Origin of the sequence: Brevundimonas sp. (assembly GCF_046293315.1) — a bacterium.
In the GTDB taxonomy this organism is placed as follows: domain Bacteria; phylum Pseudomonadota; class Alphaproteobacteria; order Caulobacterales; family Caulobacteraceae; genus Brevundimonas.
In genome coordinates this window covers 1-108,584 of sequence record NZ_JBKBPF010000010.1, presented here as the reverse complement: position 1 = coordinate 108,584, position 108,584 = coordinate 1, and the positions used below count along the sequence as shown (strand labels likewise).

The 108,584-nt window shown below is 68.5% G+C and carries 112 protein-coding genes, 3 tRNA genes and 2 pseudogenes; 79 read left to right on the top strand and 38 right to left on the bottom strand.

Features of this window, described 5'->3' with window-relative positions; all coding sequences use genetic code 11:
• The coding region (locus tag ACK4SE_RS10715) for a hypothetical protein (protein ID WP_409692290.1) at positions 1-322 on the bottom strand (322 nt) is incomplete at its 3' end.
• 218 nt (positions 323-540) lie between these two features.
• Here ACK4SE_RS10715 and ACK4SE_RS10710 point away from each other — a divergent pair.
• From ACK4SE_RS10710 to ACK4SE_RS10670, 9 genes are all read left to right on the top strand, one after another.
• Positions 541-1,236, top strand: a complete 696-nt coding sequence (locus tag ACK4SE_RS10710) for a hypothetical protein (RefSeq protein ID WP_409692287.1) — start codon at positions 541-543, stop codon at positions 1,234-1,236.
• Between the two features lie 174 nt (positions 1,237-1,410).
• Positions 1,411-1,554 carry a hypothetical protein gene (locus tag ACK4SE_RS10705; RefSeq protein ID WP_409692284.1) on the top strand — a complete coding sequence of 48 codons (144 nt, stop codon included), beginning with the start codon at positions 1,411-1,413 and terminating at the stop codon, positions 1,552-1,554.
• A 65-nt stretch (positions 1,555-1,619) separates the two neighbouring features.
• On the top strand, positions 1,620-2,354 hold the full coding sequence (locus tag ACK4SE_RS10700) for a hypothetical protein (protein WP_409692281.1): 735 nt from the start codon (positions 1,620-1,622) through the stop codon (positions 2,352-2,354).
• Between the two features lie 102 nt (positions 2,355-2,456).
• Positions 2,457-3,305: an AraC family transcriptional regulator gene (locus ACK4SE_RS10695; RefSeq protein ID WP_409692279.1), complete on the top strand. Its 849-nt coding sequence runs from the start codon at positions 2,457-2,459 to the stop codon at positions 3,303-3,305.
• Positions 3,306-3,340: 35 nt separating this feature from the next.
• The gene (locus tag ACK4SE_RS10690) at positions 3,341-4,108 is read left to right on the top strand and encodes a type II CAAX prenyl endopeptidase Rce1 family protein (protein ID WP_409692277.1); all 768 of its coding nucleotides are present in this window, start codon (positions 3,341-3,343) and stop codon (positions 4,106-4,108) included.
• Between the two features lie 241 nt (positions 4,109-4,349).
• Positions 4,350-4,436: transfer RNA gene (locus ACK4SE_RS10685), tRNA-Leu, on the top strand.
• 137 nt (positions 4,437-4,573) lie between these two features.
• The gene (gene mgtE / locus ACK4SE_RS10680; RefSeq protein WP_409692274.1) at positions 4,574-5,986 is read left to right on the top strand and encodes a magnesium transporter; all 1,413 of its coding nucleotides are present in this window, start codon (positions 4,574-4,576) and stop codon (positions 5,984-5,986) included.
• Positions 5,987-6,061: 75 nt separating this feature from the next.
• Positions 6,062-7,465 carry a glycoside hydrolase family protein gene (locus tag ACK4SE_RS10675; protein ID WP_409692271.1) on the top strand — a complete coding sequence of 468 codons (1,404 nt, stop codon included), beginning with the start codon at positions 6,062-6,064 and terminating at the stop codon, positions 7,463-7,465.
• Positions 7,466-7,509: 44 nt separating this feature from the next.
• On the top strand, positions 7,510-8,670 hold the full coding sequence (locus ACK4SE_RS10670) for an isovaleryl-CoA dehydrogenase (protein WP_409692268.1): 1,161 nt from the start codon (positions 7,510-7,512) through the stop codon (positions 8,668-8,670).
• Here the strand turns inward: ACK4SE_RS10670 and ACK4SE_RS10665 are convergent.
• On the bottom strand, positions 8,667-9,911 hold the full coding sequence (locus tag ACK4SE_RS10665; RefSeq protein WP_409692266.1) for a S41 family peptidase: 1,245 nt from the start codon (positions 9,909-9,911) through the stop codon (positions 8,667-8,669). The genes ACK4SE_RS10670 and ACK4SE_RS10665 overlap by 4 nt on opposite strands.
• A 112-nt stretch (positions 9,912-10,023) precedes the next feature.
• Between ACK4SE_RS10665 and ACK4SE_RS10660 the strand changes: the two genes are divergently transcribed.
• The 5 genes and pseudogenes from ACK4SE_RS10660 to ACK4SE_RS10640 all read left to right on the top strand — a co-directional run.
• A complete protein-coding gene (locus ACK4SE_RS10660; RefSeq protein ID WP_409692263.1) occupies positions 10,024-10,572 on the top strand; it encodes a helix-turn-helix domain-containing protein in 549 nt (182 codons plus the stop codon).
• Complete coding sequence (locus ACK4SE_RS10655) at positions 10,565-10,948, top strand: type II toxin-antitoxin system VapC family toxin (protein WP_409692260.1); 384 nt, start codon at positions 10,565-10,567, stop codon at positions 10,946-10,948. The genes ACK4SE_RS10660 and ACK4SE_RS10655 overlap by 8 nt, the downstream gene beginning before the upstream one ends.
• 50 nt (positions 10,949-10,998) lie before the next feature.
• Positions 10,999-11,187 carry a DUF3008 family protein gene (locus tag ACK4SE_RS10650; RefSeq protein WP_409692257.1) on the top strand — a complete coding sequence of 63 codons (189 nt, stop codon included), beginning with the start codon at positions 10,999-11,001 and terminating at the stop codon, positions 11,185-11,187.
• Between the two features lie 75 nt (positions 11,188-11,262).
• On the top strand, positions 11,263-11,904 hold the full coding sequence (locus ACK4SE_RS10645; protein WP_409692254.1) for an exopolysaccharide biosynthesis protein: 642 nt from the start codon (positions 11,263-11,265) through the stop codon (positions 11,902-11,904).
• 258 nt (positions 11,905-12,162) lie between these two features.
• Positions 12,163-12,561, top strand: a pseudogene (locus ACK4SE_RS10640) (methyltransferase domain-containing protein); the annotation flags it as partial.
• 229 nt (positions 12,562-12,790) lie between these two features.
• Here ACK4SE_RS10640 and ACK4SE_RS10635 read toward each other — a convergent pair.
• From ACK4SE_RS10635 to queA, 3 genes are all read right to left on the bottom strand, one after another.
• The gene (locus ACK4SE_RS10635) at positions 12,791-14,674 is read right to left on the bottom strand and encodes a patatin-like phospholipase family protein (RefSeq protein WP_409692251.1); all 1,884 of its coding nucleotides are present in this window, start codon (positions 14,672-14,674) and stop codon (positions 12,791-12,793) included.
• 187 nt (positions 14,675-14,861) lie between these two features.
• On the bottom strand, positions 14,862-15,971 hold the full coding sequence (gene tgt / locus ACK4SE_RS10630) for a tRNA guanosine(34) transglycosylase Tgt (RefSeq protein ID WP_409692248.1): 1,110 nt from the start codon (positions 15,969-15,971) through the stop codon (positions 14,862-14,864).
• A 198-nt stretch (positions 15,972-16,169) separates the two neighbouring features.
• The gene (queA, locus tag ACK4SE_RS10625) at positions 16,170-17,240 is read right to left on the bottom strand and encodes a tRNA preQ1(34) S-adenosylmethionine ribosyltransferase-isomerase QueA (RefSeq protein ID WP_409692245.1); all 1,071 of its coding nucleotides are present in this window, start codon (positions 17,238-17,240) and stop codon (positions 16,170-16,172) included.
• 86 nt (positions 17,241-17,326) lie between these two features.
• Here queA and ACK4SE_RS10620 point away from each other — a divergent pair, with 86 nt between their 5' ends.
• Complete coding sequence (locus ACK4SE_RS10620) at positions 17,327-18,373, top strand: mechanosensitive ion channel family protein (RefSeq protein WP_409692242.1); 1,047 nt, start codon at positions 17,327-17,329, stop codon at positions 18,371-18,373.
• A gap of 19 nt (positions 18,374-18,392) precedes the next feature.
• Here ACK4SE_RS10620 and ACK4SE_RS10615 read toward each other — a convergent pair whose 3' ends face one another.
• Positions 18,393-20,078 carry an alginate lyase family protein gene (locus ACK4SE_RS10615; protein ID WP_409692239.1) on the bottom strand — a complete coding sequence of 562 codons (1,686 nt, stop codon included), beginning with the start codon at positions 20,076-20,078 and terminating at the stop codon, positions 18,393-18,395.
• Between the two features lie 137 nt (positions 20,079-20,215).
• Here ACK4SE_RS10615 and ACK4SE_RS10610 point away from each other — a divergent pair, with 137 nt between their 5' ends.
• Positions 20,216-21,469, top strand: a complete 1,254-nt coding sequence (locus ACK4SE_RS10610) for an Nramp family divalent metal transporter (protein WP_409692237.1) — start codon at positions 20,216-20,218, stop codon at positions 21,467-21,469.
• Between the two features lie 171 nt (positions 21,470-21,640).
• Here the strand turns inward: ACK4SE_RS10610 and ACK4SE_RS10605 are convergent, their stop codons facing one another.
• The 7 genes from ACK4SE_RS10605 to ACK4SE_RS10575 form a co-directional block, all read right to left on the bottom strand.
• Complete coding sequence (locus ACK4SE_RS10605) at positions 21,641-22,978, bottom strand: N-succinylarginine dihydrolase (protein ID WP_409692234.1); 1,338 nt, start codon at positions 22,976-22,978, stop codon at positions 21,641-21,643.
• Complete coding sequence (gene astD, locus ACK4SE_RS10600; RefSeq protein WP_409692232.1) at positions 22,975-24,435, bottom strand: succinylglutamate-semialdehyde dehydrogenase; 1,461 nt, start codon at positions 24,433-24,435, stop codon at positions 22,975-22,977. Before astD ends, ACK4SE_RS10605 begins: the two co-directional genes overlap by 4 nt.
• A gap of 159 nt (positions 24,436-24,594) precedes the next feature.
• On the bottom strand, positions 24,595-25,602 hold the full coding sequence (locus ACK4SE_RS10595) for an arginine N-succinyltransferase (protein WP_409692229.1): 1,008 nt from the start codon (positions 25,600-25,602) through the stop codon (positions 24,595-24,597).
• Positions 25,603-25,758: 156 nt separating this feature from the next.
• The gene (locus tag ACK4SE_RS10590; RefSeq protein WP_409692226.1) at positions 25,759-27,009 is read right to left on the bottom strand and encodes a hydrolase; all 1,251 of its coding nucleotides are present in this window, start codon (positions 27,007-27,009) and stop codon (positions 25,759-25,761) included.
• Positions 27,010-27,075: 66 nt separating this feature from the next.
• Positions 27,076-31,311: a translocation/assembly module TamB domain-containing protein gene (locus tag ACK4SE_RS10585; protein ID WP_409692224.1), complete on the bottom strand. Its 4,236-nt coding sequence runs from the start codon at positions 31,309-31,311 to the stop codon at positions 27,076-27,078.
• Positions 31,308-33,095 carry an autotransporter assembly complex protein TamA gene (locus ACK4SE_RS10580; protein ID WP_409692222.1) on the bottom strand — a complete coding sequence of 596 codons (1,788 nt, stop codon included), beginning with the start codon at positions 33,093-33,095 and terminating at the stop codon, positions 31,308-31,310. Before ACK4SE_RS10580 ends, ACK4SE_RS10585 begins: the two co-directional genes overlap by 4 nt.
• A 94-nt stretch (positions 33,096-33,189) precedes the next feature.
• The gene (locus tag ACK4SE_RS10575; protein WP_409692219.1) at positions 33,190-33,447 is read right to left on the bottom strand and encodes a hypothetical protein; all 258 of its coding nucleotides are present in this window, start codon (positions 33,445-33,447) and stop codon (positions 33,190-33,192) included.
• Positions 33,448-33,602: 155 nt separating this feature from the next.
• Between ACK4SE_RS10575 and ACK4SE_RS10570 the strand changes: the two genes are divergently transcribed.
• From ACK4SE_RS10570 to ACK4SE_RS10530, 9 genes are all read left to right on the top strand, one after another.
• Positions 33,603-35,357 carry an ATP-binding protein gene (locus ACK4SE_RS10570; protein WP_409692216.1) on the top strand — a complete coding sequence of 585 codons (1,755 nt, stop codon included), beginning with the start codon at positions 33,603-33,605 and terminating at the stop codon, positions 35,355-35,357.
• Between the two features lie 81 nt (positions 35,358-35,438).
• Positions 35,439-35,515 (top strand) — tRNA-Lys (locus ACK4SE_RS10565).
• A 71-nt stretch (positions 35,516-35,586) separates the two neighbouring features.
• Positions 35,587-36,336 carry an ATP12 family chaperone protein gene (locus ACK4SE_RS10560; protein ID WP_409692214.1) on the top strand — a complete coding sequence of 250 codons (750 nt, stop codon included), beginning with the start codon at positions 35,587-35,589 and terminating at the stop codon, positions 36,334-36,336.
• A gap of 79 nt (positions 36,337-36,415) precedes the next feature.
• Positions 36,416-36,862, top strand: a complete 447-nt coding sequence (locus ACK4SE_RS10555) for a hypothetical protein (RefSeq protein WP_409692212.1) — start codon at positions 36,416-36,418, stop codon at positions 36,860-36,862.
• Positions 36,859-37,152, top strand: coding sequence for a winged helix-turn-helix domain-containing protein (locus ACK4SE_RS10550; RefSeq protein ID WP_409692209.1), 294 nt, complete (start codon positions 36,859-36,861; stop codon positions 37,150-37,152). The genes ACK4SE_RS10555 and ACK4SE_RS10550 overlap by 4 nt, the downstream gene beginning before the upstream one ends.
• A 208-nt stretch (positions 37,153-37,360) precedes the next feature.
• A complete protein-coding gene (locus tag ACK4SE_RS10545; protein ID WP_409692206.1) occupies positions 37,361-38,893 on the top strand; it encodes an acyl-CoA carboxylase subunit beta in 1,533 nt (510 codons plus the stop codon).
• 14 nt (positions 38,894-38,907) lie between these two features.
• Entirely contained in the window at positions 38,908-39,792 is an 885-nt protein-coding gene (locus ACK4SE_RS10540; RefSeq protein WP_409692203.1) for a DUF2971 domain-containing protein, read from the top strand.
• A gap of 48 nt (positions 39,793-39,840) precedes the next feature.
• Positions 39,841-39,999 carry a hypothetical protein gene (locus ACK4SE_RS10535; protein ID WP_409692200.1) on the top strand — a complete coding sequence of 53 codons (159 nt, stop codon included), beginning with the start codon at positions 39,841-39,843 and terminating at the stop codon, positions 39,997-39,999.
• Position 40,000: 1 nt separating this feature from the next.
• Positions 40,001-40,180 carry a hypothetical protein gene (locus ACK4SE_RS10530; RefSeq protein WP_409692198.1) on the top strand — a complete coding sequence of 60 codons (180 nt, stop codon included), beginning with the start codon at positions 40,001-40,003 and terminating at the stop codon, positions 40,178-40,180.
• Between the two features lie 85 nt (positions 40,181-40,265).
• Here ACK4SE_RS10530 and ACK4SE_RS10525 read toward each other — a convergent pair whose 3' ends face one another.
• A complete protein-coding gene (locus ACK4SE_RS10525) occupies positions 40,266-40,679 on the bottom strand; it encodes a GIY-YIG nuclease family protein (RefSeq protein ID WP_409692194.1) in 414 nt (137 codons plus the stop codon).
• A gap of 173 nt (positions 40,680-40,852) precedes the next feature.
• Here ACK4SE_RS10525 and ACK4SE_RS10520 point away from each other — a divergent pair, with 173 nt between their 5' ends.
• A complete protein-coding gene (locus tag ACK4SE_RS10520; RefSeq protein WP_409692192.1) occupies positions 40,853-42,547 on the top strand; it encodes a bifunctional protein-serine/threonine kinase/phosphatase in 1,695 nt (564 codons plus the stop codon).
• Here the strand turns inward: ACK4SE_RS10520 and ACK4SE_RS10515 are convergent.
• Together ACK4SE_RS10515 and ACK4SE_RS10510 are read right to left on the bottom strand one after the other, a co-directional pair.
• Positions 42,544-43,278 (bottom strand): arginyltransferase, encoded by a 735-nt coding sequence (locus tag ACK4SE_RS10515; protein WP_409692189.1) that lies wholly within the window; start codon positions 43,276-43,278, stop codon positions 42,544-42,546. The two genes, ACK4SE_RS10520 and ACK4SE_RS10515, sit on opposite strands and share 4 nt — an antisense overlap.
• Positions 43,279-43,384: 106 nt before the next feature.
• Positions 43,385-44,284, bottom strand: coding sequence for a flagellar motor protein MotB (locus ACK4SE_RS10510; RefSeq protein ID WP_409692187.1), 900 nt, complete (start codon positions 44,282-44,284; stop codon positions 43,385-43,387).
• 126 nt (positions 44,285-44,410) lie between these two features.
• On the opposite strand from ACK4SE_RS10510, the gene ACK4SE_RS10505 reads away from it, so the two are divergent.
• A complete protein-coding gene (locus ACK4SE_RS10505) occupies positions 44,411-44,917 on the top strand; it encodes a flavin reductase family protein (RefSeq protein ID WP_409692184.1) in 507 nt (168 codons plus the stop codon).
• Entirely contained in the window at positions 44,914-45,777 is an 864-nt protein-coding gene (locus ACK4SE_RS10500; RefSeq protein ID WP_409692181.1) for an NAD(P)-dependent oxidoreductase, read from the top strand. Before ACK4SE_RS10505 ends, ACK4SE_RS10500 begins: the two co-directional genes overlap by 4 nt.
• Before the next feature lie 223 nt (positions 45,778-46,000).
• On the opposite strand, the gene ACK4SE_RS10495 is transcribed toward ACK4SE_RS10500, so the two are convergent.
• The 4 genes from ACK4SE_RS10495 to ACK4SE_RS10480 all read right to left on the bottom strand — a co-directional run bounded on the left by ACK4SE_RS10495 (position 46,001) and on the right by ACK4SE_RS10480 (position 48,227).
• Positions 46,001-46,189: a hypothetical protein gene (locus tag ACK4SE_RS10495; RefSeq protein ID WP_409692178.1), complete on the bottom strand. Its 189-nt coding sequence runs from the start codon at positions 46,187-46,189 to the stop codon at positions 46,001-46,003.
• Between the two features lie 13 nt (positions 46,190-46,202).
• Positions 46,203-46,445, bottom strand: a complete 243-nt coding sequence (locus tag ACK4SE_RS10490) for a hypothetical protein (RefSeq protein WP_409692175.1) — start codon at positions 46,443-46,445, stop codon at positions 46,203-46,205.
• A 398-nt stretch (positions 46,446-46,843) separates the two neighbouring features.
• Entirely contained in the window at positions 46,844-47,683 is an 840-nt protein-coding gene (locus ACK4SE_RS10485; RefSeq protein ID WP_409692172.1) for a hypothetical protein, read from the bottom strand.
• A gap of 124 nt (positions 47,684-47,807) precedes the next feature.
• A complete protein-coding gene (locus ACK4SE_RS10480) occupies positions 47,808-48,227 on the bottom strand; it encodes a GreA/GreB family elongation factor (protein WP_409692170.1) in 420 nt (139 codons plus the stop codon).
• A 445-nt stretch (positions 48,228-48,672) separates the two neighbouring features.
• On the opposite strand from ACK4SE_RS10480, the gene ACK4SE_RS10475 reads away from it, so the two are divergent.
• Together ACK4SE_RS10475 and ACK4SE_RS10470 are read left to right on the top strand one after the other, a co-directional pair.
• The gene (locus ACK4SE_RS10475) at positions 48,673-49,773 is read left to right on the top strand and encodes a DUF2855 family protein (protein WP_409692167.1); all 1,101 of its coding nucleotides are present in this window, start codon (positions 48,673-48,675) and stop codon (positions 49,771-49,773) included.
• A 121-nt stretch (positions 49,774-49,894) separates the two neighbouring features.
• Positions 49,895-51,232: a PAS domain S-box protein gene (locus tag ACK4SE_RS10470; protein WP_409692164.1), complete on the top strand. Its 1,338-nt coding sequence runs from the start codon at positions 49,895-49,897 to the stop codon at positions 51,230-51,232.
• 25 nt (positions 51,233-51,257) lie between these two features.
• Here the strand turns inward: ACK4SE_RS10470 and hemB are convergent, their stop codons facing one another.
• Positions 51,258-52,259, bottom strand: coding sequence for a porphobilinogen synthase (gene hemB / locus ACK4SE_RS10465; protein ID WP_409692161.1), 1,002 nt, complete (start codon positions 52,257-52,259; stop codon positions 51,258-51,260).
• Between the two features lie 11 nt (positions 52,260-52,270).
• Positions 52,271-52,756 (bottom strand): DUF4870 family protein, encoded by a 486-nt coding sequence (locus tag ACK4SE_RS10460; protein WP_409692158.1) that lies wholly within the window; start codon positions 52,754-52,756, stop codon positions 52,271-52,273.
• A 111-nt stretch (positions 52,757-52,867) separates the two neighbouring features.
• On the opposite strand from ACK4SE_RS10460, the gene ACK4SE_RS10455 reads away from it, so the two are divergent.
• From ACK4SE_RS10455 to ACK4SE_RS10425, 7 genes are all read left to right on the top strand, one after another.
• Positions 52,868-54,007: an acyl-CoA dehydrogenase family protein gene (locus tag ACK4SE_RS10455; RefSeq protein WP_409692155.1), complete on the top strand. Its 1,140-nt coding sequence runs from the start codon at positions 52,868-52,870 to the stop codon at positions 54,005-54,007.
• Between the two features lie 52 nt (positions 54,008-54,059).
• Complete coding sequence (locus tag ACK4SE_RS10450) at positions 54,060-54,338, top strand: type II toxin-antitoxin system Phd/YefM family antitoxin (RefSeq protein ID WP_409692153.1); 279 nt, start codon at positions 54,060-54,062, stop codon at positions 54,336-54,338.
• Positions 54,319-54,732: a type II toxin-antitoxin system VapC family toxin gene (locus tag ACK4SE_RS10445; RefSeq protein WP_409692150.1), complete on the top strand. Its 414-nt coding sequence runs from the start codon at positions 54,319-54,321 to the stop codon at positions 54,730-54,732. Before ACK4SE_RS10450 ends, ACK4SE_RS10445 begins: the two co-directional genes overlap by 20 nt.
• 9 nt (positions 54,733-54,741) lie before the next feature.
• A complete protein-coding gene (locus tag ACK4SE_RS10440) occupies positions 54,742-55,794 on the top strand; it encodes an enoyl-CoA hydratase/isomerase family protein (protein WP_409692148.1) in 1,053 nt (350 codons plus the stop codon).
• Positions 55,795-55,842: 48 nt separating this feature from the next.
• Positions 55,843-56,304, top strand: coding sequence for a preQ(1) synthase (gene queF / locus ACK4SE_RS10435; RefSeq protein WP_409692145.1), 462 nt, complete (start codon positions 55,843-55,845; stop codon positions 56,302-56,304).
• Between the two features lie 114 nt (positions 56,305-56,418).
• A complete protein-coding gene (locus tag ACK4SE_RS10430) occupies positions 56,419-57,453 on the top strand; it encodes an SPFH domain-containing protein (RefSeq protein ID WP_409692143.1) in 1,035 nt (344 codons plus the stop codon).
• 3 nt (positions 57,454-57,456) lie between these two features.
• Entirely contained in the window at positions 57,457-57,930 is a 474-nt protein-coding gene (locus tag ACK4SE_RS10425) for an NfeD family protein (RefSeq protein WP_409692140.1), read from the top strand.
• Positions 57,931-58,133: 203 nt separating this feature from the next.
• Here the strand turns inward: ACK4SE_RS10425 and rnhA are convergent, their stop codons facing one another.
• Positions 58,134-58,571 (bottom strand): ribonuclease HI, encoded by a 438-nt coding sequence (gene rnhA, locus ACK4SE_RS10420; protein WP_021697578.1) that lies wholly within the window; start codon positions 58,569-58,571, stop codon positions 58,134-58,136.
• A gap of 62 nt (positions 58,572-58,633) precedes the next feature.
• Between rnhA and ACK4SE_RS10415 the strand changes: the two genes are divergently transcribed.
• Positions 58,634-58,852, top strand: coding sequence for a hypothetical protein (locus ACK4SE_RS10415; protein WP_409692137.1), 219 nt, complete (start codon positions 58,634-58,636; stop codon positions 58,850-58,852).
• 117 nt (positions 58,853-58,969) lie between these two features.
• On the opposite strand, the gene ACK4SE_RS10410 is transcribed toward ACK4SE_RS10415, so the two are convergent.
• Positions 58,970-59,950: a DUF1028 domain-containing protein gene (locus ACK4SE_RS10410; RefSeq protein WP_409692135.1), complete on the bottom strand. Its 981-nt coding sequence runs from the start codon at positions 59,948-59,950 to the stop codon at positions 58,970-58,972.
• Positions 59,951-59,959: 9 nt separating this feature from the next.
• A complete protein-coding gene (locus ACK4SE_RS10405; protein WP_409692133.1) occupies positions 59,960-60,610 on the bottom strand; it encodes an alpha/beta hydrolase in 651 nt (216 codons plus the stop codon).
• A 159-nt stretch (positions 60,611-60,769) separates the two neighbouring features.
• Between ACK4SE_RS10405 and ACK4SE_RS10400 the strand changes: the two genes are divergently transcribed.
• The 11 genes from ACK4SE_RS10400 (at position 60,770) to ACK4SE_RS10350 (ending at position 69,506) form a co-directional block, all read left to right on the top strand.
• Complete coding sequence (locus tag ACK4SE_RS10400; RefSeq protein ID WP_409692132.1) at positions 60,770-61,228, top strand: Rrf2 family transcriptional regulator; 459 nt, start codon at positions 60,770-60,772, stop codon at positions 61,226-61,228.
• On the top strand, positions 61,225-62,361 hold the full coding sequence (locus ACK4SE_RS10395; RefSeq protein ID WP_409692130.1) for a cysteine desulfurase family protein: 1,137 nt from the start codon (positions 61,225-61,227) through the stop codon (positions 62,359-62,361). The genes ACK4SE_RS10400 and ACK4SE_RS10395 overlap by 4 nt, the downstream gene beginning before the upstream one ends.
• Positions 62,362-63,828, top strand: coding sequence for a Fe-S cluster assembly protein SufB (gene sufB, locus ACK4SE_RS10390; protein ID WP_409692128.1), 1,467 nt, complete (start codon positions 62,362-62,364; stop codon positions 63,826-63,828).
• Positions 63,829-63,891: 63 nt separating this feature from the next.
• A complete protein-coding gene (locus ACK4SE_RS10385; RefSeq protein WP_409692126.1) occupies positions 63,892-64,227 on the top strand; it encodes a GIY-YIG nuclease family protein in 336 nt (111 codons plus the stop codon).
• Positions 64,228-64,651: 424 nt separating this feature from the next.
• Positions 64,652-64,885 carry a hypothetical protein gene (locus ACK4SE_RS10380; protein WP_409692123.1) on the top strand — a complete coding sequence of 78 codons (234 nt, stop codon included), beginning with the start codon at positions 64,652-64,654 and terminating at the stop codon, positions 64,883-64,885.
• A gap of 10 nt (positions 64,886-64,895) precedes the next feature.
• Positions 64,896-65,150: a hypothetical protein gene (locus tag ACK4SE_RS10375; protein WP_409692121.1), complete on the top strand. Its 255-nt coding sequence runs from the start codon at positions 64,896-64,898 to the stop codon at positions 65,148-65,150.
• 301 nt (positions 65,151-65,451) lie between these two features.
• Positions 65,452-66,201, top strand: a complete 750-nt coding sequence (sufC, locus tag ACK4SE_RS10370) for a Fe-S cluster assembly ATPase SufC (protein WP_409692118.1) — start codon at positions 65,452-65,454, stop codon at positions 66,199-66,201.
• Positions 66,198-67,217: a Fe-S cluster assembly protein SufD gene (gene sufD, locus ACK4SE_RS10365; protein WP_409692115.1), complete on the top strand. Its 1,020-nt coding sequence runs from the start codon at positions 66,198-66,200 to the stop codon at positions 67,215-67,217. Before sufC ends, sufD begins: the two co-directional genes overlap by 4 nt.
• Positions 67,218-67,507: 290 nt before the next feature.
• A complete protein-coding gene (locus ACK4SE_RS10360; protein WP_409692303.1) occupies positions 67,508-68,725 on the top strand; it encodes a cysteine desulfurase in 1,218 nt (405 codons plus the stop codon).
• 5 nt (positions 68,726-68,730) lie between these two features.
• Positions 68,731-69,120 carry an SUF system Fe-S cluster assembly protein gene (locus tag ACK4SE_RS10355; RefSeq protein WP_409692300.1) on the top strand — a complete coding sequence of 130 codons (390 nt, stop codon included), beginning with the start codon at positions 68,731-68,733 and terminating at the stop codon, positions 69,118-69,120.
• On the top strand, positions 69,120-69,506 hold the full coding sequence (locus tag ACK4SE_RS10350) for a HesB/IscA family protein (RefSeq protein ID WP_409692112.1): 387 nt from the start codon (positions 69,120-69,122) through the stop codon (positions 69,504-69,506). The genes ACK4SE_RS10355 and ACK4SE_RS10350 overlap by 1 nt, the downstream gene beginning before the upstream one ends.
• A 53-nt stretch (positions 69,507-69,559) precedes the next feature.
• On the opposite strand, the gene ACK4SE_RS10345 is transcribed toward ACK4SE_RS10350, so the two are convergent.
• Complete coding sequence (locus ACK4SE_RS10345) at positions 69,560-69,925, bottom strand: hypothetical protein (protein ID WP_409692109.1); 366 nt, start codon at positions 69,923-69,925, stop codon at positions 69,560-69,562.
• A gap of 372 nt (positions 69,926-70,297) precedes the next feature.
• On the opposite strand from ACK4SE_RS10345, the gene ACK4SE_RS10340 reads away from it, so the two are divergent.
• Positions 70,298-71,059, top strand: a complete 762-nt coding sequence (locus tag ACK4SE_RS10340) for a hypothetical protein (protein ID WP_409692108.1) — start codon at positions 70,298-70,300, stop codon at positions 71,057-71,059.
• Between the two features lie 68 nt (positions 71,060-71,127).
• On the opposite strand, the gene ACK4SE_RS10335 is transcribed toward ACK4SE_RS10340, so the two are convergent.
• The 3 genes from ACK4SE_RS10335 to ACK4SE_RS10325 form a co-directional block, all read right to left on the bottom strand.
• Positions 71,128-71,898 carry a lysophospholipid acyltransferase family protein gene (locus ACK4SE_RS10335; protein WP_409692105.1) on the bottom strand — a complete coding sequence of 257 codons (771 nt, stop codon included), beginning with the start codon at positions 71,896-71,898 and terminating at the stop codon, positions 71,128-71,130.
• 32 nt (positions 71,899-71,930) lie between these two features.
• Positions 71,931-72,980, bottom strand: coding sequence for a GGDEF domain-containing protein (locus tag ACK4SE_RS10330; protein WP_409692102.1), 1,050 nt, complete (start codon positions 72,978-72,980; stop codon positions 71,931-71,933).
• An 83-nt stretch (positions 72,981-73,063) separates the two neighbouring features.
• Positions 73,064-74,680: a DEAD/DEAH box helicase gene (locus tag ACK4SE_RS10325; RefSeq protein WP_409692099.1), complete on the bottom strand. Its 1,617-nt coding sequence runs from the start codon at positions 74,678-74,680 to the stop codon at positions 73,064-73,066.
• 237 nt (positions 74,681-74,917) lie between these two features.
• Between ACK4SE_RS10325 and mmsB the strand changes: the two genes are divergently transcribed.
• From mmsB to ACK4SE_RS10250, 15 genes are all read left to right on the top strand, one after another.
• On the top strand, positions 74,918-75,814 hold the full coding sequence (mmsB, locus tag ACK4SE_RS10320; RefSeq protein ID WP_409692097.1) for a 3-hydroxyisobutyrate dehydrogenase: 897 nt from the start codon (positions 74,918-74,920) through the stop codon (positions 75,812-75,814).
• Positions 75,815-75,819: 5 nt separating this feature from the next.
• Positions 75,820-76,989 (top strand): sialidase family protein, encoded by a 1,170-nt coding sequence (locus ACK4SE_RS10315; RefSeq protein ID WP_409692094.1) that lies wholly within the window; start codon positions 75,820-75,822, stop codon positions 76,987-76,989.
• Positions 76,990-77,103: 114 nt separating this feature from the next.
• Complete coding sequence (hemA, locus tag ACK4SE_RS10310) at positions 77,104-78,330, top strand: 5-aminolevulinate synthase (protein WP_409692093.1); 1,227 nt, start codon at positions 77,104-77,106, stop codon at positions 78,328-78,330.
• A 39-nt stretch (positions 78,331-78,369) separates the two neighbouring features.
• A complete protein-coding gene (locus tag ACK4SE_RS10305; RefSeq protein WP_409692090.1) occupies positions 78,370-78,726 on the top strand; it encodes a hypothetical protein in 357 nt (118 codons plus the stop codon).
• A 10-nt stretch (positions 78,727-78,736) separates the two neighbouring features.
• Entirely contained in the window at positions 78,737-78,940 is a 204-nt protein-coding gene (locus ACK4SE_RS10300; protein WP_409692087.1) for a DUF6898 family protein, read from the top strand.
• A 42-nt stretch (positions 78,941-78,982) separates the two neighbouring features.
• Positions 78,983-80,269, top strand: coding sequence for a serine hydroxymethyltransferase (gene glyA, locus ACK4SE_RS10295; protein ID WP_409692085.1), 1,287 nt, complete (start codon positions 78,983-78,985; stop codon positions 80,267-80,269).
• A gap of 9 nt (positions 80,270-80,278) precedes the next feature.
• Positions 80,279-80,749 carry a transcriptional regulator NrdR gene (gene nrdR, locus ACK4SE_RS10290; protein WP_409692083.1) on the top strand — a complete coding sequence of 157 codons (471 nt, stop codon included), beginning with the start codon at positions 80,279-80,281 and terminating at the stop codon, positions 80,747-80,749.
• Complete coding sequence (locus ACK4SE_RS10285) at positions 80,749-81,381, top strand: RibD family protein (RefSeq protein WP_409692081.1); 633 nt, start codon at positions 80,749-80,751, stop codon at positions 81,379-81,381. Before nrdR ends, ACK4SE_RS10285 begins: the two co-directional genes overlap by 1 nt.
• A 51-nt stretch (positions 81,382-81,432) precedes the next feature.
• Positions 81,433-82,023, top strand: a complete 591-nt coding sequence (locus ACK4SE_RS10280) for a riboflavin synthase (RefSeq protein ID WP_409692079.1) — start codon at positions 81,433-81,435, stop codon at positions 82,021-82,023.
• The gene (ribB, locus tag ACK4SE_RS10275; protein ID WP_409692296.1) at positions 82,023-83,168 is read left to right on the top strand and encodes a 3,4-dihydroxy-2-butanone-4-phosphate synthase; all 1,146 of its coding nucleotides are present in this window, start codon (positions 82,023-82,025) and stop codon (positions 83,166-83,168) included. The genes ACK4SE_RS10280 and ribB overlap by 1 nt, the downstream gene beginning before the upstream one ends.
• Positions 83,165-83,623 carry a 6,7-dimethyl-8-ribityllumazine synthase gene (gene ribH, locus ACK4SE_RS10270; protein ID WP_409692076.1) on the top strand — a complete coding sequence of 153 codons (459 nt, stop codon included), beginning with the start codon at positions 83,165-83,167 and terminating at the stop codon, positions 83,621-83,623. The genes ribB and ribH overlap by 4 nt, the downstream gene beginning before the upstream one ends.
• Entirely contained in the window at positions 83,620-84,144 is a 525-nt protein-coding gene (gene nusB, locus ACK4SE_RS10265; protein ID WP_409692073.1) for a transcription antitermination factor NusB, read from the top strand. The genes ribH and nusB overlap by 4 nt, the downstream gene beginning before the upstream one ends.
• A complete protein-coding gene (thiL, locus tag ACK4SE_RS10260; protein WP_409692070.1) occupies positions 84,053-85,120 on the top strand; it encodes a thiamine-phosphate kinase in 1,068 nt (355 codons plus the stop codon). The genes nusB and thiL overlap by 92 nt, the downstream gene beginning before the upstream one ends.
• 47 nt (positions 85,121-85,167) lie before the next feature.
• Positions 85,168-85,593: a hypothetical protein gene (locus ACK4SE_RS10255; protein ID WP_409692067.1), complete on the top strand. Its 426-nt coding sequence runs from the start codon at positions 85,168-85,170 to the stop codon at positions 85,591-85,593.
• Positions 85,594-85,758: 165 nt separating this feature from the next.
• A complete protein-coding gene (locus ACK4SE_RS10250; RefSeq protein WP_409692065.1) occupies positions 85,759-87,909 on the top strand; it encodes a sodium-translocating pyrophosphatase in 2,151 nt (716 codons plus the stop codon).
• 99 nt (positions 87,910-88,008) lie between these two features.
• Here the strand turns inward: ACK4SE_RS10250 and bamE are convergent, their stop codons facing one another.
• Entirely contained in the window at positions 88,009-88,488 is a 480-nt protein-coding gene (gene bamE / locus ACK4SE_RS10245; RefSeq protein WP_409692063.1) for an outer membrane protein assembly factor BamE, read from the bottom strand.
• Positions 88,489-88,587: 99 nt separating this feature from the next.
• Between bamE and ACK4SE_RS10240 the strand changes: the two genes are divergently transcribed.
• The 7 genes from ACK4SE_RS10240 (at position 88,588) to ACK4SE_RS10210 (ending at position 92,707) form a co-directional block, all read left to right on the top strand.
• A complete protein-coding gene (locus ACK4SE_RS10240; RefSeq protein ID WP_409692060.1) occupies positions 88,588-89,115 on the top strand; it encodes a ubiquinol-cytochrome C chaperone family protein in 528 nt (175 codons plus the stop codon).
• Positions 89,085-89,633, top strand: a complete 549-nt coding sequence (locus ACK4SE_RS10235) for a YceD family protein (RefSeq protein ID WP_409692058.1) — start codon at positions 89,085-89,087, stop codon at positions 89,631-89,633. Before ACK4SE_RS10240 ends, ACK4SE_RS10235 begins: the two co-directional genes overlap by 31 nt.
• Before the next feature lie 104 nt (positions 89,634-89,737).
• Positions 89,738-90,802: a phosphate acyltransferase PlsX gene (gene plsX / locus ACK4SE_RS10230; protein WP_409692055.1), complete on the top strand. Its 1,065-nt coding sequence runs from the start codon at positions 89,738-89,740 to the stop codon at positions 90,800-90,802.
• On the top strand, positions 90,799-91,776 hold the full coding sequence (locus tag ACK4SE_RS10225; RefSeq protein WP_409692052.1) for a beta-ketoacyl-ACP synthase III: 978 nt from the start codon (positions 90,799-90,801) through the stop codon (positions 91,774-91,776). The genes plsX and ACK4SE_RS10225 overlap by 4 nt, the downstream gene beginning before the upstream one ends.
• An 81-nt stretch (positions 91,777-91,857) precedes the next feature.
• Positions 91,858-92,157 (top strand): integration host factor subunit alpha, encoded by a 300-nt coding sequence (locus ACK4SE_RS10220; protein ID WP_409692050.1) that lies wholly within the window; start codon positions 91,858-91,860, stop codon positions 92,155-92,157.
• Between the two features lie 2 nt (positions 92,158-92,159).
• Positions 92,160-92,570, top strand: a complete 411-nt coding sequence (locus ACK4SE_RS10215; protein WP_409692048.1) for a MerR family transcriptional regulator — start codon at positions 92,160-92,162, stop codon at positions 92,568-92,570.
• Positions 92,571-92,630: 60 nt separating this feature from the next.
• Positions 92,631-92,707: transfer RNA gene (locus ACK4SE_RS10210), tRNA-Pro, on the top strand.
• Between the two features lie 92 nt (positions 92,708-92,799).
• Here the strand turns inward: ACK4SE_RS10210 and ACK4SE_RS10205 are convergent.
• Both ACK4SE_RS10205 and ACK4SE_RS10200 read right to left on the bottom strand, forming a co-directional pair.
• On the bottom strand, positions 92,800-94,170 hold the full coding sequence (locus ACK4SE_RS10205) for a sulfotransferase (protein ID WP_409692293.1): 1,371 nt from the start codon (positions 94,168-94,170) through the stop codon (positions 92,800-92,802).
• Positions 94,171-94,269: 99 nt separating this feature from the next.
• Positions 94,270-94,425 (bottom strand): annotated as a pseudogene (locus ACK4SE_RS10200) (hypothetical protein); the annotation flags it as partial.
• A 128-nt stretch (positions 94,426-94,553) separates the two neighbouring features.
• Between ACK4SE_RS10200 and ACK4SE_RS10195 the strand changes: the two are divergent.
• Together ACK4SE_RS10195 and ACK4SE_RS10190 are read left to right on the top strand one after the other, a co-directional pair.
• Positions 94,554-97,079: a TonB-dependent receptor gene (locus ACK4SE_RS10195; protein WP_409692045.1), complete on the top strand. Its 2,526-nt coding sequence runs from the start codon at positions 94,554-94,556 to the stop codon at positions 97,077-97,079.
• 184 nt (positions 97,080-97,263) lie between these two features.
• Entirely contained in the window at positions 97,264-97,539 is a 276-nt protein-coding gene (locus ACK4SE_RS10190; protein WP_409692043.1) for an HU family DNA-binding protein, read from the top strand.
• Positions 97,540-97,646: 107 nt separating this feature from the next.
• Here ACK4SE_RS10190 and ligA read toward each other — a convergent pair whose 3' ends face one another.
• The gene (gene ligA / locus ACK4SE_RS10185) at positions 97,647-99,965 is read right to left on the bottom strand and encodes an NAD-dependent DNA ligase LigA (protein WP_409692041.1); all 2,319 of its coding nucleotides are present in this window, start codon (positions 99,963-99,965) and stop codon (positions 97,647-97,649) included.
• Between the two features lie 138 nt (positions 99,966-100,103).
• Here ligA and ACK4SE_RS10180 point away from each other — a divergent pair, with 138 nt between their 5' ends.
• Both ACK4SE_RS10180 and ACK4SE_RS10175 read left to right on the top strand, forming a co-directional pair.
• The gene (locus tag ACK4SE_RS10180; protein WP_409692038.1) at positions 100,104-101,063 is read left to right on the top strand and encodes a M28 family peptidase; all 960 of its coding nucleotides are present in this window, start codon (positions 100,104-100,106) and stop codon (positions 101,061-101,063) included.
• Between the two features lie 53 nt (positions 101,064-101,116).
• On the top strand, positions 101,117-101,701 hold the full coding sequence (locus ACK4SE_RS10175; RefSeq protein WP_409692035.1) for a hypothetical protein: 585 nt from the start codon (positions 101,117-101,119) through the stop codon (positions 101,699-101,701).
• A gap of 51 nt (positions 101,702-101,752) precedes the next feature.
• Here ACK4SE_RS10175 and ACK4SE_RS10170 read toward each other — a convergent pair whose 3' ends face one another.
• Entirely contained in the window at positions 101,753-102,211 is a 459-nt protein-coding gene (locus tag ACK4SE_RS10170) for a peptidylprolyl isomerase (RefSeq protein ID WP_409692032.1), read from the bottom strand.
• A 68-nt stretch (positions 102,212-102,279) separates the two neighbouring features.
• Between ACK4SE_RS10170 and ACK4SE_RS10165 the strand changes: the two genes are divergently transcribed.
• Positions 102,280-102,990 (top strand): RlmE family RNA methyltransferase, encoded by a 711-nt coding sequence (locus ACK4SE_RS10165; RefSeq protein WP_409692029.1) that lies wholly within the window; start codon positions 102,280-102,282, stop codon positions 102,988-102,990.
• Positions 102,991-103,112: 122 nt separating this feature from the next.
• On the opposite strand, the gene pth is transcribed toward ACK4SE_RS10165, so the two are convergent.
• The 4 genes from pth to ACK4SE_RS10145 form a co-directional block, all read right to left on the bottom strand.
• Positions 103,113-103,730 (bottom strand): aminoacyl-tRNA hydrolase, encoded by a 618-nt coding sequence (gene pth, locus ACK4SE_RS10160; protein ID WP_409692026.1) that lies wholly within the window; start codon positions 103,728-103,730, stop codon positions 103,113-103,115.
• 83 nt (positions 103,731-103,813) lie between these two features.
• Positions 103,814-104,485, bottom strand: coding sequence for a 50S ribosomal protein L25/general stress protein Ctc (locus tag ACK4SE_RS10155; RefSeq protein WP_409692023.1), 672 nt, complete (start codon positions 104,483-104,485; stop codon positions 103,814-103,816).
• Between the two features lie 151 nt (positions 104,486-104,636).
• Entirely contained in the window at positions 104,637-105,707 is a 1,071-nt protein-coding gene (locus ACK4SE_RS10150) for a hypothetical protein (RefSeq protein WP_409692020.1), read from the bottom strand.
• Positions 105,708-105,801: 94 nt separating this feature from the next.
• Positions 105,802-106,737, bottom strand: a complete 936-nt coding sequence (locus ACK4SE_RS10145) for a ribose-phosphate pyrophosphokinase (protein ID WP_409692017.1) — start codon at positions 106,735-106,737, stop codon at positions 105,802-105,804.
• A gap of 204 nt (positions 106,738-106,941) precedes the next feature.
• On the opposite strand from ACK4SE_RS10145, the gene ACK4SE_RS10140 reads away from it, so the two are divergent.
• On the top strand, positions 106,942-107,775 hold the full coding sequence (locus ACK4SE_RS10140; RefSeq protein ID WP_409692015.1) for an outer membrane protein assembly factor BamD: 834 nt from the start codon (positions 106,942-106,944) through the stop codon (positions 107,773-107,775).
• Positions 107,776-107,869: 94 nt separating this feature from the next.
• Positions 107,870-108,584: AAA family ATPase (locus ACK4SE_RS10135; RefSeq protein ID WP_409692012.1), on the top strand; the 715-nt coding region annotated here is incomplete at its 3' end.

The window sequence follows — 108,584 nt, the reverse complement described above, 5'->3', positions numbered from 1 at the left end:
CCATCTGCGCGGCGGTGAGGGGCGTCCCGGACAGCGCCTGCGGCGCTTCCGGGATGACAAGGGTCTGGTCTTGCGCCGCCGGTGCGGGGGAGGGCTGCGGCGGGTCAGCGGCGATGAAGGGGGCGGGCTGGTCGGCGCGGCGCCAGCCCTCGTTGCTGGCGCGCCAGCGGAAGGTGCGCAGGCTGAGGCCGTGGCGCTCGCACACCTCGGGCCCGCTGCCGCCCGCCAGATAGTCAGCCTTGGCGGCGGCCCAGCGGGCGCGGGCCTTTGCGGTGTCGAACACGGGCGGGCTGTCGGGGAGGTATCGAAATTTGATGTCCATGCCCCCCAGTGTGCGGCGCCCACGAGCGCTGCAGTGAAAAAGGGCCGGATTTTGAGGGCGGGGCCTTGTTTTATAAGGGATTGGCGCCGGGAAATGCGGGATCAACGGAGCGTTCGAGCGGTCGCCGATGCCTGTTTTCGCCGGCCCGGCCGCCGTGTTGCAATCAAGCAGGGCGGGGATAATCTGCCGTCTGCAAGGGTTGGAGAGGAGCGGCGGCCATGGGGAACCCGGTGGTGAAGGGTCTGACCGCGCTGGTGGCCTGCCTTGGTCTGACAGCCTGCATTACCCAGCGCGATATGGTTCTGGCGCCCGACACGCGCGGCGTCGTCATCCATGCCGGAACCGACCGGCCGGTCGAGGGGGCGCAGGTGCGCCATGCCCGCCTTGAGGGCGCGCCCACGGTCGTCACGGGAGCGGACGGCCGCTTCACCCTGGACGGGCGCATCCAGAGACGCCTGGTCCTCGCCTATCCCGTGGGCGGCGTGTACCGCGATGCGCGACAGGTGCGGGTCTCCGCACCGGGTCTGGCGGACGGTTACGCCACCGCCGGCTTCGTCAACCGCAGCCTGGGGCCGCCCCGCACCCTGTACGCCGTGCCGGTGCTGATGTTCCCGGCCGACGCCGGTGAAACGCCGCTGCACGCCCTGACGCGGGACTGTCTCCAGCGACCCGACCAGCATCACGCGGTGCACGTGGCCGCCTATGTGGCCGCCCTCGATCCGGCCGGCCTGCCGGACTGGATGGACGCAGACGCCGTGGAAGGGCTGGTCGAACATCTGGATCGCGTGCTGCCGCGTGCAGGCTTTGCGGCCTGCGCCCAGGGGGACGCGGCCTACGCCCTGTTCTCGACCCAGGAGGCGGCGCTGAGGGCGCTGGACAAGCCCCGCACCATCGTGATGCCGCGCTGGGAATGAGGCGAATGCGTGAGATGGAGCAGCATGATGGGCAGCAAACCCCGCATCACGTTCAGCCGAAGTCAGGACGGCTCGCTGCAGGTCTGGCTCAATCCGGCCGGCCGCGACCTGCTGGTCAGCGAACTCTAGGGGCTGAGCGAGCATAGCGATCACGTCCACATCATGCCGGAGGACATGGGACCCGAGTTGCCGGCCCGCAATCGCCCCTACATGGAAGGCGACGAGGTGATCGAGTGGGGCAAGGTGCTGTTTCGGCCGGACGAATGGGACGAGACGTATTTTCCGCATGTCATGGAAGCCAAGGCGAAGGCTGACTGACCTATCAGGCTGACGGCCGTTCGCCGGCCATTGTGCAAAAGCGGGTCTCGGGGCAGGGTCACAGGATGCCGGTTTCCATCCGCCGCCTCGCCTTCGTGTCGTTCGTCGCCGGGTGTCTGGCGCAGCCTGTGCTGGCGCAGGACGAAGGCGGGGTCGCGCCCTATGGTGTTCGCGACAGAGTGCGGACCCTCGCCTTTGATCCAACGCGCTTTTTCCCGTCCGAGCATATCGAGGACCGATCAACGGTCAGGATCGTCTATACTGGCGACGACTATGACTGGCCGGTTTACGCCATCGCTGTGGCCGAGGGCTGCGTCGACGCGGAAAACATCCGGGAGGACGACTGCGCATCGCGATTGCGCGCACGCATGGTGCGCGCGCCCGCGCCTGCCGACCTTACGCGTCCGCGGCAGCGGGGAACGCATCTGGTGGGCCGGCTGATCGAGCGGGGGGCCACATCGCCCCGGCAGATTCAGACCGCGCTGGATGAGATCGGCGTGGAGTGGGTCGAGGCTGATCTCAGAGCCTGTCCCGAGGCCCTTGCGGCGCTGGGCCGATCGGCGAATGCGGTCTGGGTCCCGGACGCTGTTGCCAATCCCGTAGCGGGCGATGAACTCATGGCTCTGGTGCTGCACGCCGACATTGTGCAGGTGGAGGTCGAGCAGTTCGCGCGGGTGTCGACCTATCGCGGCTGGATCGACGATGGCTCGCCGGCCGCCTGGGCGACCGACTTCGCGGGGAGCCTGGAGTCGTGCTGGGCGCCTGCCGGCGTGCCGGCGCCGTGGTCGCGAGGCGGCTGAGGCCTGCGGAAAACGCCGGATTAACAAGCGGTAAGTGGACGCAGGGACAATTGCCGGTCTTCTCTTTCAGCGGTGGCGCGGCGCCCGGCCCGGACGGCGGGCTTGGCCTCCACCATGGTGAGGGATCGGCGGATGGCGGCGGGTGCGGACAACTGGGTGTTCAGGTCGTCCGGCGGCATCGATCGTCTGGAGGCGCGGTTCACCGGGGTCGCCTTCGCGCCGCATCGGCACGACACCTATGCGATCGGGGTCACCGTGGCCGGGGTTCAGAGCTTCGATTACCGGGGCGCGTCGCGCCATTCGCTGCCCGGCCAGATCGTCGTTCTGCATCCGGACGAACTCCACGACGGGCGCGCGGGCGACGGCCTGCCGTTTCAGTACAAGACCGCCTATGTGGCGCCGGCCGATATCCAGAAGGTGCTTGATGGCCGCCCGCTTCCGTTCGTCAAGGGCGGCGTATCGGACGATCCGGGGCTTCACCGGGTGGTTTGTGACCTGCTGGACGATCTCGACAGCCCCATGGAGGATCTTGAGCGCGAGCAGGCGATCACGGATCTGACGGCGGCCTTGTCGCAGGCGTCCGGCGCGGACCTGCCGACCGGGGTTCAGAACCACGCCGCCGTGCTGCGGGCGCGCGATTTCATCGAGGCGAATCTGGATTGCGCCCCGACGCTCGCCGATCTGGAACAGGCCGCGCAATATGATCGCTGGCGGCTTTCGCGGGATTTTCGCGCCCTGCTGGGCGCAAGTCCCTACCGCTATCTGATCTTCCGACGGCTCGACCGGGCGCGCGGGATGATGAGCCGGGGCGCAGGCCTCGCCGAGGTGGCCCAGGCCGCCGGGTTCGCCGACCAGAGCCATTTCACCCGGCATTTCAAGAAGGCCTACGGCATGACGCCAAAGGTCTGGGCCGCCATGCACAGACGTTCAAGATCAGCCCGAGCCGTGTGAGCTATGCCAGCCAGTCCCGACACCGGAGCCTGGCCATGACCGACGAGATCCATCCCGCAGAACAGCGCGCGGCGCGCCAGCCGGGGGCGCCGGAAAGCCCGACGGCCGCGATAGACCGGCGCAGGGCCGCCGTTGAGCTGGCGGCGTTCGGGGCGCTGGCGCTGGTCCTTCGCATCGCCTTCGACCCGCTGTTCTGGCGGTTCGCGGGGCCCGTGTCGCTGATCGCGACCCTGATCTGCCTGGCGATCTATCTGCGCCGACGGGGGGAGGGCTGGTCATCGGTCGGCCTGATCCCGCTGAGGGGCGTCAAGGCGAAGCTGTTGATCCTGCCGCAAGCCCTGCTGGTGTTCGGCTTTTTCGCCGCGGCCGTCACGGTGGTCGTGCATGGCGGGGAGGCGCTCGGCTGGACGTTCCTCAAAACCGTTCCCGATGGGGTCGGGGATCGCTGGGGCGACGTCGAGGGCAGTTTGCCGATGCTGCTGCTTTGGCTCGGGATTGTCTGGACCGCGGCCGCGTTCGGTGAAGAGATGTTTTTCCGCGGTTTTCTGGTGACCCGGGCCCTGGCGCTGTTCCGTGGCGTGCCCCTCGCCCCCGTACTCGCTGTTCTTCTCCCCGCCCTGCTGTTCGGGCTGGGGCATGTCTACTATCAGGGCCTGCGCGGGCTGGTGACGACGGCGGCGATCGGCATCGCCTTCGGGGCCGCATTCCTGCTGTTGAAGCGCAACCTGTGGCCCATCGTGCTGGTCCACGGCGTGGTCGATACGATCAATTTCGTCGTGCTGTATCTGGGGGCGGACGCCTGAGTTTTTGCAGGCGACGATCGCGGGCCGTCGCTTTGAGCCCTCCGTACTCAGCCAGTCGCTTGCGACGCAATTCGCCGCGCCTTTGCGCGACCCTGCCGACACCGGGATTCACCCCTCATCCGACCGCCTGCGGCGGCCACCTTCTCCCTCAAGGGGAGAAGGGAAGGGGGAGAATGGGTTTCGGGGAGAAGGGCCCTTTCCTTTCGGTTCATCCTCGGCTATTGCCCCCGCTCCGATGCGAGCGGTCGTGGCGGAATTGGTAGACGCGCAGCGTTGAGGTCGCTGTTCCCTAACCGGAGTGGAAGTTCGAGTCTTCTCGACCGCACCATCAACCAGAGCCTGATCGGGTGAGGCCAATCGCATCGCGATTGCGCCGGGGCCGTGAATCAGGCTCTCGCATATATGCGGAATGACTCATCGGCTGAACGCTGAACAGGACTGACTCACTGGAAGGGGAGAACGCTCGTGACCATCGACGACGTGCGCGACGCCCCGGCCGGTCCTGACCCGGACACTGACGACGAACACCTGGGCGACGACTACGCCCTGACGGCCGCCTTCGTGGAGAAGGTGATCGATGCGGCCGACGTGGGCGACGGCGATCGTCTGCGCGATCTGCTGGAAGACCTGCACCCCGCCGACATCGCTGACCTGATGGGCTTCCTGACGTCCGAGCACCGCTCGGTGCTGGTCCTGTGGCTGGCGCCGGACGTGCTGGCCGAGGTGCTGCCGGAGCTGGACGACAGCATCCGCGAGCAGGTGCTGGAGCGGCTGCCCTCGGGCGCCCTGGCCGAGGCGCTGCAGGAACTGGACTCCGACGACGCCGCCGCGGTGGTGGAGGAGATGGAGGACGACCAGCGCCGCGCGGTGCTGGCGGCCATGCCCGAACAGGACCGGGCCGCCATCGAGAGTTCGCTGGGCTATGAGGAGGACTCCGCCGGGCGCCTGATGCAGCGCGAGGTGATGGCGGCGCCCGAGTTCTGGAGCGTGGGCGACACCATCGACCACCTGCGGGCCCAGGGCGAGGACCTGCCCGAGCTGTTCTTCGACATCTATGTGGTGGACCCGCAGTACCGGCCCGTGGGCGGGGTGGCGGTCAGCCGCCTGCTGCGCGCCGGGCGCGATGCGAAACTGGCCGCCCTGATGGAGCCGATCAACGAGATCGAGGTGCATCAGGACCAGGAAGAGGTGGCCTATATCTTCGAGAAGTACCACCTGATCTCGGCGCCGGTGGTGGACTCGGGCGGGCGGCTGGTGGGCCAGATCACCGTCGATGACATCGTCAACATCATCCAGGAAGAGAACCGCGAGGACCTGCTGCGCCTGGCGGGTGTGGCGGACACGGGCCGTGACGCGGGCGTCATGAGCATTGTCCGGTCACGGCTGCCGTGGCTGATCATCAACCTGGGCACGGCCGGGCTTGCGGCCAGCGTGATCTCCGCCTTCGAGGACCAGATCGAGCGGCTGGTGACCCTGGCCGTCATCATGCCGATCGTGGCGTCCCTGGGCGGAAACGCCGGGGCGCAGACCCTGGCGGTGTCGGTGCGGACCCTGGCCAGCCGGGAGCTGAACGCGGCCAATGCGGTGCGCATCATCTTCAGGGAAATGTCCGTGGGGCTGGTTCATGGCGTCGCCCTGGCGGTGCTGATGGCGGCGGGGGCCTATCTGTGGTTCCAGGATCCCCTGCTGTCGCTGACCGTGGCCATGGCCCTGATGATCAACATGTTCGTGGCGTCGGTGGTGGGCATACTGGTGCCTCTGACGCTGGATCGGCTGGGCCGGGACCCGGCGGTGTCGTCTTCGGTGTTCATCACCTTCACCACGGATTTCATCGGCTTTCTGTCGTTCCTGGGCATCGCCAGCCTGCTGCTGCTCTAATCCTGGCGAACCGGCCTGGACCTTGCTGGTTCCCGTTCAGGGCGAACCCGCCCGTCTCATTCTGGGTCAGGACCTTTGTCGCAGATCGACAAGCCGAAGCTGAAGGTGTCCCGCCGGGGCCTGGAGCTCATCAAGAGCTTCGAGGGCTTCCGGCCGCGCGCCGAGCGTCTGGCGGACGGCCGCTGGGTCGTGGGTCACGGGCATACGCTGTCGGCCCGCGAGGGCGCGACGGTCGATGCGACCGAGGCCGAGCTGCTGCTGCAGTACGACCTGCTGCCGATCCTGAACGCCATCGCCGAGCGGGTCGACCTGCCGCTGAACCCGCATCAGGTGGACGCCCTGGCCAGCTTTGGTCAGGCGCTGGGGCTGGAGCGGTTTCTGGCGTCGGAGGTGCTGGTCTGGGTCAATGCGGGCGAGCCCGGGGACGCCGCGCGGGCGCTGGGCGCCTGTGACTCTCCGCCGCTGACGCCGGCGCCCGATCCGGCAGCGCGGCGCCGAGCGGCCGAGAGCGCGCTGTTTCAATATGACCCGGAGCAGGAGGCGGATCTGGCGGCGCTGATGGCGGCGCCGGTCGTGACGCGGGCGCCCGAGGCGGCGGCCGACCATCCCGCTGAGCCTCAGCCTGAGATCGAGTCCCACGTCGCGGCCGAACCGGAAACCGTCGACGACGCGCGGGCCCTGGCCGTGGCGACGCTGCTGGGCGAGACGCCCGCAGACGCGCCGGACGCCCCCGAGGCGGAACCGGAGAGCGCGGCGCCGGCTGAACAGGCGCCTGTCGAAGACCCCGGCGAAGAGCCGGCTGTCGAAGAGGCGCCGGTGGTGATGCCGACGTTTACGACGCCGGTTGAAGCCGAGCCCGAAGCCTCCTCAGCGCCGGTCATGGCGGCGGCCAATGAGAATGGCGACGAGCCGCACGAGGCGACTGTTGATCCGGCGCCGCCGCCTGTCGCGGCGATGGCCATGGCCATGCAGCGCTATTCGCCCTACGCCGTGCCGGTGGGGGCGAGCCTGCATGTGTTCGGCGAGGCCCCCGCGGCGCCGGCGCCGGCTGCCGGGCCGGGGGAGGGCGTGCTGATCCTGACCCCGCCGCCGGACGTGGAGCCGGAGCCGCCGACCCGCGAGGTCTGGCCCGAAGCCGAGCGCCCCGTCACCGCGGTCGAGGCGGAACCGCTGTTCATGGAAGATCCGCTGCTGCGCGCGGGCGGCCAGCCGGTGTTCATGCCGGAGTCGTTCGAGCCGGAGCGGCGCGGGCGTCTGGACTGGAGCGAGACGGGCGCCTTTCTGGGCATGGGGGCGGTGGGCCTGACCGCGTTCGGGGCGGCGGTGGTCGGCTTCACCATGGCGGCGGACCGGCCGGGAGCGTCCGGTCTGGACCAGACCACCATCGCGGCGGGGGTGCTGGCGGTGATCGGGGCCCTGTGCGTGGGCATCTCGGCCTACAATCTGTATCTGCGTCGCGGCGGGCGCGGCGAGGGCTGAGCCCGGCTTTGCGAACGGGCCCGGGCGGTGCTACCCCGCTGGCCATGAGCATTCCCAACGCCCCCCAATCGATGAATTTCGGCCTCGGCGAAAACGCCGACATGATCCGTGAGACCACCGCCCGCTGGGCCGCCGACCGGTTGGCGCCGCGCGCCGCCGGGATCGACGAGAGCAACAGCTTCGCCCGCGACCTGTGGCCCGAGATGGGCGAACTGGGCCTGCACGGCATCACGGTGGAGGAAGAGCACGGCGGGCTGGGGCTGGGCTATCTGGAGCATGTGGTGGCCATGGAGGAGGTGTCGCGCGCCTCGGCCTCCATCGGGCTGGCCTACGGGGCCCACTCGAACCTGTGCGTGAACCAGATCCGCCGCTGGGGCACCGAAGAGCAGAAGCGGAAGTATCTGCCGAAGCTCATCAGCGGCGAGCACGTGGGCTCGCTGGCCATGTCCGAGGTGGGCTCGGGCTCGGACGTCATGTCCATGCAGACGCGGGCCGAGAAGACGGGCGACCGCTACGTCCTGAACGGCACCAAGTTCTGGATCACCAACGCCCCCCACGCCGAGACCCTGGTGGTCTACGCCCGCACCGGCGACGGCAACGGCGGGGTCACCGCCTTCCTGATCGAGAAGGGCATGAAGGGGTTCAGCGTTTCGAAGAAGCTGGACAAGATGGGCATGCGCGGCTCGGACACGGCGGAGCTGGTGTTCGAGGACTGCGAGGTGCCCGCGGAGAACATCATGAGCGGCGAGGGGCGCGGCGCGGCGGTGCTGATGAGCGGGCTGGACTATGAGCGCGCGGTGCTGGCGGCGGGGCCGCTGGGCATCATGCAGGCGGCGCTGGACGTGGTGCTGCCCTATGTGCGCGAGCGCAAGCAGTTCGGAAAGCCCATCGGCTCGTTCCAGCTGATGCAGGCCAAGGTGGCCGACATGTACGTGGCCCTGAACTCGGCGCGGACCTATGTCTATGCGGTGGCGAAGGCGTGCGACGCGGGCCAGACCACGCGCTATGACGCGGCGGGCGCGATCCTGCTGGCCAGCGAGAACGCGGTGAAGGTGTCGCTGGAGGCCGTGCAGGCGCTGGGCGGCGCGGGCTACACCAAGGAATGGCCGGTGGAGCGGCTGGTGCGCGACGCCAAGCTGTATGACATCGGCGCGGGGACCAACGAGATCCGGCGCTTCCTGATCGGGCGGGAGCTGCTGGGCTAGGGCCGGCCCCAGGTCGCCTCCAGCGTCTGGATCGCCACGGCAAGGTCCGCGTCCTCGTTGCGGCAGATGGCTTCGCGGGTTCGGACGGTCTCGATATGCGGCGGCACGACCTGATCCCCATAGTCGCGGCCGTCCGGGCCCCATGTGCCGTGTACGGGCAGGGTGACGCCCCAGCCTTCGGGCAGGTCGAAGCGGTCCGAACTAAGCAGGGCGCCGGCGCTGGGCCGCCCCACCAGAACGGCTTCTGTCTGTTCGCGCGCGCCCCAGGCGAAGCCTTCGGCCGCGCTGCCGGTCTCGGGGCCGATCAGGACGACGACGGGCTTGTCATACCGGAGCTCGCCGATATCCTCGATCATCAGCATGACCGCGCCGCGACCATGCGTGACCGCCTGGAACACCGCCTCGGTTGTGTAGGCGCCCTGGACCCGGTGGATGGTCGCCACGTCGGCGGGACCCACGGGGCCGCCCAAGGTCTCCAGATAGGGGCGCGACAGCAGGGCCACGCCGGGTCCGGCCTCGGTGAAGTAGGCCAGAAGGCGCAAGGCCGAGGCGTTGCCGCCGCTGTTGTTGCGAATGTCGATGAGCAGACCGTCCGTGCGACCCACCGCCGCCATGGCGGCGTCGATCAGTCCGGCGGCGTCGTCCCCGAAACGATCGGCACGGATGTAGCCCACCGACCGACCGTCGCCGCGCCGCAGAGTGCTCCATGAAATCGTGCGCTCGCGCGGGGGCCAGAAGGCCGATTCGCGCGGAACCGACAGGGCGGCCCGCGCGCCGTCGCAGCGCTCCACCTCCAGCAGGGCGGGCTGATCGCGGGGCCCCCGGATGGCGGTCGCGTTGAGGATGCGATCGCCGACTCTGAGCCCCGCCGCCCGCGCGCCGGAAGCCGGGTCGATCTCCACGATCACGGGATGTCCGTCGATCTCCTCCCACAGAGCCGCGAGGCCCATGGTGGGCCCGGCCTGGCCGGGCAGGTGCACGGCCACATGGGAGACGCCCAGTTCGCCCAGCATCTCGCGGCCCAGACGCTGGAACTCCGTGTCGCTGCGAACGCCCGCCACACGGTCGCGATACCGGGCGCTGATCGCGTTCCAGTCATGGCCGCCAAAGCGAGGGTCGTAATAGTTGGCGCGCACCGCCTGATCCAGGCCCTCGAAGACGGCGGCGTAGTCCCGGGTCTGGGCATGAACGGACCCGGTCATCATGGCGATGGCGGCGACGATGGCGAGAGGCTGGCGCATGGGGGCTTTCCTGAGGGCGCCGCCTTTCTGCGGTCGCGCTGCGTCGGCCACCAGTGAATTCCCGGTAAGGCGACGCCGCCGGAACAAGCCCCGTCTTTGCTGGTAGCTCCGAATGCCCGAGTTCTGCACGCACAGCCTTGTTCTGCGAAGGTCGCCGGCCTATAGTTCGCAGATGGCGAACCTTGATGATTATCTTTCGCGACGACGGGGGATGCAGGCCGAGCTTGCCCGACGCCTGGATCTCGGGGCCGGGACGCTGAGTTCGATCCGCAGCGGCCATCGCCGGCCGTCGCCGGAGCTGGCGAAACGCATCGAGGCCGCCACGGACGGCGAGGTGCGCGCGGCCGTGCTGCTGGGCGTGGAAGAGAAGGGCGCGGCTTTCGATCATGAAACGGCGCCGCAGCCGCTCAGCGGTGGGCGCTGGATGGCCAAGGTGGCGGCGGACGGGTCGCTGTTTCTGACCCCGGAAGCGGTGGCGGCCATGGGCCTGGCGCCCGGCGAGCGGCTGGTGATGCGGCCGGATGGCGAGGAAGTGCGCATCAACTCCTCGGACAAGGCGCTGAAGGCCATCCGGAAAGAGTTTCGACGACTGGTCCCGGAAGGGCGAAGCGTCGTTGACGAATTTCTGGCCGACAAGAAGGCCGAAGCGGCGCGTGAGTAGAGTCGTTCTGGACTCCTCGGCCGTGCTCGCGCTTCTGCGAGGCGAGCGGGGCGCTGATCGGGTGGAGTCGGCGCGAACCCATGCCCTGATCTCTACGGTGAACGTCTGCGAGGTTCTGACCCGCCAGTATGAACTGGGTTGGAGTCACGCCTCGGCCCAGGCGGCGTTCGAGGCGCTGGAACTGGACGTCTCGAGATTCCCGATGGCCGATGCGGTCAGCGCCGCCACGCTCAGGGCGGCGACGCGACATGCGGGTCTGTCCCTGGGCGACCGCGCCTGCCTCGCCCTGGCGTTGCGGGAGCAGGCGCCGGTGATGACGGCCGACCGCGATTGGCTGAAAGTGGATGTGGGCGTGGAGGTTGTGCTGATCCGCTGAACGGAACCGGCGCGCCAGCCGAAGGGTTTGGGTCGCACAAGGAGACCGCCATGCCCGCCAAGTCCGCCGCCCAGCAGAAGGCCGCCGGGGCCGCCCTGTCAGCGAAGCGTGGGGACACGCCGAAGTCCGGGCTGAAGGGCGCGTCGAAGTCCATGGCCGGGTCCATGAGCGAGACGGAGCTGGACAAGATGGCCTCCACCTCGCGCAAGGACAAACCCGAGCACAAGAGCGACCGTTGACGGCGCGCGCCGGCGTCCCATCTGTGAAGCGACGGCGGGATCGGCCCGGCGTCCTCCACCCATGACGGACGCCTGATGACGTCGACGGCCCTGACGCTGCCGCCTGAACCGCGCCGAGCCTTTTCCGAGGTTCTGGAGGATCTGGCGCGCCGTCCGGCGCCCCGGCTGACCCTGGGCGAGATCGTCGAGGCGTTCGGGGAGCGCGGGTTCGGGGCGCTGATCCTGATCATCGCCCTGATCAGCCTGTTTCCGTGGCCGCCGGGGTCCAAGGCGATCCTGAGCGTGCCCATCGTCCTGCTGTCGCTGGAGCTGGCGTTCCAGCGGGACCGGGTGTGGCTGCCGCGGTGGACGCTGAGCCGGGGCCTGTCGCGCCAGACGTTCGGCCAGGCGCTGGCGCGGGTGATGACGCCGATCCGGTTTGTGGAGCGCCTGTCGCGGCCCCGCATGCCGTGGCTGACGGGCGAAATCGCCGACGTGATCACGGGGCTGACCTGCGTGTTCCTGGCGGTGATGATGGCCCTGCCGGTGCCGTTCGGGGATCTGCTACCGTGCCTGACCCTGATCGTGCTGGGACTGGGGATCATGCAGCGGGACGGCGCGGCGATCCTGCTGGGCATGTTGGGAACGGTAGCCTGCGTGATCTATCTGTTTCTCGTGTGGGCGGCGGTGACGGCCGCCGTCGCCGCGATCGGCGGCTGGGCCGGGCGGCTGTTCTAGAAACACGTGCCTTCAGAAACAATTGAGGCCGCCGGATCGCGCCGGCGGCCTCGCATTGTCGGACCGCTGGAGCGGCCGATCAGAGCCTTGCCTGAAAGGTCAGGCGCGGGCCTCGCAAGAGGTCCGGGTTCCGATCTCCGCTAGCGTCGAGTGACAATGAGACACCGGATCACCTCCTTTCAGCTGTTATACTGGGACTCAGAAGGTTAGAAGCGAACGGCGACTTCGCAAGGGCTTCTTCCGCATGGTGACTGTTTCGTGATCGATGCGCCCGCCTGGGACCCCGACCAGTATCAGCGGTTTCGCGCCCAGCGGGACCGGGCGGCGCTCGACCTGCTGAGCCGTCTGCCGGACGTCGATCCGGGCGAGATCTGGGACCTGGGCTGCGGCACGGGCGAGCATGCGGCCATGATGAAGCGGCGCTGGCCGCAGGCGGCGGTGCACGGGCTGGATTCCAGCGCGGAGATGCTGGATCGGGCGCGGGCCTTGCCGGATGCGGTGGCGTGGATAGAGGGCGACGCGGGGTCATGGGCGCCGGAGCGACCGGCGGACCTGATCCTGGCCAACGCCTCGCTACAGTGGCTGCCAGACCATGAGGCGCTGTTCGGACGCATCGCGGAGCGGTTGGCGCCGGGCGGGGTGTTCGCCTGCCAGATGCCCTTGGCCTTCGAGACGCGGCATCACACGATCATGCGCGAGACCGCGGCGGCGGGGCCGTGGGCCGGGGCGCTGGAGGGCGTGGATACGATTGCGCCGCTGCTGGCGGCCGAGGGCTATTACGACGCGCTGGCGGGCGTCTGTGCGGACATCGACGTCTGGTCCACCACCTATCTGCAGGTGCTGGACGGCGAGGACGCGGTGCTGGAGTGGATGAAGGGGACGGCGCTCAGGCCGTATCTGACGGCGCTTTCCGGCGAGGTGCAGGACGCTTTTCTTTCGGCGCTTTCGGCGCGGCTTTCGGACGCTTTCCCGCGGCGGGCGGACGGGACGACCCTGATGCCGTTCCCACGACTGTTCCTGATCGCGCGGCGCTGAGGGCTTTCTGCGCGCGGCGCAGGCGCAGGTGGGTGACGGGGCCCTCAAGGTCCGCCAGCGCGGCTGCGGCGGCGGTCCAGCCGGCCTTGACCGCGGGCTCGAAGGCTTTCCAGTCGCGGATCTCGACCCCGCCCAGATCGGGCATGATCAGGAGGTCGGTGGCGGCGCGGGATTCGGCCAGGTCGGCGGCGCTGGTGATGGTGGCCGAGCGCATCAGGATGGAGACGATGGGCGGGCCCTTCTTCCAGTCGCCGGACAGGATCCAGCGCCACCAGGTCTTGGGGTTCTCCAGCACGCTGGGGTCCACGGTGTGGGTGCGCGAGACGTCCACGGCGACCACAGGGCCGGGCTGCCAGCCGCGCATGACGTCGGCGGGCAGGTTGCGCAGCACCGCGCCGTCCACCAGCACCTGGCCGTCGATGACGGCGGGCGGCAGGACGCCGGGCAGGGAGATGGAGGCCCGCAGCGCCTGTCTCAGCATGCCCTTCCGGTGCACCACATAGCTGTTGGCGGTCAGGTTGGACGAGCCGCAGAAGAACGGCAGGGGCAGGTCGGCGATGTCCACGTCGCCATAGGCGTCGATCAGCAGCTGATTGACCTTGCGTCCGTGGGTCATGGCGACGATGGGGAAGGCGATGTCGGACAGGGGGCTGTGCTCGACGAAGGCCTGACGGATGCGGTCCTCCAGTTCCTGCTGGCTCCAGCCCAGGGCCACGCCGGCGCCGATCACCGCGCCCATGGACGAACCGCCCACGAAGTCGAACGGCACGCCCGCCTCGCGCAGGGCGGCGATGGCGCCCAGATGGGCGTAGGCGCGGGCGCCGCCGCCGGACAGGACCAGGCCGACACAGGTGGCGGTGAGGGTGCGGGCGATGCGGGCTTCGTCGTCGACCAGACCTTCGCGGATGTGGAACCAGCGGGCCGGGTCGACGGCCTTGAGCCAGCGGGCGGTGTCGCGGGGCGGCGGGCCGGCGGCGGGGCGCAGCAGGATCAGGTCGGTGAGCTGATGCTCCTCCAGCGAGCCGCTGCGCTGGACCGGGGGCATGCGGGCGGGGCCGTCCAGATCTCCGACCACGAACAGGCGATCCACCTGACGGGCGCACAGGCCGGCCCAGGCGGTCTCGTGCTGTTCGGCGCAATACAGGACGAAGTCGTGGGTCTGCTCGATCAGGGAGAGCCACTCGGCGGCGGAGTTCAGGGCCGAGGAATCGATGACGCGGGCGGTGAAACCCAGATGGCCGATCTGGTCGCGGACCCGCTCCACGAAGGCGCGGATGGGCTGTTCGCGGGCCGAGACGAAGCCGAACACGCTGGGGTCGGCGGCGCGGGGCGAGGTCTCGCGCGAGCGGCGCACCATCAGGCTGGCCAGCTCGACCATCACGTCGGGATGGGCGCGGGCGGCGTCGAGGAAGGCCGCGCGGGGCAGGGCCAGAATCTCGCTGTCGCGCAGGGCGACGGCGGTGGCTGTGTGGGGGGTGCCGGCGATCAGGGACATTTCGCCGGCCGGTTCGCCGGGGCGGATGACGCCGAGGAACTGGGGCTCGGGATGGCCCTCCTTCTGGCGGAAGACCCCGAGGCGGCCGGAGCGGACCAGATAGAGGGTGTCGGCCGGGTCGCCGGCGGTGAACAGACGCTCGCCCCCGGTGAGGGCGAACCAGCTGGCCCGCGTCTCGCCCTCGGCGGCGAAGATGTGGGCCAAGGCCGCTTCCAGGCTGGCGTCGCGGGGCGTGTTCATGACGGGCCAGACTAGGGGGATTCTGTTGCGGTTTGGGTAACGTCGCGCGTTCTCCTCCCCCAAAGCGAAGCGCTGGGGGAGGGGGACCGCCGTCAGGCGGTGGAGGGGGCGGCCGGAGCGCCGGTGGGTGGGGTCGCCCTCCACCATGCTGCGCATGGTCCCCCTCCCCCGCAAGCGGGGTGGAGACCTACGACCTCTGCTGCGCGTGGAAGTCGCGGCGGAAGGCGTCGAAGCGGCTTTCGGCGATGGCGGCGCGCATGGCGGCGGTCAGGGCCTGGAAGAAGGCGATGTTGTGCCAGCTGAGCAGGACCTGGCCCAGAATCTCATCTGATCTGACAAGATGGTGCAGGTAAGCCTTTGAATAGGCGTTGCTGGCGGGGCAGTCCACGTCGGGGGACAGGGGGTCCTGATCTTCGGCGAAGCGGGCGTTCTTGAGGTTGACGGGCCCTTCCCAGGTCCAGGCCTGACCGTGGCGGCCCGATCGGGTGGGCAGGACGCAGTCGAACATGTCGACGCCGCGCGCCACCGCCTCCACCAGATCGATCGGCTTGCCGACGCCCATCAGATAGCGGGGGCGTTCGGTCGGCAGATGGCCGACGCAGTGGTCGAGGGTCTCGCACATGGCCTGATGGCCCTCGCCCACGGCGAGGCCGCCGATGGCGTAGCCGTCGAAGCCGGTCTCGATCAGGCGTTCGGAGGATTCGCGGCGCAGGTGCTCATAGGTGGAGCCCTGCTGGATGCCGAACAGGGCCTGGGCGTCGCGGTCGCCGAAGGCCGCCTTTGACCGGGCGCCCCAGCGGGCGGAGAGCTCCATGGCCTTGCGGGCGCGGTCCTCCTCGGCGGGCCAGGAGACGCACTCGTCCAGCTGCATGACGATGTCCGAGCCGATGCAGTCGGCCTGGATCTCGATGGAGCGCTCCGGCGACAGGACGTGCTTCGAGCCGTCGATGTGGCTGGCGAAGGTGACGGCGTCCTCGGTGACCTTCGAGATGCCCGACAGGCTCATGACCTGGAAGCCGCCGGAGTCGGTCAGGATGGGTTTGTCCCAGCGCATGAAGCGGTGCAGGCCGCCCAGCCGCTGCATCCGCTCGGCGCCGGGGCGCAGCATCAGGTGGTAGGTGTTGCCCAGGAGGATGTCGGCGCCGGTGGCCGCCACCTGATCGACGCTGAGCGCCTTGACCGTGGCGGCGGTGCCCACGGGCATGAAGGCGGGCGTGCGGATGTCGCCGCGCGGGGTCTTCAGGACCCCGGTGCGGGCGGCGCCTTCGGTGGCGTTGATGTGGAAGGGGAAGGGCACGTCGGTTCTCTTTCGTTATCCCTCTCGCGACGGGAAAGGGCTGCGCGCAGCGGAATGCGAAGCAGACCGCTTCTTCGCGCGCAGGGTGAGGGTCCGGTGGTTTCCTGCTGAAACCCGACCCTCATCCCCCGCGCAAGGACGATGTCGCTTCGCGCCATCGTGCGCGGGTTCCCCCTTCTCCCATCGGGAGAAGGAAGATCAAGCGCGAAACAGCAGGCTGCCGTCGCCGTAGGAATAGAAGCGGTAGCCGGTGTCCACCGCGTGGGCGTAGGCGGCCTTCATGGTTCCGGTTCCAGCGAAGGCGCTGACCAGCATGAACAGGGTCGAGCGGGGCAGGTGGAAATTGGTCATCAGCACGTCGGCGGCGCGAAAAGCGTAGCCGGGGGTGATGAAGATGGCGGTCGCGTCGCTGAAGGGGCGGATGACGCCGTGCTCGTCCGCCGCGCTTTCCAGCAGGCGCAGGGAGGTGGTGCCGACGCAGACGATGCGGCCGCCCGCCGCGCGCACGGCGTTGAGGGCGGCGGCGGTGTCGGGCGAGATCTCGCCGGTCTCGGCGTGCATGCGGTGGTCGGCGACGCGGTCGGCCTTGACCGGCAGGAAGGTGCCCGCGCCCACGTGCAGGGTCACGGCGTGGGTGGAGACGCCGCGCGCCTGAAGCGCCGCCATGAGCTCGGGCGTGAAGTGCAGGCCCGCGGTGGGGGCGGCGACCGAGCCGTCGTGCCGGGCGAACAGGGTCTGGTAGTCGAGGCGGTCGCGGTCGTCCTCGGGCCGTTTGGCGGCGATGTAGGGGGGGAGGGGCATGACGCCCGCCTCGCGGATGGCGTCGTCCAGCGCCGGGCCGGCCAGGTCGAAGGCCAGGGTGATGAGGCCGTCCTCGCCCTTGTCCACCACGCGGGCGTCCAGCCGCCCGGCCAGGCAGGCGCCGTCGGCGGTCTTGCCGAACATCACCCGGTCGTCGGGCTTGAGCCGCTTGCCCGGCTTCATGAAGGCAGTCCAGCGGTCGGGCGCCGTGCGCTGGTGCAGGGTGGCCTCCACCGGCACGGTCAGGCCGTCGCGGTCGCGCACGCCGTCGAGACGCGCGGGGATGACCCGGGTGTCGTTGAAGACCAGGGCGTCGCCGGGCTGAAGCAGGTCGGCCAGATCGCGCACGATCCGGTCCTCGATCCGGCCGCCGCGCACCACCATCAGGCGGGCGGAATCGCGCGGGCTGACGGGCCGCAGGGCGATGCGGTCCTCGGGCAGGTCGAAATCGAAGTCGGCGGTCAGCATGGGCGGCGCAATGGCCACGGGCGCGGCGGCGGGTCAAGGTGGGATGACAGCGGGAACCTTGGCCGTTGTTCGCGCGCTGGACCCCCATGACCGACATGGGAAGCCTTCTGGCGCTGGAGAAAATCGAGAGCGCGCCGGTGTTCCGGCTGGCGGGCACGTCCATCACCGCCGGGGGGCTGATCTCGGCCGCCATCATCCTGGCCGTGGCCATCGGGCTGGCGTGGGCCGCCACGCGGGGGATCAAGCGGGTCCGGGCCCGGTCCAGCCGCAACGCCCAGTCGCTGTATGTGCTGGAGAAGCTGGTCAGCTATGGCCTGATCGTCGCTGGACTGATGCTGGCCCTGTCGGCCACGGGGCTGAACCTGTCGTCGCTGGCGGTGTTCGCCGGGGCGCTGGGCATCGGCGTGGGGCTGGGCCTGCAGGGCGTGGTCAAGGAGTTCGTCTCGGGCGTGTTCCTGATCTTCGACCGCATGGTCAGCGTGGGCGACTATGTGGAGCTGGAGGGCGGGGCGCGCGGCGCCATCATGGAGATCGGGCCCCGGGCCACGCGCATCCGCACCAATGACAACATCAACATTCTGGTGCCGAACTCGCAGCTGATCGAGCACCCCCTGACCAACTGGACGCTGAAGGGCGACACCCGGCGCATCCACATCCCCTTTTCGGTGGCCTACGGCGCGGACCGGGGCGAGGTGCGCGATGTGGTGCTGGCGGCGGCGCGGGCGTCGCCGTTCACCCTGCCCGAGACCGAGGCGCGCAAATGTCAGGTCTGGCTGGTGAACTTCGGCGAGAGCGGGCTGGATTTCGAGCTTCTGGTCTGGCCGACGCAGGATTCGGTCAAGCGACCGGCCGCCATGCACGCGGCCTACACCTGGGCCATCGCCGAGGCGCTGGAACATGCGGGCATCGAGATTCCGTTCCCGCAGACCGACCTGCGCATCCGCAGCCTGTTCGGCCGCGAGGGCGACGAGGCTCTGGAGGCGATGACCACCGGCAAGGCGCCCACGCCCAGGCCGGCGGCCCGCAAGCCGAAGAAAAAGGCGGCCGGCGCCCCCAGCGACAACGACGCTGCCGCAGACCTGCTGCAGCCCTCGGCGGCGGAAGCGCCGGAGGCCCCGGAACCCGGCGCCTGAGCCCGGTCGCCGCGTGCGTCTACTCGCGCGGAATGGCCAGGGGCGCGCCGCGCCAGACCACCTCGAAGTCGTCTTCGGTCAGGCGCACCTCGGGCGGGGCATGGCCCCCCAGGCTGATGATGGTGGCCAGGCGCCCGCCCCGGCCCAGCCACCCGGCCGCCAGGGCGTCGTTCTCCACACGATGATGATAGTCGGCCGCCATCCAGCCCTGGGGCGGGGAGTCCTCGCCGCGGACCCGGCGCAAGGTCAGGGGATGGTCCGCGACGTGGCGAATGCGGAAGTCTTTCCGCGTCCATCCGTCCGGCGCCGCCTGGACCACGATGCGGGGATGCAGGTGAAGCCAGGCGGTCAGCAGGCGCGGGGTGTCGGCGGTGACCCGATCCAGAAGGATCAGCCACTGTCCCGGCCGATAGAGGAAGCGCCGCTGGTGCGCCACTCCGAAGGCCGGTCGGTCTATGCGGCCGGCGATGAACCAGCCCCACCGCGTGTGCGTCATGGCGGTGAGGCCGCCGCCCGAGGGCGCCGTGGCGCCCAGACCGTTGTCATCCCGCTCGCTGACCAGATCGATCGTGTTGTGGGCCCGCGCGCTGAGCGAGTAGTCGCGCATGGCGCCGGCGGAGTAACTGTACTTGCCGGTGTCGACCAGCAGGCGATGGCCTCGCTCGAACAGTTCGAAAGACAGATCGTCCGCGTGCTTGTGCACATTGCTGTGGTGGCCGCAGGTCACAAGGAGCATGGCGGCCCTGGTGGGCGCGCGGTCCCAGCGGGTGCGCACTACGGCGTAGCCCGCCTCGCGGAACAGGCGCCCGACGACGCGCTCCTCCACTACGGGCGCGGGGAAGGGCCGCCGCACGGGCGAGGAATCTCCCGCGGCCGACGACGTCCCGTCCGGAAAGATGAACCATGGGACGGCCTTGGCCGCCCCACGGATGGTGCGGGCCAGGTCCGGGTTATCGAACCAGCCGGTCTCGGCCATCCGGCGGAATTCCCTGAGGGCGAAGAAGTGATAGCCGGGAGAATGCTCCAGATGCACGCCGCGCCGGCCGAACTGGGTCAGCAGGAGGCGGGAGAGCAAGCCCGAGACATAGGCCCTGCCGTCCTGCGCTTCCGGCCAGTCGGGCGCCACGTGGCACAGGGCGGCCGCGCCGTGGATCTGGGCCAGGGCGTGATTGGAATAGGCGATGAAGGCGGGATCCCGCAGGCGCGCCAGATGGCGGCGGGCCAGTCGGATCACGGCGTCGCGCCGCAGACGGCTCTGGGCCTCGAACGCGGGCTGGCTGATGACATAGGCCAGTTTGGCGGCGCGGATGCCGGCGGCCATGTCACCCCAGAAGGCGGCCTTACCGCGCCCGCGGTGTTCCGCACGCGCCCAGTCCAGCATGGCGTCGATCAGAAACCGGTAGGCCTGGAGATCACCGCCGCGGCAGTGCGAGCCGATATAGACGTCAAGCGGGCGCCAGGCGCTGAGCTGAAACCGCCAGTTGGCGTCCCTGAAGGGGTCGGCGGTCCAGTCAAAAGGCAGGGTGAAGGGCACGGGCGGGCGATCCGGCCGGGGCCGCCAACCCTTTTGCTGCTGATGCTCAAGGCGAAGGCGGGCCCGTTGCGGCTGGGTCGGCAGCTTGATGCACATGGCCTGTTCCGCCGTCAGGGGGCGGACCCCGTCGGGGCGGCGCGTCTCGCTGCGCTTGAAGAGTGACTGGAACATCGGCGGCCAGGGGATGTCTGCGGCCGTGGCGGCCCAAAGCGGTCCCTGCGTGATCGGGTCGCCTGTTCAAGTCAAGCTGCGCCGATTGCGCGGCGGGGCAAAGCGTAGCAGGTTTCCCGCAGCCGGGAGGATCGACGATGGATCAGGACGTTACGCCGAAGAACCGCTGGAAGCTGCTGGGGCCCGGCATCGTGGTGGCGGCCACTGGCGTGGGCGCCGGTGATCTGGTGGCGACCCTGATCGCGGGCTCGCGGTTCGGCTACGCCCTGCTGTGGGCGGCGATCATCGGCACCGTGCTGAAGATCGCCCTGGCCGAGGGGGTGGGGCGCTGGAGCCTGGCGACGGGCCGCACCATCTTCGACGGCTGGTCCAGTCTGGGGCCCAGGGGCTTTCCGTGGGCCAGCATCTATTTCGGCGTCTATGTGGTGATCTGGGGCTTCGTCTACGGGGCCACGGGCATGACGGCGGCGGCGCTGCCGCTGGCGGCCCTGTTCCCGGTCTTCAACCTGATCACCTGGGCCATGATCGCCGGCGTGGCCGGGCTGGTGCTGGTGTGGTTCAATTCCTATCCGGTGTTCGAGAAGATCATGACGGCCCTGGTGGCGGTGATGTTCGTCACGGTGGTGGGACTGGCGATCCTGGTCACGCCCGATATTCCGGCCATGGCGCGCGGGCTGATCCCCATGCTGCCGGAGGGCGCGGGGTACTACACCCTGGGCCTGATCGGCGGGGTGGGCGGGACCATCACCATGGCGGCCTATGGCTACTGGATCATGGCCAAGGGCTGGAAGGGACCGGAGTGGATCCGGGTCATGCGGCTGGATAACCGGGTCGGCTACATCATGACCGGCATCTTCGTGGTCGCCATGCTGATCGTGGGGGCCGAGATCCTTTACGCGGCCGGCATCGCGCTGGGCGGCGGGGACCGGGGTCTCCTGGATCTGGACGAGGTGCTGCGCGAGCGGTTCGGCAACGTGGTGGGGACGATGTTTCTCGTCGGGTTCTTCGCCACCACCTTCTCGTCCCTGATCGGGGTCTGGCACGGGGTCAGCCTGATGTTCGCGGACTTCTTCGCCCATGTGACCAAACGGCAAGGCGACGAGGCGGTGCGGGGCGAGAAGAGCCCGGCGTTCCGGGGCTATCTGCTGTGGCTGACCTTCCCGCCCATGATGCTGCTGTTCCTGGGGCGGCCGTTCGGGTTGATCGTGGCCTATGGCGTTCTGGGGGCGCTGTTCATGCCGTTCCTGGCCCTGACGCTGATCTGGCTGCTGAACAGCGCGCGGACGCCCAAGGAATGGCGCAGCGGCTGGCTGTCCAACGGCATGCTGGTCGCGGCGGCGGCGCTGTTCTGCGTGCTGGCCGGGCAGGAGCTGTGGGGGTTGATCAACTGATCCCTCTCCCGATGGGAGAGGGCTGCGCGCACGGATGCGCCAGCATCCGTTCTGTGCGCGCAGGGTGAGGGTCGGTTCCATCCTGCCTCGGCACGCGCCCCTCATCCCCCGCGCACGAATCCCCGTGGCGCCGTCGGTCGGGGGTTCCCCCTTCTCCCATTGGGAGAAGGATCAGATTTGCTGGAACGGATAGAAGTCGCCGCCGAGGTCGAGGATCTCGGTGAGTTCGTCCAGCGCGCCGCGGGACTCGTCCAGCAGCGCGGGGTCGGCCAGGTCGGAGGGGGTCAGGGCGTCGCGGTACCAGGTGGCGGCCCAGATGGAGAGGCGGGCGTAGAGCTCGTCGGTGAGGCGCTGGGCCGGGTTGGCGGCGTCCAGCTCCTCGTCGGTCAGGACCACGCGCAGACGCAGGCAGGCAGGGCCGCCGCCGTTCCGCATGGACTGGCGCACGTCCACATACTCCACCGCGCCGATGGGGCCGTTGCCCGAGACCAGGGTCTCGGCCACGGCGCGCGAGCGGTCGTTGTCGCGGGTCTCGGTGGGGCAGATCAGGGTCAGGCGGTCACGGCCCGGCAGGGTCACCAGCATGGAGTTGAACAGATAGCTGGAGATGGCGTCGGCCAGCGGCAGGTCCCTGTCGCTGATCTCGATGAACACCGGCTCGAACAGGCCGTCGGCCATGCGGCGGATGGCGTCCTTCGTTCCCGCCGTGTCCTCGAAGGCCAACTGGTGGAACAGCAGGGCCTCGCGCGTGCCGACGCAGACCACGTCATTGTGGAACGTCCCGCCGGCGATGGCGGCGCGGCTCTGGCGGGCCAGGACGGGGCGACCGGCCGTGTGGCGGCGGATGATGGCCTCGGATGCCTCGCGGGTCTGGCGGGCAGGGAAGGGGCCGTCCCAGGCTTCCCAGGCCTCGCGGCCCCAGACCAGCAGATTGACGCCCGGCTCGCCGTGGTCGGCGCACAGGCGCACGTGGTTGGCCGCGCCCTCGTCGGACAGGTGCGGGGCGGCGGGCAGGGGGTCGTGGACCTTGAAGATGTCCCGGTCCGGAAACAGGGCGCGCAGGGCGCGGGTGGTCTGCTCCGCCTCAAGACCCCGGTGCAGGTTGGTGATCAGATTGGCCGGGGTGAAGTGGACGCGGCGGTCCTCGGTGTCGGCGCTGGGCGTCACCGTGGCGGCGTTGGCGGCCCACATGGAACTGGCGGAACAGGCGGCGGCGGCGAAGCTGGGCGCGGCGCGCCACGCCTGCTCCAGCACCGCCTTGTCCGAACCGGAGAAGCCGAGGCCGCGCAGGAACGGGATGTTGGGCCGCTCGTGGGGCGGCTGGACGAACTGGGGCACGCCCAGATCGGCCAGCAGCTTCATCTTCTGCAGGCCCTGCAGCACGGCGGCGCGGGGGTTGGAGGCCTCGCCCTTGTTGAGGGCGCTGGCCAGGTTGCCGGGGGACAGGCCCGCATAGGAGTGGGTGGGGCCGATCAGGCCGTCGGCATTGGCTTCGACCGCTGAGGTCATGCCTTCAGTCCCTTGATTTCAGACGTGATGTCCGAGACGGCTTCGGCCTCGAAACTGGCCATGGGCCAGGCGCAGTAGTCGGCGGCGTAGTAGGCGCTGGGGCGGTGGTTGCCGCTGGCGCCGAGGCCGCCGAAGGGCATGTCGCCCGCCGCGCCGGTGGTTGGCCGGTTGAAATTGACCACGCCCGCGCGGATGCGGCGCTGGAAGCGGTCCCAGTTGGCCGGATCGTCGCTGACCAGACCGGCGGACAGGCCGTAGCGGGTGTCGTTGGCGCGGGCCATGGCGGCGTCGAAATCGGCGGCGCGGTAGACCTGCAGCACGGGGGCGAAGATCTCCTCGTCGGGGATGTCGCGGGCTTCGGCCATGTCCAGGATGCCCGGGGTGACGAAGGCGTCGGACAGGCCGGGGATGCGGCCGAAGGGGCGGATGACGCGGGCGCCGTTTGCGATCAGGGCGTCCACGGCCTTCAGCGCGCTGTCGGCGGCGCGGGCCGAGATCAGGGGGCCGCCGTAGACCTCGCCGTCGCTGGTCCAGGGGCCGAAGGTGAGGCGATCGGCCAGGGCCCTGACCGCCTCGATGACCGCATCGCCCGCCGCGCCCTCGGGCACGATCAGGCGGCGGGCGCAGGAGCAGCGCTGGCCGGTGGTGATGAAGGCGGACTGGATGACGATGCCCGCCACGGCTTCGGCGTCGGCGACGTCCCACACCACCAGCGGATTGTTGCCGCCCAGTTCAAGCGCCAGGATCACGTGGGGATCGTCGGCGAATTTCTTGCGGAAGTGCGCGCCCGCGGCGCCCGAGCCAGTGAACAGCAGGGCGTCGATGGGCTGGTCCAGCAGGGCGGCGCCGGTCTCGCGGCCGCCCTGGATCAGGTTGAATACGCCCGCAGGCAGGTCGGCGGCCTCCAGCGCCTCGGCCATCAGCTGGCCCGTGTGGGGGGTCTCCTCGGACGGCTTGAAGACCACGGTGTCGCCCGCCAGCAGGGCCGGGACGATGTGGCCGTTGGGCAGGTGGCCGGGGAAGTTATACGGGCCCAGCACCGCCGCCACGCCGTGGGCGCGGTGGCGCAGCACGGCGCGGCCGAAGGCGGTCTCGGCCTCGCGCTCGCCGGTGCGCTCCTCATAGGCGCGGATGGAGATGTCCACCTTGCCAGCCATGGAGCCCAGCTCGGCCTTGGTCTCCCACAGGGCCTTGCCCGTTTCGCGGCTGATGGCCTCGGCCATGTCGGCGGCGCGGTCCTTGAGCACGGCCTGATAGCGTTTCACCGCCTCGATGCGCTCCTCGCGCGGACGGTCGGCCCAGTCCGGGAAGGCGGTGCGGGCGGCGTCCACGGCGGCGGCGGCCTGGGCGGGGGACGCCTCGGCGCCGGCCCAGACGGTCTCGCCGGTGGCGGGGTCGGTGGAGGTGAAGGCGGCGCCCTGGCCGGAGGTCCATTGGTTGGCGATGAAGTGGGTCATGGGCATTCTTTTTTCCGCTCATCCCCGCGAACGCGGGGACCCAGTGATTTGGATGACCCGAAGTGTCAGGTCTGGCCCGCCCGCCGGTCCTGAAGCGTCAGCGTCAAGCTGGACAGGACTGGGTCCCGGCTTCCGCCGGGATGAGCGGAATCTCTATTGTCAGCTCTTAACCCGAACGACGGCGCCGGGTTTGAGTTTCAGGGCGTCGGCGGCTTCCTTGCTCATATGGGCGACGTCACCGTCGATGGCCACCTTGGTGCGCACGGCGCGGAAGGCGGAGACGCTGTCGGTGGAGGCGAGGGAGACCAGTTCGACGTCCACCTCGTCGGCGAGCGACAGGGTCAGGGTGCGGGCGTCGCGGACGGTGCGGATGTTGTCGCGCTGGCAGGCCACGGTGGGGCCGCCGTCGAAGATGTCCACCAGACCGTTGGGACGGAAGCCCTCGGATTCCAGCAGGGCCATGGCGGGCACGCCCTGGGGGTGCACCTTGCCGATCACGGCGCGGGCGGGCTCGGGCAGCAGGCCGATGTAGATGGGGTGGCGCGGGGCCAGGTCGACGATGAACTGCTTGTCAGTGGAGCCGGTCATGCGGTCGGCGTCGTCGAACTCCATGGGGAAGAATTTGTGCGCCACATGATCCCAGAACGGGCAGGCGCCGTCGGGGGTGAAGACGCCGCGCAGCTCGGCCAGCACATTGTCGGCGAACAGGTCGGGATCGGCGCCGATCAGCATGTAGCGGGACTGGGACAGAAGGCGCCCCGCGCCGCCCTTGCGCCGGTCGGCCTTGAGGAACAGCGAGCCCACCTCGGACCAGCCGGTGCACTCATTGACCAGCACGAGGGTCTGGTGATCCAGCCGCACGTTCATGGAGGGCGAGGACTGGGTGTGGTTGACGATACGGAACGAGAAGAAGGGCCGCTTCAGCCCCACCGCCGCCTTGACGCTGCCGACGCCGTCGACGTCGCCGGTGGCGGAATCCTCGAGCATCAGGGTGTACCAGCGCTCCTGCGGCGCCAGGGCGCCGGTGAAGCTGTCGCGGCTGATGTCCAGCCGTTCCGACAGGACGTCGGCGTCCTCGGGCAGGCTGGTGAAGCCGGGGCCGGACAGGATGGCCAGTTCGAGCAGGGAATCGAGATCGGAGGGCCCGGCGGGGCGGACGACGAGCATCTCAGTCCTCCCTCGTCCGCAGGACGGGGGAGGGGGACCGCGTAGCGGTGGAGGGGGCGACCGGCGTGCATCGGCGGATGAGGTGTGCCCCCTCCACCATGCTGCGCATGGTCCCCCTCCCCCGCGAAGGGGCGGGGGAGGATTTGAACGTCCGGCTCACAAGGTCTCCAGTCTCAGTTGTTTCAGGCGGTGGGCGTCGATCTCGCCGGAGGCGGTCTTGCACAGGATCAGGGCGGACAGCTGGCCGCGCGCGACGAAGCTGTCGGGCCAGGCGAACTCGTCCGCGGAGTGAATGTCGCCGCCCAACACGCCCAGGGTGTCGATATTGGGCAGGCCGGCTGCATGCAAATTGTTGCCCTCGCAGACCCCGCCGGAGGACTTCCAGGCGATGGTCTGTCCCAGCAGGGCGCCGGTCCGGCGCACGGCATCGAACAGTTCGGTCTGGGCCGCGTCCATGGGCTTGGGCGGGCGGGTGAAGCCCCCGTGCAGGTGCAGGTGGAGGCCCTCGAACGGCGGGGTCGAGGCGATGTCCGTCACCGCGTGTTCGATCCAGGCGGCGGCCTGGGCGTCGGGCACGCGGACGTTGAAGCGGACCACGGCGTTGTCGGCCACCACGTTCAGGGCGCCGCCGCCGGAGATCTTCGCCACATTGACGCTGACCCCCTCGCGCTGGCCGTTCAGGCCGTGCAGGGCGGCGGCGAGGATGGCGGCTCCGGCCACGGCGTTGCGGCCCTCGTCGAAGGCGCGGCCCGCGTGGGCGGCCTTGCCGGTGACGATCAGGTGCCAGTTGCCGCTGCCCTTGCGGGCGCCGGCGAGCGTCCCGTCGGCCAGCGCCGGTTCATAGGTCAGCCCCAGATGCCCGCGCGCGCCCAGTTCGGCCAGCAGGGGGGCGGAGGCGGGCGAGCCGATCTCCTCGTCCGGGGACAGCAGGACAGTCCAGCCGACGCGGTCCTTGTCCGGGTGGGCCTCGAACGCCTCCAGCGCGCCCATCAGGACGGAGATGCCGCCCTTCATGTCGGCGAGGCCGGGGCCGTTCAGGGCGCCGTCGGCGCGCTTGGTCACCGTCTGGAACGGGCTGTCGGCGGGAAAGACGGTGTCGTAGTGGCCGGTCAGGACCACCTGGATCGGGGCGTCAGGGCGGGCGGTGATCTTCAGACAGTCGGCGTGGGTCTGTTCGATCACCCGGCCGTCGTCGCCGACGATGGACGAGGGGGATGTGGGGATCCGCTCGATTTCGGCGGGCAGGATCCGCGCCTCGGCCTCCAGCACGTCCAGCATGCGGGCCAGGCCGGCGTCATTGCGGCTGCCGGAATTGATCTCGCTCCAGGCGACGGCGCGCGACAGGATGCGCTCACCGGCTTCGGCGACGCGATCAAGGACAACCTGATCGTAGGGGTGAATCTTCATGCGGGCGGACCCTACGCGCCCGGGGGGACAAAAGCCAAGCCGGGCGGGAAGGGGGCGGCTCCCCGCCTAGTCCGGCTGGTTCGGGCGACGATCGCGGCGGCCGGTGCCCGGCTGACGGGTCTGGTTGCGCCAGCGGATGGCCAGGCGCGCGTCGCCGTCGCCCTCGAAGCGGGAGGTGACGGCGATGTTGCGCCGGACCTGCCATTCCACCTGCACCGCGCCGCCGGACTCGCCGCCGCCGATGACCTCGAAATAGACGTCGTCGGTCAGGTAGCGGCCGCCCGCCACGGTCAGGGCCGAGGCGTCGCCGCCGAAGGACAGGCGGTCCAGACCGGCGAACTCGCGCAGATTGCCCAGCACGTCGAAGCCGCCGCCGCCTGCCAGCGATGCTACGCCGGAGGCCAGCTGCGCCGCCTCGAACGCCGACAGCTGCGAAGCGGAGCGGCCGAACAGGACCTGCGACAGGATCTCGTCCTGGGGCAGCTGCGGGGTCGAGGTCAGCTCGATCTCGGGCGAGGACGCCGTGCCGGTGACCCGCACCTCGGCGGTGAGGGCCGGGTCTTCGCGCACGGCGCGCAGGTCCAGACGGATGCGGTTGATGTCGGTGGACAGGGTGACCGTGCCGCGCTCGTCGAACACGAAGCGCTTGCCGGCGAAGTCGTAGTCGCCGCGCACGACTTGCGCCGTGCCGGTCAGCTGCGGGCTGGCGAGGGTGCCCCTGACCCGGGCGTTGACGTTCATCTCCACATTGAGACCGCGGCCGCGCACCCAGACCTGGCCGTTGGGAGAGCGCAGCACGATGTCGAGCCCGATGGAGGGGCCGCGGCGTTCGGCTGCCGGGTCGCCCGCGCCGATGACGATGGGATCGCCGCCGGGTCGGTTCACCTCGACCACATCCATGCGCACGATGCCGTTGCCGCCGACGGGATTGGCGGCGATCTCGGCCTCATCGACGTTCAGGCGGCCCATCAACTGGATGTTGCCATCAGCGCCGCGGGTCACGGTGATGGGCCCGGAGGCGTCGGCGGTGGCGATCTCGTTGTCGATCAGCCGGAAGCTGGACAGGTCCAGGGTGAAGCTGGAGGACGACCCCTGACGCAGGTTCATGCGGCCGGAGCCGGACACCGTGCCGCCGGAGCCGTCGTTGGCGGTGAAGGTCTGGACCTGGGCGGATTCGCCGTCGAAGCGGGCGGCGAGGGTCAGGGCCTCCAGACGGACGCCGGTGATGGTGTCGCGGAACATGCCCCGCTGCACATCCAGGGTGCCCCGCAGCTGGGGGTCATTGATGGAGCCGGCGATCGTGGCCTGCCCCTCGACCTGACCCGCCAGCCGCTGTTCGCCGCCGAAGAAGATGTCCCAGATGGGCTGTATCTGGCCGCTGAGGGACACCTCGCCGGACATGGGGCGGGTGCGGTTGACCGCCAGACGCAGCGGGGCGGCGGAGGTTTCCACCGGCAGGGTGAGGGCAGCGTTGGCCTGCACGCCGCCCTCATCAACCGCCTGGGCCGTCAGACGCAGGGTGTCGCCGGCCAGACGGGCGTCCAGAGTGCCGTTGACCGCCAGACCTTCAGCCGCGTCGACGCTGCGCAGGTCGGTCATGGTCAGATTGGCGGAGCCGGACAGATCAGTCCCGGCGCCGCGCAGGGACACGCGGCCCGTGACGCGGCCGCGCAGGTCGGGGGACAGGGATCCCAGATCGACGCTGGTCAGGTTGGCCTCGATCAGGGCGGAATTGCTGTCCTGACGCAGTTCGCCCACCAGGGCGCCGCCGCCGACGCCCAGATCGAGGCGAACGACCCGACCGTCGCCGGCCAGGGCGATGACCGCCGGGCTGCGGGTGTTGAAGGCGATCTCGCGCACGCGGCCGTCGCCGGACAGGGTGACGGTCTGGGAGCCATTGGTGCGGGCGTAGACCCCCGAGCCGTCGAACTCGACGGGGGTGTCGCCCGCCACGTCGGCGGTCAGGGTGAAGGGCAGGCGGTTCAGCGTGCCGCGGCCGTTCAGGTCCAGGGTGCGGATCAGATAGCTCGAGCCGGCGAAGCGGACATTGCGGCCGGTGACGTCGAGGATGGCGGTTTCAGAGCCCGCGCCCTCGGTCAGACGCACGCGCCCGTCCGCCTGGCCCGAGGCGAGGAAGGCGCCCTGGCGAGCGGAGAAGGTCAGGTCGGCGCTGGCGGGCGCGCCGTCTACGAGGGCGATGTCGCCCTGGGCCTCCACGCCGCCGGCGTTCACATCGACGCCCGTCAGGCGCACGCCGCCTGCGGCCAGGAAGAAGTCGCCCGAGGCGCGGGCCGGACCGTAGTTGCTCCCGGCGGTGATGGCGACGCGACCATCGGACGAGTTGGCGCCGCGCCGGAAGCTGAGGATCAGATCGGCCTCGGTCAGGGCCAGCGGGCCGGCGGCGATCTCGGCAAACCGGGCGGTCAGATCGGCGCGCGGCTGCGACAGGGTCCCGGTCAGCGCGCCCTGGCCGCTCATGGTGCCGTCGATGGCCACCGGGCCCACGCCGAAGGGCCCCTCGGCGTTCCAGTCGAGGGCGAGGCGGAGAGCGCCGTCGCCGCCGATCAGGCCGCGAGCTCCGGCCCGGCCGGCTGTGCCGGTCAGCAGGGCGCGGTCGATGGCGATGCGGCCATCATCATAGGCGGCAGTCACGTCCAGGCGCGGCGTGGCGCCCAGCAGGCGGTCCAGCTCGGCCATCCCGGTGGCGAAGCGGCGGCCGCGTCCGTCGAAGGTGACGCGCCAGGGCGCGCCGGATCGGGCCTGGCTGGCGCGGATCGGCCCGCCGAAGGCGCCCCGCGCGCCAGGACGGACCAGACCGGCGTCGGTGACTTCCGCCCGGCCCGAGAAACGCAGGGAGCCATTCATCCCGCGAGCGCCAGACCCCTCGATGATCAGGCCCTGACCGCGCAGGTCGATGTCTTGCAGCAGGAAGTCGCCGCTCGCAGTGCGGGCGCTTTCAAAGGACACCCGGGGCTGGACCCCCAGCAGGCCGCCGATGACGCCCGAGCGGGATCCGCCCTGCACCGCCAGATCGCCGTCCAGCGCCATGTCGCCGTCCCGCACCCGCACGTTCAACGGGCCGTCGAGGCGGGCGGCGCTGTAGCTGGCGGCCGTGAGGTTGCGCACGCTGACGGCGCCGTCCAGCGTCCAGGCGGTGCCGTCGCCCCGGAACACGCCGGCCCAGGCGGCCGGTCCGGCCAGGTTGGTCCCGGCCAGTCGGCTGAGGGAGCGCGTGGCCACGGTCAGGCGGACGCCGTCCGGCACAGCCCGGTCCGAAGAGCGCACGAAGCCGCGTGCGCGGGACGTGAAGTTCTCGGCCTGCAGATCCCAGGCCATGGCCTCGAATCCCGGCCGTTCGGGATCGGCGACGGTGGCGAGGCCGAAGCGGGCGGTGCGGCCGATGCGGCGCACGAACGGCTCCAGCAGGTCCGACCCGGAGAAATCGGCATGGCCGCCGATGCGGGTGCCGCCACCCTGGCGAAACACGCCATTGATGGTCAGGGGGGTGAATTCGCCGGTGCGGACCAGGGCGTCGATGCCGTCGCCGTTGATCAGGGCGCGGGCGCGGAACGGCTCATTGGGAGAATAGCCGACGGCGCCGGCCAGCGGGCCGCCGCCTGCTTCCTGCGCAATGGCGTTCACGCGCAGGTCGTCGATGCCGTCGCCCCACTGCACGTCGCCGAAGAGGAAGTCGCCCCGCCGCGTCAGGCTGAAGGCCCGGACCTGGGCCGACTTCAGGCCCACGCGGCCGATGCTGGTCTGGCCGGTGAGGGTCCAGCGGCCGTATTCCTGACTGAAGCCTTCCTCCAGATCGATGTTGGCCGAGAACCGGTCGATATCGATGCTGAGGGGCAGACCGCCCCCGGGCGGATCGTCCGAAGGCTCGACGATGGGACGGCGGATCAGGCGGATGCGGTCGGCGGTGATATCGCTGGCGTGGAAGCGTCGGGTGATCAGGGCCAGATAGGACCAGTCCACCCGCACATCGGTGGCTTCGAGCCAGACGCCCTCGGCGTCCGTCACCGTGACCCGGGCGATGGTGAAATCGTCCCACAGATCGCCGGACAGGCCCTCCACATTGATGGCGCCGTAGTCCCCGAGCTGCTTGCCCGACACGAAGCCGACCACCAGATCGCGCCCGGCCGGGGACAGGACGACCAGACGGCCGCCGATCAGGACCAGCACGGTCAGGGCGATCAGGCCGCCCGCGACCATGCCCGCGATCAGCGCGGCCCACTGGCGGCGCGTGCGGCGCGCCTTGGCCTCTTGCGGCGTTTCAGATTCGGGAGGCGTGTCGGTCAAAACGCCTGTCCGATGCTGATGTAGAGCTGGAAGTCGGCGTCGCCCTCGCGCTTGTCGAGCGGGAAGGCGACGTCGGCGCGGATGGGGCCGAAGGGCAGGCGATAGCGCACGCCGAAGCCGGCGCCGTAGCGCATGTTGCTGAGGTCGGGCGTCTCCTCGAATCCGACCGCGCCGCCGTCCACGAACACCACCGCGCCGAAGTTTTCGCCGATGTCACGGCGGACCTCGACGGACGCCTCGAGCAGCGACAGGCCGCCGCGGGGCGTATTGTCGGTCAGGCGAGGGCCCACGCCCTGGTAGGAATAGCCGCGCACAGAACCGCCGCCGCCGGCGTAGAACAGGCGGTCAGACGGCACCACGAACTCCTCGGCCCCGACAATGGAGCCGACGCGCAGACGCCCGGCCAGAACCGTCCGCCCATCCTCCTGAACGGGGAGGTAGCCCGTGCCGGTGACGTCGGCGCGCAGGAAGTAGACATCGTCGTCGCCGGTCACCGCCGTCGGTTGGGCCGAGCCGGAGAGGCGCCAGCCGCGGCGCGGATCGAGCGGGTTGTTGGAGCGATCCACATGGAACCCGCCGCGCCCGGTCAGGATCACCAGATTGCGTTCAACGTCCAACGGTCCCTCGGTGATGGGGTCAAACCGCGTTTCGTTGTAGAGCCCGCCGTCAAGCGCTACGCCGTAGCTGTACCACGAGGTGCGGCCGAACCGCTGGCGCAGGTCGGCGCTCAGGCTGATCGCGGTGCGGTCGTAGGCGTCGGTGTCCTCGTAGATGGCCGCACTGGCCAGGGAGAGGGTCTGGCCCGGGCGGCGCCAGTGGGGCAGGGACAGCTCGGCGCCGATGCGGCTGTCGATGCGCGCGGCGCGGGCGAGGAAGCGCAGGGTGTCGGCGCGGCCGAACCGGTTGTGCCAGGTCCAGATCCCGTCGACGCCGGGACCTTCGGTAGTGGAGTAGCTGACGCCGGCTTCCAGAATGCGGCGCGGCCGGTCCGTCAGGGTGACGATGATGGGGCGCAAACCCTGGGCGTCGGTCTGGTCGGTGGGCGCCAGCGCTACACCGACGCCGTCATAGACGCCGGTCTCCAGCAGGCGACGCTCCAGCTCGGCCACGTCCTCGGGATCGTAGACGTCGCCCTCGGTCCAGGGCGCGAGCCCCCCGACCCAGGCCGCGCGGGTGGGGCCCCGCGTCTCCAGCCGGACGCCGTCCAGACGGACCAGGTCGCCAGCCAGGATCCTGTAGGTCGGCTGCACCTGAAACACGGCGTGGTCCACCACGACGCGGCGGGTCTCCGCGGCGGCGTCGGCGTAGCCGCGACGGGTGAGGCCGGAGACGATCCGGCCCTCCATGGCGATGACGTCAGCGGCGCGCCCGGGGGATTCGGGCTTGACCTCGACCGCGGCGAGCATGGCCAGGGCGGTCTGCTCGTCGGGAGGCGTCTCCAGCCAGTCGACGCGAGGCTGGTTCAGGGAGAAGCGCGGGCCGGGCGTCACCACGATGACGGCCCGTGGCGGGCTTTCGCCCTCGACCACTTCCTCGATCACGGCCTGGTAGTAGCCCTCGGACCGGAGCAGGGCCTCGGCGTTCTCGGCGGCGGCGGCGGCGCGCCGACGGGCCTGGAAGCGGTTCTCGATGGGGGCGTCCGTCTCGCCCACGGCGCGTTCCAGCGCGTCCTGCAGGTCGTCGCTGACCTCGCCGCGAACCACCGCGCGCGGTTCCGCCTGAACGGAGGTCGCGGCGCTCATGGCCGTGACGACGGCGGCGATCAGGGGAAGCGGACGTGTCAAACGCGAAGTCTCCGGCCCGCCAGGAAGGTGAGGCGACTAAAGGCCACCGCCGTGGAGCATCTCCATGTGGCGGTCTGACGGCGGGAACCGGGCCTCAATAGAACAGGGTCTCGCTTTCCGGTTGCACCGATTCTTCGGAGCTTTCGGGCGGCGGCGGCAACTGGGAGTAGTCGGTGGGGGGTGCATCGGATGTGCTGGCGGACGTCTCGACGCCCACATCCCCGGCGGCGGGGGCGGACTCCATCGGCGGCGGCGGCAGGTCGTCGCGCTCGGCGCTGCGGTAGGCCTCGTCGTCGCACGCTGCCAGACCTGAGACGATGGAGAGCGCCATGATCAGCTTGAATTTGTTCATCTTCAGTTCCCGACCCGGTAAGGCCCAGTTACGGCTGCCAACGCTTGACCCGTGCTCGCGTTCCATTCCCGAGCCCGCAACATCCGTCAAGGTATGGAAACCAATCGTTTGCACTGTGGCGGATACCCTTGTTTCATAATTGGGAGGACGGGGGCATGGTCAGGTCCGGATACGTGGCGGTGGCGAAGGCGCGCGCCAGGGAATTGCCGACCCGCCTCGGCCTGGCCCTGTTCATCGGCGGGGCGGCCATGGTCATGGCGCCGTCGATCTGGCCGGTGGTGTGGTTCTCGGCGATGCTGGCCGGACAGGGGCTCGACTGGCTGGCGTTCACACCCTTTCGAGCGGACCTGGATGAGCCGCAGCTGGTTCAGCGCGTCGTCTGCATGATCACCGCCGCGCTGAACACCGCCATATACTCCTCCATCGCGGTCTATCTGTGGTTCCGGGGCGGAGAATTCGGGCCCCTGTTCGCCATGATCCAGGTGGCGGGCGGTCTGCTGCATGTCAGCCTGCATATGCACCACGTTCGCGGGCTGCTGATCGCCTCGGTGGTTCCGCACGCGACTTACTTCCTGGGGCTGCCCCTTCTGGCGCTCTTGGTGACGCGCGATCTGGCGGCTGTGGCGATCCTGATCGCGGCGCTTCTGTACGTTGCGCATCTGGTGGTGGCGGTGCGGCAATCCATGCGGACGGCGGGGGACATGCGCGCGGCCAGGGTCGAGGCGCTGATCCAGCGCGACCGCGCCAAGGAGGCCAGCGACGCCAAGTCCGAGTTCCTCGCGGTCATCAGCCACGAGATCCGCACGCCGCTGAACGCGGTGATCTCCGGGGCCAACCTGCTGCGGCGCACGCGGCTGGACGCCCAGCAGCGCGAGCACGTGACCATGCTGCTGGAAGGCGGCGACATTGTGCTGGGCCTGCTGAACGACGTGCTCGACTTCTCCAAGATCGAGGCCGGCAAGATGCGGCTGGAATCGGCCGAGATGAATGTGCGCAACAAGCTGGCGGCCCTGCGTCGCCTGTGGGAGCCCAAGGCCACCTCGCGCGGGGTGCGAATGAACGTGGCGATCGACGACGCCGTGCCCGACACGGTGCGCACCGATCCCCTGCGGTTCCAGCAGATCCTGTTCAACCTGCTGTCCAACGCCGTGAAGTTCACCCGCGACGGGGCGATCAGGGTGAACGTCGGCTGGAACCAAAAAACCTCCATGCTGACGGCCGAGGTGCATGACACGGGCTGCGGCATCGCGGCCGAGCAGATGGACAGCATCTTCGACAGCTTTGAACAGGCTTCGGTCGGGGACACGCGGCGCTATGGCGGCACGGGTCTGGGGCTGGCCATCAGCCGGCGTCTGGCCCAGGTCATGGGCGGCGACCTGACGGTGAGCAGCGCGCCCGGCGAGGGCTCGACCTTCACCCTGACGGTGCGGGTGGAGGCTGTGGAGGCGCACCAGAAGATCGAGGCGCCGACGGCGCCGCGTCGCGCCGCGGTCTCGTTGCAGGGGCGTTCGATTCTGGCGGTGGACGATCATGAGGTGAACCGCAGGATCCTGGGCCTGCTGCTGGAGCCGCTGGGCTGTCGCCTGACCCTGGTCGAGAACGGGGCCGAGGCGGTGGAGGCGGCCGGCGTGGAGGTCTTCGACGCCATTCTGATGGACATGCAGATGCCGGTGATGGACGGGCTGGAGGCCACGCGCCGCATCCGCGCCGGGGCCGGTCCCAACGCCGCCACGCCGTTGATCGCCCTGACCGCCAACGCCATGGAGGTGCACAGGGCCGCCTGGGACGCGGCGGGGGTCCACGCCTTCCTGACCAAGCCCATCGACGCGCCGCTGCTGGCGCGCACCCTGGGCGAGGCCTGCGCCGAACCGCGCCAGACCGTCAAAACAGGCGTCGAAGCCGCAGCCTGACGCCGCGCGAAAAAAGAGGCGCCAACCCGTCTTGCCCCGCCGGGGCGACATCCGTATGGTCCGCGCCGCTTCAAGGTGTGGGAGCCCCTAGCTCAGTTGGTTAGAGCATCTGACTTTTAATCAGAGGGTCCTCGGTTCGAACCCGAGGGGGCTCACCATCCCCACGGCGCCGAATGCGGCGTCTGCGCGTTGAAGCCGCGACCGTCATTTTTTCTGATCGGATAAGCTGATGGCCGATACGCCGTCCCGGCGCCCAGCGGGCTTTGTCGAGTTGGCGCAGGATCAGGTGCGCCGGTTCTGGAAGACCGTCAGCGTCGAGCCCGGCGGGCAGGGCTGGGCCGTCCGGCTGGACGGCAAGATGCCGAAATCTCCGGCGGGCCACAGTCTGGTGCTGCCGACGCAGGCCGCCGCGCAGATCGTGGCCGAGGAATGGGCCGGGCAGGGCGAGGTGCTGATCCCCGCCACCATGCCCGCCACGCGGCTGGCCTTCACCGCCATAGACCGGGTGCGCGAGGTGCGCGAGGCGGTGGCCGACGAGATCACCGCCTACGCCGGGTCAGACGTGATCTGTTATCTGGCCGATACCCCGGACACCCTGGTCGAGCGTCAGGCGCGGGACTGGACCCCGTGGCGCGACTGGGCCGAGCGGGAGCTGGGCTGCGTGCTGATCCCGGTCGCGGGCATCGTGCACCGGCCGCAGGCCGATGAGGCGCTGGCGGCGGTGCGCAAACAGGCGCTGGCGCTGGACGACTACGCCCTGACCGGACTGGCCATGGCCACCCCGCTGCTGGGCTCGGCGGTGCTGGCGCTGGCGGTGCAGCGCGGCGCGCTGTCGGGGGCCGAGGCGTTCGACCTGTCCCGGCTGGACGAAGCCTTCACCGAGGACCGATGGGGCGTGGACGAGGAAGCGGCCGAGCGGGCCGAGGCCCTGCGCGCCGAGGCGGTGATGCTGGAGCGGTGGTTCGCGGCGCTGCGTTGATTTTCCAGTCTGGAAAATTATCACTTGACGATGTGGAAAGTCAGCCTCATTTTCCAGCATGGAAAGTGAGGAGTTCGCCATGACCCAGAATCCTGATCCGCGAGAGGCGTTGGACGCCGTCGCTTCCGCTCGCCAGACGGTGCCGGGCGAGATGAAAAACTCGTTCAGCTACGACATCGCCTACGGGCTCTGCTGCGGCCTGCTGGTGGCGGGGCAGGGGCTGCCCACGCCGTGGTCGGCCCTGGCGCTGGTGGTGTCCATGGTAGGGCTGGTGGGCCTGATCCACTGGTGGAAGCAGAAATACGGCTGGTGGGTCAGCGGCTATTCGCCGAAGCGCGCCCGCTGGGCGGCCATCGGCCTGGTCCTGGTCCTGTTCGGCCTGATGGGGCTGTCCATCTGGGGCAAGGCGGCCGGGATCGCCTGGACGCCGCTGGCCACCGGGGCGGCGGGCTTCGTCGCTGCCGTCGTGGGCGGACGCGTATGGATGGCGGTGTGGAAGCGTGAACTGGCCGAGGCGGGCGGATGACCGCCGTTCCCGTCTTCGATCCGGTGATCCACGCGCCGGGGCGGCTGCAGATCTGCGCCATCCTGTCCCGCATCGACGAGGCCGAGTTCGCCATGATCCGCGACGCCATCAAGGTGTCGGACTCGGTGCTGTCCAAGCACCTGAAGCAGCTGGAGGAGGCCGGCTATCTGAAGCCGCGCAAGGCGGCGGTGGACGGGCGTCAGCGCACCTGGCTGTCGCTGACGGCCAAGGGACGCAAGGCCTTCGCCGCCCATGTGGCCGAACTGACGCGGCTGGCGGGGGTGGCGTAATCCTCCCCCACCGGGGGAGGGGGACCATGCGCAGCATGGTGGAGGGGGTCTGTCCGGTTCACCGGTCGGAAATCTCGAGTGCAAACAAGCCGTCTGTGCGGCGGAACCACCCCCTCCACCGCTTCGCGGTCCCCCTCCCCCGATGGGGGAGGATTGCTTGCCACCGCCGCCGCGTCTCCTTAAGCCTCGCTCATCAAGGAGACACCATATGCACGATATCCTCGAACAGCTCGAGAAGCGCCGCGAAGCCGCCAAGCAGGGCGGCGGGGACAAGCGCATCGCGGCCCAGCACGCCAAGGGCAAGCTGACGGCGCGCGAGCGCATCGACGTGCTGCTGGACGAGGGCTCGTTCGAGGAGACCGACATGTTCGTGGAGCACCGCTCCCACGACTTCGGCATGGAGGATCAGCGCATCCCCGGCGACGGGGTGGTGACGGGACGCGGCACCATCGGCGGACGGCTGGTCTATGTGTTCTCCAAGGACTTCACCGTGTTCGGCGGCAGCCTCTCGGGCGCCCACGCGGCCAAGATCGTCAAGCTGCAGACCATGGCCCTGACCAATGGCGCGCCGATCATCGGTCTGTTCGACGCGGGCGGGGCGCGCATCCAGGAGGGGGTCGAGAGCCTGGCGGGCTATGCCGACATCTTCCTGCAGAACACGCTCGCCAGCGGCGTCATCCCCCAGATCAGCGTCATCATGGGCCCGTGCGCGGGGGGCGATGTCTATTCGCCCGCCATCACCGACTTCATCTTCATGGTGAAGGACACCTCCTACATGTACGTCACCGGCCCGGACGTGGTGAAGACGGTGACCAATGAGGTGGTCAGCCACGAGGATCTGGGCGGCGCCCGGGTCCACGCCACCAAGTCCGGCGTCGCCGACGGGGCGTTCGAGAACGATCTGGAGGCGCTGTCGGAAGTCCGGCGTCTGGTGGGCTTCCTGCCCCTGTCGAACCGCGAGAAGCCGCCGGTGCGCGAGAGCTATGACGAGCCCCAGCGCGACGAGCCCAGTCTGGATACGCTGGTGCCCGCCAATCCGAACCAGCCCTATGACATGAAGGAACTGATCCTGAAGGTGGTGGACGAGGCGGAGTTCTTCGAGATCTCCGAAGGCTTCGCGCGCAACATCATCACCGGCTTCGGCCGGCTGGACGGCCAGACCGTGGGCGTGGTGGCGAACCAGCCGCAGGTGCTGGCCGGGGTGCTGGACATCGATGCGTCGAGGAAGGCCGCGCGGTTCGTGCGGTTCTGCGACGCGTTCGGGATTCCGCTGCTGACCTTCGTGGACGTGCCCGGCTTCATGCCCGGCACGCGCCAGGAATACGGCGGCCTGATCAAGCACGGCGCCAAGCTGCTGTTCGCCTATGCCGAGGCCACGGTGCCCAAGCTGACCGTCATCACCCGCAAGGCCTATGGCGGCGCCTATGACGTGATGAGCTCCAAGCACCTGCGCGGCGACGTCAACTACGCCTGGCCCACCGCCGAGATCGCCGTCATGGGCGCCAAGGGCGCGGTCGAGATCATCTTCCGCAAGGAGGCCGGCGACCCGGAGGCGCTGGCGGCGCGCGAGGCGGAATACAAGGAGCGCTTCGCCAATCCGTTCGTCGCGGCGTCACGGGGCTACATCGACGACGTGATCATGCCCCACGGGACGCGGCGGAGACTGATCCGGGCGCTGGGGACTTTGAAGAACAAGCAGCAGGAGAACCCGTGGAAGAAGCACGATAATATTCCGTTGTAGGGGAGGGTATCCACGTGAATGAGGCTTATGACGCGCTAGCGCAGAAGTATGCTTGGCGGGACGTGCCGACTCCCGACGAGGTGCCATCCGTTCTCTATCATTATACTGATGCCGCAGGCTTGATTGGTATATTGACATCTGGGAGGCTCAGAGCGACTGACTTCAGGTATCTTAATGACATTAGTGAAGTTGTTCACACTGCACGACTTCTAATGGGTATGATTGCGGAAAAGATCAAAGACGGGGCGACGCCCACTGTCAATCTATTATACAGTAGCCTCTTATCGAAGGGTTCGTTTCTGTCCGAAGCCGAACAGACATTTATATTTTCGATGACTGAGGAGCCAGATTCGCTAAGCCAATGGAGAGGATATGCAAGGGAGGGAAAAGGTTTCTCAATCGGACTGAATGCTCAAGTGCTAGCAGAGCAAAACCTCGATGATGAAGGTCAGTTCACGCTTCGGAAGGTAGTTTACGACGAACAGAAGCAACGTAGGAGCCTAGCGTTAGCTCTCGATGCGTTTGAGAAGCAGTATGTTTCGGACGTGCGCCGGAAGCGAGATAAAGAGGCGCTCAGTGAGGTGATATACGAAGCATTATCCGAAATGGTCATCGTTAGAGGATCGACAAATAAACATAAAGCCTTCGCCGTTGAAAGCGAGTGGCGGCTGGTTAGTTTTGCTGAGGAGCCACACGATGTTGATGTTCGCGCGCGCGGTGGCGAACTAGTGCCTTATATCGAGTTCGGAGCAGGCCGGAGTAAGCTGCCCGTGGACAGAATCGGTATTGGTCCCGGTTTTGGCGCGAGCAAACAACTGCAAGCGGTCGAGGTGTTGTGTCAGAAATTTGGCTACGAGCCTGAAATATACTTGGCAGATGCGCCGTTTCGCCCGCTCTAGCGACGCGTCCTCAAAGGTTCTGAGATTTTCAGAGTCTGCGGACACCAAATGACCAACCTCCTCTTCCTCTGTTCCCGCAACCGCCTGCGCTCGCCCACGGCGGAGCAGGTGTTCGCCAATCGGCCCGGTGTGGAGACCGCCTCCGCCGGGCTGGCGCCCGATGCGGAAGAGCCATGCTCCGCTGATCCCGGATCAAGTCCGGGATGACGTGGCATGGGCCGACATCATCTTCGTCATGGAGCGCGCCCACCGCGCGAAGCTCCAGCGCCGGTTCAGGGCGCATCTGAAGCGGGTCCGGGTGGTCTGCCTCGACATCCCCGACGACTACGCCTTCATGCAGCCGGAGCTGGTGGCGTTGCTGGAGAAGCGGGTGGGGCGGTTTTTGTGACTGTGGGGTGCTGTCCGTGCGACGCCGGACACTCCGTGAGTCTGGATCGTCCGGTCAGGCCGGACGATGACGGAGAGGCCGGTATTCAGGTTTCATCGGTGCGCCAGCCCTTGGGCAGGGGGCGGGGTCTGGGCGGTTCGGGGGGCCTGGGCATCCAGTCCCGGTAGGTGTCGGGGTCCGGCGGCATGGCGACGCCGCCGGTGACGAGGCTGTCGTAGAGGTCGGACCAGTCGGGGTTGGTGCGCTCGATCAGGGCGGTCTTCCAGTCGCGGTTCCAGCGTTTGAGGCGCTTCTCGCGGGCGATGGCCTCGATCATCCGGTCATGGACCTCGTACCAGACGAGGCGGGTCAGGCCGTATCGTTTGGTGAAGCCGTCGCCCTGGCCGGTGCGGTGCTCCCAGATGCGGCGGATCAGGTCGCTGGTGACGCCCACGTACAGCGTGCCGTGCATGCCGCCGGTCATGATGTAGACGCCGATCAGCCCGCCCTTGGTGACCATCGCCCCCTCCGTCGTTCGGAACGCCGAAGGAGCGAGACGACCACGGTTTCGACGGAGTCTCTGGGCCCTCCGGTCAAGCCGGAGGGTGACGGGATGTGTGGGATTGCCATCCCGCACTGCACAATCCATGCTCGGTCCCCTGACGTCTCCAGCAAGGGGGCCAGCGAGGGGATATGCCGGACGACAGGCTGGAGGTCGCGGCGGGGTTCGCTACGGAGCGGGGGCCGCGGGCGGATAATCAGGACTTCGGCGGGGTGCACCTGGGCTCGCCCGAGGAGCAGCGCCTGCATGGGGTGATCGCGGCCATTGCGGATGGCGTCGGCGGGGCCCGGGGCGGGCGCGTGGCGGCCGAGCTGGCGGTGCGCAGCTTCATCGACGGCTATCTGGACCAGAAGCCCCTGTCTGGGGTGGCGGCGTCGGCGACGGCGGCCCTGCGCGGGTTCAACCGGTGGCTCCATTCCACCGGGCGCAGCGACCCGAAGATGGAGGGGGCGGCGGCGACCTTCACAGCCATGATCCTGCGCGGGCGCGAGGCCACGGTGGTCCATGTGGGCGACAGCCGGGCGTGGCACTGGCGCGACGGGGTTCTGACCCGCCTGACCGACGACCATGTGCTGAACCGGCCGGGACAGGATCACATGCTGTTCCGCGCCGTGGGCATCGAGTCCGATGTGAAGCTGGACGTGCGGGTGCAGGCGCTGGAGCCGCACGACCGGCTGCTGCTGACCACGGACGGGGCCCACCGGGTGCTGAACGAGGGGGAGATCGGCCGCATCCTGGGCCGCCGCGCCTCGCCCGACGCTGACGCCCAGGCCATCGTGCAGGCGGCGCTGGAGGCCGACGGGCAGGACAACGCCACCGCCATCGTCATCGACGTGATCCGCACCGGGGCGCTGGACTGGGCGTCGCTGGGGGCGCGCAGCGAGGGCCTGCCCATGCCGCCGCCGCCCAAGGCCGGCGAGATCGTGGACGACTGGCGGCTGGAGCGACAACTGGCCGACGGGCGGCACACGCGGCTGTTCGTGGCGCGGGACACGCAAGGGGGCGACCCCGTGGTGCTCAAATTTCCCAAGCCGGGGGGCCTGCCGGAGGCGGACCTGCGCGCGATCCTGCTGCGCGAGGCCTTCATCGGCCAGCATGTGGACAGCGCGCACCTGGGGCGTACCCTGCCGGTGGACCCGGCGCGCCAGAGCCGGCTGTACAACGTCCAGCCCTTCCATGAGGGCGGCACACTGCACGGGCGGCTGTCGCGGGGCGAGCCGATCCCCATGCCCGAGGGCGTGGCCATCGCGGCCTGTATCGCGCGGGCGGTCATGGCCCTGCACCGGCAGGGGGTCGTGCACCGGGACATCAAGCCGGACAATGTGATCCTGAGCCCGGACGGCGGGGTCAAGCTGATCGATCTGGGCGTGGCCCGGGTGGAGCGGGTGGAGGAGACCGGCGCGCGGGCGCCCGGCACCCCTGGCTTCGTGGCCCCGGAGATGTTCGCGGGCGACAGCGACGGGGACGAAAAGACCGACCAGTTCGCCCTCGGGGTGACGCTGTACCGGCTGTTCGCGGGTGAGGCGCCGTGGGGCGAGATCGATCCGGACAGCCGCCTGCCGTACGAGCGGCCCACGCCCCTGACGCGGCGGCGGCCGGACGCGCCGGCCTGGCTGGAGGCGGCGATCATGCGGGCCATCGCGCCGGACCCGGCGCACCGCTGGGCCGATGTGCAGGATCTGGTGCAGGCGCTGGAGAGCGGCGGGGCGCTGGCGGTGGAGCCGCCGCGGCAGATGTCGCTGCTGGAGCGCGACCCTGTGCGGTTCTGGAAGGGGGTCAGCCTGGTCCTGCTGATCGCCCTGATCGTGTCGCTGGTGTTGGGCTAGACCACCAGCGTCCAGCCGAGGGGGCGCAGGACTTCCATGGGGCGGAAGCGGCCCTTGTAGTCCATCTTGGTGGAGCCCTGCACCCAGTAGCCCAGATAGACATAGGGGGCGGCGATCAGTTCGGCCTGGCGGAGGTGGTCCAGCACGGCGAAGACGCCCAGGCTGCGGCGCTCGAGACGGGGGTCGAAGAAGCTGTAGACCATGGACAGGCCGTCCGCGAGCAGGTCGGTCAGGCACACGGCAACCAGCTCGCCCGGGCCGCCGTCGTCGGAGGGCAGGCGGTACTCGATCAGGTGGGTCCGGACCGCCGTGTCCTCGACCATGGCCACATAGTCCTGCCAGGTCATGTCGGTCATGCCGCCGCCGGGGTGGCGCGTGGTCAGGTAGCGGCGCAGCAGGTCGAACTGCTCCATGGTGGCCTCGGCCTCGACCAGGGCGCGGCTGAGGTCGGCGTTGCGGTTCAGCACCTTGCGCTGGGACCGGCTGAAGACGAAGTCGGCCACCGGCAGGCGCACCGAGACGCAGGCGTCGCAGGTCTCGCAGGCGGGGCGGTAGGCGATGTTCTGGCTGCGGCGGAAGCCGGCGCTGGTCAGCTGGTCGTTGACGTCGGCGCCTTCGGAGAAGGGCAGGTTGGCGAAGACCTTACGCTCCACCTGTCCGGGCAGGTAGGGACACGGCGCGGTGGCGGTCATGAAGAACCGCAGCCGTCGGGTCGGAATGTGTTGGGTCACGCTCCCACAACCTGCACGAAATCAGGTCGATACTTCGACCTGTGTGGATTTGGGAGCAAATCGCCGCCCGCCGCAAGCGCGTTCGCGCGAGAGGCGGGGCGGCGGGTCACAGACTGGTGTCCGTGGGCAACACCGGGGCCTCGCGCAGCAGCACGATTGAGATGCGCCGGTTGCCGGCCAGGGTGGGATCGTCGGGATAGAGCGGGTCCGACCCGGCCTTGCCCGAGACCTGGTAGACCCGGTCCGGATCGACGCCGGCGCCCTGCAGGATCTGGCGCGAGGCGTCGGCGCGGGCCGAGGACAGCGGCCAGTCGCCGGGCGCGCTGGCGCGGCGCTGGCCGGCCACGGCGCTGGTGTGGCCGGTGATGGTGACCCGGTTGGGCAACTGGTTGATGACGCGGGAGACGGCGCGCAGCAGCACCCGGGCCCGCTCGTTGGGCTGGGCCGAGCTGTTGTCGAACATGGAGCGGCCTTCCTGATCCACCAGCTGGATGCGCAGGCCCTCGGGGGTCTGGTCGATGATCAGGTGGCGCGACAGCTCGGCCAGCTCGGGCATGTCCTGCATGGCCTGACGCAGGGAAGCGGCGGCGCTGGCGAACTCCTGGGCCTCGCGGCGGGCGATCTCCTCGCGCAGCTCGCTTTCGGTGGCGGCGGCCAGGTTGCTGCTCTGGCCGGCGTCCTCGACCTGGTCGGGGGCCTCGGGGGCCAGCTGTTCGATGACCGAGCGGGAGCCGGAGCCCTGGGCCCCGTCGTCGCCCAGGGCGGTGCCGCCCAGGATGCCGCCGGAGCCGCTGGTGGTGGCCGAGACGCTGGCGGGGGCGAAGTACTCGGCGATGCCCTTCTTCTGCTCCGGATCGGTGGTGTTGATCAGCCACATGAGCAGGAAGAAGGCCATCATGGCGGTGACGAAGTCGGCATAGGCCACCTTCCACGCGCCGCCGTGGTGGCCGTGGCCGGCGACCTTCTTGACCTTCTTGATGAGGATCGGACGATCGCTCATGGACATGGAACGCACCCCGCAATGGTCAGATGACCTAGCCTGAATGAGGTTAAGGCGGGGTTTCCCGAAACGGGACGGTTGCCACCGCCGCCCGCGCCGCCTAGGTCCGGGGGAGCCGACCGTGGAGCCTGCGTGACCATCGATCCCCAGACCGACGCCGACACGCCCGAGCCCGTGGCCTATCGCCGGGCGCTGGGCGGCTTCGCCACCGGCGTGTGCGTGGTGACCGCCGACACCCCCGACGGGCCGCTGGGCGTCACCATCAACAGCTTCACCTCCGTGTCGCTGGAGCCCCGTCTGGTGCTGTGGTGCATGGACGAGGGCTCGCAGCGCTGGAAGGCCTTTGAGGCTGCGGAGCGATTCAGCATCCATGTGCTGGGCGCCGACGACCGGGACATGGCGGCCCGCTTCGCCCGGGGCGACTGCCGGCTGAGGGACGACGAATACGACCGCGTGGGCGACGCCGCGCCGCGCCTGAAGCACGCGGTGACCCGGCTGGATTGCCGCACGCACCAGCGCCTGCCCATGGGCGACCACATCACCATCGTGGGTGAGGTGGAGAGCTTTGCGGCCGATGGCGGCGACGCCCTGGTGTTCTTCCGGGGACACTACGGCCGCCTTGGGGAGGATCGCCTGTGACCATCGCCTTCGCCGGACTGGGGGTCATGGGCGGGCCCATGGCCGGGCATCTGGTCAGGGCCGGGCACGCCGTGACCGGCTTCAACCGCTCGCCGGACAAGGCGCGAGCCTGGGCCGAGCGGCCGGGCGGCGCCTTCGCGCCCACCGTGGCCGGAGCGGCGGCGGGGGCTGACCTGTTGATCCTGTGCGTCGGCAATGACGACGATGTGCGGCAGGTGGTGGGCGAAGCCCTGCCGCATCTGGCGCCGGGCGCCGTGATCGTGGACCACACCACCACCTCGGCCACGGTGGCCCGGGAGATGGCGGCGCTGGCGGCCGAGGGCGGGCGGGCCTTCATCGACGCCCCGGTGTCAGGCGGGCAGGCGGGGGCAGAGAATGGCCAGCTGACGGTCATGGCGGGCGGCGACGCGGCGGCCTTCGCCCGGGTCGAGCCAGTGCTGGCGGCCTATGCCAAGGCCATGCGCCTGATGGGGCCGTCGGGGTCCGGGCAGCTGACCAAGATGGTCAATCAGATCTGCATCGCCGGGCTGGTCCAGGGCCTGGCCGAGGCGGTGCACTTCGCCGAGAACGCCGGGCTGGACGCCGGGGCGGTCCACGCGGCGATCTCGAAGGGCGCGGCCCAGTCGTGGCAGATGGACAACCGTTGGGCCACCATGAGCCGGGGCGAATTCGACTTCGGCTTCGCCGTGGACTGGATGCGCAAGGACCTTGGGCTGGTGCTGGACGAGGCCCGCGCCAACGGCAGCCATCTGGCCGTGACGGCGCTGGTGGACCAGTTCTATTCCGAGGTTCAGGCCATGGGCGGGAACCGGTGGGACACCTCCAGCCTGGCGGCGCGGCTGCAAACGAAGACCCGCTAGGGTCTGTCCCTATAAATCCGTCATCCTCGGGCTTGTCCCGAGGACCCATTGTGGCCTCAAGCGCGATTTTGAGGCGCTTTGACTGTCCGGTGCGACACGGCGACCTGTCGAGACTGTTTTCGCCATAGGCCCTCGGGACAAGCCCGAGGGTGACGGAATTGAAATCATTGAACTAATTTAGCTCGGCTTACAGGTACACGACCTAGCCCCCGAGCCCGGATCGTCAGGCGTAACGGTGCTTGCGGCCCTTGTCGCCGAGCAGGTTCCAGCCGGCGCTGGTGGGGCGGAACCCGGACTTGCCGGTGCGCTCGGCCAGGCCGAGGACGGTGAGCTGGGCGCTGAGTTCGCGGTTCTCGGTGCGCTCTGATTCGATGATGTCGAGCAGGGCCTCGACGGTCTGGTCTTCGGTCACATTGGCTCCAGGGCTAGTCAAAAGGGTGGGGCAGTCGCCCGGATTTGAAGAGGATCGTCGGGGCTTCGTCATAGTCCCCCAGCTCGGTGTCGGCGGACACGGTGAAGGCGACGACGCCGACCCTCAGAGGTCCCAGCCGTTCGGCCTTGCGCCGGGCCTCTTCCGCAGACTTGCAGCCGATCTGCTGCTCCGCCTTGAGGCTCCCGCCTTTGCCGGCGACATAGCCCTGGACGATATGAACGGTTTCAACGCCCATCTATTTTTTCGGCTTGGCCGGCCCTTCGGGCAGCCCCTTCAGGCTGGGGTTCGAGGCGTTGGCCTTGGGCGATGCGGCCTTCTTCGGCTTGCCTTTGGACTCTTTCATGTCGGCGCTTTCCTGAATGAGGCTCATCGTAGCATGGGGCGCGGGCGCGACGTCACGCAATCGGCGACCACCGTCCGACTGATCAACGTGAGCCGGCGAGGATGCGTTCCGCCCGTCGGCGGGCCGGGGGCCCACGGCCATGCGGTTCCGGGACGGAGCCCGGGTCCAGCCGGGTGTTCAGTCCCTTTCCGGTCGTGACCGGAGCCGCAATGGGTCCTCGGGACAAGCCCGAGGATGACGGGGGTGGGGACGTTGAGACTCTGCGCGCGAAAACCAGTGCAATGAGAGTCTCACGGGGCGCCCGGGAGGGCGGGGGAGCGGGGCTCCGCGCCGCGGAGGGCCGCGATTTCGGTCTGGAGCCGGCGCAGGGCGTCGAGGGAGTCGGGCGCGTGAGACTCTTCGGGTGAAAAAGAGTGCAACGGGAGTCTCACTGTCCCGGCGGGCGTGGCCTGTCCGGCCTGGCTGGTGATGGCGGCCAGACGGGTGGCGAGCCTCACCAGATGGCGGGTGGCGGCGTCGCGGGGGGCCTCGACCGGATCGGCGGCGCGGGGCGGTTCGTGAGACTCCGAAGCCGAAAAACAGTGCAACGGGGTCCCGGACAGCGCCTGCGGCGCTTGCGGGATGACAAGGCGATCCCCGGCGATTTGCGCCGCCTCCGCCGCGCGGCGTTCCGCGGCCGCGCGGTCCATGCGGGCCTCGCGGGCCTCGATCTCCTCAAGGCGGGCGATGGGTTTCAGGTCCTTGTAGAGGCGCAGCCAGCCGCGGGCCTCGATCAGGCGGCCGGCGGCGACGGCGGCCTGGACGTGGGACCAGCATTTGTCGACCATCTGGGCGGCGGTGAGGGGCGCCTCCGTCCCGTCCCGGCTCGCGCCTGTCGGCGCGTCCGGGATGACAAGGGGGTCGTCCTGCGCCGTCGGGGGCTCTGGCGGCGGTTCTTCAGGCGCGTCGGGCTGGTCCATGCGGCGCCAGCCGCCTTCCTGCAGGTAGCGGCGGAAGGTGGACAGGCGCAGGTCGTGGCGGCGGCAGACCGCCTCGGCTGTGGCGCCGGCCAGATACTCCTCACGGGCGGCGGTCCAGCGGCGGGAGTCTCCGGTCAGGCGGCCGGGCGGGGCGGGGGGAACGACGGTCATGCTCATCCCGCCATTATCCGGCGCCCCGGAGGCGTGCGGCGAAAAACAGGGGTTTGAGACGGTGAACCCTTGCAGGCCCTGGCATTGGCGCCGGAAAATGCGGGATGAACGGGGCCCGGCCGCCCTAGGCGACCCGGGCGAGAGGCTCTGGCGTCACGTCGAGGACCCGGAGGCGGTGGGGGCGGCCCTTGTCGTCGGTCCAGCCGAATTCGGCGTCGACGGCCAGACCCAGCAGGGAGACGCCCACCAGGCTGAGGACCGAGACGCGGCGCCGGTCGATGTCGGCGTCGGCGGGCAGCACCAGCTGGATCTCGCGGGTCTGGCCCGAGCCGAGGTCCTCATAGGTCACCCAGCTGCCGATGCGGCAGAAGGGGCGGGCGTTGAAGGCGTCATTGACCACCACGGCGCGCGCCAGCTCTTCATCCAGCAGCCGCGCGGCGGCGGAGGCGGGGGCATGGCCGACCATGGACTCCAGGATCTCGAGGTCGGTGGCGGTGATGAGCAGTCGGGGTTTGCGGGCAGGCTTTGATCGGCTGTTGGTCATGGGAGGTCTCGCATGTTCGGCGTCGTCTGGACGCGCAAGTAAGGACGCGCGCCCTCGCGGGCCGCGGAGGAATCTGAAGGTTGAATTGAGGTTTCCGGACAGGCGTCGGCGCGCGCCCGAAGTCACGGGGGCGGTGGGATGACGATGTCGGGCGGTCGAAAACAGTCCCCAAACCCTGAGCGTTCGCTCGTTACGGATTTGGGGTCAGGCGCGTCCGGCGAAGCGCCCGGCGTGAAGCGTATTCCGCGAAAGGATGGCGCATCTACACATGATGAAATCAGCATGCGCCTGTGCAGCAGGGGAAGTCAATGCTTGCGGCGGAGGGCGGGCGTCGCGTGGCAGGGCGGGTCGACGAGGCGAAATGTCCCGTGGCGGGCCGAACCTTCTCCTGCGTCAACCGCGTTGTCCGCTAGGCTGCACCAAGGAAACGCGCGAGGAGGCCGCCATGTCTGATCTGAACCGCCGACTGATGACCCGCAAGGCCGATTTCGGCGAGACCCTGCTGGACACCGTGGTCACCCCGGAGCCCGCGGAGGGCGAGGTGGTGCTGGCGCTGGACCGGTTCTCCCTGACCACCAACAACATCACCTATGCGGCCTATGGCGACGCCATCGGCTACTGGCGGGTGTTTCCGACCGGGCGCGACGATTTCGGGTTGATGCCGGTGTGGGGCTTCGCCGATGTGGCGGCGTCGCGGGCGCCGGGGATCGAGGTCGGGGCGCGGGTGTTCGGCTATTTCCCCATGGCCGACACGCTGGTGGTGCAGGCCGAGAAGATCAGCAAGGGCGGGTTCGCCGACGCCGCGCCCTGGCGCAAGGCGGTGCCCGACATCTATAACCGCTATGTGCTGTGCGCCGCCGACGCCAACTATGACGTGGCGCTGGAGAACCCGGAGGCGCTGTTCCGGCCGCTGTTCATCACCTCCTACACGGCGGTGGATTTCCTGCGCGAGCACGCCTTCTTCGGCGCGAGACAGGTGGTGGTGTCCAGCGCCTCGTCCAAGACCGCCTATGGCGCGGCCTGGTGCATGGCCGAAGACGACGTGAGGCTGATCGCCCTGACGGGGGCGCGCAACCGGGCCTTCGTCGAGGGGCTGGGGGCCTATCAGGCGGTGCACGGCTACGAGGAGATCGAGACCCTGCCGACGGGCGTGCCGACGCTGTATCTGGATCTGGCCGGCGATCCCGACATGCGGCGGCGGGTGCACGCGAGGTTTGGCGCGGATTTGACCTATGACTGTCTGGTCGGCTCGACCCAGGGCGACGCCTTTCCCAAGGACGATCCGGCGCTGGTGGGGCCGAGGCCCCAGTTCTTCTTCGCCGCCACCTGTCTGGACGCGCACCGCGAGCGGGGCACGCTGCGCGCCTTCTACGAGCGCTTCTTCGCGGACCAGCGGGCCTTCTTCGAACGGGTGGTCGACCCAACCGCGCCGTGGATCCGGATCGTCGAGCATCAGGGGCTGGACGAGGCGGCGAAGGTGGTGCGGGCGCTGGCCGACGGCGTGTCGGATGCGGCGGAAGGGGCGGTGGTGCGGCTGGTGCGCTGAGGGTCGTGAACCCTTTGTGGGCCCGGTCGCCGCCCGCGTGAGCGGCAATGTGATTGTCACGGGATCGCGGACTGTCCTAGGAGGTGGCGAGCGGCAAACCTTCGAGGCGGAACTGTCCAGCATGCCCAGCGGAATCGGACTGACCAGCGATCGTCTCGGGCGTATTGTCGAGGAGGCGGCCAGCGAGGTTTACATCTTCTCCAACGAGGATTTCCGCTTCCGGCTGGTCAACAAGGGCGCGCGCGAGAACCTCGGCTATACCATCGAGGAGCTTCATGGGCTGACGCCGTGGGACCTGAAGCCGCAGATCACGCGCGAGGCGTTTCTGGCGCTGGTGCATCCGCTGCAGTCGGGCGCGGTGGAGCGGCTGGAGTTCGAGACGGTTCACCGGCGCAAGGACGGGACGGACTACAACGTCTCGGTCAAGCTGCAGTTGTTCGACGAGGGCGGCGACCGGGTGTTCTACGCGGCCATCCAGGACATCACGAGCCATCGGAAAATCGAGTCCGAACTGCTGGAGATCTCGGCGCGGCTGGATGCGATCCTCGGCAATACGACCATGGCCGTGTTCCTGATGAATGAGCACCAGCACTGCGTGTTCATGAACAAGGCGGCGGAGGACCTGACGGGGTTCTCGTTCGCCGAGGTCACGGGACGGCCGCTGCACGACGTGATCCATCACACCCATCCGGACGGCACGCCGTTCCCGCTGGAGGACTGCCCCATCGACCGCAGCTTTCCCGAGAAGGTGGGGACGCAGGGCGAGGAGATCTTCGTCCACAAGGACGGGTCGTTCTATCCGGTCGCCTTCACCGCCAGTCCGGTGCAGGACGAGGAGGCCAAGGTGGTCGGAACGATCATCGAGGCGCGGGACATCAGCGATGAGAAGCGCCACGAGACGGCGCGCAACCTGCTGATGCGCGAGGTGGATCACCGCGCGCGCAATGTGCTGGCGGTGGTGCATTCGCTGGCGCAGCTGACGCGGGCCGATGATCTGGACAGCTACAAGACCATTCTGGCGGGGCGGATCAACGCCCTGGCGCGGGCGCAGACCTCGCTGGCCAACCGGCGCTGGGAAGGCGGGCGGCTGGAGGATGTGGTGCGCGAGGAGCTGGAGGCGCTGTGCCCGAAGGACAGCGTCACGGCGCAGGGGCCCGAGGTGGCGCTGTCGCCCGAGCAGGTCCAGCCCATCAGCATGCTGATCCACGAGATGGCCACCAATGCGAACAAGTACGGCGCCTGCAGCCATGTCGACGGCAAGGTGTCGGTGACCTGGGCGCTCGAGGACGGCCGGGTGACCCTGGTCTGGCGCGAGACCGGCGGGCCGCCGGTGGCGCCGCCGACGCGCGAAGGCTTCGGCTCGTTGCTGAAGGCGGGGGTGGTCGGTCAGATCAAGGGCACGATCACCCGCAACTGGGACCCGGCCGGGCTGGTGGTGGAAGTGGCCTTTCCGCTGTAGCGGGCCGCTGTAACGGCGCGACCGGTCAGGCGCCCAGCAGGCGGGCGGCGCGCGGCGCGAAATAGGTCAGGACGCCCGCGCAGCCGGCGCGCTTGAAGGCGGTCAGGGTCTCGAGGATGGCCCGGTCCTCGTCCAGCCAGCCGTTGGCGGCGGCGGCGCGCATCATCGCGTACTCGCCGGACACCTGATAGGCGAAGGTGGGCACGTGGAACGCCTCGTGGATGCGGCGCACGATGTCCAGATAGGGCAGGCCCGGCTTGACCATCACCGCGTCGGCGCCCTCGGCCAGATCGGCGGCCACCTCGCGCAGGGCCTCCTCGGAATTGGCGAAGTCCATCTGATAGGTCTTCTTGTCGCCGGTCAGGGCTTTCGCGGAGCCGACGGCGTCGCGGTAGGGGCCGTAGAAGGCCGAGGCGTATTTGGCGGCGTAGGACAGGATCAGCACGTCCTGGAAGCCGTTGGCCTCCAGCGCGTCGCGGATGGCGGCCACGCGGCCGTCCATCATATCGGACGGCCCGACCATGTCGGCGCCCGCATGGGCGTGGATGAAGGCCATCTCGGCCAGACGGTCCAGTGTGGCGTCGTTGACGATGACCCCGTTCTCGATCAGGCCGTCGTGGCCGTGGTCGGCGTAGCAGTCCAGCGCCACATCGGTCATGACGCCGATCTCCGGCGCCGCGTCCTTGATGGCCTTGATGCAGTCGGGGATGAGGCCGTCGAGGTCCACGGCGCCGGAGGCCTCGGCGTCCTTTTTCGACGGGTCGATGTTGGGGAACAGGGCCACGGCGGGGATGCCCAGCGATGCGGCTTCCTTCGCGGCCTGCGCGGCGGCTTTCGGGCTGAGGCGGTCGACGCCGGGCATGGAGGGGACGGGGACGCGGTCCTCGGGCCCATCGTGGACGATCAGCGGCCAGATCAGGTCGGAGGGGGTCAGCACATGCTCGGCCACCAGCGAGCGGACCCACGGGGTGCGGCGCAGGCGGCGCGGGCGCGCGGCGGGGAAGGGGGCGGGGGTGAAGACGCTCATGACCGGAACTTTCAGACCGAAACGCGGCCCATGGGCTGCCGGGCGCCGAGGCGCACCATGCCGATGACCGAGGAGATGATCACCCACAGGCTGGCCAGGGCGTAGGCGATCAGGAACACGAAGACGCCGACGAAGAAAACCACCGGCATTTCGGGGCTGACCTGCATGGCCACGGCCTCCCAGGCGTCGCCCGGCGCGTTGGCGATCACCAGGCGGACCAGATCCACGAGCAGGAACACCACCCCGACGGCCAGGGCGATGAAGGCGATCATGGCCAGGGCGAAGGCGATCCAGAAGTGGCGGATCTGGTAGCGGTAATGGCTGCAGGCCAGGGGCTCGGCCTCGGGCTTGCGCACATAGGCGATGACCACGGCCATCAGGGCGGTGAGGCCGAACACGAAGGGCGCGGCGAACATCAGGGCGTGGCCGACCATGGCCAGGTTGCGATCATCGCTCGACGGATCGCGCCCCTGTCCGGTATTAGCGGTGTCGCTCATGCGGGTTTCCTCATGGATTCCGCCGTCAGCCCCCGACGACGCGCCGTTCAAGGCCGCCGCATAGACCAATCGCAACAGCGGCGCAAAGCCGCGAAGCTTTCAGGGATGTTCATGGACTTCGCCCTCACCGAGGATCAACGCGCCATTCAGGAGGCCGCACGGGCCTTCGCCGAGGCCGAACTGGCGCCCCATTCGGCCCGCTGGGACGAGGAAAAGCACTTCCCCGTCGACGTGATGAAGGCGGCCGCCGAGATGGGCTTCTGCGCCATCTATGCGGGCGAGGAGCACGGCGGCATGGCGCTGGGCCGGGTCGAGGCGGCGGTGATCTTTGAAGAGCTGTCGCGGGGCGACGTGTCCGTGGCGGCCTTCATCTCGATCCACAACATGGCCACCTGGATGATCGACGGGTTCGGCTCGGATGACCTGCGGGCGCGTTATGTGCCGTCGCTGGTGAGCATGGACCGGATCGCCAGCTACTGCCTGACCGAGCCGGGCTCGGGGTCGGACGCGGCGGCGCTGCGGACCACGGCGGTGAAGGACGGGGATCACTATGTGCTGAACGGCTCCAAGGCCTTCATCTCGGGCGCGGGGACGTCGGACATCTATGTGGTCATGGCCCGCACGGGCGGGGAGGGCGCCAGGGGAATTTCGGCCTTCGTTGTGGACAAGGACACGCCGGGCCTGAGCTTCGGCGCGCAGGAGAAGAAGATGGGCTGGAACGCCCAGCCCACGGCCATCGTCTCGTTCGACGACTGCCGGGTGCCGGCGGCCAACCTGCTGGGCCAGGAGGGCGACGGGTTCCGCTATGCGATGATGGGGCTGGACGGCGGGCGGCTGAACATCGCGGCCTGTTCGCTGGGCGGGGCGCGGCTGGCGCTGGAGACGGCGCAGGCCTACGTCGCCAGCCGCAAGCAGTTCGGCAAGGCGCTGGCGGAGTTCCAGAACACCCAGTTCAAGCTGGCGGACATGGCGACGCAACTGGACGCCGCCCGGCTGATGGTGCTGCGCGGGGCCTGGGCCATCGACACGGCCCATGCGGAAAAGACCAAATGGTGCGCCATGGCCAAGCGGCTGGCCACCGACGCGTGTTTTTCCATTGCTGACGAAGCGCTCCAGCTCCATGGTGGCTACGGCTACCTGAAGGACTACCCGCTGGAGCGCATCGTGCGCGACCTTCGGGTGCACCGCATCCTGGAAGGCACCAACGAGATCATGCGCGTGATCACCGCGCGGGAGATGCTGCGACAGTAGGCCCGGGCCGGGATTTCTGCTATTCTGACCATAATGGTCAGGAGAGCGTGTCATGCGTGAAGTCGGCATTCTGGAGGCCAAGACCGGGCTGTCGGGTCTGGTCGCGGACGTGGAGCGTACGGGGGAGGAGATCGTCCTCACACGACACGGACGCGCGGCGGCCAAGCTTGTGCCCGTCAGTCAGCCACGCCGACGCGATCCCGCGGAATGGAAGAAGACCGTCGCCGCCATCCTTGCGACCCGCGACGCGCGACCCGTTGTGCCCGGGTTCGACGATCTGAGCTGGGACGAGTTGAAGCGGATCGCGCGCGATGAAGACCGTTACGATTGACGCCTCGGCGGCGGTCAGCTGGCTTTTTCCGGCGCAGGCGTCTGGCGCTGCGGACGCGTTCCTGACTGACAGCGCGGACAGGCGCTTTGCCGCGCCGGGCATTTTCGCTTGGGAAGTCGGCAATCTGATCGCCACCCGCAGCCGTCGGGCGGGCATGGAACCCATGGACCTGTGTGATCGCCTCCACGCCCTTGGGATCGAGATCGCGCCCGCGCCTTCACCTGAGGCGGTGCTGGAAACCGTCGGGGCGGCCGCGGCGCTGGACCTCACGCTGTTTGACACCGCCTATCTGCTCCATGCCATGGATCATGGCGGCGGGCTGGCCAGTCGCGACCACCGGCTTCTGGACGCCGCGCGCGCCGCTGGTGTGGACGTGTTCGATCTGCGCGACTAAGCCCTCGCCATGACCTCAGAACCTGAAATCCTCACCCGCGTCGAGACCGGCCTCGGCGTCATCACCCTGAACCGGCCCAAAGCCATCCATGCGCTGAACAAGGGCATGTGCGAGGCGATGATCGCGGCGCTGCTGGACTGGCGCGACGATCCGGCGGTCCAGTCGGTGCTGATCGACCACGCGGGCGAGCGGGGGTTCTGCGCCGGGGGCGACATCCGCATGATCGCCGAGAGCGGGGCGGGGGATGCGTTGGAGGCCAAGGCGTTCTTCCATGCGGAATACCGGCTGAACCATCTGCTGTTCGACTATCCCAGGCCGGTGACGGCGCTGGTGGACGGCATCGTCATGGGCGGCGGCGTGGGCATCAGCGAGCCGGCGGACGTGCGCATCGCCACCGAGCGGACCACCTACGCCATGCCGGAGACGGGCATCGGCCTGTTCCCCGATGTGGGCGGGGGCTGGTTCCTGCCGCGCCTGCCGGGCCAGACCGGCGCGTGGCTGGCCCTGACCGGGGCGCGGCTGAAGGCGGCGGACACGGTGGCGCTGGGGATCCACACCCACTTCATGCCGTCGGAGCAGGCGGGGGCCCTGAAGGCGGCGCTGACGGCCGAGCCGGCCGATCCGAAGGCTGTGGCGGAGCATTTCGCCGCCGACCCCGGCCCGTCGCCGCTGGACGAGCACCGCGACGCCATCGACCGGCTGTTCGGCCATGACACGGTGGAGGCGATCTTCATGGCGCTGGAGGCGGACGGGTCGGACTGGGCGCTCAAGCAGCTGTCGATCCTCAAGACCAAGTCGCCCCAGTCCATGAAGGTCTCGCTGCGCCAGATACGCACCGGGGCGGGGCTGACATCCTTCGCCGAGAACATGGCCATGGAGTACCGGCTGGGCGGACGGGTCGTGCGCACCCACGACTTCCAGGAGGGGGTGCGCGCGGTGATCGTGGACAAGGACAATGCGCCGAAGTGGTCGCCGGCTGATCTGGCGGACGTCACGGACGCGCAACTGGACGCCCTGTTCGCGCCGCTGCCGGCCCATGAGGAATGGACGCCGCTGGCCTGACCATTCTGAGGTGATGACCGGGGCGCGGCGAGGCGCTAAAGCGGGTCCATGATCACGAACACTTCCGGCCTCACCCAGCTCGGCGGCGATGTACGGGGCTTCGACAGCCCCGAACAGGCCGTTCTGGAGCGCGTGCCCAATCCGCATGCTGACACCCTGTACCTGGCGCGCTTCACGGCGCCGGAGTTCACCAGCCTGTGCCCGGTGACGGCCCAGCCGGACTTCGCCCATCTGGTGATCGACTATGCGCCGGGCGAATGGCTGGTCGAATCAAAGAGCTTGAAGATGTACCTCACGTCGTTCCGTAACCACGGGGCGTTCCATGAGGACTGCACGGTGGCCATCGGCAAGCGGCTGGCGGACCTGCTGGCGCCGAAATGGCTGAGGATCGGCGGCTACTGGTATCCGCGCGGGGGCATCCCCATCGACGTGTTCTGGCAGACCGGGCCGGCGCCCGAGGGGCTGTGGCTGCCCGACCAGGGCGTGCCGACCTATCGCGGCCGGGGCTGACGCCGCAGCGGGCCCGATGAGCCCGATGACGCGGAAGTAATTCCTCACGTTCCGGTTTCGATGGTCCGGCGGTTCATGGCGGGGTAGGGTTGGGCTGAAAAAGGGAGGCTGCCCATGGGTTTGTCCGTATTTGCGATCGTGGTGGTGGTGATGGCCATCGCCCTGGCGTTCAGCGTCATCAAGATCGTGCCCCAGGGGCGCGAGTTCACCGTGGAGCGGTTCGGCAAATACACCCGCACCCTGAGCCCCGGGATCAGCTTCCTGACGCCCTTCGTCGAGGGCATCGGCCGCCGCATGAACATGATGGAGCAGGTCCTGGACGTGCCCCAGCAGGAGGTCATCACCAAGGACAACGCCATGGTGAAGGTGGACGCCATCGTCTTCATCCAGGTGATGAGCGCCTCGGCCGCGGCCTACCGGGTCGATGACCTCAACTACGCCATCACCCAGCTGTGCTCGACCAATCTGCGGACCGTGGTGGGCTCCATGGAACTGGACGAGGTGCTGTTCCAGCGCGACAGCATCAACTCGCGCCTGCTGACCGTGATCGACGCGGCCACCGAGCCGTGGGGCGTCAAGGTCAACCGGATCGAGATCAAGGACCTGACCCCGCCGGTGGACATCACCAACGCCATGGCCCGCCAGATGAAGGCCGAACGCGAGCGGCGCGCCATCATCACCGAGGCGGACGGCGAGAAGCAGGCCGCCATCGCCCGGGCCGAGGGCGCCAAGCAGGCGGCCATTCTGGAGGCCGAGGGCCGCAAGGAAGCCGCCTTCCGCGACGCCGAGGCCCGCGAGCGGGAAGCCGAGGCCGAGGCCCGCGCCACCGCAATGGTGTCCCAGGCCATCGCCGCCGGCGACGTCAACGCCATCAACTACTTCGTGGCCCAGAAGTACGTGGAGGCCTTCGCCGAGCTGGCCCGCAGCCCGCAGCAGAAGACCGTCATCGTCCCCGCCGAGATGGGCGGACTGGTCGGCACCATCGCCGGCCTGGGCGAACTGGTCGGCCTGGCCCGGGACCAGCAGCAGGACCGTCGCGACGACCGTCAGGCCGCGCGCCCCGCCCCGCGTCCGACCACCACCAACTCGCCGCCGCCGACCCAGACCGCCCCGCGCCGTCCGCGCGGATCGGTCCCCGGCACGGAGTAGGCCATGGACTGGCTGATCGATCTGTATTCGGCCCAGCCGTTCTGGATCTGGCTGGCCGTCGGCGTGGCGTTGCTGGCCGTCGAGGTCTCCATGACCACCGAATGGCTGCTGTGGCCCGCCGCCGCCGCCGGGGTGGTGGCGGTGCTGACGGCTCTCGGCCTGCCGCTGGGCTGGGCCGGGGAACTGATCGTGTTCGCCCTGCTGACGGTGGTGTTCACCGTTCTGGCGCGGCGCTTCATCAAGCGGATCAACCCGGGCGACGCGGCCGACATCAACGATCGCGACAGCCGGCTGGTGGGGCAACGGGCGCAGGTGGTCCAGGCCTTCGCCGAGGGCCGCGGCCGGGTGTTCATCTCGGGGTCCGAGTGGGCGGCCGAGATCGATGGCGAGGCCCCCATGGTGGGGCAGGCCGTGGTCGTGGAATCGGTCAGCGGCTCGCGCCTGAAGGTGCGCGCGGTCCAGGCTGTCGTGGGCTAGGTCGTGTACTGTAAGTCGAGCTAAATTAGTTCAATGATTTCAATATTCCGTCACCCTCGGGCTTGTCCCGAGGGCCTATGGCGAAAACAGTCTCGACAGGTCGCCGGGTCGCACCGCACAGTCAAAGCGCCTCAAAATCGCGCTTGAGGCCACAATGGGTCCTCGGGACAAGCCCGAGGATGACGGATTTGTTGGGACAGACCCTAGCCCTTCAGCTCATCCACGCCCCGGTTGGCGAGGGCGTCGGCGCGCTCGTTCCATTGGTGGCCGGCGTGGCCCTTGACCCAGCGCCAGCGGACGTCGTGGCGGGCGCGGGCGGCGTCGAGGCGCTTCCACAGGTCCTCGTTCTTGACCGGCTTTTTGTCCGCCGTCTTCCAGCCGCGCGCCTTCCAGCCGTGGATCCACTGCTCGATGCCCTGCATGACGTATTTGCTGTCGGTGTGCAGCTCGACCTTGCAGGGGCGCGTCAGGGCCTCCAGCGCCTGGATGGCGGCCATCAGCTCCATGCGGTTGTTGGTGGTCAGCTTTTCGCCGCCCCACAGCTCTTTCTCGCGCTCTCCCCAGTGCATCACCGCGCCCCAGCCGCCGGGACCGGGGTTGCCGCGACAGGCGCCGTCGGTGTGGATGATGACGTGGGACAAGGGACCTGCCGGGATTTGGAGAGGAGGGGAAATGTCACTATTCTCTCCGCAGGAGAAGAGCCATGATCCAGTTGCAGATCGAAGACATCGAGGGCCGGGCGGCCATTCTGCTGGATGATGCGTCGCTCAAGACGCTAGGCGCCGAGCGTGGCGATGTCATCGCGGTGGATGAGTCCGGCGTGACAGTGGTCACCCACCGGACAGAGACCGAACGCCAGCTGGCCATCGCGCGTGACGTGATGGTGGAACATGAGGAAGTTCTGGCCGCATTGGCGCGATAGCGTGCTGACGATCACTGTTGAGGTGGAACCTCAATCCGTCATCCTCGGGCCGAGGACCCATTTGGTCGGCGCGTCGGCCTCTGGATCACGGTGCACGGCCGTGCCCGGATTCGAGCTCTAGATACCGGTCGGAAAGGTCGAATCGGCGCGGAGCGGATCATATAGCGGGTCCGCGATCTCGATCCTGCCCCAAGCCGGATTGAGACGGATGAACGCGGTCAGGGCCTCAAGCGCGGGGCCCGAGCGGCCTAGTGATGCCCAAAGGCGGGCGGCGCGACGCTGTATGCGATCCCAGTCGCCGCCCAGGACAAGGGCGGTGTCGATGTCGCGGGCCGCTGCTTCGGCATCGCTGCGGCGCGCCGACCGTTCCGCGCGGATCATGTGGCTGTGAGCCTGATTGAAGTTCCACAGGCGACGCAGATCCTGAATTGGACGGGAAGAGGCGTCGACGCGGAAGTCGGTGTCGCTCCATGTTCCGTCGGGGGTGCGCACCAGCAGGGCGGCAGACATGCCGCCAATGGTCTGCCCCCCGACAGCTTCACCGGCTTCCAGAGCCAGAAGCAGGCGTTCCGCGAGGGGCTTTCCATCACTTGCAAGGAAGGCGGCCTCCATCGCCTCGAGGACGGCGGCGCCCGCGAGGCCATTGCCCTGTACCGAATACATCGGACCATATCTGTCGCCGGCCCACGGAGACGCCAGAGCCTCCGAACCGGTGAAGACGGAGGCGCTTCCCCCAGCAGACACCACGCCAAGTTGCCGGAAAGCCGGACCTTGGCCTTCGAAGTTTCCGTCATTGGCGAGCAGGTTCGCCAGGACCTGGTCGGCGTCATGGCCCGCTTCAAGCAGGGAGAGACCGGCCGGCCCGTAATTCGGGTTGGTTTCGAACTGGGTCGCCAAAGCGCCTGCGCCGGCTCGGGCGTAGATGACGGTGGCGCCGACAGCCAGATTGTGGGTGGCGACCGCCGCTCCGCAGGAACGGGTGCTGTCGCAGGCTACAATGGAATAGGTCGCGTTCGCGGCGCCAGGGAGGACGAGCGTGAACAGGATGACGAGCGCAGCTCCGCCCAGACGGGAAATACAAGAATGCACCCGATTCATGGGGTTCTCCTACGCCGGGTCGGCTTCCAGGCGCATGTCCAGATAGGCGCCGACGCGGCGTTCCACGGCGGGAAGGTGGTCCTGCCAGAAGTGGGTGGCGCCCTCTTCCAGCTCGTAGTCGATGGTGATGCCCTTCTGGGTGCGCAGCTTGTTGACCACGCGCTCCACCTCGACCGGCGGCACGATGGTGTCGGCGGTGCCGTGCAGGAACAGGCCGGAGGCCGGGCAGGGCGCCAGGAAGCTGAAGTCGTAGATGTTGGTGGGCGGCGACACCGAGATGAAGCCGTCCGTCTCGGGCCGGCGCATCAGCAGCTGCATGCCGATGTAGGCGCCGAACTGATAGCCGGCGACCCAGGTCTGGCTGGCGCCGGGGTTCTCGGTCTGGAGCCAGTCCAGGGCGGTGGCCGCGTCGGCCAGTTCGCCGATGCCGGAGTCAAACTCGCCCTGGGACTTGCCCACGCCGCGCGAGTTGTACCGCAGGGTGGCGAAGCCGCGCTTCTGGAACAGCTGGTACAGGTGCACCGCAATGGGATTGTTCATGTGCCCGCCCGCCTTGGGGTGCGGATGCAGGATCAGGGCGATGGGCGCGTTCTCGCGCTTGCCGGGGGAGTAGCGGGCTTCGATGCGACCGGAGGCGCCGCTCAGGATGACTTCAGGCATGAATCTGGTGGAATCCTGTCTTCAACTGTCGTTTCGCAGCTGCGTAATACTTGACCATGGGGGTGGGACTTTATATCTCCACCCCACGCGCCATGGCCCATGAAGCCGCGGGTTCTAGCACAGGAGCCCCGAAAAGCGCGCGATTTCTTGAGGTGCGCCATGCGACTTTCGACAAAGGGACGTTACGCCGTGATGGCCATGGCCGATCTGGCCCGCCACGGGCGTGAGCGCGCCGTGTCCCTGGCCGAGATCGCCGCGCGTCAGGAAATCTCCCTCAGCTATTTGGAACAACTGTTCGCGCGCCTGCGCCGGGCCGGGCTGGTCAAGAGCGTGCGCGGGCCCGGCGGCGGATACCGCCTGTCGTCGGCGTCGTCCGAGATCATGGTGTCGGACATCGTGCTGGCGGTGGACGAGCCGATCCGGGCCACGCGCTGTTCGGTGCAGGGCTCGCCCAGGGGCTGCATGATCGGCGGCGAACGCTGCATCACCCATGACCTGTGGGCGGGGCTGGGCGATGAGATCCACCGCTATCTGTCCAGCGTCAGCCTGGAGGACGTGGTGCTGAAGCGCACGCGCCGCCCGGCACCGGTCGACGCCCGGGAAGAGGTGGCGGCGTGAGCGTCTATCTGGACTACAATTCGACGGCGCTGGTGCGGCCGCAGGTGCGGGCGCTCATGGCCGAGGTGCTGGCCGAGGGGGGCAACCCCAATGCGGTGCATGCGCTGGGCCGCCGCGCCCGCTCGCGCATCGAGACGGCGCGGGCCCAGGTGGCGGCGCTGGTCGGGGCCGACCCGACGGCGGTGGTGTTCTCCAGCGGCGGCACCGAAGCCAATGCGCAAGGCATCGCCAGCGCCATCGCGGCGGGCTGCGAGCGGCTGATCGTGTCGGCCACCGAGCATCCGTGCGTGGCCGAGGCGGCGATGGCCAGCGGCGTTGCGGTGGAGGTTCTGCCGGTGGACGGCGACGGCGTGGTCGATCTGGACTGGCTGGCCGGGGCGCTGCAACGGCCGGGCCGGGCGGCGGTCGCCATCCATCATGCGAACAATGAAAGCGGCGTGATCCAGCCCATCGCCGAGGCCGCCGCGCTGGTGCGGGCGGCGGGCGGCTGGCTGCACGTGGACGCCATCCAGTCGGCGGGCAAGATCGCCGTGGACATGGGGGCGCTGGATGCGGACACCCTGACCCTGTCGGGGCACAAGCTGGGCGCGGCGCAGGGCGTCGGGGCGCTGGTGGTGCGCGAGGGGCTGACCCTCGTGCGCATCCTGCACGGCGCCGGGCAGGAGCGGGGTCTGCGCGCGGGCACCGAGAACACCGCGGGCATCGCCGGGTTCGGCGCGGCGGCCGAGATCGCGGGCGGCGAGCTGGCGCAGGCGGCGGATCATGCGGTCTGGCGCGACGCGGCGGCCCGGCGGGTCAAGGCGGCGGGCGCGGCGGTGGTCGGCGAGGGGGCGGATCGCCTGCCCAACACCCTGTTTCTGGCGGTGGAAGGCTGGGACAGCCCGCAGCAGCTGATCGGGCTGGATCTGGCGGGCGTCATGGTCTCGGCGGGCAGCGCCTGTTCGTCGGGCAAGACAAAGCCGTCCAGGACGCTGGTCGCCATGGGGCTGGACCGGCTGGCCACGGGCGCGGTGCGCGCCTCGGGCGGCTGGGGCACGCAGGAAGCCGACTGGACGCGGTTCGCGGACGTGTGGACCGCCGCATTTGAAAAGCATGTCGCGCGCCTGAGTGTGCGCGCGAAGGAAGTCGCGTAAATGGCTGCAGTTAAAGAGACAATCGACACGGTCGCGGAACTGGAGCGGTACAAGCACGGCTTCACTTCCGACATCGAGCAGGAGTTCGCGCCCAAGGGCCTGAACACCGACATCGTGCGCTTCATCTCCGAGAAGAAGGGCGAGCCCGAGTGGATGCTGGAATGGCGTCTGGCCGCCTATGAGCGCTGGCTGGCCATGGAGGAGCCCACCTGGTCGGCGGTGCGCTACCAGCCCATCGACTATCAGGACCTGTACTACTACGCCGCGCCCAAGAAGAAGGACGGGCCCAAGTCGCTGGACGAGGTCGATCCGGAGCTGCTGGCCGTCTACGCGAAACTGGGCATTCCGCTGGGCGAGCAGGCGGTTCTGGCGGGGGTCGAGGGTGCGCCGCGCTATGCGGTGGACGCCGTGTTCGACTCCGTCAGCGTGGTCACCACCTTCAAGGAAGAGCTGAAGAAGGCCGGCGTGATCTTCATGCCGATCTCCGAGGCCCTGCGCGAACACCCCGAACTGGTGCGCCAGTACCTGGGCACGGTGGTGCCGGTGTCGGACAACTATTTCGCGGCCCTGAACAGCGCGGTGTTTTCGGACGGGTCGTTCGTCTATGTGCCGCCGGGGGTCCGTTGCCCCATGGAGTTGTCGACCTATTTCCGCATCAATGCGAGCCAGACGGGCCAGTTCGAGCGCACCCTGATCATCGCCGACAAGGGCAGCTATGTCTCGTATCTGGAGGGCTGCACCGCCCCCATGCGCGACGAGAACCAGCTGCACGCCGCGGTGGTGGAGATCGTGGCGCTGGACGACGCCGAGGTGAAGTATTCGACGGTCCAGAACTGGTATCCCGGCGACGCCGAGGGCAAGGGCGGCATCTACAACTTCGTTACCAAGCGCGCCGACTGCCGGGGCGACCGGTCCAAGGTCAGCTGGACCCAGGTGGAGACCGGTTCGGCGGTGACGTGGAAATATCCTTCCTGCATCCTCAAGGGCGAGGACAGCTCGGGCGAGTTCTATTCCATCGCCATCACCAACGGTCATCAGCAGGCCGACACCGGCACCAAGATGATCCATCTGGGCAAGAACTCGAAGAGCCGGATCATCGCCAAGGCGGTCTCGGCCGGGAAATCGGACTCCACGTATCGCGGGCTGGTGTCTGTGCATCCGAAGGCGACCGGCGTGCGCAATTTCACCCAGTGCGACTCCTTGCTCATCGGCAAGGACTGCGGCAGCCACACCGTGCCCTATATCGAGGCCCGCAACGGCTCGGCTCTGCTGGAGCACGAGGCCACCACCACGCGCCTGTCGGACGACCAGCTGTTCTATGCCCAGCAGCGCGGCCTGTCGGAGGAAGAGGCGGTGGCCCTGCTGGTCAACGGCTTCGTCCGCGACGTGCTGCAGGAACTGCCGATGGAGTTCGCGGTGGAGGCGCAGAAGCTGGTGGCGATCAGCCTGGAAGGGTCGGTCGGATGATCCTCCAGTCTCCGTCATCCTCGGGCTTGTCCCGAGGACCCATTTGTCCGCATTCTCCACCGCATGGGACGCGAACGCCCGCTGATCGCCGCCTACATCGTGACGAACAAGCCGTTCGGAACGCTCTACACCGGCGTGACCAGCAACCTGTATCAGCGCGTGCACCAGCACCGGACGGGGGCCTTTTCGGGCTTCACGAGGGAGCACGGCCTGAAGCGCCTGGTCTGGTTCGAATCCTTCGAACTGATGACGTCCGCCATCCGGCGCGAGAAGGCGCTGAAGCGGTATCTGCGCGCGTGGAAGATCAATCTGATCGAGCGGGAGAATCCCGACTGGGACGACCTGTCGCTGGAGTGGGATCGCCCGCCGGTGTGGAAACACGGGCCGACGGACGAGTAGGCGCAGCGCTCACTCCCACCCCCCGTCATCCTCGGGCTTGTCCCGACGACCCATCGTTCAGCGGCATGGATCGTTCCAGTTCATGGCATCCGGCCGCGCGCGCTGGCCTACGGTTCGCGGGCCCTGACAAATGGGTCCTCGGGACAAGCCCGAGGATGACGGATGTTGTGTTGGCGATCTCGCTGGAAGGGAGCGTGGGGTAATGTTTGGGTGGTTCAGCAAGTCACGGCCCAGGCAAGTGGCCCCTGCTGCGCGCCCTCTCGGTGAGCCCCCTTACGAGTGGCAGCCGACGCGCACGGTGCTTCCGACCTACGCTCTTGAGCTCAGAGATGAGCGTGAATTCCGGGAGTTCATGAGGCGCGCCGAGACCCCGGCATCATGGAACCGGCGTGAGGATTTTGCAGCGCAGGCCAGCGAACCGCGAATGGACAAGATCGACGCCGATTTCTGGTGGTGGGCCCGGGTCGGCGATGAACTCTGGGTCCTAGCGGAGCGGGTCTGGGCGTATTTTCCCGATCCCTTGCCTTACTCCCTCGCCGCCTGGATTCCTGCAAAACGACGTTTTCGCACCCTCGGCCATTTCAGCGTTCTCCCTCCCCATTGGGTGATGGGGCCGGACGGGGCGGTGGGGAATTCTGGTAGCGTTGCGTCACAATGAGGTCCGACTGATGGAAACCATCGCCATTCCGTTTGAAACCGACGCCGCTGATCGGCTGAAGCGCGCCGCCGCCGAGATCGGCATGTCCGTCGAGGCGTTTGTCGCTTCGGCCGCTGAACAGATCGCGGCTGAGCAAGAGGCCGGCGCGCCGCTGTCCGATGACCAGATCGCGTCCATCCGGCGCGGGCTGGAGGATGTGGCGGCCGGGCGGGTGTATGATCACGACGAGGTTTTCGCCGAGCTCAAGGCCCGCTACAGGCGATGAGGCGGGTCCGGTGGTCGGAAGAAGCGAGGAACGCGCAACGGGAATGGCTCGATTCCCTCGAACGGCAAGACTCGCGTCTGACCGACCGCGCCCTGGCCGAAAGCGAAGCCCTTTCGCTGAGAACCGGAGCGCACCCGTTCGCCTATCGCCCGTCCCGATGGCAGGGCTTGCGGGAAGCCAGCCTGCTTCGGTGGCGCAAGATCATCGTCTTTCAGGTTCTGCCTGACGAGGTGGTGGTCATTTCATTTTACGACACGCGGCAAGACCTGAGCCGCGTCCAACCTACGCCAGAGTCCAACTGATGCTCACCATCTCCAACCTCCACGTCTCTCTCGACGACAAACCCATCCTCAACGGCCTGACGCTCGACGTGCCGGCGGGGGAGGTGCATGCGGTCATGGGGCCGAACGGGGCGGGGAAGTCGACCCTGGGCTACGCCCTGGCCGGGCGGCCCGGCTATGAGGCGGCGGAGGGGTCCGCGACCTGGCGGGGCGAGGACCTGCTGGCGCTGGACCCGGCCGAGCGGGCGGCGAAGGGCGTGTTCCTGTCGTTCCAGTACCCCATCGAGATTCCGGGCGTGCCGGCCCTGACCTTCGTGCGCACGGCGTTGAACGCCCAGCGGCGCGCGCGGGGCGAGGCCGAGATCTCCGCGCCGGACTTCCTGAAGAAGGTGCGCGAGGCGTCCAGGGCCCTGAAGATGGACTTCGACATGCTGAAGCGGCCCCTGAACGTGGGCTTCTCCGGCGGCGAGAAGAAGCGGATGGAGATCCTGCAGATGGCGCTGCTGGAGCCGTCGCTGCTGATCCTTGATGAGACGGATTCGGGGCTGGATATCGACGCCCTGCGCATCGTGGCCGAGGGGGTGAACGCCCTGCGGTCGCCGGAGCGGTCGATGCTGGTGATCACCCACTATCAGCGCCTGCTGGACTACATCAGACCGGACCGGGTGCACGTGCTGGCGGCCGGGCGCATCGTCGCCTCGGGCGGGCCGGAACTGGCCCACGAACTGGAGGCGGAAGGCTACGACAAGTTCCTTCCGGCGGCGGCGTGAGCGCGGCGGTCCTGAACCTGAACGATCCGGCCACCTTCCCGTCGCGGCGGGTGGAGGCGTGGAAATACAGCGACCTGCGCAGGGTTCTGCGCGAGGCGCCTGTGCCGTCGCCTGAGGCAGCCGTCGCGCCGGGCGGGCCGTTCGCAGCCTTGGGTGGCGAGGAGATGGCGTTCGCCAACGGGCGGGCCGTCGGGGCGGACGCCTTCGTGGCCTCGGGCGAGCAGACTCTGCGCCTGCGCTTCGTGTCGGCGGCGACGAACACCGGCCACAGCGCGGTCGCGCGCATCGCGGTGAAGCCGGGGGCGAAGCTGCTGCTGCTGGAAAGCCATGAGGGATCGGGCGCCGGCTATGTGGCGCACAACCGGCTGGACATCGACATCCCGGCGGGCGCCGAGGTGACGCGCGTGGTGCTGGTGGACGAGCCCGAGGACGCCATCTCGGTGGCCGAGGCGAGGGTCGCCGTGGCGCCGGGCGGGACGTTCCGCCAGACCACCCTGCTGACCGGGGCGAAACTGCAACGTCAGGAAACGCATCTGACTCACGGCGGGCAGGGCGCGGACGTGCGGATGGACGGCGTCTATCTGCTGACCGGCTCGCGCCATGCGGACATGACCAGCGTGGTCAGCCACTCGGGCCTGAACGGGGTCACGTCGCAGCTGACCAAGGGCGTGGTGCGGGATCAGGCGCGGGGGGTGTTCCAGGGCAAGATCATCGTCCAGCGCGGGGCCGACGGCACCGATGCGCGCATGGGGCATCACGCGCTGATCCTGTCGGAACGGGGGGAGGTGGACGCCAAGCCGGAGCTGGAGATCTACGCCGACGACGTGCAGTGCGCGCACGGCAATACGGTGGGGGCGCTGGACGAGAGCGCCCTGTTCTACATGCAGCAGCGCGGCCTGTCGGCGGACGAGGCGCGGGCGCTGCTGGTGCAGGCGTTCCTGATCGAGGTCGTGGACCGCATCGATCACGAGGGCGCGCGGGAAAGGGTGCGGGAATGGCTGGAGGCGCGGCTGTGAACCTTCCTCCCCCATCGGGGGAGGGGGACCATGCGCAGCATGGTGGAGGGGGCCAGACCCTGACACCGGCGGCGCGGCAGGGCCCCCCCCGCCCCGCGCCAAACCCCCGCGCCCCCCACCCCCCGGGGGGGGGGGTGCGGGGGGGTGTGGCCCCAGCCGCCCCGGCGCCGGGGGGGGGCCCCTCGGGGTGGGGGGGGGGGGGCCCCCAGACCCTGACACCGGCGGCGCGGCAGGCCCCCTCCGTCACGGCGCAAACGCGCCGCGCCACCTCCCCCGATGGGGGAGGATTGCTGTCCTTTGACGCCCATGCCGCGCGGGCGCAGTTCCCGATCCTGTCGCGGACGGTGAACGGGCGGCCGCTGGTCTATCTGGACTCCGCCGCCTCGGCCCAGAAGCCCCGGGCGGTGATCGAGGCCCTGACCGGGGCCATGTCGGGCAGTTACGCCAACGTGCACCGGGGCCTGCACACCCTGGCCAATGAGACCACCGAGGCGTTCGAGGGCGCGCGGGCGACCGTGGCGCGGTTCCTGAACGCGGAAGCCGAAACCAATATCGTCTTCACCAAGGGCGGGACCGAGGCGATCAATCTGGTGGCGGCGGGGGTCGGCGCGTCGATCCAGCCGGGCGATGAGATCATCGTCAGCCAGATGGAGCATCACTCCAACATCGTGCCCTGGCACATGCTGCGCGAGCGGCATGGGGCGGTGCTGAAATGGGCGCCGGTGCTGGACGACGGGTCGCTGGACATGGCGGCGTTCGAGGCGCTGCTGACGGAGCGGACGAAGGTCGTGGCGGTGACGCACATGTCCAATGTGCTGGGCACCATCAATCCCATCACCGAGATCACGCGGCTGGCGCACAGGGCCGGGGCGCGGGTGCTGATCGACGGGTGCCAGGGGGCCGTGCATTGCGCGCCGGACGTGCAGGCCATCGGCTGCGACTGGTACGTGCTGACCGGCCACAAGCTGTATGGGCCCACGGGCATCGGGGCGCTGTACGGAACCGCGGAGGCGCTGGAGAGCCTGCCGCCGTGGCAGGGCGGCGGCGAGATGATCGAGACGGTGGAGGAAGACCGGGTCACCTATGCGAAGCCGCCGCACCGGTTCGAGGCGGGCACGCCGCCGATCCTGGAGGCCATTGGCCTGGGCGCGGCGCTGGAGTGGCTGATGGGCTTCGACAAGGCCCAGGTCATCGCCCACGAACAGGCGCTGTACGCCCATGCGCGGGCAAGGCTGGACGGGGTCGACGGGCTGCGGGTGCTGGGCGAGGCGGAGGGGAAGGGGGCGATCCTGACCTTCACCGTCGACGGCGCCCACGCCCATGACATCGCCCAGATCATGGATCGCTACGGCGTGGCGGTGCGGGCGGGCCTGCACTGCGCCGAGCCGCTGGCCAAAAGGATGGGGGTGACGTCGAGCGCGCGCGCCTCGTTCGCCCTATATAATACGACGGAGGACGCCGACGCCTTCGTGGATGCGCTGATCAAGGCGCGCGAGTTCTTTATCTGATGACCATGGACGACAAGCCGATCACCGATAACGCCACCTTCGCCGAAGCCTGGGACGCGCCGAAGACCGGCGCCCTGGACCAGGCCGAACTGGACCGCCTGACCGACGAGCTGGTCACGGCGCTCAAGACCGTGTTCGACCCGGAGATCCCGGTCGACATCTATGAGCTGGGCCTGATCTATAAAGTGGACGTGTCCGACGACCGCGACGTGGTGGTGGAGATGACCCTGACCGCGCCGGGCTGCCCGGTGGCCGGCGAGATGCCGGGCTGGGTCGAGGACGCGGTGCGGACGGTGCCGGGCATCAAGTCCGCCCGCGCCAATCTGGTGTTCGACCCGCCGTGGGACCCCTCGCGCATGAGCGACGAGGCCAAGCTGCAACTGAACATGTTCTGATGGACACCGCTGTCGTCACCCCCCGTCCGCGCCGCCCGCGCCCCAAGGCCGTCACCCTGACGGACGCCGCCGCCGCACGGGTCAAGGCGATCATGGCCAAGGCCGAGCAGCCCTATGTGGGCCTGCGCGTGGGGGTGAAGAACGGCGGCTGCGCGGGGCAGGAATACACCTTCGCCTATGCCGAGGCGGTCGAGCCGCTGGACGAGGTGGTGGAGGACAAGGGCGTCACCATCCTGATCGACCCCAGGGCGGTGCTGTTCCTGATCGGGACCGAGATCGACTATGAGACGTCGAAGCTGGCGTCGAAATTCGTGTTCCGTAATCCGAACGAGACGGACGCCTGCGGGTGCGGCGAGAGCGTGACTATCATTCCCGCCAAGGGCTAGCGACCGCGGGCCGGAACCGCGGCCGTGTCCGGAGACACGACCGCGGCGTCAGATCAGTTCTGGTCGGGCGTCGTCATCGTGTTGTTGCTGCCCGAAGCCATGGGCGCAGCCCCGCCTTCCGGTGTTGTCGAGACGGCGCCGCGATAATCCACGGAGACGTTCTGCGTTTCACCATTGCGGGTGGCGGTGCCCTGCCACAGGCCGTCATCGGTGAGCGTCAGCGCGGAGACGTTCGCGTAGCCGGCGTTCTCGATGTGGCCACGCGCCTGGCCTTCGGTGAAGGAATTGGCGCCTTGGGTCTGGGTGTCGGTCGTTTCCGTGTTGAGATCCTCATTCACGGCCTCGTTCATGGGCTGGTTGGGTTCCGAGCAGGCCGCCAGCGAGGCGGCGGCGAGCAGGGCCGACAGGGTGACGCTCATGGTGAGACGCATGGTGATTCTCCTGAATCCTTTGAAAGATGTGGCCACAACCGCCCGATCACGCGTTTGTTCCAAAATCAGCCGGCTCACGCGCCGCGATGATGAAATAAAAAACTTGCTCTACATGTACATATGGAAGCACTTCGTGCTCTCAAGTCCGGTGAATACAGGACAGCGTCGGATGGCATCGTCACATTAGACGCAAGTGGATCGTGGAATATATGGACACGATGACTTCGCGTTGTTGGTTTCTGTTGAATCTGAACAATTTCTGCGGTCGCCGGTTGGTCTGGGGCAACCCCCAACGCCAGCGTTCAGCGAGCCGGTCGGCTCCCTGTCCAGTCTGGCCGCCATTTCAGGAGACCGATGATCATGCGCACGATCACACGCCTATTCGACCACTATTCCGACGGGCTTGACGCCATTCGCAGCCTTGAGAAGGGCGGCTATCACAGCCACGACATCAGCCTGATCTCCAACAATACCGAGGAATGGCACGCGGCGGACCGTTCGACGGACGCCTCGAAGCATGACTCCGACCACGATCACGGCAACAAGGCCGGCGAAGGCGCGGCGACCGGCGCAGGCGTTGGTGCAGCCCTCGGCGGCGGCGCCGGACTGCTGGCCGGTCTCGGCATGCTCGCCATTCCGGGGGTGGGCCCCGTCGTGGCGGCCGGCTGGCTGGCGGCGACCGCGGCCGGCGCGATCGGCGGCGCCGTAGCCGGCGGCGCGACCGGCGGCCTGGTGGGCGCGCTCACCGATGACGGCGAGAACGAGGACGACGCCCATGTCTACGCCGAGGGCGTCCGCCGCGGCGGATCGCTGGTCAGCGTGCGTGTCTCCGATGACCGCGCCGATGATGTGGAAGCCGTGCTGGAACGCCACGGCGGCGTCAAGGCGGAGAAGCGCGGCGGCGACTATCGCAGCGAGGGCTGGGAGCGCTTCGACGCGTCGGCCGAGCCCTATGACCGCGACCGTGTCGTGGCCGAACGGGCCCGCTACCGCACAGAGCCGGTAGCCCAGGAGCCGCGCAGCTTCACCGGGACTGACACCCTGCGCGACGATTCGATCAGCGATGATCGCATCCGCGCCGAGCAATCGCGCACGGGCGACACCCCGCCTTCACGCATCTGATCGCTGTCATCTGACAGCCATCTGAAAAGGCGCCGGTTCGCCGGCGCCTTTTTTCTTGCGCCGGATCGTCAGACCGCCGCGCGCCGGGCTTCGTCAGGCGTGAGGACCTGCACCGCGGGCGTGACGGGATCGCCTGTGACCTCGGCCACCAGTTCAGCGGTGCGGGCTTCGACGGCGGCTTCGAGCCGGGCCATGAATTCGTCCTTGCCCAGACCGAGCGGGATGGGAGCGAGGAACTCCAGGGTCGCGGTTCCGGGATGCTTTTCGTAAGCTTCCTGCGACCAGAACAGGCCGAGGTTGGTGGCCACGGGGACCACGGGCATCTGGAAGTCGCGATACATGTGCCAGACGCCGGAGCGGTAGCGATACTTCTCGCCCACCCTGGCCAGATTGCCCTCGGGATAGATCAGGATCTTGCGGCCCTCGGCATGGGCCTCGGCGGCGCGGGTGGCGAGCGCCTTGCGGGCTTCGCTGCCGCCGCAGTTGTTGACCACGATGGCGCCCAGCTTTTTCAGCACCGTGCCCAGCAGCGGAAACCGTTCCAGATGGTCGCCGGTGACGAAGGCGAGGTCGTCGAACTGGTTGTAGATGGAAAAGCCGTCGCCCCAGGACTGGTGCTTGCAGGCCAGGATGAAGGCGCCGTCGGGCAGGCGCTCCCGGCCGCGCACCTGGATATGGATCCCGGCCAGGGCCCGCATGGCCCAGACCATGGAGCGCACATAGCTGCGGATCACGCCGCGCACGAGGCCGCGCCCGGGCGTCAGGGCGGCGAAGGCGGCCGCCAGGGTGTGCAGGATGGAGAGGGGCCAGTAGGCGAGGGCGAAGGCGAAACTGCGCATGGTGCGACCCTGGCCGTAATTGATGGCCGAGACTAGGCCGCGGTTTCCAGCTTGCGGGCGCAGGTGACGCGATTGCGACCGGCGCGCTTGGAGGCGTACAGGGCCTCGTCGGCCCGGCCCATCAAGGCGACCGCGGTGTCCCCCGGCAGTTTCTGGGCCAGGCCGATGGAGACAGTGACCGCGCCCAGATCGTCATTGGTGGAGCGGCGGCGCAGGCTGCGCGACCCGATCTCTTCGCGGATGGTGTTCAGGACGGTCTCGACCATCCCGGCGGTCTCGCCGGGAAACAGGAGGGTGAACTCTTCGCCGCCATAGCGGGCAGCCACGCGCGGGCTGCGCAGGGTCCGGCCAAGGACGCTGGCCACATAGCGCAGCACCTGGTCGCCAGTCTGATGACCCCAGGTGTCGTTGAAACGCTTGAAATGATCGATGTCGAGCACGGCCAGGGTCAGGGGCGTCTTGCCCGCCGACGCGCAGGCGCGGTCCAGTTCCTCGTCGAACGCCTTGCGGTTGGCCAGATTGGTGAGGGCGTCGGTCATGGCGTCGCGCCGGACCTGCTCCAGATGCTGGCGCAACTGGGCGACTTCGCGGGTGGAGGCCTCGAGGCGCTTCTCGAGGGTGGCGTTCTCGCGGTGGACCTTGCTGGTGGCCGTGGTCAGATCGCCGACCAGCCGCTTGATCTCCTCGGGGGCGAGCGGTGTCTCCATGCTGGCGCCGGCCTGGGCCAGGGTCTGGCCGTATTCGGCCTGGGACGACTGGGCCGAGGCGATGACCTCGGCGACATTGGTGAGTTCGCGGTTCAGCATCAGCCCGGCGTCGCGGATCTCGTCGCTGAGACGGCCGCGCGGCAGATACTCGGACATCAGCATTTCGCTGAGGTCCTCGGTGAAGGGCGTTCCGGCGTCCATCAGACGCTTCATCTCGACGCCAAGGGGACCGTCGGGATTACCGAGATAGTGCAGCCAGAGCTCGAAATTCAGCGGCGTCGGCCAGACACGGGCGGCTTCCATGGCCTCCAGCGCCTGACGCGCAAGGGAGAAGGCCTCGGGGCCGCGCAGCGTGGTTTCAACCTGAGCCGTCATTCTGATCCCGTCCCCGCGCCCGGGCAGCGCAGGGCGAACGCTAGGCCTGCGAAGTAAGGACGAGGTTAAAGAGCGGTGTTATTTCAGGACGAAATGGTGACCGGGCGACGCAGGAAGGCGGGCACATCGTCGCCGAAGCCCGAACCGCTCGACGGGGTCTTGTCGTCGTCCTTGCCCTTGCGGGCGCCGCGGCGCTCGGCCTGGGTCAACTGGGGCGCCTGAGCCGCGACGGCGGCCGGGGGCGCAACCGGGGCGGCCACAGGCGCGGGCGCTGAAATGACGGGGGCGTCCACCGCGACGGGCGCTGTCTCGACTTTCGATCCCCGTCGACTGCGGGTGCGGCGGGGCTTTTCGGCCGGTTCCGCAGGGGCTGCGGCGACAGGCGCGGGCGCGGCGGCTTCGATCGGAGCGGTTGCGACCTCGGCGGCGGGCTCGGAGCGGCTGCGGCGTCCGCCGCGGCTGCGCTGGGGCTTGTCGGCCTGCTCGGTCTGCTCGGGCGCCTTGCGCTCGGCCCGCTCAGGGGTCTTGCGGCCGCCACGGGCGGAGCCTCCCGAAGGCGCGCCGGACCAGTCGATGTCCAGGGTCAGTTCTTCCGGGTCCATCTTGATCAGCTTCAGCACCTTATCCAGCGACTTGTCGTCGGAGGGGGTGACGATCATGAAGGTCTGACCCTTCTTCCCCGCGCGGCCGGTGCGGCCGATGCGGTGCACATAGTCGTCGGCGTGGTGCGAGACGTCGTAGTTGAACACGTGGCTGACGTCGGGAATGTCCAGGCCGCGCGCGGCCACGTCGGAGGCCACCAGCAGCTTGAGTTCGCCGGAGCGGAAGGACGCGAGCGTCTTCGTGCGCAGCGACTGGTCCAGGTCGCCGTGGATCGGGGCGGCGTCGAAGCCGTGCTGCTTGAGGGACTTGGCGACCACGTCCACTTCGGACTTGCGGTTGCAGAAGACGATGCCGTTCTTGACGTCCTCGCGGCCCACCAGGGCGCGCAGGGCGATGCGCTTGGCCTTGGGATCGCTGGAGGGGATGCGCACCAGATACTGGGCGATGGTGTCGGCGGTCATGGCCGGACGCGACGCCTCGATCCGGGTCGGATCCTTGAGGAACTGCTGCGTCAGGCGGGTGATCTCGGGCGGCATGGTGGCCGAGAAGAACAGGGTCTGGCGGCGCGGCGGCGTCAGCTTGAAGATGCGCTCGATGTCCGGGATGAAGCCCATGTCCAGCATGCGGTCGGCTTCGTCGACGACCATGATCTCGACGCCCGTCAGCAGGATCTTGCCCCGCTCGAACAGGTCCAGCAGGCGGCCGGGGGTGGCGATCAGCACATCCACGCCCTTGTCCAGCAGGGCCACCTGTTCGCCCATGGAGACGCCGCCGATCAGCAGCGCCCAGGTCAGCTTGGTGCCCTTGGCGTACTTGCCGAAGCTCTCGGCCACCTGGTCGGCCAGTTCGCGGGTCGGGGCCAGAACCAGGGCGCGGGGCATGCGGGCCCGGGCGCGGCCGGAACCGAGGCGATCCACCATCGGCAGGGTGAAGGCCGCGGTCTTGCCGGTGCCGGTCTGGGCGATGCCCAGAACGTCGCGTCCGGCGAGGGCCACGGGGATGGCCTGTTCCTGAATGGGGGTGGCGATGGTGTAGCCGGTGTCTTCGACCGCCTGAAGGGTCGTGGGCGACAGGCCCAATTTGGCGAATTCAGTCATGTATCTCGGTGAAGGGGAGTCTTTTCAGACCCATGACGCACGGAACCGCCCCTCATTGGGCGAGCGGGCGGCGCGAATTCGCCAAACCTGTCCCGAACTGTTGGCCCGATATAGAAATCCATGACGAAAAGTCAAGTATTCCCGACGAATCCCGGCTTTTGCGGTTCCCGGCCACGCTGGCGATCCCGCCGCGATGAGTCTAAGTCCGGGCCCAAGGACTGTCAGGGAGAGACGCACATGAAGATCGCATTCATCGGCCTGGGCAACATGGGCGGCGGCATGGCGGCCAATCAGGCCAAGGCCGGGCGGACCGTGACGGCGTTCGACCTGTCGACCGAGGCCCTGGACCGGGCGAAGGTCGCCGGCTGCGCCCCCGCGACCTCGGTGGTGGAGGCGGTCAAGGACGCGGACGTGGTCATCACCATGCTGCCCGCCGGGCCGCATGTGATGAAGGTGTACTCCGAACAGGTGATCGGCGCCGCGCCGACCTCGGCCCTGCTGATCGATTGCTCCACCATCGACGTGGACACCGCCCGTAAGGTGGCCGGTCTGGCGCAGGAGGCGGGCTACGCCTTCGCGGACGCGCCGGTTTCGGGCGGCACGGCGGCGGCCGAGGCCGGGACCCTGGCCTTCATGGTCGGCTGCGACGAGGCGGTGCTGGCCCGGGTCGAGGCGGCGCTGGAGCCCATGAGCCGGATCACCATCCGCGCCGGCGACCACGGGGCGGGGCAGGCGGCCAAGATCTGCAACAACATGCTGCTGGGCATCTCCATGATCGGCACCTGCGAGGCCATCGCCCTGGCCGAGCGGCTGGGTCTGGACCCCGAGCGATTCTTCGAGATTGCGTCCAAATCCTCGGGCCAGTGCTGGAGCGTGACCAGCTATTATCCGTGGCCCGGTCCGGTGCCGACGGCGCCGTCCAATCGCGGCTATGAGGGCGGATTCGCCACGGCCATGATGCTGAAAGACCTGAAGCTGGCCCAGGACGCGGCGGCCAGGTCGGGGGCCTCCACGCCGCTCGGGACCCAGGCCGAGGCCATGTACGCCCTGTTCGACCGGCTGGGGTACGGCGACCGGGACTTCTCGGCCATGCTGCAGTTCCTGCGCGGGGATCTGGACGGTTTGCAGCGGTGACGGGCATGCTGCGCAACGGCCTGGCGCTGCTGGCGGCGGTGATGATCGGCGGGGCGGATGCGCCGCCGTATGCCGTCGCGCCGGATCTGTTTGACCAGACCCGGGCGGACCTGGGCCTGACGCCTGCGCCGGGGACCGAAACCTTCACCGTGTTCGCGCCCGGCGACGACACCGACCGGTTCAGCAACGGCGTCGTGCTGATCCCGTTTCAGGGCCGCCTCTACGCCCAGTGGCAGAGCTCGCCGCGTGATGAGGATTCGCCCGACACCCGGGTCTTGTACGCGGTCAGCGAGGACGGCGAGGTCTGGAGCGCGCCGCGTGAACTGGTTCCAGCCGGGCAGGGCGGGCGGATGCATTCCAGCGGCGGCTGGTGGACCGACGGCGAGACCCTGGTCGCCTATGTGAACGTCTGGCCCGAGGGCTTTCAGTCGGGCGCCGGCGGCGTCACCGAGTCTCGCCTCAGCCGCGACGGCGCGAACTGGAGCGAACCGCGCCGTGTCACAGGCGCGGACGGTGCGCCGGTGGAGGGGATCATCGAGCAGGATCCCCGACTGATCGAGGGGCGGGTGCATACCGCCTTTCACCTGCGGCCCGGCATGATCGCCACGCCGCATTACACGGATGATCCGTTGGGCCTGACGGGGTGGACCGCGGGCGCCCTGACCCATCTGCCGCGCGACACCAGCCAGGCGGCGGCAGCCCACGAGCGGCGGCTGAGCCGCGAGATCGAGCCCAGCCTGTTCCAGCGCGGCGGCTGCATCGTCATGGTGTTCCGCGACGAGGAACTGAGCTTTCGCCAACTGGCCTCGGAAAGCTGCGACCGGGGCGAGACCTGGACCACGCCGGTTCTGACCGGCATGCCGGACTCCCGCGCCAAGCAGAGCGCGGGGAATCTGCCGGACGGGACAGCCTATCTGGTCAATGCTCCCAACGCCGACCGGCCGCGCGTGCCGCTGGCGGTGACCACCAGCCGTGACGGGCATCTGTTCGACCGCAGTTTCCTGCTGCGCGGGAGCGGCGACCTGCAGCCGCTGCGGTTCGCAGGCCAGTACAAGCGGCCAGGATATCACTATCCCAAGAGCGTCGTCTGGGGCGGGTTTCTCTATGTGGGCTATGCCGCCAACAAGGAGGATGTGCAGGTCACCCGCATCCCCCTGTCGTCATTGGGGTATTGAGAACCGTTATCAATTAAGGGGTTGCGGCCTTTTGTCCGTCGGTTTTCATGGACACGGGGGGCTGCGGGGAGCAAAACGCGAAATAGACGATCATAAGCAAAACGAGCCGTCCGCGTGTTTGACTATAAGGCCGCCTTTCAAAACGCCGTCGACCAGGTCCAGAAGGAAGGGCGCTACCGCGTCTTTGCCGACCTGAAGCGCGTGCGCGGCCAATTCCCCCGCGCGGTTCGCCGTCGCGAGGACGGGTCCGAACAGGACGTGGTGGTCTGGTGCTCCAACGACTATCTGGGCATGGGCCAGCATCCGGTGGTGCTTGAGGCCATGCAGGCGGCCATCGACGAGGCCGGGGCCGGGGCCGGGGGCACGCGCAACATCTCCGGAACCACCCGCTGGGCCGTGGACCTGGAGGCCGAGCTGGCCGACTGGCACCACAAGGAAGCGGCGCTGCTGTTCACCTCGGGCTATGTGGCCAATGAGGCGACCCTGACCACCCTGCAGCGGATCATGCCGGGGATGATCATCTTCTCCGATTCGCTGAACCACGCCTCCATGATCGCGGGCATCCGCAACGGCGGCTGCGAGCGGCACATCTTCGCGCACAACGATCTGGAGCATCTGGAGGCGCTGCTGCAGGCCGCGCCGGCCGATGCGCCCAAGCTGATCGCCTTCGAGAGCGTCTATTCCATGGACGGCGACATCGCCGACCTGCACGGGACCATCGCCCTGGCCCGGAAGTACGGCGCCATGACCTATCTGGACGAGGTCCACGCGGTGGGCCTGTATGGCGAGCGCGGCGCGGGCGTGGCCGAGCGCGACGGCGTGCTGGACCAGATCGACATCATCGAATGCACCCTGGGCAAGGCCGTGGGCGTCATGGGCGGCTATATCGCGGCCGACGCCGTGATCATCGATGCGGTGCGGTCCTGGGCCGCGGGCTTCATCTTCACCACCAGCCTGCCGCCGGCCCTGACGGCGGGGGCGCTGGCCTCGGTGCGTCACCTGAAGGGCGCCGCCGACCTGCGGGCCCGGCACCAGGAGCGGGCCGAGACGCTGAAGGCGCGCTTCGCCGAGGCGGGCATCCCCGTCCTGCCCAGCGTCAGCCACATCGTGCCGGTGCACGTGGGCGACCCGGTCCACTGCAAGATGATTTCGGACATGCTGCTGGAAGATTTCGGCGTCTACGTGCAGCCGATCAACTACCCCACTGTGCCCAAGGGGACCGAGCGCCTGCGCTTCACCCCGTCGCCGGACCATGACGACGGCATGATGGACGCCCTGGTCGCGGCCATGGACAAGCTGTGGACGCACTGCAACGTCGCGCGGATGCCCAAGGCGGCGTAGGCCGTTTTCGATACATGGAAATCTGCGGTATGCTGGCGCATGAACATCCAGCAGCCGATCCCAGGTGCGCCGGTCGAGGAGGAGGACTTCTTCGACATGTCGAACCTGCGCCCCAGGCATACCGGGCTGCCGATGGTCGTCTGGGTAAGCCATCGCGGTCGAGCGCGGCATGACGCCCGTGTGAAAGTTTGCCGGACACCGGGTGATCGGATCGATATCGATGACATGGCGGTGGTCGGGATTCGTCCGACGCCCACGTTGATCGAGGGACCGCTGGATGCCGCCAGCCTGAAGCTGGTCCAGAAGTGGATAACGCTGAACGAGGCGACGCTCATCGGTCATTGGGACGGCGAACTGGACACCGTCGAAATGCTTCAGAAGCTGAAGCGCATCTGAGCAGAGCCACATGGGCCAGATCATCGTCGAGTTCGTGCGCAACGGCGCCTGGCTGAAGTGCTCGGCGATCCATGCGGCGACCGGGACCGAGGCCTCGGCGGTGGGGCCGGTGAACGAGCGGGCGCATCTGGAGCGGATCGCCATCGGCAAGCTGCGGCGGGCCCTGGCCGGTGCGACGGCACAACATGTTGTGGGCCGGGGGTGGAAGGCGTAAAGCATCTGGCATCTTTCCGCCCCCCGATTTCCGGAGCCGCCCGTGACCGCCCGCTTCGTCCATGACGCCTATTTCTCCAAGTCTCTGGAAGAGGCTGATCCCGATATCTTCAGGGGGATCCAGGGCGAGCTGAGCCGCCAGAAGGAGCAGATCGAGCTGATCGCCTCCGAGAACATCGTCTCGCAGGCGGTGCTGGAGGCCCAGGGCTCGGTCCTGACCAACAAATACGCCGAGGGCTATCCGGGCCGTCGCTACTATGGCGGCTGCGAATACGTCGACATCACCGAGAATCTGGCGCGCGAGCGGGCCAAGGAACTGTTCGGCGCCGGCTTCGCCAATGTGCAGCCGCACTCGGGCGCCCAGGCCAACCAGGCCGTGTTCCAGGCCCTGCTGACGCCCGGCGACACCTTCCTTGGCATGGACCTGGCCTGCGGCGGGCACCTGACCCACGGCAGCCCGGCGAACCAGTCGGGAAAATGGTTCCGTCCGGTCACCTATATGGTGAGGAAAGACGACCATCTCATTGATTATGATAACGTCGCCGAGATGGCTGAGCGGGAAAAGCCCAAGCTGATCCTGGCCGGCGCCAGCGCCTATTCGCGCCACATCGATTTCAAGCGGTTCCGCGAGATCGCGGACTCCGTCGGGGCGTATCTGATGGTGGACATGGCCCACTATGCGGGCCTGATCGCTGGCGGCGCCTATCCCGATCCGCTGCCCCACGCCCATGTGGTGACGAGCACGACCCACAAGACCCTGCGCGGTCCTCGCGGCGGTCTGGTTCTGACCAACGACGGCGAGATCGCCAAGAAGATCAACTCGGCGGTGTTTCCCGGCCTGCAGGGCGGGCCGCTGGAGCACGTGATCGCGGCCAAGGCCGTGGCCTTCGGCGAGGCGCTGAAGCCCGAGTTCAAGGGCTATGCGCAGCAGGTGGTCAAGAACGCCCAGGCCATGGCGGGCGTGCTGGTGGAGCGGGGGCTGGCCATCGTCTCGGGCGGCACCGACAGCCACCTGATGCTGGTGGACCTGCGGCCCAAGGGCGTGACCGGCAAGGCCACCGAGCATGAGCTCGAGAAGGCCCTGATGACCTGCAACAAGAACGGCGTGCCGTTCGACGACGCGCCCTTCACCATCACCTCGGGCGTGCGGCTGGGGACCCCGGCGGGCACCACGCGCGGCTTCGGCGAGGACGAGTTCAAACAGATCGGCCACTGGATCGCCGATGTGGTGGTGTCCATGAAGGGCGGCGACGAGGCGGATACGGCGGTGGCGGCGGGCGTCGCGGCCCAGGTGCGGGAGCTGACGCACAGCTTCCCCATCTATCGGTAGGCCAGGGCCATGAAGTGCCCCTTCTGCGGCAACGCGGACACCCAGGTGAAGGACAGCCGCCCGTCGGACGACGGCGCGGCCATCCGGCGCCGCCGGGCGTGTCCGGGCTGCAGCGGGCGCTTCACCACCTTTGAGCGGGTGCAGTTGCGCGAGCTGGTCATCGTCAAGCGCAACGGGCGGCGCACCCCGTTCGACCGCATGAAGCTGGAGCGGTCGCTGGGCATCGCCCTGCGCAAGCGTCCGGTGGATCCGGACCAGATCGAACAGCTGGTCAGCCGCATCGTGCGCCAGCTGGAGAGCCTGGGCGAAACCGAGATCCAGTCCTCGACCGTGGGCGACTTCATCATGAAGGCGCTGAAGGGCGTCGATGAGGTGGCCTATGTGCGCTACGCCTCGGTCTACAAGGATTTCCGCCATACGGGCGACTTCGCGAAATTCCTGGGCTCCGAAGGATTCAGCGATCCCGACAAGGATCGGTGATGCGCGTCACCCTGAAACTGGCCACCTCGCTGGACGGCCGCATCGCCACCGCGACGGGCGAGTCCCAATGGATCACCGGCGAGGCGGCGCGCGAGCAGGGCCACCGCCTGCGGGCCGCCCATGACGCGGTGCTGGCCGGCGTCCAGACGGTGCTGGCCGATGACCCGCAACTGACCGTGCGCCTGCCGGGCCGACCGGTGGACCAGCCGCTGCGCGTGGTGCTGGACAGCCGCCTGCGGACCCCCTCGAGCGCGAAGCTGGCGGGGCCCGGGACTCTGATCCTGACGACGGCCGCGCCGCATGCGGTGGGCGGCGCCCTGGTCGAGCAGGTCGAGGCCGACGGCGACGGTCGTCCGGGCGTCGACGCGGTGCTGAAGGCGTTGAAACGGCACGGCGTCGGCTCGGTCCTGATCGAGGGCGGCGGGCAGGTGGCGGCGTCCTTTATCGCGGCGAATGCGGTGGACGCCCTGGAGTGGTTCCGGGCGCCGATCCTGCTGGGCGGGGCGGGGCGGCCGTGTGTAGCGGCGCTGGCCATGGCGCAGCTTTCCGACGCGCCGCGCTTCCGGCGCCTTGCGGTGGAGCCTCTGGGCCCCGACCTGTGGGAGCGTTACGAGCGAGCCCCCCATGACTAGACGCACGATCTTAACCGAAACCCGGCTCCCACTTTTCGGGATCGTGCTCTGATGTTCACTGGAATCGTCACCGACATCGGCCGCGTCCGCAGCGTCCGCCAGACCGAGCGCGACCGGCGCTTCGAGATCGCCACGGCGTGGAATCCGTCAACCATTGATATGGGAGCGTCTGTCAGCCACGCGGGCGTCTGCCTGACGGTGGTTGAGCGGGGCGACGACTGGTTCGCGGTGGAGGTGTCGGGTGAGACGCTGTCGAAGACGACCCTGGGCGCCTGGACCGAAGGGACCGGCGTCAATCTGGAGCGCGCCGCACGGTTGGGCGACGAGATGGGCGGCCATATCGTCTCGGGCCATGTGGACGGGGTCGGGCGCGTCGTCTCCATCACGCCAGAGGGCGGATCACACCGGGTGGTGGTGGAAGCGCCGGCGCCGCTGCATCGCTACATCGCGGCCAAGGGCTCGATCACGGTCGACGGCGTGTCCCTGACCGTCAACGCCGTGGACGGACAGACCTTCGACCTGAACATCATTCCCCACACGTGGGAGGCGACGACCCTGGGGATGCTGTCGCCGGATTCCGCCGTTAATCTGGAAATCGACATGCTGGCGCGCTACTTGGCCCGCTGGCAGGAGACAGCGTGATGCACCCGGCGGCCAATCTGAACGACAGCCCCGTCAGTCCCATCGAGGACATCCTCGAGGACGCCCGCAACGGGCGGCCCTACATTCTCGTGGACGCCGAGGACCGGGAGAACGAGGGCGACGTCATCATCCCGGCCCAGTTCGCCACGCCGGACCAGATCAATTTCATGGCCAAGCATGCGCGCGGGCTGATCTGCCTGGCCATCACGGCGGACCGGGCGCGCAGCCTGCGCCTGCCCCCCATGTCGGCCGAGAACCGCGAGAGCATGGGCACCGCCTTCACCGTCTCGATCGAGGCGCGCGAGGGCGTGACCACCGGCATCAGCGCCGCAGACCGCGCCCGCACCGTGCAGGTGGCGGTGGACCCGAACCGCGGCCCCGACGATCTGGTCTCGCCGGGACACGTGTTCCCGCTGGTGGCCCGGGACGGCGGGGTGCTGGTGCGCACCGGCCATACGGAGGCCGCCGTGGACATCAGCCGCATGGCCGGCCTGACGCCCGCCGGGGTGATCTGCGAGATCATGAATGACGACGGCACCATGGCCCGCATGCCGGATCTGGTCGCCTTCGCCCAGTTGCACGGGCTGAAGATCGGCACCATTGCGGACCTGATCGCCTATCGTCGCCGCACCGAGCGGTTCGTGGAGCGGGTGCTGGAGACGCCGTTCGAGAGCGTGCACGGCGGGCCGTTCCGCCTGATGCTGTACCGCAACGCCATCGAGGGCGTGGAGCATGTGGCGCTGGTCCACGGCCAGGTCGACCCGAACAAGCCGACCCTGGTGCGGATGCATCAGGTGGATTTCGCGGCTGATCTGCTGGGCCATGTGGAGGCGCGCCAGAACTATGTGCCGCGCGCGCTGGCGGCCATCAGCGATCCAGAGCGCTACGGCGCGGCCGCCGGCGTGACCGTGTTTCTGCGCGACCCGGAGCTGAAGGGGCTTGCCGAACGCCTGACCGACGGCGACAAGCCCGGCGCGAACGATCGCGCGCTGAAGGCGTATGGCGTAGGCGCCCAGATCCTGCTGGACCTGGGCGTGCGCGACATGATCGTGATGAGTTCGACCCGGCCCAATCCCACGGCCATCGAGGGTTATGGCCTGCGTATCGCAGGCTGGCGTGACATGGATGGAGAACCCCAGTCTTGACCGATCCCCTGCGTATCCTGATCGTCGAGGGACGGTTCTATGACGCCCTGTCCGACGCCCTGCTTGACGGGGCCAAGGAAGCCCTGCGCGCGCGTGGCGCCACGTTTGACGTCGCCACCGTCCCCGGCGCGCTGGAGGTGCCGCTCGGCATCGCCCAGGCGGAGGAAATGGGCCGCAGCCCGCTGGGCGTGCGCTATGACGGCTATGTGGCTCTGGGCGTCGTCATTCGCGGTGAGACCTATCATTTCGAGATCGTGGCGGATCAGTCCGCCGCCGGCATCATGCACCTGGGCCTGAAGGGACTGGCCGTCGGCAACGGCATCCTCACGGTTGAGGACGAGGAGCAGGCCTGGGCCCGCGCCCGCTTCACCGAGGGCGACAAGGGCGGGGGCGCCGCGCGCGCCTGTCTGGAGTTGATCGATCTGCGCCGTCGTCTGAGGGAGGGCCGGCTGTGAGCGAGGCCAACAGCCTGAAATCCGTCATGGCCCAGCTGGCCGAGGCCGAGAAGCAGCGGGCCGAGCCCGGCCTGACCTCGCGCCAGCGCCGGGCCCGCACCGTGGCGCGTCTGGCCGCCGTTCAGGCGCTGTACCAGATGGAACTGGGCGGGCAGGGCGTGGATACGGTGGTGGACGAGTTCAATAACCACCGCTTTGACGCCGACATGGACGGGGAGCCGCTGGCCGAGGCGGACGAGGCGTGGTTCGCCGAGATCGTGCGCGGCGTGGTGGCGGGCCAGAAGGCCATCGACACCGCCGTGGTGACGCGCCTGGCCTCCGGCTGGCGCATCGAGCGGCTGGACGCCACCCTGCGGGCGCTGCTGCGCGCCGGGGCGTGGGAACTGCGCGAGAAGCCCGAGGTGCCGCGCGAAATCGTCATCGACGAATATGTGGAGCTGGCCAAGGCCTTCTTCGACGCGGCGGAGGCCAAGTTCGTCAACGCCGCCCTGGACGGCGTCGCGCGCGATGCCCGGGGTTGATGCGGCCGACGAGTTCGAGACCATCGAGCGGCTGTTCCGGCCTCTGGCCCATCCCCAGTGGGGGCGCGGCCTGATCGACGACGTGGCGGCCCTGCCGTCGCGTCCGGGTCACGACCTGATCCTGACCAAGGACGCCATGGTCGAGGGCGTTCACTTCCTGCCGGACGACCCGATGGACACGGTGGCGAGGAAGCTGCTGCGGGTGAACCTGTCGGATCTGGCGGCCAAGGGGGCAGAGCCGTTCGGCTATCTGCTGGCCTGCTTCTGGCCCGACGCGTCGGGCTGGCTGGAGCGGGAAGCCTTCGCGGCGGGGCTGGCCGAGGATCAGGCGAAATTCGGGGTGCATCTGCTGGGCGGCGACACGGTGGTCACGCCGGGACCGGCCAGCTTCAGCCTGACGGCCCTCGGCTGGATCCCGCAGGGGCGCGCCGTGGCCCGCGCCGGCGCGGCGCCGGGCGACCTGATCGTCGTCACGGGCATGATCGGCGACGGCTTTCTGGGCCTGAAGGCGGCGCGCGGCGAGCTGGGGCTTGAGGACGAGCGCGTCGCGGCCCTGACGGCTCACTACCGCACGCCGGAGCCTCGCGTGGATTTCGCCCTGGCGGTACGGGAATACGCGGCGGCGGCGCTGGACATATCGGACGGCCTGATTGCGGACATGGGCCACATGGCGAAGGCCAGCGGTGTGGGCATCCTCATCGACCTTGAAAAGCTGCCCCTGTCCCGCGCCGCGACGGCCTGGTTCGAGACGCGGGTGGATCCGTTAGCCGCCCTGACCGACCTGGCGACCGGCGGCGACGACTATGAGCTGCTCATGGCCGTCGCGCCCAACGCCATCGACGGGCTGAAGCGCGAAGCGGACGCGCGGCATCTGCGCCTGACGGTGCTCGGGGTCGCGACGGAGGGGGAGGGCGTGATCGTCCGTTACGGCGGCGAGATCGTCGAGGTGGCGCAGACGGGCTGGCGGCACGGCTGAAAGACGCGGGAAACGGTTTCCTAACGCTGCTCGGCTAAACGGCTTGCATGCGCCGCCGTGACCTGATCGCCGCCGGAACCGTGCTCGCCGTCTCCGCGACGGCGGCGGCCGCCGCGCCGTCCAGCGACGCGCCGCCGGAAGCGGCCACCCTGAACCTGGTTCCGCTCGGCTTGCCCGTCATCACCGAGGGGCGGCTTCGCAACTATGTGTTCGTCAATCTACGGATGCATCTGGCCGGCGGGCATACCGCCGAGGCCGTCCGGCCGCACGACCCCTTCATCCGCGATGCCCTGGTCAAGGCCGCCCATCGGGTCGACTTCTCCGCTGGCGGCGACTGGACGCTCCTGAACGAGCGGGTGGTGACCGCCGCCGCCATGGCCGCCGCCCGCGTGATCGCCGGAGATGGCGTAATCACGTCGTTCGAGGTGCTTAATCAGGCGCCCCGCCGCCGCACGGGCATGGGCGCCAACTAAACGCTGTTGCGCGAGTCGATCCCCTTTGGCACTTTCCTGCCGCAATTCCCGCGTGGCCGCAGCCAGCGGCCGGTGCGCACGGGGGGACCGGAAGGCGGACAAGTCCGGAAAGGACGCCGCGCCAAGGGTCCGGGCGCAGATAATGCATAAAGGGTTGAAACGCTTATGACGTCATATCTGTGGCTGGTCATAGCGGCTGGTGCGCTGGGGGTGCTTTACGGCGCCATCCAGACCGCCTCGCTGCTCAAGGCCGACGCCGGCAACGACAAGATGCGCGAGATCGCCGCGGCGATCCAGGAAGGGGCCTCGGCCTATCTGAAGCGCCAGTACACCACCATCGGCATCGTCGGGATCGTGATCCTGATCGCGGCCTATTTCCTGATCGGGCCCTATGCGGCCATCGGCTTCCTGATCGGCGCGGTGCTGTCCGGCGCGGCCGGATATGCAGGCATGCTGATCTCGGTGCGGGCCAACGTCCGTACAGCCGAGGCCGCCTCGAAGAGTCTGGCGGGCGGGCTGGACCTGGCTTTCCGCTCGGGCGCGGTCACCGGCATGTTCGTGGCCGGCGGCGCCCTGATCGGGGTGGCGGGCTACTACGCCTTCCTGACCGAGGGCATGGCGCTGGACCGGGTCGGCCGCGAGGTCATCGACGGTCTGGTGGCGCTGGGCTTCGGCGCCTCGCTGATCTCCATCTTCGCGCGACTGGGCGGCGGCATCTTCACCAAGGGCGCCGACGTGGGCGGCGACATGGTGGGCAAGGTCGAGGCCGGGATCCCGGAGGATGACCCCAGAAACGCGGCCACTATCGCCGACAACGTGGGCGACAACGTCGGCGACTGCGCCGGCATGGCCGCCGACCTGTTCGAGACCTATGCGGTGACCACCGTGGCGACGATGGTGCTGGCCGCCATCTTCTTCCGCGAATCGCCGCTGGTGGAGGCCATGATGCTGCTGCCGCTGGCCATCGGGGGGGTGTGCATCATCACCTCGATCATCGGCACCTTCTTCGTGCGTCTCGGCAAGTCGAACAACATTATGGGGGCCCTGTACAAGGGCCTGATCGCCACCGGCATCCTGTCGATCGGGGCCCTGTGGTTCGTGGTCGACCGGCTGGTCAGCGAGCCGGTGGTCACCTCGAACGGCCTGACCATCGAGGCCATGAGCCTGTTCTGGTCCGGCGTGGTCGGCCTGGCGGTCACCGCCGCGATCGTGGTCATCACCGAGTACTACACCGGCACCACCTATCGCCCGGTGAAATCGGTGGCCAAGGCGTCCACCTCGGGTCACGGCACCAATGTGATCCAGGGTCTGGCGGTCTCGCTGGAATCCACCGCGCTTCCGGCCCTGACCATCATCGTCGGCATTATCGCCACCTACCAGATGGCCGGACTGTTCGGGATCGCCATCGCCACCACCACCATGCTGGGCGTGGCGGGCATGATCGTGGCCCTGGACGCCTTCGGGCCGGTGACGGACAACGCCGGCGGCATCGCCGAGATGGCGGGTCTGCCCGCCGACGTGCGGACCTCCACCGACGCCCTGGACGCGGTGGGCAACACCACCAAGGCCGTCACCAAGGGCTACGCCATCGGATCCGCGGGCCTCGGCGCCCTGGTGCTGTTCGCCGCCTATACCGAGGATCTGAGGTATTTCTCGGCCAATCCGGCGGACTACCCGTTCTTTGCAGACATGGGGCCGGTCGCCTTTGACCTGTCCAATCCGTACGTGGTGGTGGGCCTGCTGTTCGGGGGGCTGCTGCCCTTCCTGTTCGGCGGCATGTCGATGATGGCGGTGGGCCGCGCGGCCGAGGCCGTGGTGACCGAGGTGCGCCGCCAGTTCCGCGAAAACCCGGGCATCATGACCTATGAGGTCAAGCCCGAGTACGGCAAGGCGGTCGACATCCTGACCAAGGCGGCGATCAGGGAGATGATCGTGCCGTCGCTGCTGCCGGTGCTGTCGCCGATCGTGCTGTTCGTCGCCATCATGCTGATCCAGCCGGACAAGGCCAACGCCTTCGCCGCGGTGGGCGCCATGCTGATGGGGGTGATCGTGACCGGTCTGTTCGTGGCCATCTCGATGACCTCGGGCGGCGGCGCCTGGGACAACGCCAAGAAGTTGATCGAGGAAGGCTACACCGGCCCCGACGGCGTCCTGCACGGCAAGGGGTCGGAGGCGCACAAGGCCGCCGTCACCGGCGACACCGTGGGCGATCCCTACAAGGACACGGCCGGTCCGGCGGTGAATCCGATGATCAAGATCACCAACATCGTGGCGCTTCTGCTGCTGGCGGTGCTGGCGAGCGGGAACATCGGCTGACCATCCTGACCCGGGCGGTTCACGCCGTCCGGGGAATGGCCAGAAGAAAGCCCCGGAGCGAAGGCTCCGGGGCTTGTTTCTTTTCAGTGCTGTGACGGATCAGTCCGGGCGGCGCTGGCCCGGGGCATCGTCCTCGGTGCGCGGCAGCTGCCCCCGGCCGACGTTGCCGAGCAGCTGTTCAAGCACACTGAGTTCGCGGCCCCGCGTCGGGGTCTCGCGGCCGTTCATGGCGATCTGACGCCCGTCCTCCAGGCCGATCAGGCGCACGCCCTGAACCTGGTTGCTGCCGTCGGCGAAGGTGATCTCCGTGATGCTGCGGCCCGCCACCTGGGTCGGGTTGTACGTATACCGCTCGGTGGTCTGGCTGATGTAGTACCAGACGCTCTCGCCCTCGAAGGTGGAGCGGGTCGACGGCGAGCCCAGCTTGGCCAGCACCGTTTCGCGCGTATCCACGCCCGCTTCGATCTCGTTGGGGGCGACATCGATCATCTGGAAGCCGTGACGGCCGATCTGGGGCGCACAGGCCGTAACGCCTGCGGCAAGCGCCGCCGCGATCAGAACGGGAGTGAATCGGGACATGGAAACGGACCTCGAATGGATCGACGGCTTTGACCTAGCGGTCCCGGAGCATTAGTTCAACGCCGAGACCGGACAAGGGGCCAACAGTTGCTGCGGAATTTGTTTAAAACCAGGCCGTCCAGGCAAGCAGCTGAACAGCTGTACGCCGCCTGCGCCGCGCAGGCGCGCCGCCCGGTGTTCTACACGCACATGGGCGTGCCCGACCGCATCGACGCGCGGTTCGAGCTTTACACCCTCCACGTGCTGCTGGTGCTCCTGCGATTGAGGGAGGAAGGCCAGAAGGGCGCTGATACGGCCCAGGACCTGTTCGACACCTATGTTTCGGCCCTCGACAACACCCTTCGCGAACTGGGCGTGGGCGATGTGGCGGTGGGCAAGAAGATGCGCCGTCTGGGCGAGGCCATGTACGGCCGCATGAGCGCCTATGAGAAAGCGATCCTGGCCGGGGACGAAGACACCCTCGCCACGGCGCTGGGCCGCAACATCCTCGAGGCGGACGAGGCGACGCCCGAGATGCGGGCCATGGCCGCCTACGCCATGCGAACGCGGGCGTCCCTGGCGGACCAGCCCTTCGAGAACGTCCTGGCGGCCCCGGCATGGGCCGAGCCGATGCAGGCCGCCGCATGAGCCTGCCGCCGCCACCCTTCAGCGAGCCGTTGCGCCTGAACCAGATCGGGGCGGGCGTCACGCGCGACCTGGAGCCGGATGAGGTCGCGCGGGCGCGCATCGCCCGGACACTCGATCTGATTGAACTTCCCGTTTTCAAGGCGCGTCTGACCGTCAAGCCTGCGGATACAGGCTGGACCCTGTCGGGGCAGGTCACGGCCCATGCGATCCAGCGTTGCGGCCTGACGCTGGAGCCGCTGCCCGCCGACATCGACGAATCATTCGCTGTCGACATGGTCGAACTCGACCCGCGCGCGCCCCTCGAAGTGGACGTCGATCCCGAAGACGACGGCCCTGACGTGGTCGAGGATGGCGTGATCGATCTGGGCGTCTATGCGGTCGAGCACCTCGCCCTGGCGCTGGATCCGTTTCCCCGCAAGCCGGGGGCGGTGTTCGAGCCGCCCGAGCAGCCGGCCGAGGAATCGCCCTTCGCCGTGCTGAAGCAGTTCAGGCAGCCGGACTCTTCCGGCGACACCTGACGTTACGTCAGGCGGTTTCCATCATCGAACGAGGCCGCTATCGTGGCGCGCCTCGAAACAGGAAGCGGCGCCGGGCAGGGCGCGCGCACGGAGCGACATCCAACTTGGCGTCATCATTGATCATCTCGCTTGACGGCATGGGCGGCGACCATGGACCGCCCGTGACCGTGGGCGGCGTCCGCGAATACCTGAAGCGACACGGCGGCGAGGACGTTCGGTTCCTGCTGCACGGCGACGAGCAGGCCCTGGCCGCCGAGGTGAAGAAGGCCGGCGTCGGCGACGTCTGCGAGATCCGCGCCACCGACAAGGTCATCGCCATGGACGAGAAGCCTGCCCAGGCCATGCGCCGCGGTAAGGGCTCGTCCATGTGGAACGCCATCGACACGGTGAAGACCGGCGAGGCGGGCGGCGCGGTTTCGGCCGGGAACACCGGCGCCCTCATGGCCATCTCCAAACTGTTGCTGCGCATGTCGGCCACGGGTCTGGAGCGACCGGCCATCGTGGCCAGCTGGCCCACCCTGAACGGCATCACCGCCGTGCTGGACGTGGGCGCCAACATCACCTCCGACGCCGAGCAGCTGGTCGAGTTCGCCATCATGGGCGAGGCGTTCCACGCCGCCGTCCATGGCTCGAAAAATCCCTCCATCGGCATCCTGAACGTCGGGTCCGAGGACATGAAGGGCCATGAGGAGGTGCGCGAGGCCGCCGCCATCCTGAGGGACAATCCGTTCGGCCTGAATTATCACGGCTTCGTCGAGGGCGACGATATCGCCAAGGGCACGGTGGACGTGGTCGTCACCGACGGCTTCACCGGCAACATCGCCCTCAAGACCGCCGAGGGCACCGCACGCTTCATCTCGACCCTGATGAAGGACGCCCTGACCTCGAGCCTGCAGGCCAAGGCGGGCGCGCTGCTGGCCCTGCCGGCGCTGAGGCAGATGCGCGCCCGCATCGATCCCGGCGCCATCAACGGGGGCCCGCTGCTGGGTCTGAACGGCATCGTGGTCAAGAGCCACGGCGGCGCCGACGCCAGGGGCTACGGCAACGCCATCCGCGTGACCGTGGACCTGGCGCGCAGTGATTATACGGCCAAGGTGGGGGCCAATCTGAAACGGCTGGACGCGGTGCTGCACAGCGCCCCGCCAGAACCGGTGGAGACTGTTTCGTGAGCGTTACGCGCAGCGCCGTGACCGGCGTGGGTTCCTATCTGCCCGACAACATCGTCACCAATGATGATCTGTCCAAATTTGTAGACACCACCGACGAATGGATCGTCGAGCGCACGGGCATCCGCAAGCGCCACAAGGCCGCCGACGACCAGCCCACCAGCGACCTTGCCGTCCAGGCCGCCCTGCGGGCGCTGGAGGCGGCGGGGCGCACGGTGGCGGACATCGACCTGATCGTGGTGGCCACGACGACCCCGGACATGACCTTCCCGTCGGTCGCCTCCATCGTCCAGCGCAAGCTGGGCGCGCCGGTGTGCAACGCCTTCGACATCCAGGCGGTGTGCTCTGGCTTCGTCTATGCCCTCAGCGTGGCGGACGGCTTCGTGGCGCGCGGCCTCGCCCGCTGCGCCCTGGTCATCGGCGCCGAGGAGATGACGCGCCTGATGGACTGGACCGACCGGTCCACATGCGTGCTGTTCGGCGACGGCGCGGGCGCCGTGGTGCTGGAGCCTGTGGAAGGGCAGGGGACGCCCGCCGACCGCGGCGTGCTGGGCTTCGCCCTGCGCTGCGACGGCAACAAGACGGACCTGCTGTATGTGGACGGCGGACCGGCCACCACGGGGACGGTCGGCCATCTGCGCATGGCGGGCAACCAGGTGTTCCGCCATGCGGTGGTGAACATCGCCGAGGCGGTGACGGCGGCCTGCAAGGCGGCTGACATCCAGATCGCCGATGTGGACTGGTTCGTGCCCCACCAGGCCAACCAGCGCATCATCAAGGGCGTGGGCGACCGCCTGGGCCTCGACGAGAACAAGGTCATCCTGACCGTCGCCGACCACGCCAACACCTCGGCCGCCTCGATTCCGCTGGCGTTCGACGTGGCGGTGAAGGACGGCCGGATCAAGCCCGGCGACCTGGTGCTGATGGAAGCCATGGGCGGCGGGCTGACGTGGGGCGCGGTGGCGTTAAGGATGTAAAACAGGCGGTTGCGCTTTGACTCTGGCGCGTATTGTCGTCAGATGGCGAACCACCCGGGGCCTGATGGAGGGGAGCGACCGATGGCCGAAACTGTGACGCGCGCGGATTTGTGCGAGGCGGTTCATGAGGAACTCGGCCTGTCGCGACAGGAGTGCTCCAACCTGGTCGAGCGGACCCTGGATCTGATCGTGGACTCGCTGGAGCAGGGCGAGACGGTCAAGCTGTCCGGCTTCGGCGTGTTTCAGGTGCGCGAGAAGCGCGCCCGCATGGGCCGCAACCCCAAGACCGGCGAGCCGGCCACCATCACCCCGCGCCGGGTCATCAGCTTCCGCGCCTCGCAGATCATGAAGACCAAGGTGGACGGCGCAGCCGCCGATTGACCATGACCAAGGGCCCCAACGCCTTCCGCACCATATCGGAAGCGGCTGAAGAGATCGGGGTTCCCCAGCACGTCCTGCGGTTCTGGGAGACGAAATTCGCCTTTGTCGCCCCTCTCAAGCGCGCGGGCGGACGCCGGTTCTATCGCCCCAATGACATCGCGGTGCTGAAAGGCGTCCGGCGCCTGCTGCATGAGCAGGGGCTGACCATCAAGGGCGTCCAGCGCCTCTACAAGGATCAGGGCCTCAAGGCCGTCGCAGGCTTCAGCGACGCGGAGGCGGCGTTCACGCCTGCGGCCGAACCGGAAGGCGCAGGAACGCCCGCTGCGGCGGCGCGCGACACAGCTCGCCTGCGCGCCGTTCTGGCCGATCTGGAGGCCGCGCGGGCCCGTCTGGACGAGGCGCTGGGGCGCTGACGGAATTCTTCTCGATTAGGGTTTGCGGGCGCGCGGTCCCCCGTCTATAGGGAGCGCCTTCGGAGCGTGGCGCAGCCTGGTAGCGCACTTGACTGGGGGTCAAGGGGTCGCAGGTTCGAATCCTGTCGCTCCGACCATTTAACCTTCTGGTTTTTTGGCGAATTTGAAGGGGCCGCCCTCGGGCGGCCCCTTTGAAATTGGGCCATGGCTTTCCGGACGCCGAGGACCTTCAGGGGATGCTTTCCGGCGGGTCGGCATCGTCGAATCCGCGGGGCCCGTCGATCCCTTCGGCCGTCAGGGCGTCCAGCAAGGGCCGCAGCCCTTCGCCATAGCGTCGCCAGCGGCCGATGGAGGTGGCGTAAAGCGGCGAACGCACCTGGACAGAGCTGGCCGTAGAGACCGGCGCGGCGTTTTCATGGAACGTCAGGCAGGCCGGGTCAAAATCCAGACCGCAGAAGGCGGACAGGCGCCGCGTCTGGCCTTCGAGGTCGTGAACCAGGTCCTCATAGGCCACCTCGGTGAACCGGTCCGGGGGCAGCGTGTCCCGCCAATGCGCCACGAGCCGGTCGAACAGGGCGTAGTATCGGCCAGCGTCGGCCAGATCGAGGGAATAGCCATAGTACGGGAAGTCGGTGGCGAACAACTGCCGGTAGTTACTCAGGGCGCTGTCGACGGGATCACGCCGGAGGCAGATGATCCGGGCGTTGGGCAGAGCCTGCAGGATCAGCCCCGCGTTCAGGACATTCAGCGGCATCTTGTCGATGATGCGGGGGGACTCCCCGGCCACCTTGCGGGTGCGCGCGACGTACCTTCGGCCGACCTCAGCGAGATCGACGCCCGCCGCCGCGTCCAGGGTGTCCGGGTCCAGCACAAGCGGCGAGGGCGTACCGGCCATGCGCTTGAGGATCAGGGAGAAGTCCGAAAGTTCTCCGGCCGACACGACGTCGGGATGACTCGAAAGAACCCGATCCAGCAGGGTTGTTCCGGTTCGCGGCAGCCCGACGATGAAGATCGGCGTGCCGTCGTCGTGGCCCGGGCCTCGCCCGGACGCCTCGGGGGACCCGGTCCGCATGGCGGCGGCGAAAAGGGCCCGGTCCTGTTCAAGGGCGTAGCCGCGCTGTCGGCGCATCCCCGTCTTGGCGCGCTGGAGCCAGTCCAGCGCCTCAGCGTAGCGACCGAGATCCTCGCACGTCTTGGCCAGGGCGTGCCCGATATGAAGCTGGCGTGCGGGGTCGGCATCCTGCGGGTCGAAGCGGGCTTCCAGTTCAGCTATGCGCTGGGTCGCCTCGGTCTGACGGGAAAGCCCGATCAGCGACGACAGGGCCTTGTAGTTTTCAGGGTCGACCGCGAGGGCCCGCTCGTACGCCTCGCCCGCACCGGTCATGTCGCCCACAAACTGGAGCGCCGCGCCGAGATTGTAGAGATAGGACGGGTTGCGCGGCTGCAATCCGGTCGCCAGACGAAACAGGTCCGCCGCCGGTGCGAATGCCCCTGTGCGGGTCAGGACCACCCCCAGGGTGTCCAGCGTGTGCGCCTCCGCCGGCATGAGCGCCGCGCCGGCTTCCGCCGCGGCCCGGGCCTCGTCGTGCCTGTGGAGCATCAGCAGGCAGCGCGCCTTCTGGGCCTGGGCGGCGACGTGACCCGGGGTGAGACCAAGGGTCCGGTCGAACAGCTCGATCCCCTTCAGTGGATTGCGATGTTCCGTCGCGATCACGCCCAGAAGAAAGAACGCTTCGGCGTCCTGATGGCGTTCCTGCAGTGCAGCAAGACAAAGGGCATGCGCCTCCTGAAAGCGGCGCTGCGCGATCAGGGCGCCGGCTGTTCTGAGGTCGGTGCGAACCGTCGTCGCTGACATCGTGTTCCAATTATCCCACATTCAGTGACGTAAAAGTGCCGTGTCGTCCGTCTGCGGCGCGCCTGAAGCAACTCCATGCCTCATTTCCTATTGACGGCCAAGATGGTGCGACGCAGCATTCAGGCGTGATGCAGCGCAGCATCACTCTCGGCAACTGGACCTCGGGGGGCATCCACATGATCCGATCACCACACATCTTCAGCCGTAATGCCAGTCTCGTGCTGCTGGGATCAGTCAGCGCGATCTCCATCGCGGCCGGCGCGCCGGAGGCCCGGGCCCAGGACCCCACCAGCGTCGATGAAGTCATCGTCACCGGCACCCGTCGCGGCGCCTCCACAGTCCAGGACGCCCCGATCAACATCAGCGCCATCGGGCAGCAGCAGATCGAGGCCCAGGGCATCGCCGATCTGGCTGAAATCTCCCGCTACGTGCCGGGCCTGTTTGTCGTGGACCAGGGCCCCCGCAACGCGTCACGCATCATCTTCCGCGGGCTGAACGCCACGCCTCTCGGCGAGTCCGTGGCCCAGAGCGCGGGCGGCACGGTGGCCACCTACCTCGGCGACGTGCCCATCTCGATCGACCTGCGTCTGAACGACGTCGAACGCGTCGAGTTTCTGGCCGGACCCCAGGGCACTCTTTACGGCGCGGGGACTCTGGCCGGCGCCATCCGCTACATTCCAAACGCCCCGGACTTCACCGACCGGTTCATCACCGTGCGCGGCGACGCCTACAGCTATTCCGAGGGCGACGGCGTCAGCACCGATTTCGGATTCACCGCCAATCTCCCGATCACTCCCCGCCTGGCGGTTCGCGCCAGCGTCGATCAGTTGAATGATCAAGGCTTCATCGATCAGCCGTTCCTGGTCCGGGAAATCGGCGTCTCCCTGCCCAATCCGGATTTCAGCGACCCGACGGCGGTGGCGGAAAATCTCTATGGCGAGGAGGACGTGAACACCGAGGATGTGTTGTCGGCGCGCGTCGCCGTGCGCTGGGCCCCCACAGACTGGCTCGATACGACCCTGTCCTACAACTATCAGCTCTCGGACGTGGGCGGTCGCCAGGTCAGCGGGCGCCGGGTCACGACCTTTCCGGTGGAGGTCGGCGAGTACGAGGCTATCCAGCGCGTGCGGGAGCCGAACGAGCGTATCACCGATCTGCTGGCGCTCGAGGCGACGCTCGATCTCGGCTTCGCCGACCTGACGTCCGCCACGGGCTATCAGACCTTTGAAGAGGACGGCCAGCGGGACCAGACCGATCTGCTGATCAGCCTGGAATACAGCTATGAGGCGTTCCCGGCTTTCACCGCCTACACCCGGGAACTGGAAGACACCGACACCTTCACCCAGGAACTACGCCTGACGTCAAAGCCGGATTCGGGCCCGCTGAGCTGGATCCTGGGCGGCTTCTACAGCAAGACGGACTACTGGAACTCGTCCGCCGAGTACACGCCGCGGTTCGCCGAGGACTTCGCCGTTCCCGAGTGGGGGGCCGCCCAGGGCCGCCCGGACAATCTGGAGTATCTGTCCGTGGGCTTCGGCGAGTTTGTCGAAACCGCCCTGTTCGGCGAGGTCAGCTGGCAGATTTCGGACCGGTGGCAAGTGACGGCCGGCGCCCGTCGCTACACCTACGAGATCGACGACAGCAGCGCCACCGATCTGCCGCTGCTTTACACGATGTACTATGGACGGGATCCGGATGAGATCGTGCTCGATTTCCAGGACGCTCATGAAGAGGAAGACGGCTGGCTCTACAAGCTCAACACGTCCTATGAACTCACCGATGACGTTCTGATCTACGCCACCATCAGCGACGGCTATCGCATCGGCGGCGCCAACGGGGCGGCCGCATGTCCGGAGGGGCTTGAGCCGGACGGCAGTTCGCCCACCCAGATCGTCTGCGCGCTGCCCAACGAGCGCCTCTACAACTCCGAGCAGACCCGCAACTACGAATTCGGGGTAAAGAGCCAGTGGTTCAACCGCCGGCTGACCTTGAATGGCGCCGTGTTCTACATCGACTGGGAGGATCCCCAGGTCACGGCCGCCACGGTCTACGGGCTGCAGCCGATCACCAAGAACGCGGGCGGCGCGGAAAGCCGGGGCTTCGAGGTCAGTTTCGACGCCGCCGTCACTGAAGCCCTCACCCTGCGTGGCAGCCTGTCCTATACGCGGGCCCGACTGACCGCCCGCACGGTCAATCTGGTCGCCGTCCTCGACCCTCCCGGTTTCGGCGTCACCTATGAGGATGGCGAGGACGGGGACCGCATGCCCGGATCGCCCGAGTACCAGTTCAGCCTGTACGGCAACTACAACTACCCGCTTTCGAACGGATTTGAGCTGGATTTCGCTTACGGGCTTACAGCCTCGGGCGACGTGGAAAGCCGCATGGGCGGGCGTGGCGGCGGGCTGACCCTGCCGTCGTTCCAGATCCACAATCTGTCGGTGCGCCTGAGTAACCCGGGCGGAGACTGGTCGCTCACCGGTTACATCGACAATGTCTGGGACGAGTACGCCGAAACCGGCGTGCGGGGAACGTCGCTGTCCAACCAGATTCTGCAGGATATGAACGGCGATCCCGTCTATGCGCGCAGCCATTTCACCAATGTGCTGCCGCCCCGCGTGATCGGCGTGCGCTTCAGCAAGCTGTTCAGTCTGTAGCATCGGCCGAAGCAAGGTCGTCGTCCGGCGCAGGTTTGAGGCTGCGGCATGAGCGCTTCGGGGTCCGGGACGGCTTCTGATGGTCCCGGAAACCGGAGCGCCGGCCCGGCAATTGCGGGATATCATTGCCTGTTGGGCCTGAATCCCTCTAGACCATCGTCCACCATTCAACGAGGGACGACCCATGAATACCAGCGACCTGATCGATCACGTGGCCGGCGACCACAGCCTGACCAAGGCTCAGGCCAAAGCCATCGTTGATGGCGTTCTGGCCAAAATCACCGCGGCAGCCGCCAAGGGTGAAGAGGTCAACCTGCCCGGCTTTGGCAAGTTCAAGGTCCAGGACCGTCCCGCGCGTCAGGGCCGGAACCCTTCGACCGGCGAGACCATCCAGATCGCCGCCACCAAGAAGGTGACCTTCCAGGCCGCCAAGGCCCTCAAGGACGCCGTCGCGGGTTAAGCCGCGATCCGGCCGGAACCCACCCGCGCCGCGCAACGGCGCGGGTGGGCCGTCCGTTGTCAGATCGTTCGGCCAGGCGACGGCGCCTGGCCGGCGATCACTCGCGCTCATGAAATGAGCGCCAGCCACTCATCTTCGGTCAATACGCGGACGCCATGCTTTTCGGCGTCCTTGAGCTTCGAGCCGGCGCCCGGCCCGGCGACCAGATAGTCGGTCTTCTTCGACACCGAACCGGACACCTTGGCGCCGAGGCTTTCGGCCCGCGCCTTGGCCTCGTCGCGCGTGAAGCGCTCCAGGGCGCCCGTGAAGACGACAGTCTTCCCCGAGACGGGCGAATCCTGGACCGGACGCTCGACCGGCTCGATCCGGGTCAGCTCGGCCTCCAGCGCCGCGACCACATCCAGATTGTGCGGCTCGTGGAAGAAGCGCGCCAGTTCCCGGGCGGCCACAGGACCGACGCCCGAGACCCCGGCGATCTGGTTGAGAATTTCGGACGGGCCTTGCTCACGGGCGACGCGCGCCCATTCCACAATGGCGGGCCAGTCGCCGGCCAGTTCAGCGAGGCCGCGCCGGGCCGGCGTCGCCATGCCGGGAAAGGCGAGGGCGATCTTCTGGTCCAGCGGCGCGTCGGGCCATGGATCCTCGGCCGGCGGCCGCGCCCCGGCCATCAGCGCCAGCACCCGGGGCGATACGGCGTGGGTCTCGGACAGGCGGGTCCAGGCCTCGCTGGGCACGCCCTTGGCGGCCTGTAGACAGGCGGCCTTGAGCGCGTCCCAGGTTTCCCAGGCGCGAGCCAGAACCAGCGAGGTCTGTTCACCGATGTCGCGGATGCCCAGACCGAACAGGAAGCGGTCGAGGGCGATGATGCGGCGGGCCTCGATGCCGGCGACCAGATTGGCCACGCTGGTTTCGCCATAGCCGTCTTCCGCGCGCAGCACGTCCAGCTTTTCCGTGTCGCGGGCGAGGCGGAAGATGTCGGCCGGCTCGTTGATCCAGCCGCGCCCGTGGAAGGCTGTCAGCTGTTTTTCCCCCAGACCTTCAATGTCAAAGGCGCGACGGCCGACAAAATGCTTCAGGCGCTCGATGATCTGCGCCTTGCACACCAGCCCCCCGGTGCAGCGCCGCTTGACCTCGTCGCCCTCGCGCACAGCCTCGGAGCCGCAGACGGGGCAGTGGTCGGGAAAATCGAAGGGTTTCGCCTCGCCAGGCCGCTTTTCCGGTACCACCCCGAGGATCTGCGGGATCACGTCGCCGGCCCGCTGCAGGATCACCGTATCGCCGATCCGCACATCCAGTCGGGCGATCTCGTCTTCGTTGTGCAGGGTGGCGTTGCGCACCACCACGCCGCCGACGGTGACGGGGTGGAGGCGGGCCACGGGGGTGAGCGAGCCGGTGCGGCCCACCTGGATGTCGATGGCCTCCAGCACCGTGGTGGCCTGCTGGGCGGGGAATTTGTGGGCGACGGCCCAGCGCGGGCTGCGGGCGACGAAGCCGAGGCGCTTCTGCCAGTCCAGCCGGTCGACCTTGTAGACCACGCCGTCGATGTCATAGCCCAGCGTCGCCCGGTCGGCCTCCAGGCCCCGGTACAGCGCCATCAGCGCATCCGCGCCTTCCACACGCGTCGAGCGGTCGTTCACGCGGAAGCCCCAGGCCTTGAGCTTCTGCAACGCGTCCCACTGGGTCTCGGCGAAGTCGGCGGAGGCCTCCCCCCAGGCATAGGCGAAGAAGTGCAGCGGCCTTTGCGCCGTTATGGTCGGATCCTTCTGGCGCAGGGAGCCGGCGGCGAAATTGCGGGGATTGGCGTAGGTGCGTTTTCCGTCGGCCTCGGCGGCGGCGTTGAAGGCGTCAAAGGCGTCTGTGGGGGCATAGACCTCGCCCCTGATCTCGATGCGGCCGGGCCAGCCGGCGCCGTCCAGACGGTGCGGGATTTCACCGATGGTGCGCAGATTGGCGGTGACGTCCTCGCCGGTCCTGCCGTCGCCGCGGGTGGCGCCGGTGGTCAGCACGCCATCCACATACAAAAGGCTGGCGGACAGGCCGTCGATCTTGGGCTCAGCCACAAAGGCGACCGTCTCGTCGGCGGGCAGCTTCAGAAAACGCGCCACCCGGGCCGCGAAGTCGCGCACCTCGCCCTCGTCGAAGGCGTTGTCCAGCGACAGCATGGGCACGCCGTGGCGCACCGGGGCGAATTGGGTCGAGGCCGTCGCGCCGACGCGCAGGGACGGCGAATCGGCGCTGAGCAGATGGGGAAAGCGCGCCTCGAGGGCGGCGTTGCGCCCCTTGAGGGCGTCATAGTCCGCATCGCTGATCTCGGGCGCGTCCTGCCCATGATACAGCAGGTCGTGGTGCGCGAGGGCCTCGGCCAGGCGTTGCAGCTCCTCCGCTGCCTCGGCTTCGGTCAGGTTTTCGACAGGGGTCTCAGGCATCGGGGATTCGTCCGCTGGTTGGGCTGCAATCTAGAGCCCGTGCGGGGCTGCGTCATCGGCCGGGGTCAATGACAGTTCGTTTAGCTGACGACGCGTCCGCGAACCGCTAGAGCGGATGGAAACCTCACGGAGTTCCCGATGCGCCTCACCGTTCTTTCAGCCGCTGTCGCCGCCCTGGTCCTGGCTGCCTGTGAAACGGGCCCGGCGCCGGTCGCCTCCGAGCCGGCAGCGGCGGCGCCCGCCATCCCTGCAGCGTCGCGGCAACTGCTGGAGGATCTGCGTATCCTGTCCCACGACGACATGGAGGGGCGCGACACGGGCTCGCCGGGCGGCCAGCGGGCGCGGGACTATATCGTCGCGCGGCTGGAAGCCCTGGGCGTCGAGGCGCCCCTGACCGGGCGGCTGCAGCCCTGGAGCGCGCCGAACCGCAGCCGCATCGGCGCGGTCAGCTATGACGGAGTCAATGTGGTCGGCCTGATCCGCGGGACCGCGCGCCCGGACCGCTACATCGTTGTGACCGCCCACTATGACCACATGGGGACCTATGAAGGGCGGCTCTACAACGGGGCGGACGACAACGCCTCGGGCGTGGCCTCCATGCTGGAGCTGGCCGCGCGGCTGAAGGCCGAGGCCCCGGCGCATTCGGTGCTGTTCGTGGCCCTGGACGGGGAGGAGCGGGGCCTGATCGGCGCCGACCAGTTCGTCCAGCGCCCGCCGGTGCCGCTCGAGTCCATCGCCCTGAATGTCAATCTGGACATGACCGCGCGGGTGGACGACGGCTACCTGTGGGCCACGGGGACCTGGCAGTATCCGCAGCTGCGGCCGATGCTTGAGCCCATCCAGCCAGTCGGCAGCGTGCGGCTGGTGATGGGCAAGGACACACCGGCCGACACGGGCGCCGACAACTGGGTCAACAGCTCCGACCACGCCGTCTTTCACCGGCAAAATATCCCGTTCGTCTATTTCGGTGTGGACTATCACCCCGACTATCACGAGCCGACGGACGACTATGAGCGGATCGAGCCGACGCGCTTCATCGCGGCGACCGAGCTGATCGTTCAGGGTTTCCGGGCTCTGGATCAGGGTCTGGCGCGGTAGACGCCGGGGGCGTTCGGCGCCACCCTCGTCGCGCGTCAATCAAGGGGGATGTCATGCGCAGATGGATCATCGTGGGCGCTGCGGCGCTGGCCGTCGCGGCCTGTGAGCGGCAGGCCGCCGGGCCGCCGGTTGATGCGGAGCCGGTTGAGTCTGGGACCGCCGATACGACTGACCTGAGCGGGTTCCGTCACGACCTCGCTCAGGACGTGTCGGGCTACTATATGCCCGCAACGCCGGTCCAGGTCGGGACCTGGCGACTGACCAGCATCAGCGTGCTCACGCAGGACGACATGCGCGCCTGGGAGGGCGGCGAGCAAGGCGACGTCTATGGCCCGATCATGATCGAATTCGACAACACGGCCAGCCCCATCGGCGTCAACGAGCTGGGCCGCGAGTACCACACGGTCACCGCGCGGGTGCTGCCGGAAGCCTATGAGATCACCGACACGCGGGTGCGGTTCCGGGGGCGGTCGCCGGGGGTTGGAATCGTCACCCTGGACGCCGCACTGAACGGGGACGAACTGAGCCTGGCTCGCCGTAATCTGGGGGCCAGCGAGGGGTCCGCGCTGACCGGGACCCTCACCGTCGGCGAGCGGACGTTCGAGGGCCAGCAGTTCCGCTGGTGGATGGGGGATTGAGTCACCACGCGGTGGGATCGCCTGGCGATTCCACCGCGAAACGATCAGTCCCTAGGCGACGGTCGCCTTGACGATCTTGCCGGGCGCGCGGGGCGGCTCGCCCTTGGGCAGGGCGTCGACGTGGTCCATGCCCTCGGTCACCTCGCCCCAGACGGTGTACTGGCCGTCCAGGAAGGTGGCGTCGTCGAGGCAGATGAAGAACTGGCTGTTGGCGCTGTCCGGGTTCGCCGTGCGGGCCATGGAGCAAACGCCGCGCACGTGCGGCTCCTTGCTGAACTCGGCCTTCAGGTTCGGCCTGGACGAGCCCGAGGTGCCGGTGCCCGTGGGATCGCCGCCCTGGGCCATGAAGCCGGCGATCACGCGGTGGAACACCACGCCGTCATAGAAGCCCTCGGCGGCCAGCTCGGTGATGCGCTCCACGTGGCCGGGGGCCAGGTCGGAACGCAGCTTGATCACCACGTCTCCCGTTCCGGCGCCGGTGTCGAGGGTGAAGGTCAGGGTGTCGGCCATTTTGGCTCTCCGTGTCTAAAGTCGCGGGGGTCATAGCGGTTGAAGCGCGTGAGGGCTATGGAGCGTTCATGAGTCAGGATGAAAAACCGCCCGAACGCCGCCGCATGGTGCGCCTGCCCACCGGCGGCGCCGCCGCCGGACGCGGCATGGGCCAGAAGATCCGCACGGCGGACAAGAAGTCGCTGTCCAGTCAGGAATGGATCAAGCGCCAGCTGGCGGACAAATTTTCTGAAAAAGCCCGGGCCGAGGGCTGGCGCAGCCGCGCGGCTTTCAAGCTGACCGAGATCGACGACCGCTTGCATGTGATCCGGGACGGCTCGCGGGTGATCGACCTGGGCGCGGCGCCCGGCGGCTGGGTGCAGGTGGCGCTGAAGCGCGGCGCTCTGGCCGTGGCCGGGGTGGACCTGCTGCCCATCGAGCCCATCAACGGTGCGGAGCTGATTGAGGGGGACTTCACCGACCCCGGCGTGGGCGAGCGGCTGCTGGAGCTGCTGGGCGGTCCGCCGGACCTGGTCCTGTCCGACATGGCCCACAACACCGTCGGGCATCGCAAGACCGACCACATGAAGATCGTGCTGCTGATCGAGGCGGCGGCGGATTTCGCCATCACCTATCTGAAGCCCGGCGGCGCCTTCGTGACCAAGGCGTTCCAGGGCGCGGATCTGGGTGATCTGAAGAACCGGCTGCGGGCCGAGTTCGAGACGGTGAAATTCATCAAGCCCGAGGCGAGCCGCAAGGATTCGTCCGAGGTCTTCATGGTGGCGCTGAACAAGCGCTAGAGCCTGATCGGTTGAGGTGGGATCGCTTCGCGATTCCGCCGATGCCGTGAATCAGGCTCTCGCATTATGCTGGACCGAAATCTGAGCCCGGTTGGACTGCGCCCAACTGAACCGATTTCGGTCTAGTCCTCGCGCGCCGCCTGTCGAGGACTGAATTTGGGCGCGGGGGCCAGACGCAGGACCTCGCCCTGATAGCGCTCGTCGTCGCCCGCGGCGGCGAAGGGCAGGGCGTCGGCCACGGCGTTCAGCAGGGCCTCAAGCCACGGCTGCTCGGCCTTGTGAAAGTCCCCCAGCACGTGGGGCATCACCAGATGCTTCTCGCCGGGATGGCCGATGCCGAGCCGCGCGCGGCGGAAGTCCGGGCCCAGGTGGCTGATCATCGAGCGCACCCCGTTCTGGCCCGCCGCCCCGCCGCCGGTCTTCATGCGGAAGCGGCCGGGGGCCAGGTCGATCTCGTCGTGGAAGACGATGACGTCTGCGGGCGCGACCTTGTAGAACCGCGCCGCCTCGCCCACGGCGCGGCCGCTTTCGTTCATGTAGGTCTGGGGCTTCATGAGCAGGACGCGCACCTCGCCCTGTGGCGTCTCGATCACGCCCTCGGACACCACCGACTGGAACTTGGCCCGCTCCGGCCCGAACCGCCAGCGGCGCGCGATGGCGTCGGCAGCCATGAAGCCGATGTTGTGGCGGTTGTTGCGGTACTTGTCGCCCGGATTGCCCAGGCCGGCGAGAATCAGCATGGCGTCAATCTAGCCCAGATAAGGAAACGGCCCCCTCCGTTTCCGGAAGGGGCCGTCTCAAGCTTCCAACCCGGAAAGCGGGATCAGTCTTCCGACTTCTCTTCCGTTTCGGCTTCGGCTTCGGCCTCCGGAGCGGCGGCTTCTTCCTCGGCGGCGGCGTCAGCGGCTTCGTCGGCGGCTTCCGACTGGGCGGCCGAGGAGACCTTGATCGAGGCGATCATGAAGTCGCGGTCGGTGATGGTGGCGTGCGCGCCCTCGGGCAGGGTGATGTCCGACATGCGGATGGCGTCGCCCAGCGCACGGCCCGCCAGATCAACCACCAGTTCCTCGGGGATGCGGTCGGCGCGGACGATGATTTCCACGTCGTGACGAACGATCTCCAGCGAACCGCCCTGACGGAAGGCGGCGCACTCGTCCTGGTTCTTGAAGTGAACCGGGATGGAGATCTTCACGTCGCCCTTGGCGTCAACGCGCATCAGGTCGAAGTGCATCGGACGGTCCGACACCGGGTCGAACTGGATGTCCTTGGCGATGACCGGCTGGGTCTCTTCGCCGTACTTTAGGGTCACCAGGTGGCCCAGCAGCTTGCCGGTGTAGAGGGACTTGCGGAAGTCCTTCTCGTTCACCGAGATGGCGACCGGCTTTTCGCCGCCGCCATACAGGACGCCAGGCACGAAGCCTTCACGGCGCGCAGAGCGGGCGCTGCCGGTTCCAACGTCCTTGCGGACGTCCACGTTCAGAATGATCTCAGCCATCAGGCTCGCCTCAATAACAAAACCGCCGCGCAAAACGGCCCGCGCGGCGGGGGTCGAAACCCTCGAATTCAAGAGCGCGGGTCATTACACGCTTCGTTTCCGAAGCGCAACCATGGCCGCGCGGAAAGGCGACGGGCCCGCCGCCCGGCGATCAGTTCGGAGAGACGGTTCCGTTCTCGATCGCCTGTGTGGAGGTCGCCGCAGCGTCGGCTGCAACGGGTGTGGACTGGACCAGGGCGGTGGGAAGAACCAGCGGCTCCGGCGTGACGGCCTCGGCCGTGCACACGGCGAGGTCGCCCATCACATGGCGTCCGGCGCAGAACATGTGCTCGTAGTGCGGACGCGCGGCGGCGATGCACTGGTACAGGTTCAGCTTGGACATGCTGAGGCAGAACTGGCTGTTGCGCTCCAGCGTCAGGGCCTCGGTGTTGGGACGCCAGTCCTCACCGCCTGCGCCGAGGGCGGCGAGGGCGGCGATGGCCAGGGAATTGGCCACGGCGGGGGTGTAGGGCGGCTGCAGGTCGTCGGCGCTGACCGCCAGACTGTTTCCGTCATGGGCGGCGGCGAACAGGCGCGCGGCGTCCTCGGCGTTCGGCAGCATCTGGGCCTCGGACAGGCGACGGATCGTCTCCAGCCGCGAATCCCGGTCCGGCACGGCCTGCTGCGCCCAGCGGCGGCGGGGGTCGTTGCGTTCCTGGATGGTGTAGGCGTCCTCGGCCACCACATGGGCGATGGCGGCCAGCGCTTCCGAATCGGCGCGCAGCGTCGACACGATCAGGCCCGCGGCGTCAGCGGCGCCCGGCAACTGGGCCGCATAGGCCGGGTTGGCCACAATATTGTTGATCAGCTGGGTGCGCTGCTCCGGGTCGGCCGCAAAGGCGCGCACGCCCTCCACGAAGGGGGTCGACTGCAGGGCCAGAATAGCACCGTAGGCGATCATGCCGCGCGAAAGCTGGTTGGATTCATAGGCCGCGCCGCGGGTCATGATCAATTCGATCGTGGCGGCGTCGGTGATGGCGGGATCGATGGTGCGCGCCTCGCGCATGAAGGCCACATAGATCGCCGCAGCTTCGGAAATCCCGCTGTTCAACGCCAGGGCGGGCGGCGGCGGAGGCGGCGGCGGCGGCGGGGGCGGCGGCTCCGGCGTCTCGCAACTGGCCAGAACAAGGGCGGACAAGGCGGCGGCCATGCCGAGCCCACGACGAACAAGAGCCTGTTGCATCAAGCGATCCCTACGACTGGACGCGAAACGCCCCCCAAAATCCGGCGTCCGATACCAAAGTCCTTATACCGCCCCTGATTTGGTTTTTCGATCGTTAATCGAACAGCTTTGAAACCGACTCCTCGTTGGCGATGCGGCGGATGGCCTCGCCGATCAGGGGCGCCACGCTGACCTGGCGGATGCGGCTGCAGTTGTTCACCTCGAGCGGCTGTTCGATGGAGTTGGTGATGACCAGCTCCTTCAGGGACGAAGCCTCCACGCGCGTGACGGCGGGGCCCGACAGAACGCCGTGGCTGATATAGGCCGAAACCTCCACCGCGCCCTTTTCCAGCAGCGCCTCCGCCGCGTTCACCAGCGTCCCGCCCGAATCGACGATGTCGTCGAACAGGATGCAGCGGCGGCCTTCGACGTCGCCGATGATATTCATGACCTCGCTTTCGCCCGCCTTGGGCCGGCGCTTGTCGACGATGGCCAGGTCCGCATCCAGCCGCTTGGCCAGCGAGCGCGCCCGCACCACCCCGCCCACGTCCGGCGACACGATCATCAGGTCAGAGGTCTTTTCGTAGTGCGTCCGGATGTCCTGGGCCAGGACCGGCGTGGCCAGCAGGTTGTCGGTCGGAATGTCGAAGAACCCCTGAATCTGCCCTGCGTGCAGGTCCATGGTCAGGACGCGGTTGGCCCCGGCCCGGGTGATCAGATTGGCCACCAGCTTGGCCGAGATGGGGGTGCGCCCGCCGGTCTTCCGATCCTGCCGGGCGTAGCCGAAATAGGGCATGACCGCCGTGATGCGCCGCGCCGAGGCCCGCACCAGGGCATCGGTGATGATCAGCAGCTCCATCAGGTTGTCGTTGGCCGGATAGCTGGTCGACTGGATGATGAAGACGTCCTCGCCGCGGACGTTTTCGTCGATGACGGCGAAAACCTCGTTGTCGGCGAACCGCTTGACCTGGGCCCGCGTGAGGGGCCCATCCAGATGGTCGGCGATGGCCTGGGCGAGGGTGCGGTTGGAGTTTCCCGCCAGCAGCTTCATGGGCTGTCATCCTTTCGCCGTCATCGGCACGATTACTTGAGGCGCCTTCTAGCAGTCGGCGCGCGTGTAGCAACCCACGCCGAGCCGCATTGGCGCGAACAAATCGCTGGTGTAGAAGCGCCGGACTGTCTTTTTAGCGGCCGCCCCGGGGCGGACGCAGCCACGTGAGGTCGGACTTTGCTTCTCAGGAAATCGCGTTCCGGTTTGTCGACCCGTATCGGCGCCCTGGCGGTCGTGCTGGTCGCGACCACGGCCCTGACCGCCTGCGCCGGGCGCAACCAGCGGCCGCAGCTGGCCTATGAAGAGCGGCCGGTCGATCTGCTTTACAACTCCGGCTATCAGCGGCTGCAGCGGGAACGCTGGCTGGACGCGGTGGCCTACTTCCAGGAAGTGGAGCGCCAGCACCCCTATTCGGAATGGTCGCGCCGCGCGATCCTGATGCAGATGTACGCCTATTACCGTCAAGGGCGGTATCAGGACGCCATCGCCGGGGCGGACCGCTTCATCCAGCTCTATCCCGGCAGCCCGTCGGCCTCCTACGCCTTCTACATGAAGGCCGTGTGCTATTTCGAACAGATCGTGGACGTGGGCCGCGACCAGGCCGCCACCGGCCAGGCGCTTCTGGCGCTGCGCGACGTGACGCGCCGCTATCCCGACACGCCCTATGCCGCCGACGCCCTGATCAAGATCGACATGGTCAACGATCAGCTGGCCGGCAAGGAAATGACCATCGGCCGCTGGTACCAGCGCCAGGAGCAGCCTCTGGCCGCCATCAATCGTTACCGCACGATCATCGACAATCCGGACTTCCAGCGCACTTCCCACACACCGGAGGCGCTCTATCGGCTGGTCGAGGTGTATCTGACCCTCGGCCTGGACGAGGAAGCCAACCGCAACGGCGCGGTGCTCGGCCACAACTACCCGGGCAGCCGCTGGTATCAGGACGCCTATGTCCTGCTGACCAACGACGGCCAGCGCCCGGGCGTCGAGCCCGAGGGCGAGCGCGAAGGCTGGCTGCGTCGTCTCATTCCGGGTTGATCACGGTCGCGGCCCCGCGAATCTGCTAGTCGGGGGAGGGGACGTTCGCGTCCCGTTCCACTGATGGCCGCCTGAGGGCGCCGGACGGAGTGTCATGCTCTCAAGCCTGTCGATTCGCGACGTGGTGCTGGTCGAGGCGCTGGACCTGGAGATCAGGGACGGCCTGACCGTGCTGACCGGCGAGACCGGGGCGGGCAAGTCCATCATTCTCGATGCGCTGGGTCTGGCGCTGGGCGGGCGCGGCGACGCCGGGCTGGTGCGCAGCGGCGCGAAGCAGGCCGTGGCCACGGCGGTGTTCAGCGCCCCGGACGATCCGTCCTTTCTCCACATGCTCAGCGAGCGCGGCTTCGAGGCGGCGCCCGGCGAGGACCTGATCCTGCGCCGCGCCCTGACGGCGGACGGCCGCAGCCGGGCGTGGATCAACGACCAGCCGGCGGGCGTCACCGCCCTGCGCGAGATCGGCGCCCTTCTGGTGGAGGTGCACGGCCAGCACGAGACCGTCGGCCTGCTGGACCCCAGAACCCACCGGGGCATGCGGGACGCCTATGGCGGGCTGGCGGCCGAGCGCGGCGCCGTGGCCTCGGCCCATGACCGCTTGAAGGCGGCCGAGACGGCGCTGGCGACCCTGCGGGCCGAGGCAGAGACCGCCCGCGCCCGCTTTGAGGAGTTGAGCGAATCCCTCGCCGAACTGGACCGGCTGGACCCGCGCGAGGGCGAGGAAGCCGATCTGGCCGGCGAACGGGCCATTCTGGGCGCGGCGGAAAAGGCGCTGGCCGACCTGGCTTCCGCACGGGATTCGCTTGGCGGAG

Bases quoted from the DNA above. Each gene is read 5' to 3' on its own strand.
- ACK4SE_RS10710 (WP_409692287.1), top strand. From the start codon at position 541: ATGGGGAACCCGGTGGTGAAGGGTCTGACCGCGCTGGTGGCCTGCCTT.
- ACK4SE_RS10705 (WP_409692284.1), top strand. From the start codon at position 1,411: ATGGGACCCGAGTTGCCGGCCCGCAATCGCCCCTACATGGAAGGCGAC.
- ACK4SE_RS10700 (WP_409692281.1), top strand. From the start codon at position 1,620: ATGCCGGTTTCCATCCGCCGCCTCGCCTTCGTGTCGTTCGTCGCCGGG.
- ACK4SE_RS10690 (WP_409692277.1), top strand. From the start codon at position 3,341: ATGACCGACGAGATCCATCCCGCAGAACAGCGCGCGGCGCGCCAGCCG.
- ACK4SE_RS10670 (WP_409692268.1), top strand. From the start codon at position 7,510: ATGAGCATTCCCAACGCCCCCCAATCGATGAATTTCGGCCTCGGCGAA.
- ACK4SE_RS10665 (WP_409692266.1), bottom strand. From the start codon at position 9,911: ATGCGCCAGCCTCTCGCCATCGTCGCCGCCATCGCCATGATGACCGGG.
- ACK4SE_RS10660 (WP_409692263.1), top strand. From the start codon at position 10,024: ATGCCCGAGTTCTGCACGCACAGCCTTGTTCTGCGAAGGTCGCCGGCC.
- ACK4SE_RS10650 (WP_409692257.1), top strand. From the start codon at position 10,999: ATGCCCGCCAAGTCCGCCGCCCAGCAGAAGGCCGCCGGGGCCGCCCTG.
- ACK4SE_RS10645 (WP_409692254.1), top strand. From the start codon at position 11,263: ATGACGTCGACGGCCCTGACGCTGCCGCCTGAACCGCGCCGAGCCTTT.
- ACK4SE_RS10635 (WP_409692251.1), bottom strand. From the start codon at position 14,674: ATGAACACGCCCCGCGACGCCAGCCTGGAAGCGGCCTTGGCCCACATC.
- queA (WP_409692245.1), bottom strand. From the start codon at position 17,240: ATGCTGACCGCCGACTTCGATTTCGACCTGCCCGAGGACCGCATCGCC.
- ACK4SE_RS10620 (WP_409692242.1), top strand. From the start codon at position 17,327: ATGACCGACATGGGAAGCCTTCTGGCGCTGGAGAAAATCGAGAGCGCG.
- ACK4SE_RS10615 (WP_409692239.1), bottom strand. From the start codon at position 20,078: ATGTTCCAGTCACTCTTCAAGCGCAGCGAGACGCGCCGCCCCGACGGG.
- ACK4SE_RS10610 (WP_409692237.1), top strand. From the start codon at position 20,216: ATGGATCAGGACGTTACGCCGAAGAACCGCTGGAAGCTGCTGGGGCCC.
- ACK4SE_RS10605 (WP_409692234.1), bottom strand. From the start codon at position 22,978: ATGACCTCAGCGGTCGAAGCCAATGCCGACGGCCTGATCGGCCCCACC.
- astD (WP_409692232.1), bottom strand. From the start codon at position 24,435: ATGACCCACTTCATCGCCAACCAATGGACCTCCGGCCAGGGCGCCGCC.
- ACK4SE_RS10595 (WP_409692229.1), bottom strand. From the start codon at position 25,602: ATGCTCGTCGTCCGCCCCGCCGGGCCCTCCGATCTCGATTCCCTGCTC.
- ACK4SE_RS10590 (WP_409692226.1), bottom strand. From the start codon at position 27,009: ATGAAGATTCACCCCTACGATCAGGTTGTCCTTGATCGCGTCGCCGAA.
- ACK4SE_RS10575 (WP_409692219.1), bottom strand. From the start codon at position 33,447: ATGAACAAATTCAAGCTGATCATGGCGCTCTCCATCGTCTCAGGTCTG.
- ACK4SE_RS10570 (WP_409692216.1), top strand. From the start codon at position 33,603: ATGGTCAGGTCCGGATACGTGGCGGTGGCGAAGGCGCGCGCCAGGGAA.
- ACK4SE_RS10560 (WP_409692214.1), top strand. From the start codon at position 35,587: ATGGCCGATACGCCGTCCCGGCGCCCAGCGGGCTTTGTCGAGTTGGCG.
- ACK4SE_RS10555 (WP_409692212.1), top strand. From the start codon at position 36,416: ATGACCCAGAATCCTGATCCGCGAGAGGCGTTGGACGCCGTCGCTTCC.
- ACK4SE_RS10550 (WP_409692209.1), top strand. From the start codon at position 36,859: ATGACCGCCGTTCCCGTCTTCGATCCGGTGATCCACGCGCCGGGGCGG.
- ACK4SE_RS10545 (WP_409692206.1), top strand. From the start codon at position 37,361: ATGCACGATATCCTCGAACAGCTCGAGAAGCGCCGCGAAGCCGCCAAG.
- ACK4SE_RS10535 (WP_409692200.1), top strand. From the start codon at position 39,841: ATGACCAACCTCCTCTTCCTCTGTTCCCGCAACCGCCTGCGCTCGCCC.
- ACK4SE_RS10525 (WP_409692194.1), bottom strand. From the start codon at position 40,679: ATGGTCACCAAGGGCGGGCTGATCGGCGTCTACATCATGACCGGCGGC.
- ACK4SE_RS10520 (WP_409692192.1), top strand. From the start codon at position 40,853: ATGCCGGACGACAGGCTGGAGGTCGCGGCGGGGTTCGCTACGGAGCGG.
- ACK4SE_RS10510 (WP_409692187.1), bottom strand. From the start codon at position 44,284: ATGTCCATGAGCGATCGTCCGATCCTCATCAAGAAGGTCAAGAAGGTC.
- ACK4SE_RS10490 (WP_409692175.1), bottom strand. From the start codon at position 46,445: ATGGGCGTTGAAACCGTTCATATCGTCCAGGGCTATGTCGCCGGCAAA.
- ACK4SE_RS10485 (WP_409692172.1), bottom strand. From the start codon at position 47,683: ATGACCGTCGTTCCCCCCGCCCCGCCCGGCCGCCTGACCGGAGACTCC.
- ACK4SE_RS10480 (WP_409692170.1), bottom strand. From the start codon at position 48,227: ATGACCAACAGCCGATCAAAGCCTGCCCGCAAACCCCGACTGCTCATC.
- ACK4SE_RS10475 (WP_409692167.1), top strand. From the start codon at position 48,673: ATGTCTGATCTGAACCGCCGACTGATGACCCGCAAGGCCGATTTCGGC.
- ACK4SE_RS10470 (WP_409692164.1), top strand. From the start codon at position 49,895: ATGCCCAGCGGAATCGGACTGACCAGCGATCGTCTCGGGCGTATTGTC.
- hemB (WP_409692161.1), bottom strand. From the start codon at position 52,259: ATGAGCGTCTTCACCCCCGCCCCCTTCCCCGCCGCGCGCCCGCGCCGC.
- ACK4SE_RS10460 (WP_409692158.1), bottom strand. From the start codon at position 52,756: ATGAGCGACACCGCTAATACCGGACAGGGGCGCGATCCGTCGAGCGAT.
- ACK4SE_RS10455 (WP_409692155.1), top strand. From the start codon at position 52,868: ATGGACTTCGCCCTCACCGAGGATCAACGCGCCATTCAGGAGGCCGCA.
- ACK4SE_RS10450 (WP_409692153.1), top strand. From the start codon at position 54,060: ATGCGTGAAGTCGGCATTCTGGAGGCCAAGACCGGGCTGTCGGGTCTG.
- ACK4SE_RS10445 (WP_409692150.1), top strand. From the start codon at position 54,319: ATGAAGACCGTTACGATTGACGCCTCGGCGGCGGTCAGCTGGCTTTTT.
- ACK4SE_RS10440 (WP_409692148.1), top strand. From the start codon at position 54,742: ATGACCTCAGAACCTGAAATCCTCACCCGCGTCGAGACCGGCCTCGGC.
- queF (WP_409692145.1), top strand. From the start codon at position 55,843: ATGATCACGAACACTTCCGGCCTCACCCAGCTCGGCGGCGATGTACGG.
- ACK4SE_RS10430 (WP_409692143.1), top strand. From the start codon at position 56,419: ATGGGTTTGTCCGTATTTGCGATCGTGGTGGTGGTGATGGCCATCGCC.
- ACK4SE_RS10425 (WP_409692140.1), top strand. From the start codon at position 57,457: ATGGACTGGCTGATCGATCTGTATTCGGCCCAGCCGTTCTGGATCTGG.
- ACK4SE_RS10415 (WP_409692137.1), top strand. From the start codon at position 58,634: ATGATCCAGTTGCAGATCGAAGACATCGAGGGCCGGGCGGCCATTCTG.
- ACK4SE_RS10410 (WP_409692135.1), bottom strand. From the start codon at position 59,950: ATGAATCGGGTGCATTCTTGTATTTCCCGTCTGGGCGGAGCTGCGCTC.
- ACK4SE_RS10405 (WP_409692133.1), bottom strand. From the start codon at position 60,610: ATGCCTGAAGTCATCCTGAGCGGCGCCTCCGGTCGCATCGAAGCCCGC.
- ACK4SE_RS10400 (WP_409692132.1), top strand. From the start codon at position 60,770: ATGCGACTTTCGACAAAGGGACGTTACGCCGTGATGGCCATGGCCGAT.
- sufB (WP_409692128.1), top strand. From the start codon at position 62,362: ATGGCTGCAGTTAAAGAGACAATCGACACGGTCGCGGAACTGGAGCGG.
- ACK4SE_RS10385 (WP_409692126.1), top strand. From the start codon at position 63,892: ATGGGACGCGAACGCCCGCTGATCGCCGCCTACATCGTGACGAACAAG.
- ACK4SE_RS10380 (WP_409692123.1), top strand. From the start codon at position 64,652: ATGGACAAGATCGACGCCGATTTCTGGTGGTGGGCCCGGGTCGGCGAT.
- ACK4SE_RS10375 (WP_409692121.1), top strand. From the start codon at position 64,896: ATGGAAACCATCGCCATTCCGTTTGAAACCGACGCCGCTGATCGGCTG.
- sufC (WP_409692118.1), top strand. From the start codon at position 65,452: ATGCTCACCATCTCCAACCTCCACGTCTCTCTCGACGACAAACCCATC.
- ACK4SE_RS10355 (WP_409692300.1), top strand. From the start codon at position 68,731: ATGGACGACAAGCCGATCACCGATAACGCCACCTTCGCCGAAGCCTGG.
- ACK4SE_RS10350 (WP_409692112.1), top strand. From the start codon at position 69,120: ATGGACACCGCTGTCGTCACCCCCCGTCCGCGCCGCCCGCGCCCCAAG.
- ACK4SE_RS10345 (WP_409692109.1), bottom strand. From the start codon at position 69,925: ATGAGCGTCACCCTGTCGGCCCTGCTCGCCGCCGCCTCGCTGGCGGCC.
- ACK4SE_RS10340 (WP_409692108.1), top strand. From the start codon at position 70,298: ATGCGCACGATCACACGCCTATTCGACCACTATTCCGACGGGCTTGAC.
- ACK4SE_RS10335 (WP_409692105.1), bottom strand. From the start codon at position 71,898: ATGCGCAGTTTCGCCTTCGCCCTCGCCTACTGGCCCCTCTCCATCCTG.
- ACK4SE_RS10330 (WP_409692102.1), bottom strand. From the start codon at position 72,980: ATGACGGCTCAGGTTGAAACCACGCTGCGCGGCCCCGAGGCCTTCTCC.
- ACK4SE_RS10325 (WP_409692099.1), bottom strand. From the start codon at position 74,680: ATGACTGAATTCGCCAAATTGGGCCTGTCGCCCACGACCCTTCAGGCG.
- mmsB (WP_409692097.1), top strand. From the start codon at position 74,918: ATGAAGATCGCATTCATCGGCCTGGGCAACATGGGCGGCGGCATGGCG.
- ACK4SE_RS10315 (WP_409692094.1), top strand. From the start codon at position 75,820: ATGCTGCGCAACGGCCTGGCGCTGCTGGCGGCGGTGATGATCGGCGGG.
- ACK4SE_RS10305 (WP_409692090.1), top strand. From the start codon at position 78,370: ATGAACATCCAGCAGCCGATCCCAGGTGCGCCGGTCGAGGAGGAGGAC.
- ACK4SE_RS10300 (WP_409692087.1), top strand. From the start codon at position 78,737: ATGGGCCAGATCATCGTCGAGTTCGTGCGCAACGGCGCCTGGCTGAAG.
- nrdR (WP_409692083.1), top strand. From the start codon at position 80,279: ATGAAGTGCCCCTTCTGCGGCAACGCGGACACCCAGGTGAAGGACAGC.
- ACK4SE_RS10285 (WP_409692081.1), top strand. From the start codon at position 80,749: ATGCGCGTCACCCTGAAACTGGCCACCTCGCTGGACGGCCGCATCGCC.
- ACK4SE_RS10280 (WP_409692079.1), top strand. From the start codon at position 81,433: ATGTTCACTGGAATCGTCACCGACATCGGCCGCGTCCGCAGCGTCCGC.
- ribB (WP_409692296.1), top strand. From the start codon at position 82,023: ATGCACCCGGCGGCCAATCTGAACGACAGCCCCGTCAGTCCCATCGAG.
- thiL (WP_409692070.1), top strand. From the start codon at position 84,053: ATGTGGAGCTGGCCAAGGCCTTCTTCGACGCGGCGGAGGCCAAGTTCG.
- ACK4SE_RS10255 (WP_409692067.1), top strand. From the start codon at position 85,168: ATGCGCCGCCGTGACCTGATCGCCGCCGGAACCGTGCTCGCCGTCTCC.
- ACK4SE_RS10250 (WP_409692065.1), top strand. From the start codon at position 85,759: ATGACGTCATATCTGTGGCTGGTCATAGCGGCTGGTGCGCTGGGGGTG.
- bamE (WP_409692063.1), bottom strand. From the start codon at position 88,488: ATGTCCCGATTCACTCCCGTTCTGATCGCGGCGGCGCTTGCCGCAGGC.
- ACK4SE_RS10235 (WP_409692058.1), top strand. From the start codon at position 89,085: ATGGGCCGAGCCGATGCAGGCCGCCGCATGAGCCTGCCGCCGCCACCC.
- ACK4SE_RS10220 (WP_409692050.1), top strand. From the start codon at position 91,858: ATGGCCGAAACTGTGACGCGCGCGGATTTGTGCGAGGCGGTTCATGAG.
- ACK4SE_RS10215 (WP_409692048.1), top strand. From the start codon at position 92,160: ATGACCAAGGGCCCCAACGCCTTCCGCACCATATCGGAAGCGGCTGAA.
- ACK4SE_RS10205 (WP_409692293.1), bottom strand. From the start codon at position 94,170: ATGCTCCACAGGCACGACGAGGCCCGGGCCGCGGCGGAAGCCGGCGCG.
- ACK4SE_RS10195 (WP_409692045.1), top strand. From the start codon at position 94,554: ATGCAGCGCAGCATCACTCTCGGCAACTGGACCTCGGGGGGCATCCAC.
- ACK4SE_RS10190 (WP_409692043.1), top strand. From the start codon at position 97,264: ATGAATACCAGCGACCTGATCGATCACGTGGCCGGCGACCACAGCCTG.
- ligA (WP_409692041.1), bottom strand. From the start codon at position 99,965: ATGCCTGAGACCCCTGTCGAAAACCTGACCGAAGCCGAGGCAGCGGAG.
- ACK4SE_RS10180 (WP_409692038.1), top strand. From the start codon at position 100,104: ATGCGCCTCACCGTTCTTTCAGCCGCTGTCGCCGCCCTGGTCCTGGCT.
- ACK4SE_RS10175 (WP_409692035.1), top strand. From the start codon at position 101,117: ATGCGCAGATGGATCATCGTGGGCGCTGCGGCGCTGGCCGTCGCGGCC.
- ACK4SE_RS10170 (WP_409692032.1), bottom strand. From the start codon at position 102,211: ATGGCCGACACCCTGACCTTCACCCTCGACACCGGCGCCGGAACGGGA.
- ACK4SE_RS10165 (WP_409692029.1), top strand. From the start codon at position 102,280: ATGAGTCAGGATGAAAAACCGCCCGAACGCCGCCGCATGGTGCGCCTG.
- pth (WP_409692026.1), bottom strand. From the start codon at position 103,730: ATGCTGATTCTCGCCGGCCTGGGCAATCCGGGCGACAAGTACCGCAAC.
- ACK4SE_RS10155 (WP_409692023.1), bottom strand. From the start codon at position 104,485: ATGGCTGAGATCATTCTGAACGTGGACGTCCGCAAGGACGTTGGAACC.
- ACK4SE_RS10150 (WP_409692020.1), bottom strand. From the start codon at position 105,707: ATGCAACAGGCTCTTGTTCGTCGTGGGCTCGGCATGGCCGCCGCCTTG.
- ACK4SE_RS10145 (WP_409692017.1), bottom strand. From the start codon at position 106,737: ATGAAGCTGCTGGCGGGAAACTCCAACCGCACCCTCGCCCAGGCCATC.